Source organism: Corynebacterium sp. HMSC14B06 (genome assembly GCF_001807075.1).
GTDB classification, from domain to species: domain Bacteria; phylum Actinomycetota; class Actinomycetes; order Mycobacteriales; family Mycobacteriaceae; genus Corynebacterium; species Corynebacterium jeikeium_D.
This window is the reverse complement of record NZ_KV787392.1, coordinates 57672-154099: the sequence shown is the minus strand read 5'-3', so window position 1 is coordinate 154099 and position 96428 is coordinate 57672. Positions and strand designations below refer to the sequence as shown.

81 protein-coding genes and 1 tRNA gene (1 of these 82 only partly in view) are annotated in these 96428 nt (G+C 59.1%); 54 read left to right on the top strand and 28 right to left on the bottom strand.

The annotated features are described in order from the left end of the window. Nucleotides 1-253: 253 nt before the first annotated feature. Together HMPREF3130_RS08085 and HMPREF3130_RS08080 are read right to left on the bottom strand one after the other, a co-directional pair. Nucleotides 254-1717, bottom strand: a complete 1464-nt coding sequence (locus tag HMPREF3130_RS08085; RefSeq protein ID WP_070429720.1) for an amino acid permease — start codon at nucleotides 1715-1717, stop codon at nucleotides 254-256. Nucleotides 1718-1815: 98 nt separating this feature from the next. Then, a complete protein-coding gene (locus tag HMPREF3130_RS08080) occupies nucleotides 1816-3024 on the bottom strand; it encodes a lycopene cyclase family protein (RefSeq protein ID WP_070429719.1) in 1209 nt (402 codons plus the stop codon). Between the two features lie 20 nt (nucleotides 3025-3044). Here HMPREF3130_RS08080 and HMPREF3130_RS08075 point away from each other — a divergent pair, with 20 nt between their 5' ends. Further along, on the top strand, nucleotides 3045-4676 hold the full coding sequence (locus tag HMPREF3130_RS08075) for an ABC-F family ATP-binding cassette domain-containing protein (protein ID WP_038625400.1): 1632 nt from the start codon (nucleotides 3045-3047) through the stop codon (nucleotides 4674-4676). On the opposite strand, the gene HMPREF3130_RS08070 is transcribed toward HMPREF3130_RS08075, so the two are convergent. From HMPREF3130_RS08070 to acnA, 6 genes are all read right to left on the bottom strand, one after another. Further along, on the bottom strand, nucleotides 4673-5431 hold the full coding sequence (locus tag HMPREF3130_RS08070) for a response regulator transcription factor (protein ID WP_240593345.1): 759 nt from the start codon (nucleotides 5429-5431) through the stop codon (nucleotides 4673-4675). The genes HMPREF3130_RS08075 and HMPREF3130_RS08070 overlap by 4 nt on opposite strands. Beyond that, nucleotides 5424-7700: a sensor histidine kinase gene (locus HMPREF3130_RS08065; protein WP_016422760.1), complete on the bottom strand. Its 2277-nt coding sequence runs from the start codon at nucleotides 7698-7700 to the stop codon at nucleotides 5424-5426. The genes HMPREF3130_RS08070 and HMPREF3130_RS08065 overlap by 8 nt, the downstream gene beginning before the upstream one ends. 45 nt (nucleotides 7701-7745) lie before the next feature. Beyond that, nucleotides 7746-8492 (bottom strand): glutamine amidotransferase, encoded by a 747-nt coding sequence (locus tag HMPREF3130_RS08060; protein ID WP_082149796.1) that lies wholly within the window; start codon nucleotides 8490-8492, stop codon nucleotides 7746-7748. 47 nt (nucleotides 8493-8539) lie between these two features. Next, the gene (locus HMPREF3130_RS08055; protein ID WP_070429718.1) at nucleotides 8540-9289 is read right to left on the bottom strand and encodes a glutamine amidotransferase-related protein; all 750 of its coding nucleotides are present in this window, start codon (nucleotides 9287-9289) and stop codon (nucleotides 8540-8542) included. 142 nt (nucleotides 9290-9431) lie between these two features. Next, nucleotides 9432-9998 (bottom strand): TetR/AcrR family transcriptional regulator, encoded by a 567-nt coding sequence (locus HMPREF3130_RS08050; protein WP_016422763.1) that lies wholly within the window; start codon nucleotides 9996-9998, stop codon nucleotides 9432-9434. A 222-nt stretch (nucleotides 9999-10220) separates the two neighbouring features. Then, nucleotides 10221-13007 carry an aconitate hydratase AcnA gene (acnA, locus tag HMPREF3130_RS08045; RefSeq protein WP_080971469.1) on the bottom strand — a complete coding sequence of 929 codons (2787 nt, stop codon included), beginning with the start codon at nucleotides 13005-13007 and terminating at the stop codon, nucleotides 10221-10223. Nucleotides 13008-13374: 367 nt separating this feature from the next. Here acnA and HMPREF3130_RS08040 point away from each other — a divergent pair, with 367 nt between their 5' ends. The 6 genes from HMPREF3130_RS08040 (at nucleotide 13375) to HMPREF3130_RS08015 (ending at nucleotide 20346) form a co-directional block, all read left to right on the top strand. Beyond that, nucleotides 13375-13884 (top strand): Rv1476 family membrane protein, encoded by a 510-nt coding sequence (locus tag HMPREF3130_RS08040; protein ID WP_048734147.1) that lies wholly within the window; start codon nucleotides 13375-13377, stop codon nucleotides 13882-13884. 631 nt (nucleotides 13885-14515) lie between these two features. After that, a complete protein-coding gene (locus HMPREF3130_RS08035; protein WP_070429717.1) occupies nucleotides 14516-16153 on the top strand; it encodes a DIP1281 family NlpC/P60 protein in 1638 nt (545 codons plus the stop codon). Nucleotides 16154-16207: 54 nt separating this feature from the next. Continuing rightward, a complete protein-coding gene (locus HMPREF3130_RS08030) occupies nucleotides 16208-17212 on the top strand; it encodes an AAA family ATPase (RefSeq protein WP_016422767.1) in 1005 nt (334 codons plus the stop codon). Continuing rightward, nucleotides 17212-18060: a DUF58 domain-containing protein gene (locus HMPREF3130_RS08025; RefSeq protein ID WP_016422768.1), complete on the top strand. Its 849-nt coding sequence runs from the start codon at nucleotides 17212-17214 to the stop codon at nucleotides 18058-18060. The genes HMPREF3130_RS08030 and HMPREF3130_RS08025 overlap by 1 nt, the downstream gene beginning before the upstream one ends. 115 nt (nucleotides 18061-18175) lie before the next feature. Continuing rightward, nucleotides 18176-19168, top strand: coding sequence for a VWA domain-containing protein (locus tag HMPREF3130_RS08020; RefSeq protein ID WP_049190713.1), 993 nt, complete (start codon nucleotides 18176-18178; stop codon nucleotides 19166-19168). Between the two features lie 119 nt (nucleotides 19169-19287). Further along, complete coding sequence (locus HMPREF3130_RS08015) at nucleotides 19288-20346, top strand: ferrochelatase (RefSeq protein WP_070429716.1); 1059 nt, start codon at nucleotides 19288-19290, stop codon at nucleotides 20344-20346. A 40-nt stretch (nucleotides 20347-20386) separates the two neighbouring features. On the opposite strand, the gene HMPREF3130_RS08010 is transcribed toward HMPREF3130_RS08015, so the two are convergent. Next, the gene (locus HMPREF3130_RS08010) at nucleotides 20387-21244 is read right to left on the bottom strand and encodes a hypothetical protein (RefSeq protein WP_016422771.1); all 858 of its coding nucleotides are present in this window, start codon (nucleotides 21242-21244) and stop codon (nucleotides 20387-20389) included. A gap of 65 nt (nucleotides 21245-21309) precedes the next feature. On the opposite strand from HMPREF3130_RS08010, the gene HMPREF3130_RS08005 reads away from it, so the two are divergent. From HMPREF3130_RS08005 to HMPREF3130_RS07995, 3 genes are all read left to right on the top strand, one after another. Then, nucleotides 21310-22164 carry a DUF3097 domain-containing protein gene (locus tag HMPREF3130_RS08005; protein WP_048734135.1) on the top strand — a complete coding sequence of 285 codons (855 nt, stop codon included), beginning with the start codon at nucleotides 21310-21312 and terminating at the stop codon, nucleotides 22162-22164. 60 nt (nucleotides 22165-22224) lie between these two features. Further along, nucleotides 22225-22662, top strand: a complete 438-nt coding sequence (locus HMPREF3130_RS08000) for an NfeD family protein (protein ID WP_042388696.1) — start codon at nucleotides 22225-22227, stop codon at nucleotides 22660-22662. Between the two features lie 91 nt (nucleotides 22663-22753). Then, nucleotides 22754-24154 (top strand): SPFH domain-containing protein, encoded by a 1401-nt coding sequence (locus tag HMPREF3130_RS07995; RefSeq protein ID WP_070429715.1) that lies wholly within the window; start codon nucleotides 22754-22756, stop codon nucleotides 24152-24154. 4 nt (nucleotides 24155-24158) lie between these two features. Here the strand turns inward: HMPREF3130_RS07995 and HMPREF3130_RS07990 are convergent, their stop codons facing one another. Both HMPREF3130_RS07990 and HMPREF3130_RS07985 read right to left on the bottom strand, forming a co-directional pair. Then, nucleotides 24159-24731: a DNA-binding protein gene (locus HMPREF3130_RS07990; protein ID WP_070429714.1), complete on the bottom strand. Its 573-nt coding sequence runs from the start codon at nucleotides 24729-24731 to the stop codon at nucleotides 24159-24161. 127 nt (nucleotides 24732-24858) lie between these two features. Then, nucleotides 24859-25530 carry a TVP38/TMEM64 family protein gene (locus HMPREF3130_RS07985; RefSeq protein ID WP_070429713.1) on the bottom strand — a complete coding sequence of 224 codons (672 nt, stop codon included), beginning with the start codon at nucleotides 25528-25530 and terminating at the stop codon, nucleotides 24859-24861. 423 nt (nucleotides 25531-25953) lie between these two features. Here HMPREF3130_RS07985 and HMPREF3130_RS07980 point away from each other — a divergent pair, with 423 nt between their 5' ends. The 3 genes from HMPREF3130_RS07980 to meaB all read left to right on the top strand — a co-directional run bounded on the left by HMPREF3130_RS07980 (nucleotide 25954) and on the right by meaB (nucleotide 31217). Next, a complete protein-coding gene (locus HMPREF3130_RS07980) occupies nucleotides 25954-27810 on the top strand; it encodes a methylmalonyl-CoA mutase family protein (protein ID WP_180802975.1) in 1857 nt (618 codons plus the stop codon). Between the two features lie 8 nt (nucleotides 27811-27818). Next, the gene (scpA, locus tag HMPREF3130_RS07975) at nucleotides 27819-30038 is read left to right on the top strand and encodes a methylmalonyl-CoA mutase (RefSeq protein WP_005510731.1); all 2220 of its coding nucleotides are present in this window, start codon (nucleotides 27819-27821) and stop codon (nucleotides 30036-30038) included. Between the two features lie 66 nt (nucleotides 30039-30104). After that, a complete protein-coding gene (gene meaB, locus HMPREF3130_RS07970) occupies nucleotides 30105-31217 on the top strand; it encodes a methylmalonyl Co-A mutase-associated GTPase MeaB (RefSeq protein WP_048734122.1) in 1113 nt (370 codons plus the stop codon). Nucleotides 31218-31277: 60 nt separating this feature from the next. On the opposite strand, the gene HMPREF3130_RS07965 is transcribed toward meaB, so the two are convergent. Then, complete coding sequence (locus HMPREF3130_RS07965) at nucleotides 31278-31610, bottom strand: ArsR/SmtB family transcription factor (protein ID WP_048734120.1); 333 nt, start codon at nucleotides 31608-31610, stop codon at nucleotides 31278-31280. Nucleotides 31611-31808: 198 nt separating this feature from the next. Between HMPREF3130_RS07965 and cls the strand changes: the two genes are divergently transcribed. Next, nucleotides 31809-33290 (top strand): cardiolipin synthase, encoded by a 1482-nt coding sequence (gene cls, locus HMPREF3130_RS07960; protein WP_168157919.1) that lies wholly within the window; start codon nucleotides 31809-31811, stop codon nucleotides 33288-33290. Nucleotides 33291-33367: 77 nt separating this feature from the next. Here the strand turns inward: cls and HMPREF3130_RS07955 are convergent. Beyond that, nucleotides 33368-33453, bottom strand: a tRNA-Leu gene (locus HMPREF3130_RS07955). Between the two features lie 226 nt (nucleotides 33454-33679). On the opposite strand from HMPREF3130_RS07955, the gene HMPREF3130_RS07950 reads away from it, so the two are divergent. Beyond that, nucleotides 33680-34252, top strand: coding sequence for a YbhB/YbcL family Raf kinase inhibitor-like protein (locus tag HMPREF3130_RS07950; protein WP_049170574.1), 573 nt, complete (start codon nucleotides 33680-33682; stop codon nucleotides 34250-34252). 138 nt (nucleotides 34253-34390) lie between these two features. On the opposite strand, the gene HMPREF3130_RS07945 is transcribed toward HMPREF3130_RS07950, so the two are convergent. The 3 genes from HMPREF3130_RS07945 to HMPREF3130_RS07935 all read right to left on the bottom strand — a co-directional run bounded on the left by HMPREF3130_RS07945 (nucleotide 34391) and on the right by HMPREF3130_RS07935 (nucleotide 37699). Next, nucleotides 34391-35491, bottom strand: a complete 1101-nt coding sequence (locus tag HMPREF3130_RS07945; protein WP_049193506.1) for a quinone-dependent dihydroorotate dehydrogenase — start codon at nucleotides 35489-35491, stop codon at nucleotides 34391-34393. Continuing rightward, nucleotides 35492-36655 carry a hypothetical protein gene (locus tag HMPREF3130_RS07940; RefSeq protein WP_210387122.1) on the bottom strand — a complete coding sequence of 388 codons (1164 nt, stop codon included), beginning with the start codon at nucleotides 36653-36655 and terminating at the stop codon, nucleotides 35492-35494. 108 nt (nucleotides 36656-36763) lie between these two features. Further along, on the bottom strand, nucleotides 36764-37699 hold the full coding sequence (locus HMPREF3130_RS07935) for an aldo/keto reductase (RefSeq protein WP_070429711.1): 936 nt from the start codon (nucleotides 37697-37699) through the stop codon (nucleotides 36764-36766). A 132-nt stretch (nucleotides 37700-37831) separates the two neighbouring features. On the opposite strand from HMPREF3130_RS07935, the gene HMPREF3130_RS07930 reads away from it, so the two are divergent. From HMPREF3130_RS07930 to metH, 4 genes are read left to right on the top strand one after another with little or no spacing between them, the layout of a single operon-like run. After that, entirely contained in the window at nucleotides 37832-38713 is an 882-nt protein-coding gene (locus HMPREF3130_RS07930) for an undecaprenyl-diphosphate phosphatase (RefSeq protein WP_040361409.1), read from the top strand. 18 nt (nucleotides 38714-38731) lie between these two features. Beyond that, nucleotides 38732-40087, top strand: a complete 1356-nt coding sequence (gene mshC / locus HMPREF3130_RS07925) for a cysteine--1-D-myo-inosityl 2-amino-2-deoxy-alpha-D-glucopyranoside ligase (RefSeq protein ID WP_070429710.1) — start codon at nucleotides 38732-38734, stop codon at nucleotides 40085-40087. Between the two features lie 2 nt (nucleotides 40088-40089). Next, nucleotides 40090-40497, top strand: coding sequence for a hypothetical protein (locus HMPREF3130_RS07920; protein WP_016422788.1), 408 nt, complete (start codon nucleotides 40090-40092; stop codon nucleotides 40495-40497). A 49-nt stretch (nucleotides 40498-40546) separates the two neighbouring features. After that, nucleotides 40547-44206, top strand: coding sequence for a methionine synthase (metH, locus tag HMPREF3130_RS07915; RefSeq protein WP_070429709.1), 3660 nt, complete (start codon nucleotides 40547-40549; stop codon nucleotides 44204-44206). A 7-nt stretch (nucleotides 44207-44213) separates the two neighbouring features. On the opposite strand, the gene HMPREF3130_RS11610 is transcribed toward metH, so the two are convergent. Together HMPREF3130_RS11610 and HMPREF3130_RS11605 are read right to left on the bottom strand one after the other, a co-directional pair. Then, nucleotides 44214-44537 (bottom strand): thioesterase family protein, encoded by a 324-nt coding sequence (locus tag HMPREF3130_RS11610; protein WP_368664909.1) that lies wholly within the window; start codon nucleotides 44535-44537, stop codon nucleotides 44214-44216. Between the two features lie 9 nt (nucleotides 44538-44546). Next, nucleotides 44547-45119 (bottom strand): acyl-CoA thioesterase domain-containing protein, encoded by a 573-nt coding sequence (locus HMPREF3130_RS11605; RefSeq protein ID WP_368664908.1) that lies wholly within the window; start codon nucleotides 45117-45119, stop codon nucleotides 44547-44549. A 155-nt stretch (nucleotides 45120-45274) separates the two neighbouring features. On the opposite strand from HMPREF3130_RS11605, the gene HMPREF3130_RS07905 reads away from it, so the two are divergent. The 5 genes from HMPREF3130_RS07905 (at nucleotide 45275) to HMPREF3130_RS07885 (ending at nucleotide 50200) form a co-directional block, all read left to right on the top strand. After that, a complete protein-coding gene (locus HMPREF3130_RS07905; protein WP_083276364.1) occupies nucleotides 45275-45958 on the top strand; it encodes an HAD family hydrolase in 684 nt (227 codons plus the stop codon). Nucleotides 45959-45980: 22 nt separating this feature from the next. Next, on the top strand, nucleotides 45981-46244 hold the full coding sequence (locus HMPREF3130_RS07900) for a phosphoribosyl-ATP diphosphatase (RefSeq protein ID WP_005510825.1): 264 nt from the start codon (nucleotides 45981-45983) through the stop codon (nucleotides 46242-46244). 14 nt (nucleotides 46245-46258) lie between these two features. Further along, nucleotides 46259-47104: an ATP phosphoribosyltransferase gene (hisG, locus tag HMPREF3130_RS07895; protein WP_016422792.1), complete on the top strand. Its 846-nt coding sequence runs from the start codon at nucleotides 46259-46261 to the stop codon at nucleotides 47102-47104. Nucleotides 47105-47398: 294 nt separating this feature from the next. After that, complete coding sequence (aspA, locus tag HMPREF3130_RS07890) at nucleotides 47399-48847, top strand: aspartate ammonia-lyase (protein ID WP_070429707.1); 1449 nt, start codon at nucleotides 47399-47401, stop codon at nucleotides 48845-48847. A 39-nt stretch (nucleotides 48848-48886) separates the two neighbouring features. Continuing rightward, entirely contained in the window at nucleotides 48887-50200 is a 1314-nt protein-coding gene (locus tag HMPREF3130_RS07885; protein ID WP_070429706.1) for an anaerobic C4-dicarboxylate transporter, read from the top strand. Between the two features lie 178 nt (nucleotides 50201-50378). Here HMPREF3130_RS07885 and HMPREF3130_RS07880 read toward each other — a convergent pair whose 3' ends face one another. Further along, entirely contained in the window at nucleotides 50379-51266 is an 888-nt protein-coding gene (locus HMPREF3130_RS07880) for a RecB family exonuclease (RefSeq protein WP_049170646.1), read from the bottom strand. A gap of 85 nt (nucleotides 51267-51351) precedes the next feature. Here HMPREF3130_RS07880 and HMPREF3130_RS07875 point away from each other — a divergent pair, with 85 nt between their 5' ends. From HMPREF3130_RS07875 to HMPREF3130_RS07805, 15 genes are all read left to right on the top strand, one after another. Further along, complete coding sequence (locus tag HMPREF3130_RS07875; RefSeq protein ID WP_049170556.1) at nucleotides 51352-52194, top strand: tRNA (adenine-N1)-methyltransferase; 843 nt, start codon at nucleotides 51352-51354, stop codon at nucleotides 52192-52194. Nucleotides 52195-52303: 109 nt separating this feature from the next. Beyond that, nucleotides 52304-53881: a proteasome ATPase gene (gene arc, locus HMPREF3130_RS07870; protein WP_241486341.1), complete on the top strand. Its 1578-nt coding sequence runs from the start codon at nucleotides 52304-52306 to the stop codon at nucleotides 53879-53881. Next, nucleotides 53874-55451 (top strand): depupylase/deamidase Dop, encoded by a 1578-nt coding sequence (gene dop, locus HMPREF3130_RS07865; RefSeq protein ID WP_070429705.1) that lies wholly within the window; start codon nucleotides 53874-53876, stop codon nucleotides 55449-55451. The genes arc and dop overlap by 8 nt, the downstream gene beginning before the upstream one ends. Before the next feature lie 61 nt (nucleotides 55452-55512). Beyond that, nucleotides 55513-55707, top strand: coding sequence for a ubiquitin-like protein Pup (locus tag HMPREF3130_RS07860; protein ID WP_005510795.1), 195 nt, complete (start codon nucleotides 55513-55515; stop codon nucleotides 55705-55707). A gap of 69 nt (nucleotides 55708-55776) precedes the next feature. Beyond that, nucleotides 55777-57237 (top strand): Pup--protein ligase, encoded by a 1461-nt coding sequence (pafA, locus tag HMPREF3130_RS07855; RefSeq protein ID WP_049189969.1) that lies wholly within the window; start codon nucleotides 55777-55779, stop codon nucleotides 57235-57237. Nucleotides 57238-57280: 43 nt separating this feature from the next. Beyond that, nucleotides 57281-58309: a helix-turn-helix transcriptional regulator gene (locus HMPREF3130_RS07850; RefSeq protein WP_049189894.1), complete on the top strand. Its 1029-nt coding sequence runs from the start codon at nucleotides 57281-57283 to the stop codon at nucleotides 58307-58309. After that, nucleotides 58309-59340, top strand: coding sequence for a helix-turn-helix transcriptional regulator (locus HMPREF3130_RS07845; protein ID WP_070429704.1), 1032 nt, complete (start codon nucleotides 58309-58311; stop codon nucleotides 59338-59340). Before HMPREF3130_RS07850 ends, HMPREF3130_RS07845 begins: the two co-directional genes overlap by 1 nt. A gap of 74 nt (nucleotides 59341-59414) precedes the next feature. Next, complete coding sequence (gene tatA, locus HMPREF3130_RS07840) at nucleotides 59415-59726, top strand: Sec-independent protein translocase subunit TatA (RefSeq protein WP_049181044.1); 312 nt, start codon at nucleotides 59415-59417, stop codon at nucleotides 59724-59726. Nucleotides 59727-59744: 18 nt separating this feature from the next. After that, nucleotides 59745-60971: a twin-arginine translocase subunit TatC gene (gene tatC, locus HMPREF3130_RS07835; RefSeq protein WP_070429703.1), complete on the top strand. Its 1227-nt coding sequence runs from the start codon at nucleotides 59745-59747 to the stop codon at nucleotides 60969-60971. Nucleotides 60972-60995: 24 nt separating this feature from the next. Continuing rightward, on the top strand, nucleotides 60996-63782 hold the full coding sequence (locus tag HMPREF3130_RS07830; protein WP_070429702.1) for a DEAD/DEAH box helicase: 2787 nt from the start codon (nucleotides 60996-60998) through the stop codon (nucleotides 63780-63782). An 89-nt stretch (nucleotides 63783-63871) separates the two neighbouring features. Beyond that, the gene (locus tag HMPREF3130_RS07825; protein ID WP_070429701.1) at nucleotides 63872-64987 is read left to right on the top strand and encodes a M24 family metallopeptidase; all 1116 of its coding nucleotides are present in this window, start codon (nucleotides 63872-63874) and stop codon (nucleotides 64985-64987) included. A gap of 32 nt (nucleotides 64988-65019) precedes the next feature. Continuing rightward, on the top strand, nucleotides 65020-65784 hold the full coding sequence (locus HMPREF3130_RS07820; RefSeq protein ID WP_070429700.1) for an SDR family NAD(P)-dependent oxidoreductase: 765 nt from the start codon (nucleotides 65020-65022) through the stop codon (nucleotides 65782-65784). Then, nucleotides 65781-67007, top strand: a complete 1227-nt coding sequence (locus HMPREF3130_RS07815; protein WP_070429699.1) for a bifunctional cobalt-precorrin-7 (C(5))-methyltransferase/cobalt-precorrin-6B (C(15))-methyltransferase — start codon at nucleotides 65781-65783, stop codon at nucleotides 67005-67007. Before HMPREF3130_RS07820 ends, HMPREF3130_RS07815 begins: the two co-directional genes overlap by 4 nt. Before the next feature lie 46 nt (nucleotides 67008-67053). Then, nucleotides 67054-67827, top strand: coding sequence for a precorrin-4 C(11)-methyltransferase (gene cobM, locus HMPREF3130_RS07810; RefSeq protein WP_048734069.1), 774 nt, complete (start codon nucleotides 67054-67056; stop codon nucleotides 67825-67827). Then, nucleotides 67815-68555, top strand: a complete 741-nt coding sequence (locus HMPREF3130_RS07805; protein WP_048734066.1) for a cobalt-precorrin-6A reductase — start codon at nucleotides 67815-67817, stop codon at nucleotides 68553-68555. The genes cobM and HMPREF3130_RS07805 overlap by 13 nt, the downstream gene beginning before the upstream one ends. A 3-nt stretch (nucleotides 68556-68558) precedes the next feature. On the opposite strand, the gene cobJ is transcribed toward HMPREF3130_RS07805, so the two are convergent. The 3 genes from cobJ to cobG are packed head-to-tail and all read right to left on the bottom strand — an operon-like array spanning nucleotide 68559 to nucleotide 72010. After that, nucleotides 68559-70169: a precorrin-3B C(17)-methyltransferase gene (cobJ, locus tag HMPREF3130_RS07800; RefSeq protein WP_048734064.1), complete on the bottom strand. Its 1611-nt coding sequence runs from the start codon at nucleotides 70167-70169 to the stop codon at nucleotides 68559-68561. 3 nt (nucleotides 70170-70172) lie between these two features. After that, complete coding sequence (locus tag HMPREF3130_RS07795) at nucleotides 70173-70823, bottom strand: precorrin-8X methylmutase (protein WP_048734062.1); 651 nt, start codon at nucleotides 70821-70823, stop codon at nucleotides 70173-70175. An 11-nt stretch (nucleotides 70824-70834) separates the two neighbouring features. Next, the gene (gene cobG / locus HMPREF3130_RS07790) at nucleotides 70835-72010 is read right to left on the bottom strand and encodes a precorrin-3B synthase (RefSeq protein WP_065419943.1); all 1176 of its coding nucleotides are present in this window, start codon (nucleotides 72008-72010) and stop codon (nucleotides 70835-70837) included. A gap of 251 nt (nucleotides 72011-72261) precedes the next feature. Between cobG and HMPREF3130_RS07785 the strand changes: the two genes are divergently transcribed. The 5 genes from HMPREF3130_RS07785 (at nucleotide 72262) to HMPREF3130_RS07765 (ending at nucleotide 80897) form a co-directional block, all read left to right on the top strand. After that, nucleotides 72262-73824, top strand: coding sequence for a lipase family protein (locus HMPREF3130_RS07785; RefSeq protein WP_049170527.1), 1563 nt, complete (start codon nucleotides 72262-72264; stop codon nucleotides 73822-73824). 173 nt (nucleotides 73825-73997) lie between these two features. Continuing rightward, on the top strand, nucleotides 73998-77648 hold the full coding sequence (cobN, locus tag HMPREF3130_RS07780) for a cobaltochelatase subunit CobN (RefSeq protein WP_049170639.1): 3651 nt from the start codon (nucleotides 73998-74000) through the stop codon (nucleotides 77646-77648). Nucleotides 77649-77724: 76 nt separating this feature from the next. Further along, complete coding sequence (locus HMPREF3130_RS07775) at nucleotides 77725-78345, top strand: FxsA family protein (protein ID WP_048734054.1); 621 nt, start codon at nucleotides 77725-77727, stop codon at nucleotides 78343-78345. A gap of 38 nt (nucleotides 78346-78383) precedes the next feature. Continuing rightward, nucleotides 78384-80072 (top strand): apolipoprotein N-acyltransferase, encoded by a 1689-nt coding sequence (lnt, locus tag HMPREF3130_RS07770; protein ID WP_070429698.1) that lies wholly within the window; start codon nucleotides 78384-78386, stop codon nucleotides 80070-80072. 12 nt (nucleotides 80073-80084) lie between these two features. Beyond that, on the top strand, nucleotides 80085-80897 hold the full coding sequence (locus HMPREF3130_RS07765; protein ID WP_016422816.1) for a polyprenol monophosphomannose synthase: 813 nt from the start codon (nucleotides 80085-80087) through the stop codon (nucleotides 80895-80897). 322 nt (nucleotides 80898-81219) lie between these two features. Here HMPREF3130_RS07765 and HMPREF3130_RS07760 read toward each other — a convergent pair whose 3' ends face one another. Then, a complete protein-coding gene (locus tag HMPREF3130_RS07760) occupies nucleotides 81220-81609 on the bottom strand; it encodes an RNA polymerase-binding protein RbpA (RefSeq protein ID WP_005511311.1) in 390 nt (129 codons plus the stop codon). Between the two features lie 81 nt (nucleotides 81610-81690). On the opposite strand from HMPREF3130_RS07760, the gene HMPREF3130_RS07755 reads away from it, so the two are divergent. The 3 genes from HMPREF3130_RS07755 to HMPREF3130_RS07745 all read left to right on the top strand — a co-directional run bounded on the left by HMPREF3130_RS07755 (nucleotide 81691) and on the right by HMPREF3130_RS07745 (nucleotide 83220). After that, complete coding sequence (locus tag HMPREF3130_RS07755) at nucleotides 81691-82083, top strand: hypothetical protein (protein WP_224783748.1); 393 nt, start codon at nucleotides 81691-81693, stop codon at nucleotides 82081-82083. A 17-nt stretch (nucleotides 82084-82100) separates the two neighbouring features. After that, nucleotides 82101-82811 carry a YceI family protein gene (locus HMPREF3130_RS07750; RefSeq protein ID WP_070429697.1) on the top strand — a complete coding sequence of 237 codons (711 nt, stop codon included), beginning with the start codon at nucleotides 82101-82103 and terminating at the stop codon, nucleotides 82809-82811. A 190-nt stretch (nucleotides 82812-83001) separates the two neighbouring features. Next, on the top strand, nucleotides 83002-83220 hold the full coding sequence (locus tag HMPREF3130_RS07745; protein WP_049193535.1) for a hypothetical protein: 219 nt from the start codon (nucleotides 83002-83004) through the stop codon (nucleotides 83218-83220). Between the two features lie 195 nt (nucleotides 83221-83415). Here the strand turns inward: HMPREF3130_RS07745 and HMPREF3130_RS11265 are convergent, their stop codons facing one another. After that, nucleotides 83416-83625: a hypothetical protein gene (locus tag HMPREF3130_RS11265; protein WP_141737797.1), complete on the bottom strand. Its 210-nt coding sequence runs from the start codon at nucleotides 83623-83625 to the stop codon at nucleotides 83416-83418. A gap of 15 nt (nucleotides 83626-83640) precedes the next feature. On the opposite strand from HMPREF3130_RS11265, the gene HMPREF3130_RS07740 reads away from it, so the two are divergent. Together HMPREF3130_RS07740 and HMPREF3130_RS07735 are read left to right on the top strand one after the other, a co-directional pair. Beyond that, the gene (locus HMPREF3130_RS07740) at nucleotides 83641-85077 is read left to right on the top strand and encodes a hemolysin family protein (RefSeq protein WP_070429696.1); all 1437 of its coding nucleotides are present in this window, start codon (nucleotides 83641-83643) and stop codon (nucleotides 85075-85077) included. A gap of 3 nt (nucleotides 85078-85080) precedes the next feature. After that, nucleotides 85081-86118 (top strand): hemolysin family protein, encoded by a 1038-nt coding sequence (locus tag HMPREF3130_RS07735; protein ID WP_070429695.1) that lies wholly within the window; start codon nucleotides 85081-85083, stop codon nucleotides 86116-86118. Between the two features lie 64 nt (nucleotides 86119-86182). Here the strand turns inward: HMPREF3130_RS07735 and tpx are convergent, their stop codons facing one another. Then, nucleotides 86183-86680, bottom strand: a complete 498-nt coding sequence (gene tpx, locus HMPREF3130_RS07730; RefSeq protein WP_049170506.1) for a thiol peroxidase — start codon at nucleotides 86678-86680, stop codon at nucleotides 86183-86185. Nucleotides 86681-86855: 175 nt separating this feature from the next. On the opposite strand from tpx, the gene HMPREF3130_RS07725 reads away from it, so the two are divergent. Then, nucleotides 86856-87140, top strand: coding sequence for an Lrp/AsnC family transcriptional regulator (locus tag HMPREF3130_RS07725; protein WP_005511316.1), 285 nt, complete (start codon nucleotides 86856-86858; stop codon nucleotides 87138-87140). 38 nt (nucleotides 87141-87178) lie between these two features. Here HMPREF3130_RS07725 and HMPREF3130_RS07720 read toward each other — a convergent pair whose 3' ends face one another. Both HMPREF3130_RS07720 and HMPREF3130_RS07715 read right to left on the bottom strand, forming a co-directional pair. Beyond that, a complete protein-coding gene (locus HMPREF3130_RS07720; RefSeq protein WP_048734037.1) occupies nucleotides 87179-88888 on the bottom strand; it encodes an FAD-binding dehydrogenase in 1710 nt (569 codons plus the stop codon). Nucleotides 88889-89005: 117 nt separating this feature from the next. After that, entirely contained in the window at nucleotides 89006-90460 is a 1455-nt protein-coding gene (locus HMPREF3130_RS07715) for a class I SAM-dependent methyltransferase (protein ID WP_070429694.1), read from the bottom strand. Between the two features lie 187 nt (nucleotides 90461-90647). Here HMPREF3130_RS07715 and HMPREF3130_RS07710 point away from each other — a divergent pair, with 187 nt between their 5' ends. Beyond that, on the top strand, nucleotides 90648-92069 hold the full coding sequence (locus HMPREF3130_RS07710; protein ID WP_048734034.1) for an NAD(P)/FAD-dependent oxidoreductase: 1422 nt from the start codon (nucleotides 90648-90650) through the stop codon (nucleotides 92067-92069). A gap of 92 nt (nucleotides 92070-92161) precedes the next feature. Here the strand turns inward: HMPREF3130_RS07710 and HMPREF3130_RS07705 are convergent, their stop codons facing one another. Then, a complete protein-coding gene (locus HMPREF3130_RS07705) occupies nucleotides 92162-92725 on the bottom strand; it encodes a PaaI family thioesterase (RefSeq protein WP_224433479.1) in 564 nt (187 codons plus the stop codon). 114 nt (nucleotides 92726-92839) lie between these two features. Here HMPREF3130_RS07705 and gndA point away from each other — a divergent pair, with 114 nt between their 5' ends. From gndA to HMPREF3130_RS07690, 3 genes are all read left to right on the top strand, one after another. Beyond that, on the top strand, nucleotides 92840-94282 hold the full coding sequence (gene gndA / locus HMPREF3130_RS07700) for an NADP-dependent phosphogluconate dehydrogenase (RefSeq protein WP_172954611.1): 1443 nt from the start codon (nucleotides 92840-92842) through the stop codon (nucleotides 94280-94282). A gap of 47 nt (nucleotides 94283-94329) precedes the next feature. Continuing rightward, nucleotides 94330-95943, top strand: a complete 1614-nt coding sequence (locus HMPREF3130_RS07695; protein ID WP_070429692.1) for a bifunctional hydroxymethylpyrimidine kinase/phosphomethylpyrimidine kinase — start codon at nucleotides 94330-94332, stop codon at nucleotides 95941-95943. Between the two features lie 80 nt (nucleotides 95944-96023). Then, nucleotides 96024-96428, top strand: partial view of a DEAD/DEAH box helicase gene (locus HMPREF3130_RS07690; protein ID WP_222865444.1) — the 5' portion only. 930 nt of this gene lie beyond the right edge of the window; the window shows 405 of its 1335 coding nt (coding positions 1-405); its start codon is at nucleotides 96024-96026; its stop codon lies off the right edge, out of view.

Sequence of the window (96428 nt, the reverse complement as noted above, 5' to 3'; positions counted from 1 at the left end):
ATCCATGATGCAATGACCGCCTGACCCTACCGCCTGAAAGCGTCATAAACTTGCACAGTTTCACATCTGCAGCCCGTATTCACACGAGCATCCCCGCAATTTTTTCAAGCTGTCCGACTCGGAGTTAAAAACGACCCCACCTGGCACTGAAAAGTGCCAAGCGGGGTCGCTATTGTCTTCGACTGCTAATCCAAGTTGTGAGAGTTAGATGCGAGATGCATAGCTACTCGCATCTATTCACAGCCCTTCGCAGCTATTCGCGAGTCATGTCTGCGGTGGCCGGGTCAACGAGCTTGGAGCCCGTGACCTTCTTATGGATGAACCACAGCAGGACGAATACCGGAATACCCAGGTACGGAGTGAGGATAGCAAAGATATTTTCGCCAGTACGGATCGGATCAAGTGCCTGTCCTGCCACCACAAAGAAGCACATAATCAGTGCCAGCACAGCACCGGCGGGGAAAAAGTTCGCCTTGTAGGGAAGCGAATCCAACGGGATATTTTGGGCTTTCAGACACTTGCGGAAGCGGTAGTGGCTGAAAGAGATACCAAACCAGGTGATAAAGCCCGCGAGCGCAGACAGCGTCAGCAAGAAGGTGTACGCCACACCATCGCCTACCAATGAGGTAATGAAGCCAGCCATACCGATGACAGCGGTGGCAATCAGAGCGCGCAGCGGAACGCCATGCCCAGAAAGCTTGCCAAAGTAACGCGGAGCGTGTCCCTGACGGGCCAGGGAAAACAGCATACGAGTGGACACATACATACCGGAGTTACCCGCGGACAACACCGAAGTCAGAATGACAGCGTTCATCAGGCCAGCGGCAATCGCGATACCTGCGCGTTCAAAGACCAGGGTGAACGGTGAAATGGAAATATTGTCCTCGGCGGCATTCAGAAGATTCGGGTCCGTGTACGCAATAAGGAAACCAATAACAGCGATGGCACCGATGTAGAACAGCAAGATACGCCAGAAGATAGTGCGAATCGCGCGGGGAATCGTGCGCTCAGGATCTTCAGCCTCACCTGCTGCTACACCAACCATCTCGGTGCCCTGGAAGGAATAGCCAGCTACGACGAAAACGGCCAGCAGTCCCATTCCGCCATTGACGAATGGGGCGTCGCCCGTGGTCCAGTTTTCGAAGCCGGGGGAGGCCCCACCCAAGATGCCGAAAATCATGCCGACACCAAGAACGAGGAAGACGATGACGGTAATGACCTTGATGGTCGCAAACCAAAACTCACCCTCGCCGAATGCACGTGCGGACAGGGCATTCAGCCCGAATAGAATCGCGAGGAAGAGCGCGGACCAGATGATTGAAGGCACATCCGGGAACCAATAGCGCATCACCAGCGCAGCAGCGACGAGCTCTGCGGCCACAGTAATCGCCCAGTTAAACCAGTAGTTCCAGCCCATGGCAAAGCCGAAGGATTCTGAGACGTATCGGCGACCGTACTCCTGGAAGGAACCGGGCACCGGCAGGTAAGCGGCCATCTCGCCGAGAGACTGCATAACCAGCCACACCATGATGCCGATAAGAGCGTAAGCGATAAGCGCACCGCCTGGACCGGCCTGCGAAATGGTCGCACCGGAGGCAACAAACAGGCCCGTACCAATGGCACCACCAATGGCAATCATGTTCAGGTGGCGAGCTCTCAGCCTGCGCTGAAGCTTATGGTTTTGTGAGGAAGTCTCCTCAGATTGCGTCGAAGTCATTCATTTATCATAAGCGTTTGTACTCCGGTGAATGCAAAAACCACACCGCTTTAATTGTTGGTATCACCCCACAAATCGGCTGATGTATATGCTCCCGGTCAACGAGTTCTCCATCTCCCAGGTCCCCGCACAAACCCAGCGATGAGCTTTCCGCACGTACGCGGACTCATTTTCAGCAAAGGCACGGCCACTTTCGCCATAGCGCGAAGCGTCGTCAGTGGGGATGTCCCTATCAAATAGGCAAAAACGTCCTTCTCCGGCAACGAAAAGAACGCCCGGAAAAACGCACTCGTCTGTCGTGCATCGAACCCCAGCAACGCCGCGAGCCCACGTTCGCGTAGCCATCGCTGCAATCGCATGCTTAACGACGTCCCCAGCGTCCGGCTTCCCTTCTTTTCCATATCGGCCAAGAAGCGGTCGACATCTTCGATAACCGAACCCACCGAGTAACCAGTGGCAGGATGCATCCAACCACCAGCAAAGCCGAAGAGAGTGCCCATGGATGGTCCACTGTGCGTCACGTCACCGCGGCGAGAGGGAAGGTTTGCCAGTAGGGGAAAGGACACCACTTCTTCGTCGATGGCCAGATCTTCCGAAAGCCCCAGGGACTTCAACCGTGCACTTTGGCGTCTACGCAACAGCGCTAGAAGTACGGAGTCATCGGCCTCACCGCCGCTGCCGACTGGCGCACCGGCTTCGCCACGATACCCGTCAACCATAGGAGTCGGAGTAGCGAGAATGGTCTCTTCAATGAGGAAGGTCCTGTCATCCAAGAAAATGCGATAGGAGAAACTAGCCGGCTCTGTCGCTGGGTCAACCGGTTCAGCCGGAGTGAAGTCCATGAGGACTGCGCGGCGGTGGGCGCTGGGGACGTCGTCAAGCGAAAAGATGTGCCCGATGGCGAGCTGCCGTACCTGCCCACCTCGCCCGACTGCGGCGTGCGTGCGCCCGGTGGTGACAATTGTGATGTCAGTACCCGTGGTTTCGGAATCGGTGAGCGCGCGGCGTTCGATGTGGAAACCGCCCAGTTTTTGCAGGCAGTCCTTGTTAACAACGCCGTAGTTGCGGGCGAGCTGACGTTCGGTGCCGTCGGCAAGAATGACGCTGGGTTGAAAGGTGGCGGCAAGGAAGTCGCTGGGCAACCAGTCGGGGAGTTGGTCGCACCAGAGACCAATCGTCGAGGGCAGTGTGCCACCGGCTGGGTCATAAGCGGTGACATCCCAGCCGCGAGCGGATGCACGGTGGGCGGCGATTCTTCCGGCGGGCCCGAGGCCGACGACGGAGGCGGTCACGGGAAATGAAGTCATAACTGGTAGGCTACTCGTTCGTGATTGTGACCCATGACCTTGAAGTCCGAGTCGGCGCCCGTACCCTGCTCACTGCGCCGGGTGAGCAGCTGCGCGTCCAGCCGGGAGACCGGATTGGACTCGTCGGGCGAAATGGTGCTGGCAAAACGACGACTATGCGTATTCTCTCCGGTGAAACTGAACCCTATGGCGGTTCAGTAGTGCGCTCTGGCTCGATTGGTTACCTGCCACAGGACTCGCGCGAGGGCAACATCGACATCTCCGCCCGCGACCGTGTGCTGTCGGCGCGAGGTCTTGACCAAATCCGCCGCAGCATGGATCGCCAACAGGAGATCATGGAGACCGCGACCACTGACACGAAACGCGATGCGGCGATTCGGAAGTTTTCGCGTCTCGAGGAGCGCTACCACGACCTCGGCGGCTACGAGGCGAACGCCGAGGCAGCCCGCATTTGCGACGCGCTGGGGTTGCCGGAGCGCGTACTCGACCAGCCGCTGAAGACGCTTTCGGGTGGTCAGCGCCGCCGCGTCGAGCTTGCGCAGATTCTCTTCGCCGCTACCGAAGGCTCGGGCAAGTCCGCCACGACGCTGCTTCTCGACGAACCGACGAACCACCTCGATGCGGATTCGATTACCTGGCTGCGCGAATTCCTCAGTAAGCATGAGGGCGGCTTGATTATGATTTCGCACGATGTCGAGCTGCTCGAGGCCGTGTGTAACAAAGTCTGGTTCCTCGATGCGGTGCGCGCCGAAGCTGATGTGTACAACATGGGCTGGAAGAACTACCTGTCGGCACGCGCGACCGATGAGGCTCGACGTCGCCGTGAGTTCGCTAACGCGGAGAAGAAAGCCAGCGCACTGCGCAAGCAGGCCGAGAAGCTAGGCGCGAAGGCGACGAAGGCCCGTGCGGCCAAGCAGATGGTGGCTCGCGCTGAGCGCATGATGGACAGTCTCGACGAAGTCCGCGTCGAGGATAAGGTCGCCCACATTTCCTTCCCCGAGCCGGCGCCCTGTGGCAAGACTCCGCTCAACGCCACGGGACTGACCAAGATGTATGGTTCGTTGGAAGTCTTCGCCGGTGTGGATCTTGCGATTGACAAGGGGTCCCGCGTGGTTGTCCTCGGCTTCAATGGCGCTGGTAAGACGACGCTGCTGAAGCTACTCGCCGGTGTGGAGCGCACCGATGGCGAAGGCGGCATTGTCTCCGGCCACGGCCTGCGCATCGGCTATTTCGCCCAGGAGCATGACACGATTGACCCGGACAAGACTGTCTGGGAAAACACGGTCTACGCCTGCCCTGACGTCAACGAGCCGGAACTGCGGAGCCTGCTCGGTGCCTTTATGTTCTCCGGCGACAAGCTGCAGCAGCCAGCGGGAACCCTCTCCGGTGGTGAGAAGACGCGTCTGGCGCTGGCGACGCTGGTTAGCTCCCGCGCAAACGTCCTGCTTCTCGACGAGCCCACTAACAACCTCGACCCGCAGTCCCGCGAACAGGTTCTCGATGCACTTCGCACTTACACCGGGGCCGTCGTTCTGGTTACCCACGATCCAGGTGCGGTCAAGGCGCTAGAGCCCGAGCGCGTCATCGTGCTTCCCGACGGCACCGAAGACCTCTGGAGCGACGACTACATGGAAATCGTCGAGCTGGCTTAAGACGGATCCATTGGCCCTGGCAGGTAACCGTCCTGCTGAGCGAGCCTATACATCTCCGACTTGTTAAGGCTGTTCTCGGCCCGGCCAGCTGCCGCATACTTGGCTCGAATACGACCCAAGTAGTCCAACACGGTGTTCGGTGTCAGCCCTGTCATCGACGCGACTCGCTTCGTCGACTCACCGGAGGCGTAAAGCTCCAGTACCTCACGCTGGCGTTCTGACAAATCGACAGAGTCGAGCAGGGGATCAGAGTCAACTACCGATGCCCATTCTGTAGTCAGCGCGCCCTTGCCAAGTGCCGCCAGCCGTACTGCAGACACGATTGTCTCCGGGGTTTCCGATTTCTGCACAACCCCCATTACTCCGGTACGCACTGCCTTTCGGACAAGGTATGGGCTTTCAGCTGACGAGAGGATGAGCACGTGATCGGTAACCAATTCCAGCGACAGAACGTTCTGCGCTGGATCTGAATTATCCGCCAGCCGTAGATCCAGCACGACCACATCCAGGCGGTCATCGGTGCCCACATCGGCCAGTAGCTCCGGCACAGTTCGATAACAGCCGACGAGCTCAAAGTCTGGCTCTGCAGAAAGCAGGGTTTCGAGCCCCTGCAGAGTCAAGGCATGATCATCAATCGCAGCAACGCGAAGCAAACGATCCGACTGCACGCTGTAATCTCCGATGTTGTCGGAGTCAATTGCAGCCGAGACGTCGATGGAAGCATTGCTCATTCCCGCAATATTCTCCCTAGTCACGTGACATCACTATCCTCTCACCGGCTTCATCAAACCTTTGCACTCCATTGTCATCAGAAATAGATGCAAATGCACGTCTGCCCGGGGGCAATAGGCGAATTGTTACCGATCCTTCTTCGGCGTTATCGATTGCTTCGAGGAAGTTCGGCATCAACTTGGCCACCGCGGAATCGTCGTCGACAAGCGGAATACGGCGCACATCGGTGCTATCGGAAACGGCCTGCGTGTGATTGCGGTCATCGAGGAGCCGGACATGAACACCTCTTGCGCGGGCATCCCAAACAGCTTGGTGAAGGGACCCAACATTTAGATGCGGCGAACGTAGGACGTCTCGGAGAAGCTGCTCTGTAAGCCGCGCACGCAACTGCAGTCGCGGGGTCGGTTCTTCCAAAACTGCAGCGGCGCTAAAAATGGGGCCGACCCGGCGCTGCAGCCATTCGTAGTTACTCTGGCTGCTAATTTCGTACTCTTTGGCGGCCCCGGCAGCGTACAGCGCACGATTATAATCCTGAATAGACTGCGGAACGGTGCGCATAAAAAAGCGGACCATGATGGACGTCAAAATTCCCGCGACCAACATCACGGAGCGAACTAACAGGTCAACTCCAGAGATACTGATGTGGGTCGTATCCGAGGGGGCAAAGGGGAAGAACTTGAGAAGCTCCACCATGATCGCGCCACCGAGCACTGAATTCAGCGCAACCCAGGGGCGGCCGCGGATGGCGAGCAATGCAGATGCAAAAGAAATTAAGCTAAAGTGCCAGAAATACGACCATTCCAAATTATTTGGAATGGGCTGGTAGAGCCCCACCACAGCTAATACAACGATCGCGACACCAGTTACGATTGCACGGGCTAACGGCAATTGTGAATGGCGGCCATACATAATCAGCCCGAGAAGGCCGATCGCTAATGCCAGACTGATTTGCCCGGCCGCGGTAAATAACTGTCCATTACTGACTAGAACCATGAACAACACGCCGACGATCGCGCCGTAGAACTGCCAGGAAAAAACAATTGACATTCCCATGAGGTCATACAGCGATGTCGTGTGAGCGGAGGAATCGACTACATCTTCCTCTTCCACAGGAGAGGTATTACCGTGCCATTTGAGAATAACCTGAGTACCTTTCCCAGGCTTTGAATTAACGAGAGCATCTCCACCGCGAAGGGCCTCCATTCGCCCTTTAACGCTCAACCGGATACCTGCACGATGCGGGTCAATTCCCTCGGGGTCGAACCCGGTGCCATCGTCACGAAAATCAATGGACACCTCTCCCGAGGCAACACGAATGTGGCATTTCTTTTCCGCTGCGGCACCTGCGTGACGCTTGGCATTATTTGCCACCTCGGTTGCGGCTAATAGGAACGTGTTAGCAACTTCTCCTGGCAGCCGAACTGGACCGCCTTCTTCGCTGGTGTCTAGCGTTACCGAAATGTCGGGGCTCACCGACATCAATTGCGCCCGTACAGCCTCAGCAAAAGTTCTACCGCTTACTGTTTGCCGAGGCGAGAAAAACAGCCCAGTCTGCTCGTCTAGCGAGAAGTCAATCTTAGAGCCCTTACCGATTGCAGACAGTGCGGCCAATACATAGTCATGGACATAGGCGTTGAAGCTGCTCATCGCCTCGCCGCGGACACGCATACGCTCCGCTCTCTCATTGACCTTCCGAGAGTTCTCGTAGGTGAAGTCAATAAGCCTTGCGACGGGTTGTGCAGAGCCTGCAATAATCACAAATGGAAAAGTGTTGATGAGATTGAAACCAACATCCGACAACATGTCGAGCCAAAAAGTGTGTCCCAGCAACCACGAATTAATGACCGCAATAAGTCCGGGAACAAATACCATCACGGACAAACTGATGTGGAGTGGCACTGTCAGAGCAAATGCAGCGAGGGCTAAACCTGAAAATGGGCTATACCAGAGCGCATTTCCAACGAGGTTATGAGGGAGATCCCAATAGGTTGAAACCAACATCAGGAAAACCAACATGATGTACATCGGCACACGCAGTGCGGTAATAAGGCCTCGCCGCGTATTATTAATCACAGCCCAAATCAGCAACATATCGCTGAGAATGAATATGAGCAGTGATGCAAAAGGGAACCAGTGGCTCAGAAAGTTTTCAAAGGGGACAGAACGAACAGCCGATTCAACCTGCCACAAAAAGCCGGTGACGGCAATAATAATCGCGCCGGATCGCAGCACAGACATTTCAATTGATGGTGACTGTCCGGCAAGTGCCGAATCGGGATTCCACCTCTCCATGCGACAATCACATTCCTTTTGCTTATTGCCACTAGATAAAACTAATTAGTCTCTACATGCGGTATGGAGCCGAGCGAAATTCTGAAGAATACGCCCACTTCGAGCAACATCCAACTGTCGCGCGGCCGACACCGCTTTAAGATCTGTTCCTGGTAAATAGTAGCCCTCATTTGCGTAAATCTGGAGACGCTGGGCAAACGTGTTGGCATCTAATTCCGGGTGAAACTGCGTCGCATATGCATTGTGGCCCAACCGAAACATCTGTACGGGGCAGTCCTTTCCAGTTGCCAACAACGTAGCGTCGACAGGCAGTTCTTCGATGGCCTCCTTGTGGCCGACGATGGCGTGAAAGTGGGCCGGTAAACCATCAAGAATTGGATCTGATTCGCCATCTGGAGTTGCAGCTACTTCGATTACAGCTGCCTGCTCCCCGTGCTTGCGGGAGACACGGCCATGGCCAGCAGTACCGAGCAGGCCGACGCCATAACAAGCTCCGAAGAAGGGGAAGTCTCGTTCGAGCACTTCTGCCAACAAATCCTCGAACCAGGTCTCGACTTCCTTCTGTAGATAGCTCTTATCGTCATCAGAGGCGTTAAAGGGACCTCCGCCAACGATTACGCCCGAGTAGTTATCTAGATTCAGATTCCCCGGACGAGACTGTTCCAGGCGAATTTGATGCAACTTTGCCGGCGCCAATGCACACCTCCTGGCAAATGAGAGATGTTCAGCGTGAGCTGCGGCATCTTCGCCGCGTGTGGAAAGCAGGAGGAAGGGCTTGGCGGAGGTAGACATTTGCGGGAACAAATTTCGTGAAAAAGGGAGCTAGAGGGGGACGGAGACTACTGCACCACTAGCAGGCTCGGATTGGCTGCATGCGTACATACGTGCATAAATCGGGGGATGATTGACGAGACGGCCTGGAGGTCCACATCAGATACCTTTAGTCGAATCGCGTCGACTTCCTCCGGGTCAAAGTAACCGACGTCGGTGTAGAAAGACATTCTGCGGAGCAGTCCGTTAGCATTCATCTCCGGATGAAATTGGGTAACCCAGTTATTCGATCCGATCGAGTACATCTGCACCGGACAGGTTGGACCTGTGGCAAGCAAAGTTGCGTGATTGGGAAGTTCCGCAACGGATTCCTTGTGGCCAGTCAACGCATAAAAAACCGGAGGCAACACCGAAGCTATTGGATCTTGAGTGGCGGCTTCGGTGAGCTCTACCCGGGTAGAACCCGCTACTTCGCCGTGGCGCAGGTTAACCAAACCACCCGAAGTAAAGGCTGTGTAGCTAGCGCCGTAGCAGATAAGCAGTGCGGGGACAGGACTCCTAAGTACGTCGTAAAGCACATCGTGCGAATACTTCTGCAAACCTGAATGCTCAAGGTCGGTGATGTTAAATGGGCTGCCTCCGACAAATACGCCGTCATAGGAGGTCAGGTCGGGCAACATAGCGCCGACAGCGTCAATGGTAAACAGGTCCAACTGGCTGGGCTCAAGCCCGGTGGAATCCAGAAAGTCCTGGTACTCGGCTTGCCCCGCACCATCTGCGGGGCGGAGCGCCACCAACAAAAACTTACCCACACTCATAAATAGACAGCTTAGTCCATATTGAGTGAAATCTATGCATCTTCACCGGTCAAACGGGGTAAATGCACGGCAGAAAGCCGAAACCCGCTCCCGTATTAGGGGAGCGGGTGGTACGTAACGCTATCAGGCCTAGCCTGAGTGGCTAGTCCTTGCGCCGTAAGCTGTCTTCAACTAAATCAAGCACGGAATCCAATTCGTCGACAGTGCGACCAGATGCCAGACGAACGATGATGCCATCGAGCATCAGCTCGAGAAAAAGCTGCATCGTGCGAACCGAATAATCCGACCGTAGGGAGCCGGATGAGGATGTCTGGGTCAATCGGTGGGCAACAGCGTCATCCAATTGATCCTGATGGCCCAACCATTGGCCCTTAAACTCCGGATCGCTGCGAAGGCGACGGGCAATCTCAAGGCGAGTTCCCAGCCAGCCATGCTTGTCTGGGTTCGCCACGATGTCACGCATTACTTCCACTAAGCCGGAAGCCTCCGCGACTTCCGCCATATTTGCGGCATCTTCTTCGGCCAATGCTAAGAACAGACCTTCTTTGGATCCGAAGTGATGGAAAATAGCACCGCGAGACTTACCGGTAGCGGACTCCAGACGAGAGACCGTTGCGCCGTCGTAGCCGAATTCTGCAAAGCACTGCCGAGCGCCGTCGAGAATTTCGTGCCTCCGTTGAGCTAAATCCTGGTTACTCACTTTTGGCATAAGGAAACTCTTTTCTTGCCGGCGACGCCCAGGGACATGTTTCACTGCATGACGTGGCAGCGCCATTCCTATACTTCCCAAGCCTCAGTTTGGTTGGGGTAGAGAAACCCGAGGCCGGCAGGGCGCTAGCCCGTGGGGTATGAATCCGCGGGCTAGCGCTACCTACCGGCCTCTAGAAGCGCTGCTTGTAACAAGCCCTAGCGCGCACGAGTCAAAGGGAAACTAGTTGCCCTTGATCATGTTGCGCAGGACGTACTGCAGAATACCGCCGTGGCGGTAGTAGTCAGCCTCACCAGGGGTATCGATGCGGACCACAGCGTCGAAGTCGAAGGACTCGCCGTTTTCCTTGGTAACCGTAACCTTGACGGTCTTCGGGATGGAGCCGTTGTTCAGCTCCTCCAGACCAGCGATGTCGAAGGTCTCAGTGCCATCGATGCCCAGGGACTTCCAGGACTCACCCTCCGGGAACTGCAGCGGAACAACGCCCATGCCGATGAGGTTCGAGCGGTGGATACGCTCGAAGGACTCAGCGATAACAGCCTTGACGCCCAGCAGCAGGGTGCCCTTAGCTGCCCAGTCACGGGAGGAACCGGTGCCGTATTCCTTACCACCAACGACGACCAGCGGAGTGCCAGCCTCCTTGTAGTTCATGGCAGCGTCGTAGATGAAGGCCTGCGGGCCACCCTCCTGGGTGAAGTCGCGGGTGTAGCCACCGGTAACACCGTCAAGCAGCTGGTTCTGCAGGCGGATGTTAGCGAAGGTGCCGCGCACCATGACCTCGTGGTTACCACGACGGGAACCCAGGGAGTTGTAGTCCTTGCGCTCAACGCCCATGGAGTCGAGGTACTGAGCAGCCGGGGTGCCCGGCTTAATGGAGGAAGCCGGGGAGATGTGGTCGGTGGTCACCGAGTCACCCAGGGCAGCAAGGACGCGAGCGCCCTTGATGTCGGAAACCGGTGCCGGCTCCATTTCCATCTCGTCGAAGTACGGTGCCTTGCGGATGTAGGAGGACTTGTCGTCCCAAGCGAAGGTCTTGCCCTCCGGGGTCGGCAGGTTCTGCCAGCGCTCGTCACCAGCGAAGACATCCTTGTAGTCCTCGTCGTACAGCTCGGAGGAGATGGAGGCCTCGATGGTTGCTTCGATCTCTTCGGTGGACGGCCAAATGTCGCGTAGGAAGACATCGTTGCCCTCTGCGTCCTGACCCAGGGCGTCAGTTTCGAAGTCGAAGTCCATGGTACCGGCGATAGAGTAAGCGATAACCAGGATCGGGGAGGCCAAGTAGTTCATCTTCACGTCAGGGGAGATGCGGCCTTCGAAGTTACGGTTACCGGACAGAACCGCGGTAGCAGCCAGGTCGGCCTCGTTGATGGCGGAGGAAATCTCAGCCGGCAGCGGACCGGAGTTACCGATACAGGTTGCACAACCGAAGCCGGACAGGTAGAAGCCCAGAGCCTCGAGGTCCTTCCACAGGTCAGCACGCTTGAAGTAGCCGTTAACAACCTGGGAGCCCGGAGCACAAATGGTCTTGACCCACGGCTTAGCCTGCAGACCCTTCTCGACTGCCTTGCGTGCCAACAGACCAGCACCAATCATGACCGACGGGTTGGAGGTGTTGGTACAAGAGGTGATGGAAGCGATAGCGACCATACCGTGGTCGAGCGTGTACTCGCCGCCCTTCGGGGAAGTGACGGTAATCGGGGAGCTCGGGCGACCTTCAGCGCCGTTAGCGGCGGACTCGCCGTGGCCCTCGCGGGACTCGTTGTAGTCTGCAGCCAGCTCGGAGGTCGGTGCGGAAGCCTTGACAGCGCCCTTGATCTCGCCGTCGGAGTAGTTGTGCAGGTCCTTGCGGAACTGCTCCTTGGCGGAAGCCAACTCGATGCGGTCCTGCGGGCGCTTCGGGCCAGCGATGGACGGAACGACGGTGGACAAGTCCAGCTCGAGGTACTCGGAGTACTCAGCCTCCGGAGTGTTCTCGTCCAACCACATGCCCTGAGCCTTGGCGTAAGCCTCGACGCGCTCCAGGGTCTCCTTGTCACGGCCGGTCAGGGCCAGGTACTTGACGGTCTCATCGTCGATCGGGAAGATTGCGGCGGTGGAACCGAACTCCGGCGACATGTTACCGATGGTTGCACGGTTAGCCAGCGGCAGCTTGGAAACGCCAGCGCCGTAGAACTCTACGAACTTGCCGACGACGCCGTGCTGGCGCAGCATATCGGTGACGGTGAGCACAACGTCGGTTGCGGTAACGCCCGGCTGAATGTCGCCAGTCAGCTTGAAGCCAACGACGCGCGGAATGAGCATGGAGATCGGCTGGCCAAGCATTGCGGCCTCAGCCTCAATACCACCGACACCCCAGCCCAGGATGCCCAGGCCGTTCTGCATGGTCGTGTGGGAGTCAGTACCAACACAGGTGTCCGGGTATGCCAGGCCGTTGTTCTCGAAGACAACGCGAGCCAGGTACTCGATGTTGACCTGGTGGACAATACCGGTTCCCGGAGGAACAACGCGGAAGTTGGAGAATGCGCCAGTACCCCAACGGAGGAACTTGTAGCGCTCATCATTGCGCTGGTACTCAATCTCGACGTTCTTAGCCAGAGCGTCTTCGCTACCGAAGGCCTCGATGATGACCGAGTGGTCGATGACCATCTCTGCCGGGTTCAGCGGGTTAACCTGATCCGGGTCGCCGCCGAGAGTCTTAACAGCCTCACGCATGGTAGCCAGGTCAACAACACAGGCGACGCCGGTGAAGTCCTGCATAATAACGCGAGCAGGGGTGAACTGAATCTCGATCGACGGATCAGCCGAAGGAACCCAGTTGGCGACAGCCTTGATGTGCTCCTCAGTGATGTTGGCGCCATCTTCGTTGCGCAGCAGGTTCTCACCGAGAACCTTCAACGAGTAAGGCAGCTTCTCCATACCCGGCACGGCGTCAAGAGCGAAGTAGTCATAAGACTTGTCTCCGACCTCAAGCTTGCGCAGGGCGTTGAAAGAGTTCTTGCTTTCAGCCACAGTCAGCTCCATTTCTATTCGGGTGAATTGTCGCCTTAACTGAAGAGTCCGGCACTCGAATTTCGGCTCTCCACAAGGCATAGGTGCGATCACGCCGCCCCTTATCAACCAATTAAAGCAATAATCACGACGCGGGGCACACGAGCCCACACACACGTTTTTAAGGAAGCGTTACCGTCCTTGCATCAACAATAACAGTACGAACGTTCTGTATGTAGATTGCTCGCGGCGCGCCGAGTCACGCTACCCCCGTTCACATCCAGAGCAGGCCATTATAGATAGGACAAACGAAGCAGCATCTCCGCCAAATTGGGGCGCGTGGAAACCATTCTCACGCAAAACAGGAGCACGATACGGAAGGCAATTAATGCATACGCCAGCAGATTCACAGGCAGCGAAAGAAACCGTCGAGAAGGTGGTCGCTCAGCTACGCACCGACAACATCGTGACAAATAACCCACAGCTCCGAGAAGCGGTCCAGCCAATTGTCGACGATGCAGCAAATCGGGGGGTGCCCAATTTCAATATCATCTACCTAGATAGCGAGAAGATTTACCCCGTCGCCGAACAAAAGAACACCGACATCTTTTCCTTTGCCCGCCAAGTAGCGGACCAAGTCGGCGGCACCACTGTCGTGCGCACACCGGGCAATGTGGCCACCGCATCTGCCGATTTCCCCCGCGCAGCCATTGAACGCGCCGACCACGCAATGATGGAGACTCCACGAGACTATCCGGCGGGCCTCGATGCCTATTTGCACGAGCTCACTAACTACGTCGTTCCGTGGACTCTTTACAGCCTCATCGCAGGCGTCGTTATCGTCGCACTCTTCGTCGGACTGACGTTCTACTGGCTACGCACACGCCCAACCGCTTAAGAGTTCGCTTTACGACGGACGCTGAAGCTAACGGTCTCACTGAATACATTCACCGTCCCCGGTTTTCCACCCCCAGGCGAAAGACAGGGCAAATGCCCCAAAAACTGGTAGCAGTGGAGAAATCAGCCACTATCTGAATTGGATAACACTGTTGCAGCCACCGTAACCGTGTCAACGATTTTCACAAAGGTCAAGCATTAAAGCTTGACCTTTTCTTATGTCCGGTACCCCAGGTAAAGGCCCACGACACTCCGGCACGCCGATAAGTCATCTAATAGTGACATAATTCACATAGAAACCTAGGGCTCACCATAACCGCAGGCCACGACATATAACGAAACGGTCACAAAGTGGGGGACAGTTGGTAATTTTGTTACTTATGTTTTTTTAGAGCTTTTTGACCCGTAAAGTGCTTCGTGATGCCAATAGTGGACTCAAGGGTCCAGTATTGACCAATGAAAAACTCGCGGGAGCGCCGCTGTTGCTTTTGGTTCTGGTTTCGGTTCGACGTTTTTCGAAGTTCCACTCAAGACCTGGAGGCAACAACAGGAAGATATCCAACGATGGGGAAGTCGCTGGTGTCGATTCTGAGGCGTGAACGCACCCATAGGAGAAATGTAGGAGTAACGCGGTGCCGAGTAATCGCAAAGTCCGTGCATCATATTGGACTCGTCCAATTGCCGGTATTATCACGGCGGGTCTTCTGGCGACGAACACTCAGGTCGCAGCTGCACAACCACTAAATCCGAGCGACGCCCAGATCCGTCAAGCGCGCGAGGCGGCCTCTAACGCCGAGTCGTACTTGCAGTCCCTGGTCGCCGAGGTAACTTCCAGCGAGCGCCGGGTATCTGACCTCGAGCTACGCATGGGCACTCTCCGCGAGGATGTCAACAAGGCCATGGTAGACCTTGAGAACGCTCGAGATGCCGCTAACCGTGCGCGCGAGGCGGTCGACGAGGCACGGATCCAACTCGACCGTTCCCGCGCTGAGCTCGCTAGTGCCCAGAAGCAGTTCGACGAGCTAGCACGCACCATCATGCGCCAGGGACGTTCCAGCGGCTCGATTCTCGAAGGTGCGCGAGATGCATCCGAGGCTATTAACCGCCTGTCCGCTTTGCGTCGCGAAGCTGATCGTCAAGAGCAGACCGTTGACTCCCTGGATAAGAATCGAACCGAGGCTGCTAACCAGGAGTCCACGCTTCGCAAGAAGAGTGACGAGGCTCAGCAGGCGGAAGCCACCGCAAACCAGCGAAACACCGATGCTCAGAACGCGTACTCCGAGGCAAACGAGGAGCTTCAAAAGGAGCAAGCTGATTACCAGCAGGCTCAGGTCGATCGCGATGCCGCAAAGGCATCTTTGGATGCAGCCCGAAACGCGGTCAACGAGCTGAACTCCCAGCGCCAGAATTACGAGAACGAGCAGGCCCGCAAGGAAGCGGAAGACGCCGCTGCCAAGAAGGCCGCTGAGGAAGCCGCAGCTAAGACTCGCGCCGAGGCGCAGTCGAACCAGACTGATGAGGATTCCTCTTCTGAGTCCACAGATGAAAGCTCTAGCACCACTGGTTCTACGGGCTCGACTGGTTCCACTAGCTCAACTGACTCGACTGGTTCCACTGACTCTACCGACTCGACTGGTTCTACGGGCTCCACTGGCTCGACTGGTTCTAGCAGCTCGACCGACTCCACTGGCTCCACCAGTTCCTCTGAGACGACCGAATCTTCGGACTCCTCTGAGTCCACCGAGACCTCGGAATCTTCTAGCACCGACAGCTCGTCGTCAAGCGGCACCCCGGCGCAGACTGTGGCGCCGACGAATCCAGAGACTGGTCAGAGCACCTCGGGTTCTTCCAGCCAGAAGGTCGAGACTGTCATCGCACGCGCGATGGGGCAGCTCGGTGTCCCATACGCATGGGGCGGCGGCAACGCCAACGGCCCGACCAAGGGCATCCGTGACGGCGGAGTAGCTGACTCCCACGGCGACTACAACAAGATTGGTTTCGACTGCTCGGGCCTGACTCTGTACGCCTACGCCGCTGTCGGCATTGACCTGCCTCACTACACCGGCTACCAGTACCAGCGCGGAAAGCACTACCCGGCATCTCAGATGAAGCGTGGTGACCTGCTGTTCTGGGGCCCGAATGGTCATGGCCACGTCGCTATCTACCTGGGCGATGGCAAGATGATTGAGGCACCGCAGTCCGGTTCTGTGGTTAAGATTTCGCCAGTCCGTTATAACGGAATGACACCGAACGTTGTCCGCCTCGTCTAGTTTCTAACGACGTGTTCTACAGGTCGGGCAACCGACCTAAAGAAGGGTTTCTCTGTGACCTACCCAACGCCCACTGACCACACGGACCTCGAGCGCGCATACGCGGAGCTGGGGAAGGTTGTGGTTGGCCAGGAGCACCTGATTAAGCAGCTCTTCATCGCGATGCTCGCAGGAGGTCATGTCCTGCTCGAAGGTGTTCCGGGTGTTGCGAAAACTCTGGCAGTGTCTACTTTTGCCACAGTGATGGGTGGGTCCTACTCCCGTATCCAGTTCACTCCGGATTTGGTGCCATCAGATATTGTCGGCACCCGGATTTTCCGCCAGGACACCTCGGAGTTCATTGTCGAGCCCGGCCCGGTCATGTCAAATATCGTGCTCGCTGATGAAATCAACCGCGCACCGGCGAAGGTGCAGTCGGCTCTGCTGGAAGTCATGGCAGAGCACCAGGTGTCCATCGCAGGGGAGTCCACGCCAGTACCGGAGCCGTTTTTGGTTCTGGCCACGCAAAACCCAATCGAAAACCAGGGTGTCTACCCACTGCCGGAGGCCCAGCGGGACCGTTTCCTATTTAAGGTCCTCGTGGGTTACCCCACTCCGGCGGAAGAGCGGGAGATTGTCTACCGCATGGGAGCCACCCCTCCAGTCGCGCAGCAGATTCTCACCCCAGAGAGTGTTCGGGAACTGCAGCGCGCTACCCGCGAAGTCTTTGTCCACCACACACTGATTGACTACATCGTGGCCGTCATCGAACTCACCCGCAATCCGATGCGGGCGGAGTTGAAGGATGTCGACCGCTGGCTTTCCTATGGCGCATCACCGCGTGCAACTCTTGGTGCTGTCGCGGCTGCCCGCGCCCACGCGCTGTTTTCCGGTCGCGACTATGTCGTGCCGGACGATGTGGTTTCCGTGCTTCCCGACGTGCTGCGTCATCGCTTGGTCCTGTCCTATGAGGGCCTGGCCGATGGCGTTACTCCCGAACGGATTATTGACATCGTGTTGTCTCACGTGCGCCTTCCCCAAGGCGCGAGCACTGGCTCCGATGAGGGCACTGCCTCCTAATGTCAGCTCGTGAAGACGATCTTGCACGCGTCCTGGCGTACTTAGAGCTAACTGTTACGCGTAAGCTCAACGGACTTTTGCGCGGCAGCTTTCTCTCCACCGCTACTGGAGATGGCTCTGAGCCGGTTGGCTCCCGCGAATATGTCATCGGCGATGATGTTCGCCAGATGAACTGGGCAGTGACAGCCCGTACTGGAGTGCCGCATGTTCGCACCTCCGAGGCCGAGCGTGAGCTGGAGTGCTGGATTGTCGCCGAACCCGCCGCACGTCTGTCCACGGGATTGGCCGATACCACCAAACGACATCTGCTCACCGCCGCTGCCGGCGCTGTGACTATGCTTAACGACGCCCCGGGGTCCCGAACTGGATTAATCGCCGGTGGCACTCCAGTGCCCGCGGGCCAGGGCCGTGCCCACAGCTTGATGCTGCTCAAGCAGTTGGCTGACGCGACTGCTGAGCATAACCTCGCAGCGGATATTGACACAGTAATGACTCAGGCTCCGCGCGCTGGGCTGTTGGTTGTCATCTCGGATTTCCTTGGATCACTCGATTGGGCGCGCCCGCTGCGCGTTGCCTCGGCCTCGACAGAGATTATGGCGATTCGCCTGGTAGATCCAGCCGATGAAGCCTTACCCGGCGAAGGCCCGGTGGTCATGGCGGATTCAGCTACCGGCGAGACCATTGAACTCAACATCAACGACAAGACCCGCGCCGAGTATGCAGCTCAGGCTCGTGCCCACCACGAGCGTGTAATCAATGAACTGCGCAAATGCCGTGCTCGCGTTATTACCTTGCGTACGGATTCCGATTGGGTACTGGATTTTGCTCGACAAATTGGCCAACATTAGCGTCTGAGTAACCGCTTGTTAGTGCTATCTTTTTTGGGCCACCGACTAACCGGCTATAGCCACTGGTTTATACGCGACTGTTTAGGCGACTGGATGTGAGGAAACTGATACCGCGATGACGTTCCTAAACTCAACTTTTGCGCACCCAGGGTGGCTGCTCGCACTCGCTCTGCCTCTCGTGGCAGCCGTGGCCTATTGGATCAGCACTAAGCAGCGAAAGCAACGTGCCATTGCCTTTGGCAACTTCACCATCGTTGGGTCACTGGGGAATAAGTCGTCGGCACGCCTGCGCCATGTCGTAGCTATCAGTGCGCTGTTGTCACTTGTTCTGGTCATCATTTCATTGGCTGGTCCGATTTCGGAGACCAAAGTCGCCCGCAACCGAGCGACGGTTATGCTGGTGGTCGACGTTTCGCTGTCCATGTCGGCCACAGATGTTGCGCCAGACCGCATCACTGCAGCTAAAGAAGCCGGCCAAGAGTTCGTGGAGAACCTTCCCGACGACCTCAATATCGGCCTGGTGACGTTCTCTGGTCGTGCTCGCACTGCTGTCAGCCCGACTACCAACCATGACACCGTGAATCGAGCGCTCCAGGCTGCTGAGTTAGATCAGGCGACTGCGACCGGTGATGCTATCGCTGCCGCGCTGGATGCCATCAATCAGTTCAGCGACTCAGTTCAGGGCGGGGGAGAAGGCGCCCCACCAGCTACAATCGTGCTGCTTTCCGACGGCAAACAGACCGTCCCACAAGAACTCGACGATCCCCGCGGCGCATATACCGCCGCCGCCGAAGCCGCCAAGGCCGGGGTGCCTGTCAACACGATTTCGTTCGGTACCGCGCAAGGCGCAATCACGGTTCAGGGCGAATTGATTCCAGTGCCTAACGACGACGATTCGCTGCGAGAGATCGCCCGTCGAACAAAAGGTGAGTTCTTCAGCGCTGGTTCCCTCGAGCAGCTCCGCGATGCCTATGGCTCACTGGAAGATGACATCGGTTACGAACTCAAGCGGGCCGAGAATCCGAGGCCCTATCTGATCGCAGCCTTCGCGATGCTGCTAGTGACCGTGGGCTCACTGCTTGTGACCAATCGTCGAATTCCGCAGTAGGGCTGGGTTAGGGTGCCGTCGTAAAGCGATTTGTATGGAACCCGATTGGCAGGAGACGCCGGGGGCATTGAGCAGTCGTCTTATGGAGTCCTCAGACTGCGCTACTAACATGATTAGCTATGTCTTCTGATAATTTTGACGCTATTTTGCTGTTGTCTTTCGGCGGTCCCGAAAAGATGGCCGATGTGCGTCCCTTCCTGGAGAATGTCACCCGCGGCCGCGGAATTCCGCCGGAGAGGTTGGACGAAGTCGGTGCACACTACGCGCACTTTGGCGGTAAGTCCCCGCTCAACGATTTAAACCGCGAAATTGTCTCCAACCTTAAGGCTGAGCTCACTCGCCGTGGCTATGACTTGCCTGTTTATTTCGGCAATCGCAATTGGCATCCGATGGCTGAAGACACCGCGGCAAAGATGGCTGATGACGGTGTTAAGCGAGCGCTCGTTTTCGCCACTAGCGCCTGGGGCGGCTACTCCGGCTGCCGCCAGTATCACGAAGACATTGCTCGGATGCGCGAATCTCTGGGCGACCGTGCTTTTGACATGGAGAAAATCCGGAGCTTCTACGATCATCCGCTCTTTATAAAAGCCTATGCAGACGCAGTGCGTGAGGCGTTTGCCAAGCTACCGGATGACCGCCGTGAGGACACCCGGCTTATTTTCACCGCTCACTCTATTCCGGTCTCTGCGGACAAGGCATCCGGGCCGGTAGAGCTCGGCGGAAATCTTTACTCCCGCCAGGTCAACGAAGCAGCACGGCTCGTCGCCGACGCAGTGGGTATCACCGACTTTGACGTCGTCTGGCAGTCCCGCTCTGGCCCGGAGCACGTGCCGTGGTTGGAGCCTGACATCGTCGACCACGTTGAAGCGAAGGTCGCCAACGGCCTCCGATCCGCAATAGTGTGCCCGATTGGCTTCATCTCGGATCATGTTGAGGTCGCCTGGGATTTGGATGCTGAGCTTCAGGATGAAATGGCTCATCACGACATCGTCATCGAGCGGGTCGCAACGCCTGGTCCGACGGCTACTTTCACTGACATGCTCGTGGAGCTCATCGAAGAGCGCATCGCAGATGTCAAGCCCCGCCATCTGGGAAGTGAACCGCTACTCGGCTCGGCCTGCAACGGCGCCCCCTGCGCCGCATCCTGTTGTACCCCGGCAAAGCGCCGCCCACACTGATTCCTTTGGTTTCAATCGGGCCTCGGGGCAGGGCAAATCTCTAGCGGGTCCACTCCTGAATCGCGTATTCCACCGCGCTCATCCGCGCCTGCCGGATCTTTCGCCACAGCGGGATGAGCTGCGCGTCAAACGCGGCGCTGCCGTGCCCGGACTCGCTGCCCTGTGCCACCGCCAGAATCGACGACACCCGATCAGCTCTGGCGAGCACTCCCAGTGCACGGCGCGGCACATCATCCGGCACAAAGGCCATGTCCAGGTGGTCATCGAGCATGCCGACCATCAGCCGGGGATCCACTTTCGGGGCACCACTGCTTGACGACGTCAGCGGTGAACGCGGCATCGCCGCAATCGTGGCAGCCGCAACCCGCGCCGCATCTGCCAGCTGTAAATCCGCCTCGCCAGGGGAGAGATAGGCCGGCTCGGGAATGTGGCCTTCCAGTGTGTACCAATGCCACTGCGGTAGGCCTGGCACCGGCGTTGTCACTGGTATGAGCACATGGTTCCAGCCCGGCTCCGCATCCGCAATCACAATGGCCGAGCCTGCTGCGCGTGCAGCTTCAGCGGCGTCGGTTCCCGCAGGCAGTGCAGGTGCATCACCGGGCCCGGAGAGAATGAGGCGGACGAGGGGACGGTGGTCACTGTGCCAATCTCCCGCTTCAGTAACCGCTCGAAGAAGGCGGAGCATGTCGCTTCGATCGAGATCAGCGTCGCAATCGATGACATTCGGAACCGTGGCGTCGGCAAGCACGAACGTCCCCGGAACTGACGTGGGTCCGCCGAGCGAGTCTAGCGCGTCGAGGAGATGATCGTAGTTTTCCAAACCCGACAACCACGCGCCCAGCCAAAGGGCGATGTGCTGAGTTGGACTCCAGACCTGGTCGAGAACACTGCGCTGCATAGTGCAGCTCATCCTAGTGCAGCGTGTCGTTGGTCCCGTAACCGATGCTGTTAATCTCAGTACCCATGAGCTTTCAAGACCCGTACCGCAATCAGGACGTGTTCGCTGGCGCACGTGGCCACCGCCGTCGTATCCCACAGCCGGCACGCGAGGTGACAGCAGAAAATGGTGTTGTCGTCGAGGCGTCCTATGACGGATTCGTCGGTGCGATTATCGGGTTGGAGAAAACTTTCGACGGCTGGTGCGTCCGGCTGGAGGACCGCCACGGCAAGTCGCGGCTATTTCCCATGCACGAGCGCGGATTTCTCATCGACGGCAAACCTGTGACTCTGGTGCGTCCGAAGGCACAACCCAAAAAGCCCTCACAGGATCTATCGGCATCGGGCTCGCGCAAGGTTCACAACGTCAAGGCGAAAGTTGCTCTCCCCAGCCGTATTTGGGTCGAGGGTATTCATGACGCGGCAATTGTCGAGAAGGTATGGGGCCACGATTTGCGTGTCGAAGGCGTAGTCGTGGAGTATCTGGAGGGCTTGGACAACCTTCCAGAACGCTTGGCCGAATTTGGTCCGGGTCCGAAGCGCCGCGTCGGAGTCCTGGCAGACCACTTGGTGGAGGGCAGTAAGGAAAGCCGCATGACTCAGCAGCTCGGCCCGCACGTGATGGTCACAGGCCACCCGTTTATCGATGTCTGGCAAGCGGTCAAACCCTCGTCGGTAGGCATCGAGGCATGGCCGGAAGTTCCCTACGGGGAGGACTGGAAGACAGGAATCTGCCGTCGCTTGGGCTGGGGAGACGACCCCAAGGAGGGCTGGCGACGTGTCTACGCAGGTGTACACACCTACCGTGATCTGGAGTCAGATTTGATTGGCGCAGTTGAGCGCCTGGTCGACTTCGTCACTGAGCCACATATGCAGTACTGACCCCGGAATACTGGCTCCACTCGCCCCACATTTGTTCTGCAAAGTAGGTAGGGTGAGGGCGTGATTCCTCTCCTTTGGCTCGGAGCAAGCCTCCTACTGGTTCTCGGTGAACTCGCAGTCGGAGATTTAGCACTGTTAATGCTCGGAGGTGGTGCACTGGCAGCGTCCGGTGCGAGCCAGCTTGGAGCGCCGCTTTGGCTGTCAGTGGTTATCTTCGCCGTTGTGTCCGCCGCACTTGTGCTGACAGTTCGCCCTGTGTTGCGCAAAAAGATGGCAAAACCGGACAAGTCCGCAGAACTGGAGTCGCGTCCGGAACTGCTAGCGGGCCGTCATGCTGAGGTCATCGAGCCAGTTTCCTCGTCAGCGGGTCTGATTAAGGTCAATGGCGAGTTGTGGAGCGCGCGCAGTCTTCTGACTGCGCAGACCTTCGATGCGAAGGAAAGAGTCACGATTGTAGAGATTTCGGGCAATACCGCAGTAGTGGACAAGCTGCTCTGAGCAGCCGACTCACTTAAAGGGCGCTCGGAGCACTCTTAGTTACTGACCATTAAATAACTGACCACACAGTTTCTAGCTACGAGGGAATCCCATGGAAGGCTTTATCATCCTCGTCGTTTTCATTCTCGTGGTTGTTACCTTGGTTCTCAAAGCGATTGTCCTGGTTCCTCAGGGTGAAGCGGCAATCGTAGAGCGACTGGGACGATACACGCAGACACTGAACAGCGGCCTGAACTTCATCATCCCGATCATTGACCGAGTGCGCGAGAAGGTCGATACCCGTGAGCGTATGGTTACCTTCCCGCCACAGGCAGTGATCACCGAAGACAACCTGACTGTGGCTATCGATACCGTCGTGACCTTCCAGGTCAATGAACCGGATCGGGCAATTTACGGTATCGATGACTACATCTTCGGCGTCGAACAGATCACCACCGCAACGCTTCGCGACGTCGTGGGTGGCCTGACACTGGAAGAGACACTGACTTCCCGTGACTACATCAACCGCCGTCTGCGCGGCGAGCTGGACGAGGCCACTGCCAAGTGGGGTCTTCGTATCGCTCGTGTGGAGCTGAAGGCCATTGAGCCGCCACCGTCGATTCAGCAGTCGATGGAAAAGCAGATGAAGGCCGATCGCGAGAAGCGCGCCATGATTCTGACTGCGGAAGGTACCCGCGAAGCCGATATTAAAACTGCTGAGGGCCGTAAGCAGGCACAGATTCTGGCCGCCGAAGGTAACAAGCACGCAGCAATTCTGGCTGCTGAAGCTGAGCGTCAGGCAACCATTCTGCGCGCTGAGGGTACTCGCGCCGCTACCTACCTTGAGGCACAGGGTAATGCTCGCGCTATCCAGAAGGTCAACGCAGCTGTTAAGGCTTCACAGTTGACACCTGAGATTCTTGCCTGGCAGTACCTGGAGAAGTTGCCTGAGCTGGCAAATAAGGACGGCAATACTGTTTGGATGATTCCGTCGCAGTTCGGCGACAGTCTCGAGAGCTTCGCTAGGGCTTTCGGCAAGAAGGATGCCGACGGTGTCTTCCGCTACGAGCCTCCGGCCGTGAGCCGAGAGACCAAGGAAGAGGCTGAGCAGGGCCGCGACGAGAACTGGTTCGACATGTCGACTAACCCGGAGTTGGCTCGTGCAGTTGCCGCGGCGAACGAGGTCGCTAACCGCCCGGTTGATGATCCGGTGGCTGCAGCAGCTGGTAATACCCCTGAGAGGAAGAAGAATCGCCGCGCTGATTCGGCTCAGCCCGCTCAGCCTGAACAGTTGGGTGGCCAGAACGGCCCGGCAGCGGTTGAACCTGCGACACCGGCTGCGCCCGCTGCGCCGGCCACACCGGCTGCGCCGTCGGTTCCTTCCGGCAAACGTGACCTGCCCTCGGCTCCTGGCGCCGGCAATACCAATGCAGGCGGCGGTGCGCGCTCCGCCGAGCGTCCAGATTTTTCAGGATGGTCACGTGACCCTTACGCCCCAGAAAATGGGCAGTAAGCTTTTATAACTCATCAGCTCGCTGAAGCAGGTGGACGGCCAGGTTCCATCCGGCCAGCTCCGCCTGCCAGCCAGCTGCTGCGAGGCGCTGATTGACGGCCTGCTTTGAAACTCCCAATTCTTCCGCGGCCTCTACCTGTGAAAAACCAGCGCGAACCAAACCAGTTGCCTCGCGGCCTTCGGGGGACCTGCGAGAGATAACGTGGTGCAGCAATGTGAATGCTGCACCAATATCCTCCGAGTAATCCTTACCACGCGGATTGTTAGTCCGAATGCGGGTTTTTACCGTGCCGGCCCTGCCTCCCTTACCGATGACTGAGCTCGATGCCAGATGCGCTTGCTCAATGTCGTCCTGAGGACAAACACCGATACCTATCGCCCAGTCACCTGCCGCCAATAGCGCCAGCACAAGCGTGGTGACTCCCACAGCATTTTCAGGAGCTGCGTGAAGCTCTTCGATACCTGCAACCTCAACAGTTCCTACGCCTTCCAGGCCGGAAAGTGCCTGCGCAGAGGCCTGAACGTGATCTGCCCTGCGAGTAGATCGACCGCGATACCTGGCAAAGACTGAGTACATACGCTCTAGTCTAGCCCCACCCCTTGACAGTTGGGCTAAGACACGTTCCTTCCCTCCGCACACTCACGGGCGCCCAACACCAGCTCGCCGAAAAATCACGCCTAGCTCAAGAGCGCCGAACGGTGTTTTAACGTTTCGATGAACCGGTTACGACAGGGAACTTGGCGTCCGCAAGAAGTCCCAGCAAGCCAAGCACGAGCAGAATTCCCGTGGCCACCGCAAAGCGCACGTCGAAGCCGACCAACAGCGCGTCGCCAAGCAGAACGACGGCGAGTGTGTTCGGCGCCGAACCTAGGGCAGTGGCGATGATATACGGCACGATGCGTATCGACGACAGCCCACAGGCGTAGTTGAGAAACGAAAATGGCACGCCAGCAATCATGCGCAAGCTGAGCACTGTGAGCCAGCCGCGTTGCTCCAACCGATGGTCGAGACTGAGAAGACGGCGGTTGGTCAGGTGCGTGCGAAACCAATCGCGCCCCAAAAACCGCACAATGCATAGGGAGAGAAGGGCAGAAACCGTCGTCGCAGTAATTGCCAGCAGGAAACCGAGCACTGGCCCGAAGAGGATTCCCGAAGCCAAAGTGAATACGGTGCGGGGGATTGGGAACTGAGTCAGTGCAACGTATGCGAGAAAGTAGAGGAGCGGGAACCAGTCACCGGCATCGATGGACCACTGCCGGATGGTAGCGACGGTGGGAACATCGACGTACAGCGTGACGACGACCCCCGCACCTACGGCTAGCACCAGCAGAACCTTTTTGAGTGTAGGGGTAATTCGCACATCGGATACGTTCACCCATTTGAGGTTACCGGGGATTGCGGGGAAGCGTGTGACCTGCGAGTTGGAGGCTCTGCGAAGAGGGGCAGTCAGCGGCTAAAGGCGTTTGCCCTTTATTTCACTAGGATGGGAACCAAGGTCACTATGCCTTTGGCTCGAGCACTTGACGTGCCCGTCAGCACAAAACCGAACGTAAGGGTATTGCACAAATAGCTGAAAAGTTCAGTGCATGGACACTCGGGTGAGTCTTAGCGTCTGACTAGTGGCTCTTATTGACTATTGGAGGAAGCCAACGCCTTTAAATCCCTTTCCGTCGCGGAGAATTCGGAAATTGTCGCAGCCGAATTTCCTCGGTTATGGATTGATAGAGGCGTTGCTTAGAACATGTAAGGGAGAAGGTCTGTCGTGACTGACCGAACGACCCCCGAATCACCTTCCACGCTGCCACCAAACTTCGAGGAATTGCAGAATTCCTGGTATCAGGGCGTGGCCAAGGTATTCGCGCGGGTGCACAAGCAAGACGTTGCAGATGTACCGCTCGATATTTGGAAACGACTGATTCAGACCACCTATGACGGTGTCGATGTTCGCCCGCTCTACACCCGCGCGGACGAGCTCGCGGAAAGCCCAGCTCCGGGCCAGTTCCCATTCGTCCGTGGCGCAAAGGTCACTTCGGACAACACCAACGGTTGGGGCGTTCGGGAAACCTTCGGTCGCCAGTACCCAGGTGAGGATGCACTTGACCCAAAGGCCGTCAACGAGACTCTGCTGACTGCACTGGAAAACGGCACCACGGACATCCGCCTGGACTTCACCGGCTCCCTCGAAGCCGCTGATGTGCCGGCTCTGCTCAACAACGTCTACGTCGACCTTGCTCCGATTGCCGTGCATGCCGGTAAGAAGACTGCGCAGGTTGCGGAAGCACTGACGTCCTACATCGAGCAGGCAAACCCGACTAATCCGGACGCCGTCGCAGTCGAGCTTTCCGCGGCTCCGCTGACCTCCGCTTTTGCCGGTATTGACGATATTTCTCTCGACGAGGCCACGCAACTGGCCGTCAAGGCGGCTAAGCAGCCGGGCGACGTCCGTGCCCTGCTTGTCGACGGCGTTGTTTTCTCCAACCTGGGTGCAAACAACATCCAGGAGATTGGCTACAGTCTCGCCGTTGGTGTCGCCTACTTGCGTGCGCTGACCGACGCGGGCTTGAGCGCTGAAGAAGCCCTCGGCCAGATCGCTTTCCGCTTTGCCGCTACCGACGACCAGTTCGACACCATTGCGAAGTTCCGCGCCGCTCGCGTTCTCTGGGCCCGCGTTGCTGAGGTTATCGGCGCCCCTGAAGCTGGCCGCGCTCCGATGCACGCCGTGACAGCCCCGGTCATGTTCAGCCAGCGCGATCCGTGGGTCAACATGCTGCGTGTGACTGTCGCCTCCTTCGCCGCAGGTGTCGGCGGTGCCTCCTCAGTTGAGGTTCTGCCGTTTGATTACGCAGTTGTCGGCGGCATGCCGAACGTCTCCAAGACTTTCAAGGCTCGCATCGCTCGCAACACCAATCTGTTGCTGCTGGAAGAGTCTCACCTTGGTTACGTCGCCGACCCAGCAGGTGGCTCCTACTTCGTCGAAGACCTGACCGAAGAAATGGCCGACAAGGCATGGGAGATCTTTACCGGCACTGAGGCCGGCGGCGGTTTCGCCTCCGCGGAGGCCGATATTCGCGCCGCCCTGGACGCTACCTGGGAAAAGCGCCGCGCCGACATCGCACACCGCCGCACCAAGGTCACCGCCATCAACGAGTTCCCGAACCTGGCTGAGGCCCCACTGGCTCCTGAGGCCCGCCCGGAGGGCGACCCGATTCGCCGTTGGGCCAGCGACTTCGAGGCGCTGCGCAACCGCTCCGATGACTTCCTGGCTGAAAAGGGCAACCGTCCGCTGATTGCCATGCTGCCGCTGGGTCCGCTGGCCAAGCACAACATCCGCACTGGTTTTACCTCCAACCTGCTGGCTTCCGGCGGTATCGCCGTCGCCAACCCCGGCCAGGTTGTGCCGGGCGAGGCAGGTTTCGAAGAGGCAGTGAAGGCCTCTCCGATTGTCGTGCTGTGCGCAGCCGACAGCGAGTACGAGGCCTCGGGCCAGGACGCTGTCAAGGCCGCCCGCGCCGCCGGCGCTAAGGAGGTCTTGGTGGCCGGCTCCGAGAAGAGCTTCGCCAATGCCGCTGAGGACGCTCGCCCCGACGGATACCTGAACATGACCATCGATGCTGTCGCGGAGCTGTCCCGACTGCTGAACGAACTGGGAGCGTGAAGGAAGTAATGACCACCATCCCAAATTTCGCTGACATCTCCCGCAACACCGACGACGCAGCCGCTGCCACCAACAAGGCAGCTGCCGCGGAAGCTGGTGAAGTGTGGACCATTCCAGAGGGCATCGATGTCAAGCGCGTCTACGATCGCGCTGACCGCGACGCCGCTGCTGCCGAGGGCCACCCGGTAGATTCTTTCCCGGGTATCGCCCCATTCATGCGCGGGCCGTACCCGACCATGTACACCAACCAACCGTGGACTATTCGCCAGTACGCTGGCTTCTCCACCGCAGCTGAGTCCAATGCCTTCTACCGCCGCAACCTCGCGGCCGGCCAGAAGGGCCTTTCGGTCGCTTTCGACCTGGCTACCCACCGTGGCTACGACTCGGACAACCCGCGTGTGTCCGGCGACGTCGGTATGGCCGGCGTGGCAATTGACTCGATTTACGACATGCGTGAGCTCTTCCAGGGCATTGACCTGGGCGGCGTCTCGGTGTCTATGACCATGAACGGCGCTGTGCTGCCGATTCTGGCCTTCTACATTGTCACCGCTGAAGAGCAGGGCGTTTCGACCGAGCAGCTGCGCGGTACGATCCAGAACGACATTCTCAAGGAGTTCATGGTTCGTAACACGTACATCTACCCGCCGAAGCCTTCGATGCGAATCATCTCCTCGATCTTCGAGTACACCTCGGCAAAGATGCCGAAGTTCAACTCGATTTCGATTTCCGGCTACCACATTCAGGAAGCGGGCGCGACGGCCGACCTTGAGCTCGCTTACACGCTTGCCGACGGCATCGAGTACCTGCGGGCCGGTATTGACGCTGGCCTGGAAGTTGATAAGTTCGCTCCGCGTCTGTCCTTCTTCTGGGGCATCTCGATGAACACCTTCACCGAGATCGCCAAGCTGCGTGCAGGCCGCATCCTCTGGTCCGAGCTGGTTGGCAAGTTTGGCCCGAAGAACCCGAAGTCCCAGTCCCTGCGTACTCACTCGCAGACCTCTGGTTGGTCGCTGACCGCTCAGGATGTCTACAACAACGTCGCGCGTACTGCTGTTGAGGCTATGGCCGCAACACAGGGCCACACCCAGTCGCTGCACACCAACGCACTGGACGAGGCTCTGGCACTGCCGACTGACTTCTCAGCCCGTATTGCTCGTAACACTCAGCTGCTGCTTCAGCAGGAGTCCAACACCACGCGTCCGGTTGATCCGTGGGCTGGTTCCTACTACATCGAGTGGCTGACTAATGAGCTGGTCAAGCGTGCACGCCAGCACATCGACGAGGTCGAAGAGGCCGGCGGTATGGCACAGGCCACCATCGAGGGCATTCCGAAGCTGCGTATTGAAGAGGCTGCAGCTCGTACGCAGGCCCGTATTGACTCGGGTCGTCAGGCTCTCATCGGCGTGAATAAGTACCAGGTCGAAGAGGACGAGGCCATCGAGGTTCTCAAGGTTGAGAACTCCCGCGTGCGCCAGGAGCAGATTGACAAGCTGGCTCGCCTGCGCGCCGAGCGCGACGAGGAAGAGGTTCAGAAGGCACTGGCCGCTCTGACCGACGCTTGCCGTAACCCGGGTGAACCGGGGGACCTGGACAAGAACCTTTTGAAGCTCGCTGTCGACTGTGCTCGCGCCATGGCCTCCATCGGTGAAATCTCCGACGCCATGGAAGAGGTCTTTGGCCGCCATCAGGCCGAGATCCGTACTCTCTCCGGCGTCTACAAGGACGAAGTTGGCAAGGAGGGAGCCGTGTCCAACGTCTCCAAGGCCATCGCCATGGCCGATAAGTTCGAAGAGCAGGAAGGTCGCCGTCCCCGTATCTTCCTGGCCAAGATGGGCCAGGATGGTCACGACCGTGGCCAGAAGGTCATCGCGTCCGCCTACGCGGACCTCGGCATGGACGTTGACGTGGGACCGCTGTTCCAAACTCCGGAGGAGGCCGCCAAGTCGGCAGTCGACTCGGATGTCCACGTCGTCGGTGTTTCTTCGCTGGCCGCCGGACACCTGACGCTCGTTCCTGCCCTGCGCGATGAGCTGGCAAAACTGGGTCGTGAGGACATCATGATTGTTGTCGGTGGTGTTATCCCACCGGGCGACTTCCAGGAACTCTACGATGCCGGCGCCGCGGCTATTTACCCGCCGGGCACTGTCATCGCTGATTCGGCAATCGACATGATGACCAAGCTCTCTAACGAGCTGGGCCTCGACCTTGCCGTTGACGAAGAGTCCTAAATAACTACCGCATCCGCGCTGGGCTGACTGTTCAGCTCAGCGCGTTGTCGGAATTGAGAAGTAGCGATGAACGAGTATCTTGAAGAAAACCTGGGCACCCTCGTCACTACCGCTGGCACGGTCGTTGAGGGAAAGACCGCTGTAGCCCCCGAAGTCGTCCGCCGTGCGCGACGACGGATCGATGTCGACGACCTCTTTGAGGGCGTGCGGGCTGGAAACCGCACTAAGTTGGCCCGGGCAATCACGCTGCTGGAGTCGACTGCTCCGGCGCATAAGGTGCTGGCTCAGGAACTACTGGTGAAGTTGCTGCCATTTTCCGGCAAGGCCATGCGCGTCGGACTTACCGGCGTCCCCGGCGTCGGTAAATCAACCACGATTGAAACCCTCGGACTGAAGCTGATCGAGGAGGGCCACCGCGTTGCAGTGCTGGCCATCGACCCGTCGTCGACGAAGTCCGGTGGTTCGATTCTGGGCGACAAGACCCGTATGTCCCGACTCTCGGCCGCGGATGAAGCCTTCATTCGTCCGTCGCCCTCTGCGGGCACACTCGGTGGTGTCGCCAAGGCAACGCGTGAGGCCATGGTGGTGCTCGAGGCCGCAGGCTACGACATTGTCATCGTCGAAACTGTCGGCGTCGGTCAGTCCGAGGTCGCGGTGGCCCAGATGGTGGATACGTTTGCGTTTCTGGCACTCGCCGGCGCTGGTGACCAGCTCCAGGGCATCAAGAAGGGTGTGCTGGAGATGGCCGACGTGATTTCTATCAACAAGGCGGATGGTAAGAACTTGCGCCCGGCAAAGCGCGCTGCGCGTGATCTGATGACGGCCATGAAGATGGTTCGTTCCTCAGACCAAGTCTGGACGCCACCGGTACTGACTATGTCGGCACTGGAAGACGACGGCATCGACAAGTTCTGGCAAGCCATCGAAGACCATGTCGAGGCTATGCACGAGAATCATCTCTTTGATGAAAACCGCGCTAACCAGCAGATTAAGTGGATGTGGTCCATGGTTCACGAGACGCTCTTGCAGCGGCTCAACACCAACGAGGCTGTGCAGACAGAGAGCACCCTGGTGGAAAAACAACTCCGCTCGGGGCTGCTCACACCGACGCTCGCCGCCCAGCGCATCATGGAGGCATTTGACCAGGGAAGGGCATCGAACGCCGGGCTCGCCAACTAGGTTCAGAAAGGCGCGGGGTTTTCGTCGTAAAGCGAGTAAAGCGGGCGTATCCGTGTGCGCCTACTGACCGCGGTGATGGGGCGGATCGCTGTAGAGCGTGTGTTCGGCGAAGTGGAGAGCGTTGACCACGAGGTTGGTGAGGTGCTCGTCGGGCTGAGAGTAGAAGCTAGACGTGCCCTCCTTGCGGGTCTGCACCATATTGGCCATGCGCAACTTCGCCAGGTGCTGAGAAATCGCGGGGACGGGGCGATCGAGCGCGCTAGCGATGGCGGTGACGGTCATCTCCCCGTCACGGAGGAGCGACAGGATCGAGAGACGCGTCTTGTCGGCCATCAACTTCAGTACGTTAGTGGCAACGTCGAACTCGGTGCTCGTAGGAGCCTTCTCAGTCATTTGGAGGGGTAGTCCTTTCGAAGTCGACATGCCAAACGCTTGCGATGTTCAATGAGTTGAACCTTACTACGTATTGATACCAGTATTCAATTTCAGATGTCACAATAGGCTGTCACGAAAAGGGGAGAGTGCACCTAAGGGGCCGCGACCAAAGGTACTGAAAATTCCTTCAGTAATATCATCTGCATGGATTGGTTGATGGGTACCTTCCCGTGGCTGGTGGAGGACTTAACGTGGTGGCAAGTACTATTTTTCGCACTCGACTACACGATTAAGTTCATCGCGATTGGATGGGTGCCGGAAAACCGAAGCCCATCGGCTTCGACGGCGTGGCTGCTGCTGATTCTGCTGATTCCATTTATCGGCCTACCTCTGTTCCTCTTCCTGGGCTCGCAGCAGATTACGGGCCGTCGGCATGAGGTACAGGCACTGGCACAGGAGCTCATTGCGGAACGTACCGAGCATCTGCCCGACGTACCGGACGATGCCGAGATAGAAGATGACGTTGTCAACGTATTCAAGCTCTCGCGCCAGCTCACGGGAATGCCGGCAATTGCCAGCGCGGAAAAGGGACTTTTCACCGAATTCGACGCCTCCATTGACCGCATGATTGAGACCATCGATGCGGCCCAGAAATCAATCCACGTGCAGTCCTACATCTTTGCACTGGATTCCAGCACGGAGCCTTTCATACAGGCTCTTGAACGCGCGCACGACAGGGGACTAGAGGTCAAGGTACTGGTCGATCCAATTGGTTCGTGGAAGTACCCCGGCTACTACAAGCTGAAAAAGCGCCTGGACCAGGCTAAAATCTCCTGGCACCCGATGCTGCCCGTGAGCTTGCTGAAGCTCACCTGGCGCCGCCTGGATCTGCGTAATCACCGCAAGCTCGTAGTTGTTGACGGCGACATTGTATTCATGGGCTCGCAGAATTTGATTGAGCCCGAATATCAGAAGAAAAAGAACCATAAGATCGGCCGTCGCTGGGTGGACACGTGGATTGAGCTCGAGGGCGATATTGCGCTGGCCTTCGACGCAATTTTCGCGGTTGATTGGACCAGCGAGCTATACAAGACCCCAGACGCCACCAGGGACTATTCACTCCACAACACCGAAGTCAACGACAACTACAACGTTGTCCAGGTGCTGCCGTCGGGTCCGGGCTTCAGCACGGAGCCGAACCTGCGCGTCTTCAATAACATGATCTACCAGGCACACGAGCGGATTATCGCCGTCAGCCCGTACTTCGTCCCCGACGAATCCATGCTCATGGCGCTGACCTCTGCCGCATATGGAGGCATCGACGTCCAGCTCTACGTCAACGAAGAGTCCGATCAGTTCATGGTCGGCCACGCGCAGCAGTCCTACTACCAGGCAATGCTAACCGCTGGCGTGAAGATCTACCGCTATCCGGCGCCTGCGGTCCTGCACTCCAAGTTCATGGTTATCGACGACCGCATGGCCATGTTCGGCTCCTCCAATCTGGATATGCGCTCGTTCGGCCTCAACTACGAGATCACGCTTCTTTCCGCCGCCGGTTCCATCGTGGACAAACTGATCACGCTTGCCGACGAGTACCGCGACAAATCTTTCCTGCTCACCCAGGAGGAATGGAATGACCGGCCCCTTCGTCAGCGCTACCTGGACTCTGTTTTCCGCTTGACCTCGGCGCTGCAATAGGGCAGTCCCATTGGTCCGACAGACAAAGCAAAAATCCCGAGAGCTGCACTAATTGCAGTTTCTCGGGATTTATCTTGTGTCCGGAGGGGGACTTGAACCCCCACGCCCGTTAATAGGGCACTAGCACCTCAAGCTAGCGCGTCTGCCATTCCGCCACCCGGACCGGGTAGGAAGCACTTCCGTGCTGACCTGTGATACTGTATCCCGACTACATAATGAAACACAAATTGGCAGGTCAGAGGGGCATTAGCGCGCCAAACCTGGGTGTAATTACATCAGCGGTGTTAGCCCCGCATCCGCCTTGGATTCGCACTGAGAATCAGGCCCTGCAGATAGGGAGTCTTGTAAAGTCCCTGCAGCGCGCTCATAAAGTAGGCACACTGGTAGTTATGACTACGAATTCCAACGACACCGCAAACGACACTGCAAATGCTCCGGTTTTCCCGGGACCAGATCCGTACGCACCGCTGAAGGATTTGCCAACCTTCGAGCTGTCCTCGCCAGATATCAAGGACGGCGAGAAGATTGCGGATGAATTCCGCGCTCCGTCGAATGTTTCCCCACAACTGGATTGGGCAAATCTGCCGGAGGGCACTAAGTCCATTGCCGTGACCTGCTTCGATCCGGATGCTCCGACCGCTTCGGGCTTCTGGCACTGGGCTGTCTTCAACATTCCAGCGACCGAAAAGGGTCTGCCACAGGGAGCTGGCTCCGAAGACGGCTCTAAGCTGCCAGAAGGCGCTATCCAGCTTGTCGGCGACTCGGGCATGCGTGGTCACTACGGAGCTAACCCACCGGCGCAGCATGCCCCACACCGTTACATGTATGCGGTGCACGCGGTCGACGTGGAGAAGCTTGAAGTTCCGGAAGATGCGACGCCGACCGTGCTTGGCTTCAATCTGTACTTCCACTCGATTGCGCGTGCCATCATCACGCCGTGGTGGGAGAACGTCGGGGAGTAGGGATACGCCGCCCACACGGGCAACTCAACCGACCGGGCACGCTACTCATACAGAAAACCCCGGGGCCAGCGCCTTCATGGCAGCTGGCCCCGGGGTCACGTGTTTATTGGGTTAGGAAGCCTCAACCGCTTTCAGCAGTTAACCACGCCACGGCAGACCACAGCCGACTGCCTCCGAAATGGAGTAGAATCCCTGAGCTCGAATCTGGCGAGCCAACCCTTGGTGAATGTCACGAATCCAGTCCGGACCGCCATAAATCAACGGTGTGTAGCCCTGCAGTAGGGAAGCGCCGTTGGCAATCCGCTCCCACGCCTGCTCAGCAGTTTCAATGCCGCCGACGCTGATGAGAACTAGTTTGTCTCCGACGCGCTCGTGCAGCAGCTTCAGCACCTCTAGTGACCGAGCTGCCACAGGAGCACCCGAGACTCCACCGGCCCCCATCTCCGCGACCTCATCCGCGGGCGTACGCAGGCCCTCGCGAGAAATGGTGGTGTTGGTAGCCACAATGCCTGCCAGCCCAAGGTCAACCGCCAAGTCAGCAACTGCGATGACATCATCGTCGGAGAGATCAGGAGCAATCTTGACCAGCACCGGCGAGTCGGTCTCCTCAGTCACCGCTGCCAGAATCGGGCGCAGTGACTCCACTGCCTGAAGGTCGCGCAGACGCGGCGTGTTCGGTGAGGAGACGTTAACAACAACGTAGTCCGCCAAGCCGCCGAGCTGGCTAGCCGATTCTCGATAGTCATCGACGGCCTCTTCCAGCGGAGTCACCTTTGTCTTACCAATGTTGATACCGATGACGTCGTCACTGCGACGCGCCCGCAAGTTCTCCGCTACAGCAGCGGCGCCGGGGTTGTTGAAACCCATGCGGTTCAAAATGGCGCGGTCTTCCTTCAGACGGAACAGACGCGGGCGATCGTTGCCCGGCTGCGGCTTGGCAGTCACGGTTCCCAGTTCCGCGTAGCCAAAACCAATTGGCCCCCAGCAATCCGGGGCAATAGCAGCCTTGTCGAAGCCCGCGGCGAGCCCCAGCGGACGCGGGAAGTCCACACCGAACACGGTTTGACGCAGCACAGCATCGTCAACAACGAGTAGCTTGCTCACCGCCCGCTGTAGACTCTCCGACTTCTGCAGCCCCTTCAGGGTCTTCGAGATGGCCTCGTGAATCTGCTCCGGTGGAACCTGGAACATTGCCTTTAGCGCGAGTTGATAAGACTTGGCGCGAAGTTTCGAAGGCATCTACTTAGTCGCTCCCTCGGAGTCGTCTGCTCCCTTGGTGTCACCTGCACCGGTCGGTAGTTTATCGGCTGGTTCCCGAACCGACATCTCCTCACGGATCTTCTCTGCATCCTGCTTGAAATCAGCAATTGCCTTATCGACGTCCGCGGAGTCAAAAATCTGGGCCCCGTCACCGGTAGCCGAGAAGACGCCAATCTGGCCATCCTCGGTGGCAACAATCGACTGTGGATCTGCAACCGTGTTGATGTCCGCGACCTTGACTGGGGTACCCGAGCTGATGTCGTAGCCAGTCAGCTTGTTCACCTTCGTCGAAGTCACCCAGACAATTCCGCGCGATTCATCGACCGCTACCGCCCACGGAGCCTCCGGGGCCGGAGCTGCCTGGTGGAGGCGAATGACGTCAGTGGCAGTGTAAATAAGAAGCTGGTTGCCCTTGGTGTCTGCGGCAGCAATGACATGATCACCGGAAGCTACCTTGCCGACGCCGATGCCCGCACGCAGCGCAGAGCCAGCGCGGGACTCATCGAGCTTGAGCTCATGCACCGAAGTCTCCGGACGGTTGACCTCTAACAGCTTGACGTCCGCGTCATTGTCCGCTTTGGGAATCTCAACGAGCTGCGACCCGTTATTGGCAGCCTTGAAGTCACTGGCCAACTCGCCATCAGCGCCGAACACATCGACGACATTGCTATCCGCATGGGCACCGATGATGCGGCCGCCTTCCAGGCCAACTGCGGCGGAGTAGTTGGTGCCACGGCCGACAACGGCCGTTTCCGTAGCCTGGTCAGTAATGACGTGGATGCCATCTTCACACGGCAGCAGAGCGTTAGGGCCGCCCGGCGCGAGCTCACCACACTTCGCGTCCAGCTTCATTGATCGCTCAATTGGGTTATTCAGCGGACCGGCAAAGATCTTGTCCCCGGCCTTCAGGACAACTCGGTCGCCGACCAACACGGCATCGGTAACGTCCTCATCAATCTTCTTGGCTCTACCGATAGCAGTATCGGGAGCAGCGGGTGAAGCGGCCGGCACTGGCGTGGCGTTGCCCATTCCGGCATCGATGTCTCCTTCCACATCGGAGGAGCACCCTGCCAGGACCACTGCGCTAGCGGAAAGCCCCGCTAGAAGGGAGGTTATGACACGTCGACGACTGTTTTCACTCACGCTATAGAAACTACCACCCCGGCCTGATTACTTTGTGGACGCCTCCAGCCGTGGGAGGTTCTCGCATTCGTTGTGCCTTATAAGTCTTTAGAAGACTGCCGTTACTGATTACAGCGTGACGTCGTCAAGCGCGTTGCAAATCTGCGGTGGCAGCGTGAGTTGTTCGGAGGTGAGGTTTTCGCGTAGCTGAGCGCGGTCTCGAGCGCCAACGAGAATCGAGGTGACGCCCGGCCGATCGCGTGCCCAGGAAATCGCTGCGACGGCAGCACTGACGCCGAGCCCCTTGGCTGCGGTGGTCAGCGCGCCTGCAACCGTGACGCCGCGTGTGTCGAGATAGTCCTGTACCTCTGCGTCGGCGTGTTCGGAAGCAGCGCGGGAGTCTTCGGGAATGATGTGCTGGTATTTGGCGGTCAAAACACCTTGGGCCAGTGGGGCGCCACCGATAAAGCCGAGCCCCAAATGCTCACAGGCGGGCAGCAGTTCTGCCTCAGGGCTTCGCTGGAGCAGCGAGTACTCATGCTGTGCGAACACCGGAGCGATTCGATCCGCGGCGGCATGCGTCACCGCTGCCTGCCAACCGCTGTATCCACGCACTCCGGCGTAACGTACTTTCCCCGTGCGCACAGCCCATTCCAGGGTATCGGCGACCTCTTCCGGTGGGGTCAGCCCATCCCAGTAGCCGGGCGACCACAGGTCAATGTGTTCGACGCCGAGGCGTCCGAGCGTTTCGTCGAGGTCCTTTTGCAGTGTCTTACGCGAGCAGTCCACGCGCCTGCCGACGGGCCGCTCGGGGTGTATGCCAGATGCGACCGAGAGCACCAATTCGTCGGCAACGCCGCGCTTTGCGATGACCGCACCCAGCATGTCGGCAACAGTGTCGCCGCCGTGGAGTGGGGAAGCGTCGACAAGGTTGCCTCCGGCGTCGAGGAAGTCCGTCAGGATGCGTCCGGCCTCGTCTTGCCTGGTACCCGCACCCCAGGTGGCCGTACCCAGCCCCAAGGCGGAGACGCGTAAACCGCTGTTGCCCAGAATTCGTTGTTGCACGATTTTTACTTTAGGACACCCGTGTGCGGTCGCGGGAAAAGTTCCGCGGGAGAGGTCTCGCTATCGCCGCACCGAAACCTCGCTATAGCCACAACACAAACCGGACGAGTAGCCTATACAGCCGTGACTATCATGACGACACTAAGCGCCTCAGCGGATACCGCTGCCGATACCGCCGGCACCGGTATGACCTGGGCCCAGACGATCATCCTGTCCGTAGTGCAAGGTTTGACGGAATTTCTCCCGGTGAGTTCCTCGGGGCACCTTCGGATTGTCTCCGAGCTGCTGTGGGGCCAGGACGCCGGTGCATCCTTCACCGCTGTGGTGCAGCTTGGCACCGAATTGGCTGTGTTGGTGTTCTTCGCCAAGGACATCTGGCAGATCCTCACTGGCTGGTTTGCCGGTCTGTTCAATAAGGAAGCCCGCGGTTTCAACTACCGCATGGGTTGGATGGTGATTGTCGGTACGCTGCCGATTGCCATCATCGGTGTGCTGGGGAAGGACCTCATCCGCGATAACCTGCGCAATCTCTGGATTACAGCCGCTGTGTTGGTGCTTTTCTCCTTTGTCTTTATCGCCGCAGAGAAGTTCGGCCGTCGTGAGCGCAACTATGAAGAGCTGACCATGCGAGATGCCATCGTCATGGGTTTCGCGCAGTGCCTGGCGCTCATTCCGGGTGTGTCGCGCTCGGGCGGTACGGTGTCTGCCGGCCTGTTCTTGCACTTGGACCGAGAGGTTGCAACGCGCTTTTCCTTCCTGCTGGCTATCCCCGCTGTTTTCGCTGCTGGAATTTTTTCGCTTCCAGACGCGTTTGACCCTGCGGCGGGACAGGCCGCTAGTGGTGCGCAATTGGCCATCGGTACGCTGATTGCCTTCGTCGTCGGCTATGCGTCTATCGCATGGCTGCTGAAGTTTGTGTCGAACCACTCCTTCGCTTGGTTCGCCGCGTACCGCATCCCGGTCGGTTTGATTGTTATGGTGTTGCTCGGCTTCGGCACGATCAACGCTGTTTAGTGAGGTAGTGAGTATTTAATGCATTCGTGGCCCCAACCACAGGTTCCCAGTCTCGGCGATGCGCGCTTCGATGTGTTCAACCGCGCCAGCAATACAGGTAAGGCGCATTCGCTTGACGACGAAAGCTCAACATCGGTACCCCTACGCCTCTACGACACCGCGGATCAGAAGGTCTCCCAGGTGGAAGCGGGACCGGAGGCGACCATGTACGTGTGTGGCATCACACCCTATGACGCCACGCACCTGGGGCACGCAGCAACCTACCTCACCTTTGATCTGATTTACCGTCAGCTGCTGGACAATGGACACTCGGTGCATTACGTGCAGAACATCACCGATGTCGATGACCCGTTGTTCGAACGTGCGGAGCGCGATGGGGTGGACTGGCGCGAGCTGGGCACCTCGCAGATTGATTTGTTTCGCTCGGATATGGAAAACCTGTCGGTGATTCCACCGCGCGACTATATCGGCGCCATTGAGTCCGTGGGCGAGGTCGTGGAAATGGTCGAGAAGCTGCTGGAGAATGGCTCGGCCTACCAGCTCACCGATGACGAGTACCCGGATGTGTACTTCCGCAAGAGTGCCACTGAGAACTTTGGTTACGAGTCCAATTACTCGGCAGAGCAGATGGCGGAGTTCTTTGCGGAGCGCGGTGGCGACCCGGATCGCCCGGGCAAGGAGGCCCCACTGGACGCGCTGGTGTGGCGTGCCGCTCGCCCCGGGGAGCCAAGCTGGGAGGCTCCTTTTGGTGCGGGCCGGCCGGGTTGGCACATTGAGTGCTCGGCGATTGCCACCAACCGCTTGGGTAAGAGCTTCGACATTCAGGGCGGTGGCTCGGACCTGGCTTTCCCACACCATGAGTTCTCGGCGGCTCATGCCGAGGCCGCTACTGGCTGTGCACGGATGGCCAGCCATTATGTTCACGCTGGCATGATTGCGCTCGATGGCGTGAAGATGTCCAAGTCGCTGGGCAACCTGGTGTTTGTCTCCAAGCTGGTGGCCGCCGGCGTCGACCCGAGTGCTATTCGCATTGGCGTGTTCGCCAGCCATTACCGCTCTGATCGCGATTGGTCGGACGAGGTGCTGGAGGCGGCCAAGGCACGTCACGAGGCCTGGCGTGCGGCTTGCGCAGCTGCAAAGACTGCCACCGATGAGAAGGCTGTGAGCGCAGCAGCGGCACTGGTTGCCGATGTGCGCGCAAGCCTGGCCAATGACCTGGATACGCCGGCTGCTCTGGCCGCTATCGATGCCTGGGCTGCGGAGTGGTCCTCGGATACCAGCAACAAGGCAGATGCTGGCACAGTAACCGGCGCAGCGGGTGCCGGAGAATTCGTTGCCGCCGCGCTGGACGCGCTGCTTGGCGTTAAAATTTGAGCATGAGCAACTCAGATCTGTCTGCTGTCGAAGTAACGCAAGAGAACATCGATAAGCTAGTTGCCGATTTGCGCATGTTTGCCACCGGCAGCTACCTGCAGCCCGAGGAACGCGAGTTCTGGGAGCCACTTTTTGACGAATCGGTAGCCGACCAGGTCGGGGAAGCCCTCCGTGAGGCCGCCGCTGGTATTGATCAGGCGGCGGAACTGGCCGTCGATAAGCGAGAAGAAGCCGCAACGCAGGCGGTAGAGAACTGCCTACAGCGCGTGGCTGCGATTGAGCATGAGCACGGTGGCTCGATTTTTGATGAGGAGCTCGACGAGATTCTCGCGATTATCAATTCCGCAACGAAGGCTGTCGGTTTGGACCTGCCTGCGGTGAAGGCGGAAAGCTACTTTGAGATGGAATAACCAGCCCGATTAACGGCGCGGTTATGAAAGTAGACTAAGGTGTCTATTCATGACTGATCGCCACTCTTCCGAGTTCCTCACCGCACTGCACAGCCGTGTACTCATTGGCGATGGCGCCATGGGTACCCAGCTGCAGTCTTTTGACCTCGACGTTGACGCGGACTTCCTCGGCTACGAGGGCTGTAATGAGATTCTCAATGACACTCGTCCCGACATCATCGAGACGATTCACCGGCGTTATTTCGAGGCCGGCGCCGACCTGGTGGAAACCAATACCTTCGGCTGCAACTTCCCGAACCTCGCGGATTACGACATTGAAGACCGTATTCAGGAGCTAGCGCACAAGGGCACCGCAATCGCCCGCAAGGTCGCTGACGAAATGGGGCCGGGGCGCGAGGGTATGCGACGCTTTGTCCTCGGTTCGCTGGGCCCGGGCACGAAGCTGCCGTCTTTGGGGCACGCTCCGTACGCTCAGCTTCGCGACGCTTACACGGAGGCCGGACTCGGCATGATTTCCGGTGGCGCGGATGCGTTTTTGATTGAGACCTGTCAAGACTTGCTGCAGGTCAAGGCAGCAGTCAATGGCGTCAAGGCCGCCATGCGACAGGCTGAGAAGAAGATTCCGATTGTCGTCCACGTGACTGTCGAGACCACAGGCACCATGCTGATGGGCTCGGAGATTGGTGCAGCCCTGGCAGCGCTGCAGCCGCTGGGTATCGACATGATTGGCCTGAACTGTGCAACGGGTCCGGACGAGATGAGCGAGCACCTACGCTACCTGTCCAATTTCGCCTCCATCCCGGTATCGGTAATGCCGAATGCGGGTCTGCCAGTGCTGGGTAAGAACGGTGCGACCTACCCGCTGACCGCCCCAGAGCTGGCCACAGCGCTGCGCGGCTTTGTTGAAGAGTTTGGCCTGGCGATGGTCGGTGGCTGCTGTGGTACCACACCGGAGCATGTTTCCGCTGTTCGCGATGCTATTACCGGTGCAGGCGCTTACGCTGAGCAGGGCCCTGCTGTTCAGGCAGCACGCCCATCGACGGATCCGGACGCAAAGCCAATCGATGAGGTCGCTTCTCTGTACTCGGCAGCCCCGCTGACGCAGACAACCGGCATCACCATGATTGGTGAGCGCACCAACGCCAACGGTTCCAAGGCTTTCCGCGAGGCCATGCTGGCCGGCGATTGGGAGAAGTGCCTTAACACCGCCCGCGGTCAGGTCACCGATGGCGCACACATGATTGACCTGTGTGTGGACTACGTGGGGCGCGACGGTCGCGATGACATGGCAACCCTGGCATCGCAGATCGCCACCTCGGTGACGTTGCCGGTCATGCTGGACTCCACGGAACCGGAGGTTTTGAAGACTGGCCTGGAGCACCTCGGTGGTCGCTGCGCGGTCAACTCTGTGAACTTTGAAGACGGCGATGGCCCGGACTCGCGCTACCAGCGCATTATGCGCCAGGTTGTTGAGCACGGTGCTGCCGTGGTCGCTTTGACTATCGACGAAGAAGGTCAGGCGCGTACAAAGGACAAGAAGATTGAGATCGCCGAGCGTCTCATCGCCGACATCACCGGCACGTGGGGACTGCGCGAGCAGGACATTATTGTCGACTGTCTGACTTTCCCGATTTCCACTGGCCAGGAGGAAACTCGCCGCGACGGCATCGAAACCATCGAAGCCATCCGCGAACTTAAGCGTCGCCACCCGAACGTGCACACCACGCTCGGTCTGTCCAACATTTCCTTCGGTCTGAACCCGGCGGCTCGCCAGGTACTCAACTCGGTGTTCCTCAACGAGTGCATCGAGGCCGGCCTGGACTCCGCCATTGCCCACAGCTCCAAGATCTTGCCGATGAACAAGATTGACAACAAGCAGCGCGAAGTCGCTCTCGATATGGTGTACGACCGCCGTCGTGAAGCGGGACACCCCGACGGGGAGTACGACCCACTGCAGGTATTCATGGAGCTCTTTGAAGGAGTCTCCGCCGCTGACGCGAAGGACGCCCGGGCCGAAAAGCTTGCCGCCATGCCGCTGTTCGACCGCCTGGCGCAGCGCATCATCGACGGTGAGCGCACGGGTATCGAGGCTGACCTCGATGAGGGCATGAAGGAAAAGGAACCGCTGGCGATTGTTAACGAGGACCTGCTGCGTGGCATGCAGACCGTTGGTGACCTGTTCGGTTCCGGCCAGATGCAGCTGCCATTCGTGCTGCAGTCGGCCGAGACGATGAAGGCCGCGGTGGGCTACCTCGAGGGCTTTATGGATGCCGAGGATGCCACGGGCTCCAAGGGCTCGATTGTGCTGGCCACGGTGAAGGGCGATGTCCACGACATCGGCAAGAACCTGGTGGAGATTATTCTTTCCAACAACGGCTACACCGTGCATAACCTGGGCATTAAGCAGCCAATCGCTACGATTCTGTCCGCCGCCAAGGAACTGGATGTCGACGCCATCGGCATGTCCGGCCTGCTGGTGAAGTCCACTGTGGTGATGAAGGACAACCTGCTGGAGATCAACTCCGCCGGCGATGCCACCCGCTTCCCAGTACTGCTCGGCGGCGCCGCGCTGACGCGTAGCTACGTGGAAGACGACCTGTCCGAGCTCTACCACGGCGATGTCTACTACGGCAGGGATGCCTTCGAAGGACTGCGCATCATGGACGAGCTGATGGCAGCTAAGAAGGGCCTCGGCCCAGACGAGAATTCGCCAGAGGCCATTGCTGCCCGCGAGAAGAAGGAAGCTCGCCGCGCCCGCCGTGAGCGCTCCAAGCGCATCGCCGCGCAGCGCGCCGCCAAGGCTGCTGCTGAAGCCCCCGAGGTGCCGGAGCGTTCCGATGTCGCCGCTGATGTCCCCGTTGCGACACCGCCGTTCTGGGGAACCCGCATTGTCAAGGGCCTGCCCCTCGACGACTACCTGACCACCCTCGACGAACGCGCTCTGTTCATGGGGCAGTGGGGTCTGCGCGGCACCCGCGGCGACGAGGGACCGAGTTACGAGGAACTGGTCGAATCCGATGGTCGTCCACGCCTGCGCGCATGGCTGCAGCGCCTGCGCGCCGAGAACATCCTCCAGCATGCGGCTGTCGTCTATGGCTACTTCCCAGCAGTTTCTGAGGGCGATACCGTACACGTACTGCCGCTACCTGCGGAAGGGGAGCAGCCCGACCCCGCGGCAGAGCCAGTGGTGTCCTGGACCTTCCCGCGCCAGCAGCGTGGTCGCTTCCTATGCATTGCTGACTTCATTCGCTCGCGCGAAGATGCCATCGCCGCAGGACAGTCCGACGTCATGCCGTTCCAGCTGGTGACCATGGGACAGCCCATCGCTGACTTCGCCAACGATATTTACGCCAAGAACGAATACCGCGACTACCTGGAGGTTCACGGTATCGGCGTGCAGCTCACCGAGGCGCTGGCCGAGTACTGGCACCAGCGCATTCGCTCCGAGCTCGCGTTCTCCGACGGCACAAGTGTTGGCGCGGAAGACTCCGACGATACCCAGGACTTCTTTGACCTGAAGTACCGTGGCGCTCGTTACTCCTTCGGCTATGGTTCCTGCCCGGATCTGACCTTCCGTCAGGGCATGATTGACCTGCTGCAGCCGGAGCGCATCGGCGTGGAGCTCTCTGAGGAGCTCCAGCTGCACCCAGAGCAGTCCACCGATGCGTTCGTGCTCTACCACCCGGAAGCGAAGTACTTTAACGTGTAGCTTCGCGTTATCCCTGCGGTCGCACCAGCAAGGTCTGCATGCTGCGGCCGATGGGGCCGTGCACATCGTAGAGCTCGCCCGCGGTCATGCCGATTCCGTCCGGCCCAATGGAACCGCGGGCGGCGATGCCCACCCAGCCGCCGTCTTCCGACTGCAACTCCGATTCCGCCGACTTCTCCGAGGCGCCGAGCTGGGGGAGTCGGTGCAGGTGAACCACTAAGTCGGTATTCATAAACGCCCACTGGTGCGGGCTCAGCGTGGCCCCGATACCGTTGGCGGTATCAGCTACCTGCATGACTCGCTCCACCGCAGTCGGCTCCTCCCCGAGCACGATTGGGTACTACGCGCGAACCCAGTGAATTTGCGTCTCGGCCAGCTCTTCCGTCGCGCCGGCGCGGGCTTCAATTGATTCGATGTAGCCGCCACTCCAATCGTCGGTAAGCGGAATGTACTCGGCGCTGCATTCCTCGGGCCCGGGCACCTGCTTGTCGAATGCACGCTCAATATCCCGCGTATCCGCAGTGGCCATCATCCATGCGGACGCCGTGGCAACTGGCCGCCAGGCACCCTTGACGTCGGCAAGCAATTCGGCTTCGACCTTGGCGATCTGCCGCCCCGGGCGCGAGACCCATGAGCGCGCGCGGAGCTCCGTGTACGGTACAGCCGACAACAGATCCACGGCGATGCGAGTAATACGCATCCCCTCGCTTTCCAGACGGCGGCGCTCCAACATGCGCGTCAGCAGCGCCGACGGCGGCGCACCGTGCTGAAACGGCCCCCACGCCCCATAAGTGAAGCTGGTGGGCATGAAGCGCTCGTAGCTGAGCTCGCCTTCGGTGACCGTCCCTAGCGGAATGAAATATGCCTCGGGTTGGTCGATAGCCTGGGCGAGCGAATCTTCAGTGGTTGTCATAGCGAGTCGATGCCTTTCATTCACGCGGGACACGTTCATGCGGTGGTTTCATGCAGCACCGCAACATACTTTCCTTCCTGAAACTCTAAACCTTCATCCGACGGTTTTGCTGACATAATCGCTAAATGCTTGATTGCCTGGCATAGTCGCATGGTGTGAAAGCAATTTTGTGGGACATGGACGGCAGCCTCATCAACACGGAACCTCTGTGGGAGATTGCCACGTACGACCTCTCGGAATTCGTAGGCCGCCGCCTGACTCCGGAGTTGCGCATGCAGTGCGTCGGCAACACGCTCTGGGACACGCTGTCGATTTGTGCTGATCATGCGGGACGCACGCTTGACGACGAGCTGTTTGCCTCGGGCTCCCAATTCGTCGAAGGTCGCTTCACTGAATTGGTTCTAGAACATGGGGTGGAGTGGCGCCCGGGTGTGCCGGCGATTTTGGACCAGGCCCGGGCTGCTGACATTCCGGTGGTGTTGGTGACCAATACCCGTCGGCACGTGGCGCAACCCTGCATTGATGTCATGGGGGAGCAGCACTTCGCCGCAACAGTGTGTAGCGATGAGGTGGCCAACGGCAAACCGGCACCGGATCCGTACTTGCGTGGCGCAGAGCTAGCCGGATTTGCGCCAGAGGACTGCCTGGCTATCGAAGATTCCTCAACGGGGGTGCGCTCTGCACTCGCTGCGGGATGCACGGTGGTGTGGAATCCAATGCCGGATGTGAGCGTTTCGCAGGCTGATGTGGGGACGTTAGTACCCCCGGCGCGCTTCATTTCGGGCAATTTGGATACCTCGAATTTGGGCTTTTTGCGGGCTGCTTTCGCGGGCGAGTAGACGACATGGAACAATAGACCGGGTGAAGAACTTTGATGACCTGTTTGCAGAGCTGAAGGAAAAAGCACAGTCGCGCCCCGAGGGATCGGGCACAGTCAAGGCGCTGGACGCTGGTGTGCATTTCCAGGGCAAGAAAATTGTCGAAGAGGCCGGCGAGGTCTGGCTTGCAGCTGAGCACGAATCTGACGAAGCCCTCGCAGAGGAGATTTCGCAGCTGTTGTACTGGCTGCAGGTGGTCATGGTCGGTCGCGGGCTGAGCCCCGAGGATGTTTACAAGTACCTGTAGGAGAAATCAACACCATGCTGCGTATTGCCGTGCCCAACAAAGGATCGCTGTCCGAGGCGGCAGTCGAAATCCTGAAGGAAGCTGGCTACCCAGGTCGAGGCGACTCCAAGAGCCTGACCATCCACGACGAAGCCAACGACATTGAGTTTTTCTTCCTCCGCCCGAAGGATATTCCCATCTACGTTGGCAACGGCCATCTGGATTTGGGCATCACCGGCCGCGACCTGGCCGCTGACTCGCTGGCTCCGGTCGATGAGGTTCTGAATCTGGGCTTCGGCGCCTCGACCTTCCGCTACGCCGCTCCGGCCGATGAGGAGTGGACCGTAGAAGCTCTGGAGGGCAAGCGCATTGCCACCTCGTACCCGAATCTGGTGCGCGAGGATCTGAAGGCTCGTGGCATTAACGCCACCGTCATTCGCCTTGATGGTGCAGTGGAGATTTCCATCCGCTTGGGAGTTGCCGACGTTATCGCCGATGTTGTCTCCACCGGTCGCACCCTGCGCAAGCAGGGATTGAAGCCATTCGGCGATGTTTTGGTCAGCTCTGAGGCAGTTGTTGTCGGACGCAAGGGTGTAGAGGTCACCGAGGAGCAGCAGGTGTTCCTGCGTCGCATGACCGGCATTCTGCATGCCAAGACGTACTTGATGATTGACTACAACATCCGTGCGTCCGCGCTGGAAGAGGCATCCAAGCTCACCCCGGGGCTGTCCGGCCCGACCGTGTCGCCGCTGGCTAACGAGGATTGGGTAGCAGTTCGCGCGCTAGTTCCGAAGGCAGAGGCCAACCCGCTCATGGACGCACTGGCAAAGATTGGTGCCGAGGCGATCTTGGCTTCGAATATCCGTATCGCGCGTATTTAGTGGAGACGTGACCTGCTCGAGGGGTGAGGGGGCGTGCCGTCTCAAGTAGGGGCCCATTTCGAGATGGATCCCCATCTCGAGCGGGGAACTGACCAATGCATTTTCACTCCCCACCTACGTCGACGTAAGTAGTAGGCTTGGCACTGAGCATGCGCACGGCGTTAGCCGTACTGACATAGTCCCCTTATGCCGGAAAAGCGGCAGTTGCGCCAGCGCTGTAGTTTTGACGGTGTAACCGCAGCGCCACGAATTGTGGTTCATAAGACTGCGCCTACGAGAAGGGATTGCTTCCACATGTCCGCAACACGTACCGAGGTCGACCTGCTTGGCTCTATGGAGGTTCCGGCAGAGGCTTACTACGGCATCCACACCCTGCGCGCAATCGACAACTACCAAATCTCAGCCAAGACCATCAACGACGTGCCCGAATTCATTCGTGGCATGGTGATGGTAAAGAAGGCCACGGCCATTGCCAACCAGCGCGTCCACACGCTGCCCAGCGATGTTGCAGACATCATTGTCGCCGCATGTGATGAAATCCTGGAAAAGGGACGCTGCATGGATCAGTTTCCAATCGATGTCTTCCAGGGTGGCGCTGGCACCAGTCTCAACATGAACACCAACGAGGTCATCGCTAACCTCGCTCTGGAACTGCTCGGTCTGGAAAAGGGCCGATACGACGTCATTCACCCCAACGATGATGTCAACCAGTGCCAGTCAACCAACGACGCCTACCCAACAGGTTTCCGTCTTGCTATCCACATGTCGCTACTGAGCTTGCAGAAGCACTTCGACTCCCTGGTTGAGGCCCTACACGCCAAGGGTGATGAATTCAACGACATCATCACAATGGGCCGCACGCAGCTGCAGGATGCCGTTCCCATGACCCTGGGACAGGCTTTCCACGCATTTGCCCACAACCTTGAGGAAGAGCAGGAGTCCATCGCAACTGCGTCGGCACGCCTGCTGCAAATCAACCTGGGAGCAACCGCTATCGGTACCGGCGTGAATGCGCCGGCAGGCTACCGCGAGGCCGTGACCCAGGCACTACGTGAGGTCAGTGGCTTTAAGGTGACCTCTGCGAAGGACCTGATCGAAGCCACCAGCGATACCGGCGCCTACGTCAGCGTGCATGCATCCCTGAAGCGTGCGGCCATGAAGATTTCCAAGATGTGCAACGACCTGCGCCTGCTGGCATCGGGTCCACGAGCAGGACTGAATGAAATCAACCTGCCGGAGCGCGCCGCTGGGTCTTCGATTATGCCGGCAAAAGTTAACCCGGTAATCCCGGAGGTCGCGAACCAGGCCTGCTTCAAGGTCTTCGGCAACGACGTGACCCTGACCTGGGCAGCCGAGGCCGGTCAGTTGCAGCTAAACGTGATGGAGCCTGTCATCGGCGCATGCCTCTTCGAATCGATTGAACTGCTGCGCAACGCTACCGATACTCTGCGCGACAAGTGCATTACCGGCATCACCGCTAACCCGGAAGTCTGCCGCGGCTATGTGGAAAACTCCATCGGTATCGTGACCTACCTGAATCCGGTCATTGGCCACCACGAGGGCGATATGGTCGGCAAGGAAGCCGCTCGCACCGGCCGCTCCGTCCGGGACATTGTCCTCGAACGCAGGCTGATGGACGAGAAGGAGCTCAACCAGGTCCTGAGCACCGAGAACCTCATGCACCCGGAATATCGGGGTAAGCGCTATGTGGCAGGGGAGTCTCGCCTCGACGATTTGTCCTAAGCGGCAACAAGTCTAACGAGTGACTTTTCGGAGATACACATGTTAGTTGCCGTCCAAATCTCTATCGTTCTAGCAGCGATCCTCCTTGGCGCGCGTCTTGGTTCAATTGCTATCGGGTTCGCCGGTGGGCTGGGCGTTTTGGCGCTGGGCATCACCGGGGTTCCGGTCACCAAAGACGACATTCCGTTCGATGTCATCGGCATCATTATGTCGGTAATCGCGGCAATTGCCGCTATGCAGAAGGCCGGAGGCATGGACTATCTCGTCCACATTGCCGAACGGTTGCTGCGCAAGAATCCGCGACACATCACCTACTGGGCCCCGGTTGTCACCTACCTGATGACACTGCTCGCCGGCACCGGCCACACCGCATTTTCCACCCTCCCAGTTATCGCCGAAGTATCCAAGGAGGGAGGCGTTCGCCCGTCCCGTCCGCTGTCCGTGGCGGTCATCGCATCTCAGTTGGCGATTACGGCATCACCCATCTCAGCGGCTGTGGTGCTCATGGCATCGCTCATGGAACCCCGCGGCGTTGGTTATCTCACACTCCTGGCGATTGTCATTCCTTCGACGTTCCTCGCCATCCTTCCGACCGCCTTTGTCACGAATCACCTAGGCAAAGAGCTTGACGACGATCCGGAGTATCAAAGCCGCTTGGAAAAGGGGTTAGTCTCCAAGCCACGTGGCCAGATGAGCGAATACGTGCCAACCAAGTCGGCCAAGTGGTCCGTGGCGGTTTTCCTACTCTCGATTCTCGCGGTGATGGTCTATGCGACCATCAGCACTGAACAGGTCGGCCTCATCGCTGATCCCACGCTCCCACGAAACGAGGCAATCATGTCAATCATGTTGACCGCCGCCACCGTTATCGTGCTGGCCTGCAAGTTGGACGCGGCAACCATTTTGAACACACCGGTGTTCAAATCGGGCATGTCCGCCAGCGTCTGCGTTCTCGGTGTGGCGTGGCTGGGAACCACAATTATCAACCACTACATCGACGACATTAAGGCCGCGTCCGGCAGCCTACTGACCACAATGCCGTGGATGCTGGCAATCGTGCTCTTCTTCGCGGCCGCATTGCTGTACTCGCAGGCGGCCACGGCAAAGGCCATCATGCCCGCTGCACTCGCGGTGGGAGTTTCTCCCATCACTGCGATTGCTTCCTTCGCAGCGACTTCCGCGCTATTCGTACTGCCTACTTACCCGACGCTCCTTGCCGCGGTGGAGATGGACGACACTGGCACAACCCGAATTGGCAAATACGTGTTTAACCACTCGTTCATCATCCCAGGCACCTTATGTATTGCCCTGTCCGTCGCGTTCGGTTTCGCCTTCGGCAGCGCACTGCTGTAGTGGGGGGCTACCTAGAACACCGCATAGAGAAACTGACTAGGTTTATGACAAAATCGAAGCGGTTAAGTCCATTCACCTGTCATAAACCTAGTCAGTAACTTGTACTGACACCGTTACCGCCGACGGTGGCACCCCGCGAAAGCTAAGTTCGCCGCGAGAGCCACCCCATCCGCAGCTTTTACTCAGTGCCGCCATCGCCGACAGCACCCGGCCAACCGGGGTACTCCGGTGTGACCCCGCCATAGGCAGGGCACATCTCCTGGAAAGAACACCACCCGCAGAGCTTGGACTTCTTCGGTACAAAGTCACCGTTTTCACCGTCGCGCACGATCGCCGACCACAAGTCGGCAATCTCCGCTTGGAAGGCCTCTAATTCTGTCGCGTTGGGACTCAGCACCAGGTCATCGGCAACCTTCAGGTACATCAACCGCAGCTGTTCCGGGATACGACCGGTGAGCCGCCACCACACCAGCGCGTAAAACCGCATCTGGAAGAGCGCCTCATCCTGGAAGCGAGGAGAGGGCTTCTTGCCCGTCTTGTAGTCGACAATCCGGACCTCACCGGTCGGGGCAATATCGACGCGGTCGATAAAACCACGAAGTGGCACTGACAATGGCACAGTCTGATCCGCATCCGGATCGATAACCAGCTGAACGAACTTTTCCATCTCGGCCGCATCGAAGCCCATGGGGTTTTCCATCATGAAATACCCCTTGAGCAGGCCGCGGCATTCGACCAGGAAGTCGTAGTAATCATCCTCCGGAACTAGCTCAATCAGTTCCTCGTCCTTTGCACGCATGTCCTCCCAGGTCGGCTTCAGCCGTTTCACCGCTGCGGGGTAAGTGCGTTCTTCACGGGGCCAGGCATGCATCTGTTCGAGCACAGCATGCACCAACGTGCCCTTGACCTGCGCGACAGTCGACGGCTCCGGAATCTTGTCAATCGCACGGAACCGGTACTTCAGCGGGCACTGGCGGTAGTCATTAGCTCTCGACGGCGACAGCGCCAACTTAGAGCGGCGGGAAGGTTGAACTGCTGACTTAGAACTTTGGGCATTGTCGGGCATACTAGCCAGGTTAGAGTACCGCCCGGATTTGGCTGCACCCGACATGACCCGACCCAACCAAACCCCAAAAGGAGCCCACACACCTATGGCATTGAGCGGACCATTCCAGGTCGGCGACCGAGTCCAGCTGACTGACTCGAAGAATCGCCACTTCACCGTCATCCTCGAGGAGGGTGGCAAGTTCTTCACTCACCGCGGCACCATCCTCCACGACGACCTCATCGGCGCCAAGGAAGGCACCACCGTCACCTCCAGCGAAGGCACCGTCTACCTCGCCATGCGTCACTTGCTGGTCGATTACGTCCTGTCCATGCCGCGCGGTGCTGCGGTGATTTACCCGAAGGATGCTGCACAGATCATCGTCGAGGGCGACATCTTCCCAGGTGCGCGCGTGTTGGAGGCCGGCGCTGGCTCCGGCGCGCTCAGCCTCAACCTGCTCCGCGCCATCGGCGCTGACGGGCAGCTTATTTCCTACGAGGTCCGCGAGGACCACATCGAGCACGCGGAACGCAACGTTGTCGACTTCATGGGTCACAAGCCCGACAACTGGGACTTGCGCCTGGGCGATCTCAACGAGGCCTCCGTCGAGTCGCTCGGCGGCCCGGTCGACCGAGTCATTTTGGACATGCTCGCTCCGTGGGAATGCCTGGATACCGTCTCGAAGGTGCTTCAGCCTGGCGGCGTGCTCATGGTCTATGTCGCCACTGTTCCGCAGCTAATGAAAGTCATGGAGGGCATCCGCGCGCAGAAGTGCTTCACCGAACCACGCGCCTGGGAATCCCTGGTCCGCGACTGGAATGTTCAGGATCTCTCCGTCCGCCCGGCGCACCGTATGCAGGCGCATACCGCATTCCTAGTGTGGGCACGCAGGCTTGCCGACGGCACGGTGCCTCCGCGTCCACAGCGACGAAATCAAAAGAAGCTCTAGAACCGCCGCTTCGCGCTGGGAGGTGTAGCCGTCGTAAAGCGTGATGCGACACACGGTCTAAATCGACCAAGCAACAACGGCATCTGGCCCTATGGGTAATCTGGGGTATATGACAACGCCGTCTGACAAAATCCGTGATCTTGAGCAGAAGAACTACAACCTCGGCATTCGTAATAATCGCCTGGTTGAGCTGTTGCGGGACTCCCGTAACAAGCTAGAGCTACTGCGCCAAGACATGGAGGACATGCTGGAGCCGCCTAGCACGTACGGTATTTTCCTTAAGCCAGGACCGGAGAAGGGCACCGCAGAGGTGTTTACCGGAAATCGACGGATGCGCCTGCGGGTGCAGCCGGAGATTAACGAGCGGGCGCTTCGGCCGGGCGCGCAGGTGCGTCTGAATGAGGGCTCGATAATCGTGGAGGACTGCGGTTATCCGGAAAGCGGCGACATCGCCAATGTTCGTGAGGTGCTGCCGGATCGGGAGCGCATTTTGGCCTCGGATACTCACGGTGAGGAATTCGTGGTGTCTCTGGCGGGGGATCTGTCGCCGAAGCCGGGGGACTCGGTGATGATTGACCGCAAGTCGGGCTATGCGTTTGAGGTCATTCCGAAGTCCGAGGTGGAAAACCTGGTGCTGGAAGAGGTACCGGATGTCACCTACACGGATATCGGTGGTCTGGATAGTCAGATTGAGCAGATTCACGACGCCGTGGAGATGCCGTTCCTGCAGCCAGAACTGTTTGAGCAATACAACCTGCGTCCTCCGAAGGGTGTGCTGCTCTACGGCCCTCCCGGCAATGGTAAGACGCTGATTGCCAAGGCTGTGGCTAATTCGTTGGCTCGCAAGATTGCGCTATCCCGAGGTAAAACCGAGTCGGAGGCGCAGCGGGCGCAGTCGTACTTCTTGAATGTCAAGGGCCCGGAGCTGCTGAACAAGTTCGTGGGTGAGACGGAGCGTCAGATTCGCCTGATTTTTGACCGCGCTCGCGACATTGCTGAGGATGGCAAGCCGGTTATTGTCTTCTTCGATGAGATGGACTCGATTTTCCGCACTCGTGGTTCGGGCATCTCCTCGGATATGGAGAACACTGTGGTTCCGCAGCTGCTCAGTGAACTTGACGGTGTGGAGGGGCTGGAAAACGTCATCGTGATTGGTGCCACCAACCGCGAGGAGATGATTGACCCAGCAATTCTGCGCCCGGGACGCCTGGATGTGAAAATCCGCATTGAGCGCCCGAATGAGGCTGCGGCGAAGGATATCTTCCGCAAGTACTTGCCCCCTGAGCTGCCGTACAACGCAGCCGAGGTGGAAGCGCGCGGTGGGGTGGAGCAGAATGTCGCACACCTCATTGACCAGGTTGTTGAGCGGATGTACGCCAAGACAGTAGAAAACGAGTACGTGCGAATTCGCTATGCAGATGGCACCAGCGAGGTTATGTACTACCGCGATTTCAACTCCGGCGCGATGATTTCCAACATCGTCGACCGTGCGAAGAAGTCCGCCATCAAGTCGGTTATCGCTGGCGGCGAGGCTGGTATTAGCCTGGATCACCTGCTGTCCGCAGTGGCGGAGGAGTTCGCGCAGAACGAGGACCTGCCGAACACCTCGAACCCGGATGAGTGGGCTCGCATCTCCGGTCGTCCAGCGGCGCGCGTTGCCTCGGTTGAGGTGATTCGCCATGGCTAATTCCGCCGCCAGTTCTGCACAGCCGAACCGCTTCTTCGGCACGGAGATTGAGTACGGCATTTCCAGCCCAGACAACCCCGATGTCAGCCCAATTCTCACCTCCACGCAGGCCGTGCTCGCTTTCGCGCATGAGCAGGAGGAGAGCCTGTCGGGGCGCATCCGCTGGGATTACGCACCAGAGTCGCCACTGCGCGACAGTCGTGGCTTCGACCTGCGGCGTTACCACCAGCCACCGATCGTGGACCCGAACGCCGTCGGCGCTGCAAACCTGCTGGTGCAAAATGGTGCTCGCTTCTACGTCGATCACGCGCACCCGGAGTACTCCTCACCGGAAACGGCAACTGCCCGCGAAGCGGTTATCGCTGACCGCGCAGGTGACAAGATTATGCTGCGGGCAGCTCAGCTTGCCGCAGAAGCCACCGATGCCGAAGGCAACCCCGGCCCGGTGCTCAAGCTCTACCGCAACAATGTCGATGGCAAGGGTGCCTCGTATGGCGCCCACGAGAACTACCTTTTCTCCCGGGAAACCGAGTTCGATGACATTGTCGCCGGTCTGACGCCATTTTTCGTCACCCGCCAGGTATTCACGGGCGCTGGTCGCGTAGGTCTGGGGCAGACGGGGCAGGAGTCGGGTTTCCAGATTTCGCAGCGCGCGGACTACATCGAGACTGAGGTCTCGCTGGAGACCACTTTGAACCGCGGCATCATCAACACCCGCGATGAACCACACGCCGACTCCGATCGCTTCCGCCGCCTGCACGTCATCATCGGGGATGCCAACATGAGCGAGGTCGCCACCTTCCTCAAGCTGGGCACCACAGGTTTGGTCATCGACGCCATCGAGGACGGCGTGCGTTTCGACGACCTGCAGCTCCGCAACCCCGTCGAGGCCGTCCATAAGGTTTCCCGAGACCTGACTTGCACCGAGAAGCTGCAGCTGGCAGACCATGTCACGTGGATGTCCGCAGTGGAGATGCAGTACGAGTACCTGCGTCGCGTGGAGAGCTACGACCAGCAGGGCGACGTCGTCAAGCTCTGGCGTGAAGTGCTCGACGTGCTTTCCGACGACCCCCGCAAGGCAGCCCACCTGCTGGATTGGGTGGCGAAATACAACCTCATGGAGGGCCTGCGTACCCGCCTGGGCGCGGGCTGGGACCACCCGAAGTTGGCGTTGATTGATATTCAGTACTCGGATATCGATCCGGCTCGTGGGCTGTACCATGCGCTGGTGCGCCGCGGTTCGATGCGCACGCTCGTAACCGAGGAAGAAGTCGACCGCGCGGTTGAATACGCGCCGGAGTCTACGCGTGCGTATGTGCGCGGTGGCATTCTGCGCCGCTTTGGCAAGGATGTCGTCGCGGGCAGTTGGACCAGCTTGGTGGTGGACACCGCGGGGGTGTATCGGCGCACTCGTGACGTGGAGTCGCCTGGAATTACGCTGGCCTACATTACGCTGGATGAAGTTGACCGTTTCACTGCCGCAGATTGCGGTGACGTGTTGGAGTCTGCGGAGACAGTGGCCGAGGTGGTCGAGCATCTGCGTACGCTCGGGGCTATCCGCGAACAATAGGCACGCATAGTGCAGTAATAGAGCAGTAATACTCAAAAGTTCATTTTTAAGGAGCAATATCATGGCTGGTAACACTCAGGTTTTCGGTGGCGGTTCCGGCGGAGGCGACGAGGAAGAGTTCGGCGAGGTCGCTGGCGGCGGTCAGGCTCAGGAGCACGTTGCAGCTGCTGACGACCTGCTGGATGAAATTGATGGTCTGCTGGAGAACAACGCCGAGGAGTTCGTGCGCTCGTATGTCCAGAAGGGTGGACAGTAAAAAGTGACTGACCAGCAGGTAGGGCAGCAGGAACCGGAAGCAACGCCGACACCGGTACCGGCGCAGGCGTTGACCCGACGCATCACCGGTATCGAGACCGAGTTCGGCATCACTCTGACGCTGGATGGCTCGCGCCGCCTGGGGCCGGATGAGATTGCCCGCTACATGTTCCGCCCGGTGATCGCTAAGTACGGGGCAACCAACATTTTCACCCCCAATGCTGGTCGTATGTACCTCGATGTCGGAAGCCACCCGGAGTACGCCACCGCTGAGTGCGATTCGGTCTCGCAGCTGGTAGCGTACGACCGCTCGGGCGAGGTCATCTTGAATGAACTCGCTGAAAAGGCTGAAGCAGAGCTTGCCGACGAGGGCATCGGTGGCAAGGTCTACCTGCTGAAGAACAACGTTGATACCGTCGGTAACTCCTACGGTTGTCACGAAAACTACCTGGTTGGACGTGAACTGGGACTGAAGTCCCTGTCCAAGCTGCTGCTACCTTTCTTGGTTACGCGACAGCTCATCTGTGGGGCGGGGAAGATTTTCCTGCCGTACCCAACCTCGCCGTATCACAACGATCCGATTCAGTACTGCTTCTCGCAGCGCGCGGATCATGTGTGGGAGGGCGTCTCCAGTGCAACGACGCGCTCCCGGCCGATTATTAACACTCGCGATGAGCCACACGCGGACTCCAACCGATTCCGCCGCTTGCACGTCATCGTGGGCGACTCCAACATGAGTGAGACGACGACTGCGCTCAAAATTGGCTCCACTCAGCTGGTACTGGAGATGATTGAAGCCGGCGTGAAGTTGCCGGACTTCGAAGTCGCCAACGAAATCAAGTCCATCCGTGCGGTGAGCCGCGATATGACTGGCAAGGCCGAGATTCCACTGCGAAGTGGCGAAACTGCCACCGCGCTGCAGATTCAGCGCGAGTTCCTGGACGCTGCGACGGAGTGGCTGAAGGTCCGCGAAGAAAACATGGTCAACGAGGACAAGGGCATTGCCGGTGCCGGCACGTCCAACGAAGAAATGAGCCGCATTGTCGAGCTGTGGGGTCGCGCGCTCGATGCCGTGGAAACCGGTGACTGGTCTCTCATTGAGCACGACATTGACTGGGCCATTAAGTACTCGCTCATGAAGCGCTACCTGGACCGCGGTCTAACGCTGGAGGACCCCAAGCTTCATCAGATCGACTTGGCCTACCACGACATCCGTCCCGGCCGAGGCATCTTCCGCGCGCTGGAAGCCCGTGGTATTGCCTCGCGGTGGATTACCGATGAGCAGGTCGCTGAGGCAGTCCGCATCGCACCGCCAACTACTCGTGCGAAGCTGCGCGGTGATTTCCTCGTTGCAGCCGAAGACTCCAGTTTGAAGACCGTAGTGGACTGGACACACCTGAAGATCTCCGGCGACGATCCCATCTCCACTATGCTCGGCGACCCCTTTGCCACGGAAAACGATGAGGTCAATGAGATGATCGAGATTCTGACGGCCGCGAAGAAGACCTCGGATACGGATTCGAATAACTAGTTCCGTCCCCGGAAACTGCCCCAGGAAAAGGAGCCCCACAGTCGTGTCTGTCTCACCGGTATCGGAAAACCCCGGATCCGCTGCGATCAGTGAGAACCAACGTCAGGTTCAGCTGCTGTTGGCGCTTGCCGACGACACCGGGTGGGTCAGCGAGTCGTGGATCTCCAAACATGTCGAGGGTTACTCCCGTGTTTCCGAGGATTCCCGGGCTCGTTATTTACGTGCGGACACCGCGGCACTCCTGGCAGCCGGGGTCCCGGTGGAGGTTTCGTCGTCAAGCGCGGGCGATAAGGTCAAACGTCTGCGCCTGAACAGACTACGGTGGCCCCAGCACGACCCCGAGTTCACTGAAGCGGAGGCTTCGGTGGTTTTCCAGGCGGCGAATGCGGCGTTTGGTTCGGAGGAGCTGAGCTCGACGGCTGTGGCGGCGTGGCGGAAGCTCGCATCGTTTGCGCAGCGCAGCGCCATTGCGAAGCCGGATGAGTCGGTGGTGGTGGCCGATGCGGTGGATATGAGTCGAGTGGATTTCAGCACACTGCTGACTGCAATGACCTCGCCGCGCCGGACAGTGGAGATGTGGTACTCCCGCCAGTACGGCGTGGATGATGAACTGCGCATGCTGGAGCCGTGGGGTCTGATTAACCTGCGCGGGCGCTTTTATGTGTTGGGCTTTGATCCGCAGCGTGAGGCGGCGCGTATGTTCCGGCTCAGCCGTATCCGCGATGTGTCGGATACAGGGACGTCGGCGACCCAGCCAATGCCCGATGGTGACTTGCAACAGATTGCGGAAAACATGTTGCACCGCGGTGGCAAGACCTATCAGGCGGTTGTTCGTATCGCTCCGAATACCTGCGCTGATGTGGTGATGAAAGCGACCGCGTTGGGGGATGGGCGCTACGAGCTGCCAGCGGCACCTGTGAGTGAGATTGTGTCCACAGGTTTGAGTTACGCACCGGATTTGATTGTGGAATCACCTGAAGAGGCACGGTCGGAGATTATTGCTCGGTTGGAGCAGGTACTCGCTCGCCATGGCGGATCGAATGGTGCGAAGAACGCTTTGGAGGGCAACTAATGACAGTGCATGCAGCCCGGGAACTTGACGCGAATGTCAGTGTCGACGAGTTGTTGGCGGTCGTACCGTACTTTTCGCAGCACCGTTCAATGACAGAGGCCGCTACCGAGCTGGCCATACCTTTTGCCCGAATTCGGGCAATCGTGGAGCAGATTGCCGACATCGACCAGCCGGGACTCCTCGGAGTGCGGGCTTTTGAAGTTGATTACCGCAACAGCTTTGATGTCCGTATTCGCCCTCAGGCAACGGTGCTCAGCCAGCCACGCGCGCTCACAGCCGAAGAAACCGCGACCTTGCTGCTCATCCTGGAAACCATCGAGGACTCCGCAGCCACCACTTCCTCCGAAGCCGCGCAGACGGCCGCGACAAAACTACGCAGTGCTCTGGGAACAAACGTCCCCATCATTGACTCGACCGCTGCGGAAAATGGCAAGGCCTTTTCCTTTTCTGAGCAGATTTATTCCGCGCTGCATCAGCGCAAGGTGTTGAAGGTGCGCTACCGGAATGCCTCAGGGCAGATTACAGTCCGTGAGCTTGACTGTGTCAACGTTTATACAGTTGAATCCACGACGTACCTCCGCGCTGTGGACCGTGCGCAGGAAGACCGTCGCCAGAAGAGCTTCCGCGTCGACCGCCTGGAGGCCGCCGAGGTCCTCGACACTCCCGCCGGTTTCCACCGCCCCGAGCCTGTCGATATCCGTGATCCCCACGCCTTTGGTACGGAAACGGGAACGTCCGAATGGGCAAGTGTGCTTATCGACGCCGACGCCACCTGGATCGCAGACTATGAACCGGTCTTCTTTACCGAAGATGAGGGAGAAGAAGAGGATACCGAACTGGTCTCTGACCAAGGCTTAGGGCAGTCGGAATCTGTCGCTGACGTGCCGATGTCCGACTTGGCCGCAACAGTCTCCTTTGTGCTCCGCCGTTCACCGAGCGTAACGGTCGCTGAGCCCTTAAAATTGAAAAACGCCGTTGTTGCGCGAGCCCGCGAAGCTTTGGCAGAGTATGGTCGAAACGACAAGGCTTAAATCAAAGCTTTAATCGCGCACGATGTGGCAACTTGCCACTTGTATTTGTATTCATTTGAAAGGTCTCTAAGCGGATGCCGAACCTAGGTCCCTGGGAAATCATCATTATCCTGGTCGTTCTTGTCTTGCTCTTTGGTGCAAAGAAGTTGCCGGATGCCGCACGTTCGCTCGGCCGCTCCATGCGTATCTTCAAGTCCGAAGTCAAGGAAATGCGCAACGATGACGAGCAGCAGGAGCAGGCTGCAATTCAGCAGGCTCCGCAGGCCCAGCCACAGCAGCCGTACCAGCCGCAGCAGCAGTACCAGCAGCCGGCACCGCAGGCTCAGCCGCAGCAGCAGTACCAGCCGCAGCCTGGCCAGAACAACCCTGGCCAGCCGCAGCAGTAGTAGAAGGCCGGTTGAAGCGTGACTTCAGCTACATCCACATCACGTCCTCGGAAGCGCCAGCGTAAGCGCAATCCCGAGGGCGTGATGACTATTGTCGAGCACATTCAAGAGCTCCGACGTCGCCTCGTTCTCGCCCTCGCTGGTATTGCCGTTGGCACTGTTGTGGGCTTTATCTGGTATCAGACCGCCTTTACCATTGGCCAGTTCCGCATACCGTTTACCTCGGTCAATGTTGGCCCTGTGCACTTTAAGTCCCTGGGTGAGTTGCTCAAGGATCCGTACTGTCAGCTTCCACCCGAGATGCGTCTCGGCGGCGGCGAAGGTGCGGAGTGTCGTCTGCTGGCGACCAGCCCGTTTGAAATGTTCATGCTGCGTCTGAAGGTCGGTGCGCTGGCCGGTCTGGTGATGTCGTCGCCATGGTGGCTCTACCAGATTTGGGCCTACATCACTCCCGGTTTGGTTCGGAAGGAACGCCGCACCACGCGCAGAGTTGTGACTGCCGCCGCGCTGCTGTTTGTCATGGGTTCCGTCCTGGCCTACTACGTTGTCGCCATCGGTCTGGAGTTCTTGCTCCAGATTGGTGAAGAGACGCAAATTTCTGCACTCACCGGTTCGCAATACTTCGGTTTCCTCTTGGCGCTCATCGTCTGCTTTGGCGTGAGCTTTGAGGTTCCGCTTTTCCTGGTCATGTTGAACATGGCCGGTGTCGTTACCTACGAGAGCATCAAGGACAAGCGCAGCATCATCATTATGTCGCTGTTCATCTTTGCGGCCTTCATGACTCCGGGGCAGGAACCAATATCCATGGTCGCAATGGCAACGGCACTGACGTTGCTGGTGGAAATCGCAATCCAGATTTGTCGTCTCCATGACCGTCGTAAAGCAAATGAGCGACCTGATTGGTTGGACGTCGATGACGAGCAAGGCTCCGGACCGATTACGGCTTCCGGTCCGATTGGCTCCGCCGGCGGTATCGGTGACGTGGGCGGCATCGACGCCCCGACTTCAGTAAGTGTGCCGACGTCGATTCAGCCGGGCGGCATGCCGACGGCATCAGCGGCCCCGACGACCTCCCCGGTCTCTGGCCCGACGCCAGTGAACGCTCCGACGCCGACGCGGGCATCCCAGATGCGTCCTACTCGCAATTCGCGTCCGCCACGGCCACACGGCATGATTCCGGAGACTCCGATGCCGACGCAGGACTTGCGAAATCGTCCGACGAGCGACTTTGATGATGTTCTCTAGCGCGGTTTATGACACTCTAGAGGCATGACTCTTCTCGGCGATTTCGTCAGCCAACAGGATTTCGATCTTGACGACTTTCAGCTCCGCGCCTGCCAATCAATTGAGGCAGGGCGGGGCGTTGTCGTCTGTGCACCCACCGGTGCGGGCAAGACCATTGTTGGCGAATTCGCTATTTATGCAGCTCTTGAGCGCGGTGGCAAGTGCTTTTACACCACACCTATCAAGGCGTTGAGCAACCAGAAGTACCACGACCTAGTCGAGGACTACGGCGAAGACCGCGTGGGCCTGCTCACTGGAGACACTTCGATTAACGGCGACGCAGACATCGTGGTGATGACCACCGAGGTGCTGCGCAATATGATTTACGCGAACTCACCGACGCTGAAGAAACTCACGCATGTGGTGATGGACGAGATTCACTACCTCGCAGACCGCGAGCGCGGCGCTGTCTGGGAAGAGGTTATTTTGAACCTCGACCAGTCCGTGGCCGTCATCGGTTTGTCGGCGACGGTGTCCAACTCCGAGGAGTTCGGTCGCTGGCTTTCCACGGTGCGCGGGCACACGGACGTTATTGTCACGGATCTGCGCCCGGTTCCGCTGCATCAGCACATGCTGGTGGGAAACCGGCTCTATCCACTCTTCGAGGCGAAGTCGGACAAGGTCAATCAGGACCTGTTGGAGGCGTGCCGTCGTGCCGAGTTCGGCTACGGCGACGCTGGGGCCAGGGAGCGCTACCAGTACAAAAAGCACAAGGGCGGTGGACGCTCGTATAGCTGGGGCGATAAGGGGCAGCGCAAGTTCCGCCCGCCGAAGCGCGGCGATGTTATCCGCATGCTCGGTTCCATGAACATGCTGCCCGCAATTGTTTTCATCTTCTCCCGCGCGGGCTGCGAAGGCGCGCTGGCGCAGGTCGGCGCTACTCGCGCAGAGCTCACTGACCGGGATGAGCAGGAGCGCATCGCCAAGATCATCGATGACGGTGTTGCGCACATTCCGAAGGAAGACCTGCAGGTTCTCGGCTTCCTGCGCTGGCGCCGCATTCTCATCCGTGGTTTTGCGGCACACCACGCGGGCATGCTGCCGGCGTTCCGGCACATTGTCGAAGAGCTCTTTAACGAAGGCCTGGTCAAGGTCGTCTTCGCCACCGAGACGCTCGCACTGGGCATCAACATGCCTGCCCGCACGGTCGTGCTGGAGAAGCTGGTCAAGTTCAACGGCGAAGCACATGTGGATCTCACGCCGGGTCAGTACACGCAGATGACCGGTCGCGCTGGCCGCCGCGGTATCGACACTGTCGGCAACGCAGTGGTGCAGTGGGCCCCGGCAATGGATCCGAAGGCTGTCGCAGGGCTGGCATCTACGCGCACATATCCGCTGATTTCCACCTTCGCGCCGAGCTACAACATGAGCGTCAACCTCCTGCAGACGCTCGGCTACGAAGGCTCGAAGCGCGTCATGGAGCGCTCATTCGCCCAGTTCCAGGCGGATGGCGACATTGTCGGAGTCGCCGCCGAACTGTCCAAGGCCAAGCAGGAAGCCGCGGCCCTGCGTACGGAATTGCTCGGCAGGGGAGCCGATGCGCACGCTGAAGGGGCGGAGGCTGAAGCGTCGTCGTCAAGCGAGGAAGGCAGTTCGCGTGACGACGAGCGCCTAACCCAGATGCTTGAATACCTGGATCTGCGCGCGAAGCTGACCCAGGAGGAGAAGAACGCCAAGCGCCGCAATATTGAAGACCGCCACACGGAAACAGTGACCGCGCTGCGCAGACTCCGTCGAGGCGAGGTTATTCCGCTGCCGAAGGGTAAGAAGGTGCAGCTGGCGGTGGTGTACCGAGAGGACCATTCGAAGTCGAATCCACGTCCCGGTGTCATCAGTGTCGGCGGGTTCGTGGGGCGTGTGGAGCCGCATATCTTCCCAGCGGCGCCGCAGACGGTCGGCGCGATTAGGCTGCCTCGGGATGCGGACCGGCATCCGCGACGTGCGCTCGGAATTGTGCGCGCAGAGATTGGCCGCAAGGGGCTAAAGGGACCAAAGCGGCTGAAGCGTCGCACTGGTGGCAACTCGCCGGCGGTGAGGAAGCTGCGACAGGAGCTGCGCGAGCATCCGCTACATGGCGATCCTGCGGTGGAGACGATGGCTCGTCACGCCGATACGCTGCGGCAGGCCGAGGCGCATGTGGCCAAGCTGCAAAAGCGCGTCGATTCCGCCTCGGATACATTGGCGCGCACATTCGACCGCATGCTGCAGTTGCTAACACAAATGGACTACGTGGAATGGCGGGAGGGCGCGGAGCCGACAATTACCGAGGAAGGCCTGCGGCTGGCGCAGATTCACAACGGCTCGGATTTGCTGGTGGCCACGTGTCTGCGCCGCGGTATTTGGGATGACCTGGACCCCGCGGAACTGGCCGGTGCGGTGTCGAGCTTGGTCTTTGAAAACCGCAAGGCCAGTCAAGGCAGTGACGAGGTGCCTACCGAGCCGCTGGCCAAGGCGCTGGGGAACACCTACCGCATCTGGGAGGAACTGTCGGAGGATGAGCGCCGTTACCGGCTGCCGGTAACGGACTTGCCGGATATGGCTTTTGCTACGGCAATTCATCAGTGGACTGCGGGTGCACCGCTGGGGTACTGCCTGCAAGCCGCCGCCGAGAGTGGCGCGGAGCTGACTCCAGGTGACTTTGTCCGCTGGTGCCGTCAGGTCATTGACCTGCTGCAGCAGATCAAGAAGACGGGCTACTCCACGGACATTCGCGACAAGTCCGCCGAGGCTATTCAGGCAATTCGCAGGGGCGTAGTGGCGCTGAACAATTAGTTGCCGGTTACGTTGGTCAGCCGAAGCCTCGTCGCCCCGAGGCCACTCAACCGGCGACGGGCACAGGCCGACGGGTACAGTTGGCAACTATGAGCAACGGTATCTTTAGCTTTGACATCTATCAGCAGCGTCTGGATCGCACTGCGGAGCTACTCCGCAGCCGCGATGCGGACGCTGCAGTCTTTGGAACCGGCGCTGACCTGCAGTATCTCATTGGTTCTGCGGTCACTTCGCATGAACGCCTGACCGCGCTGGTGGTCACTGCATCCGGCACCACCACGTTGGTACTGCCCGCCGTGGAGCGCGGGGATCTGCCGCTGTGCGCTATCGGTGATCTCAACGCCGATGTGGTGTTGTGGGAAGACGGAGAGAATCCGCACCGCATTGTCGCCGACTTGGTGGGCCACGTGGGCACCCTCGCAGTGGGAGCCTCTTTGACCGCTGACCACTTGATTCCCATTCAGGATCTCACCAGAGCTAAAACTGTGTTGGCCGGAGACCTTCTGAAGGAACTGTTCATGCGCAAGGACGCCGCTGAGATTGAACAGCTGCGCGAGGCCGGCGCCGCTATTGACCGCGTTCACGCTCGTGTGCCGGGCATGCTGCGCGCAGGTCGCACTGAGCGCGAGGTCGCCGACGAGATCTCGGCTGCCATCCTGGAGGAGGGGCACGTCGCCATTGACTTCGTCATTGTCGGCTCCGCTGAAAATGGCGCGAATCCGCACCACGATTTCTCCGACCGCGTCATCGAGGAAGGCGACGTGGTGGTCGTCGATATCGGAGGCACCTTGCCGCTTGGCTACCACTCCGATTGCACGCGCACCTATGTCGTCGGCAAGCCGGGGGAGAAGGAAGCTGCAGCGTGGACGGCTCTGCGCAAGGCGCAGGAAGCTGCCGTGGCGGCGGTGCGCCCCGGTATAACGGCTGCAGAGATCGATGCGATTGCGCGCAATAGCCTCACCGCTGCGGGCTACGGCGAGTACTTCATCCACCGCACTGGTCATGGCATTGGCCTGTCCACGCATGAAGAGCCGTTCATTATGGCTGGCAATGAGCTCAAGCTCGAGCCTGGCATGGCGTTTTCGGTGGAGCCGGGTGTGTACCTGCCGGGTGAGTTCGGTATGCGGCTGGAAGACATCATCGTTGTCACCGAAGACGGCGGAGAATCGGTCAATAATGGTCCGCACGATTTAATTACCGTCTAATCGAGGTTTAGAGGAAAGGTATTTTCTAGCGCATGGGACACGTACTCGTTCTTGGTGCCACCAGCGAGATTGGCGGGGAAGTTGCCGCGCGACTGGCCAACCACAACACCTTCACGCTCGCTGCGCGCCGCACTGAGGCGCTCGACGGCATTGCCGGTCGGCTCATCGACTCCGGTGCCGTCGCGGTGCACCGCATCCACTTTGATGCCGATGACATCGCGGCACACCGCCAGTTCGTCGAGCACGCCTGGCAGCACGGTCCCATCGACACGGTGATTGTCGCGTTCGGTATCCTCGGTGATCAGCGGAAGTGTGAGGAGTCCGGCGAGGCTGCTGCGGCAGTCATTCATACCGACTTCACAGCACAGGCATCGATTCTCACTGAGCTTGTCGCGCGCATGGAGTCCGACATCGACTCCGGCACGCTGCCTGTGCGCGATAAGGTCGCGGGCCGCATCATGGCCTTTTCCTCTATCGCAGGTGCCCGCGTGCGCCGCGCCAACTACGTCTACGGTTCGGCGAAGGCCGGTCTCGATGGTTTCCTCCAGGGCATGCAGGACCGCCTGCACGGGAGCCATATTCAGCTGACGATTGTCCGGCCGGGCTTCGTCATCGGCCGCATGACCGAAGGCATGAAGCCAGCGCCGATGTCCTCGCGCCCCGCCGAGGTCGCGGAGGCCGCCGTCACTGCTTTCGACGGTCGGAAGCCCCACGTCTGGGTGCCGCGTAAATTGGCATTGCTCGCACGCGCCACACATCTGACTCCGCGCTGGATTTGGCGCAAGATGCCCCGATGAGCCCAAAGCTTCGCGTCGTCGGCATCGGCTGCGACGGGTACCCTGGTCTATCCGCCCGCGCTGTCGAGGCGTTGTCGTCGGCTCGCCGCATCATTGGCTCTCCCCGTCAGCTCCATTTGCTTGCCGACGTCAACCTGGACGCCGACCTCTCACCTTGGCCAGGTGGCTTCTGGAAGGACTGGCAGGCCACCCTGGCAGATATTGACCCCGCAGTCGATGTCATCCTCGCCAGTGGCGACCCCATGTTCCACGGTGTCGGCGCGTCCCTGGTTCGGGAGCTCGGCCGTGGCGCCGTGGAGGTTATTCCAGCGCCATCGTCAGCCTCATTGGCCTGCGCCTACCTCGGCTGGCCCTTGCATGACACTCCGGTGATTTCGCTGGTGACAGGGGAGCCGGGGCTACCTGGAGCCGCGCGTGTGGTACCGGTAGCGGATTCACTACGGCCCTTCCTGGTGCTGTGCCGAAACGCGGACTCAGTGAAAGAGGTCGCTACGGTTTTAGCCGACCGCCCAGACACCAAGCTCACCGCGCTGACCAATCTCGGCGGCACGGAAGCTACAGGGCTGCCGGAGTCCGTTGCCGCAGGCACGGTGGCGAACCCACCAGTTCCAGCTGGCAACCTCACGGTGCTGGCGGTGGAGCCGTCGGGAAGCGCGCGCGGCTGGCTGCGCGACGGTGACTTTGATTCGGATGGTCAGCTGACGAAGGCGCCGATTCGCCAAATGACGGTCGCTGCATTGGATCCGCGACCGGGAGCTCTGCTGTGGGATGTCGGCGGTGGCACGGGGTCGATTGGCATTGAGTGGGCTCGGCACGGCGGACGTGCGGAAATTTTCGAGCGCGATGCTGTTCGTGCAGAGCGAATTGCTAAGAATGTGGCGGCTCTGTCTGGCAATGTGACCGTCCACCACGGCGCAGCGCCGGGGGTTTTGGCTGACTCGAATCTTCGCCCAGATGCCATTTTCATCGGCGGAGGTCTCACTGCTGACGGAATGATTGAAACCTGTTGGCAACGCCTTGCCCCGGGTGGCATCATCGTCGCAAACACCGTGACGCTGGAGTCGGAGGCTTTGCTGTGGCAGGCGCGTCGCGACTATGGCGGGGATGTCACCCGGCTTTCCGTGGAGCGCGCAGGTGCAGTCGGCAGTTTCACTGCGTGGCGCCCTGCGTTGCCGGTGGTGCAGTGGGTGGCGGAGAAGCCAGTAGCGCCTGCGCTACCATAGACGTAATATCTCTGTCTAGAAAATATTGAGGACTCTGTAACTCACAATGACTGTGTATTTCATCGGTGCAGGCCCGGGGGCAGCGGATTTGCTGACGCTGCGCGCGGACCGGCTTATTCGTTCCTGCCCAGTGTGTCTTTACGCGGGATCGATTGTCCCGCCTGAGGTGCTGGAAAACTGCCCCGAGGGCGCAGAGATTATCAATACCGCGCGTATGCCGCTGGATACCATCATCGAGACCATTCAGGCGGCACATGCGGCGGGCAAGGATGTCGCACGCCTGCAGTCCGGTGACCCGTCGGTGTGGTCGGCGCTGGCAGAGCAGGTTCGTCGTCTCAGCGAGCTCGGCATTGACTACGAAATCGTTCCGGGTGTGCCGGCATTTTCCGCGGCGGCGGCCGCTCTGGGCCACGAGCTCACGGTGCCAACCGTTGGTCAGTCAGTGGTGCTGACTCGTATCTCCGGGCGCGCTTCCAAGATGCCGGAGGGCGAAACCTTGGAGAACTTCGGTCGCACGGGCGCGACCCTGTGCATTCACTTGGCCGCCCACGATATTGACCGTGTGGTTGAGGAGCTCACCCCGCATTATGGTGAGCACGGCCCGGTGGCAGTGGTAGCTTTCGCATCCCGTCCGGAACAGGTTATTCTCCGCGGTACGCTGGCTGATATTGCGCAGCAGGTCAAGGATGCAGGTGTGACTCGTACGGCTGTCATCATTGTCGGCAAGGTGCTCACCGCCGAGGCGTTCCCGGATAGCTACCTCTACAGCGATGATCGCCCACGCGATGAATACGGACGGACCATCCCATGCGTGCACTAATACTGGGTGGAACTGCTGAAGCCCGCGCCCTGGCCAAGCGCCTAGTGGGCGAGGGCTGGTTTGTCACCTCGTCACTGGCCGGTCGCGTTTCCAACCCCAAGCTGCCCGTCGGCAATGTCCGTATCGGCGGTTTTGGCGGTCCCGCAGGACTGACTCGATGGCTAATCTCCGATGCCACTGAAGTCATCATCGATGCCACGCATCCGTATGCAGAACAGATCAGCGAATCTGCTGCTGAAGCTGCCCGAGCCACCGGTATTCCGCTCGTGGCGCTGCATCGCCCTGCGTGGGAGAAGCAGCCAGGCGACAACTGGGTTGAGGTGTCCTCTATGCAGGAGGCCGCGGACGTTGTTGCCGACCGTTTCTACAGCCCGTTTCTCACTATTGGCCGTCAGCAGCTTGCTCCATTTGCCGGTGACTCCAACGGCCGTTACCTCATTCGCTGTGTGGAACAGCCCGCGCCGCCGCTGCCGAAGAATCGGAAGATTATTCTCAGCCGTGGGCCTTACGATGTCGCAGCGGAGCGCAAGCTCATGCGGGATTACGCCGTGGACTGCGTGGTGACCAAAAACTCCGGTGGTGCTGCTACCTACGCAAAGATTGAGGCAGCCCGCGACCTAAAGAAGCCGGTCGTTATCGTGCAGCGCCCGCAGCTGCCCGGCGCGGATATCGCCACCGTCGCCACAACAGTGGATGAGGCGTACAACGCCGTCATCCGCCGGGCGTAGCGGCTAACGCAGCAACTCGCCAGTTCCGCTGGTGCCGCCCTCACCGTAGTGACGTGCGGTGTAGACCCGAGTGGTCTTGCCGGCACGATACGCCTTGGTCGACGACGAACCGATAATCACCATGGTTCGCATATCGACGACATCCGGATCGAACTCCGCCAACGTGGTCACGGTAACGTTTTCCTGCTCCGAGCCAACTGCCCGTGCCACAATCACAGGCGTTGTCGGTTCGCGGTACTCCATGGCCAATGCGCGTAGCTCTCGAATCTGCCATCTCCGCGACTTGGATGCCGGGTTGTAGACAGCAAATGCCATGTCTGCTCCGGCTACGGCACGCACTCGCTTAACGACGACCTCCCAGGGCTTCAACCTGTCGGAGAGACTGAGCATCGCAAAGTCATGGCCAAGGGGAGCGCCCACTCGACTTGCGACAGCCTGAGCCGCAGTCATGCCTGGCACGACTCGAACTGGAATGTCTCGCCACATATCGTCATCAGCGACTTCCAGCACTGCGGCCGCCATAGCGAAGACCCCCGGGTCACCGGAACTGACCACCGCAACTCGACCTCCACGCTTGGCGATATCCAGCGCCATAGTGGCTCGCTCTGCCTCTACGCGGTTGTCTGAGAGGTGGCGGCGTTGCCCGGCGCGCTCAGGAACCCGGTTGATGTAGGTGGAGTAGCCCACCAGATCCGTGGCTCGGGCCAGTTCCTCGGTGACTTCTGGGGTGGTCCAGCGCTCCGCACCCGGGCCTAGGCCGACAACGACGACTTCACCAACTGCTGGGGCAGCCGACTCAGTCGCCGTATCGGTGACTGTATCGCTCGCCGCATCATTAGCTGGCTCAGGCGCCCCAGAAACACTCCGTTCAGTTCCGTAGACAGCGGAAGGCACGACGGCTACTGCGAAGTACGGAACTTTCTCCGGGTCTGCATCGGCCAGCGGGTAGCTGGTGTGCTCATTCATGGTTGCTCGCTCGACAACGTAGGCGCGCTCGAGCATGCCTGCGGACTGCAACGCTGTACGAACCTTCTCAACGTTTTTCCCCAGCTTCATAATGACTACACAGTCTGAGGCGTCAAGAACCGCAGCGATGCGCTCGGAATCAGCGGTGGCGGGAACAACGCTGACGATTTCGGTAGCCTCGCCGAGCGGCTGACCAATCTCTGCTGCCGCCGCAGTAATGCTGGCCACTCCAGGGACAATCTCAGTGGGAAAGTCCTCGCTGAGGGCGTGATGCAGATGCTGGTACGAGCTATAGAGCATCGGGTCACCGAGCGAAAGAACTGCAACACTTCGTCCCTCGGCCAAGTGCTTGTGCAGGCGAGCAGTGGCCTCTGCATAGAAACCGGCGAGCTGCTCGCGGTAGTCGACTGGGCGCCCGGTGGTCACCGGGTATTGCAATTGCTCTTCCACGGCAGCGTCGTCACGCGCGTCAATCAGTTCGGCGGCGATTGAGCGCGCCGTGGAACGTCCGTGAGTTCCTGCATGGTAGGCGATGACATCGGCTGTGCGGATGATGTCGGCACCGCGGAGTGTAATGAGACCTGCGTCGCCGGGACCGAGTCCGACGCCGTAGAGATGACCAGGCTGAGCACTGTAGGAGCCGGACATGGTTTAGATGATCTCCTTTGCGGTCGCAATGGCATTGAGGGCAGCACAGGTGATAGCCGAGCCACCGCGACGGCCGGTGACGGTGATGTACTTCAGCTCTGGGTTTTCGGCACCGGAGTCGATAGTGGCCTGCTTTGATTCCGCGGCACCGACGAAGCCCACTGGCATGGCCAAAATGGCAGCGGGCATGGGGAAGGAGCCCTCATTAATGCGGTTGAGCAGGTGGAAGAGGGCGGTGGGAGCGTTGCCGATGGCGACAACCGCGCCCTCTAGGCGTGGCTTCCACAGCTCCACGGCGGCAGCAGTGCGCGTGGTGCCGAGTTCTTGAGCCAGCTTGGGGACGCGCTCATCACGCAGCAGGCAGATGACCTCGTTGTCAGCAGGTAAGCGCTTGCGGGTAATACCCGAGGCGATCATGTTGACATCGGTGAAGATAGGAGCGCCTTCCTCGAGAGCCTGGCGAGCTGCGCGCACAGCTCCCGTGGAAAAGACGATGTCCTTGGCCAGGTCGGTCTGACCTGCTGCGTGAATCATTCTGACAGCGACGGTTTCCTCATCGGCATCGAAGCGGGAAAGATCGCTTTCTTCGCGAATGATGGCAAACGAGTTACGGTAAATATCCGCACCGTCGGTGTTGTACTCAAAGCGCTTCATAGGCTTAAAGCCTAGTCCACAGCAGTGACTTCGTATTCTCCGTCCCCGGTGGCGAGATAGTCGAAGTAACCGCCCTTGGGCTTGCCGCAGCGACGCTCACAACCGGAGAAGTGCACGCGCCCCTCGGGCAGTCGGCCATCGGCAATTGCGTGAGAAGCATCGCCGCGGGTGTCAGCCAGAGACTTTTTGCAGCCGGGGCGTCCGGTGCAGGCGCTGACGCGCAGCCAGGTGGACTTCCGATCGAAGATCAGACCATTGGGCGCCAATACCTTGACGACCTGTTCGGCAACTTCCTCTTCCAAATCATGCAGGATCAGCGAGTACCACGGAGTGATATGCACCGGCACCTGAGTGTGCGAGATCGCTCGGGCCAGACGCGCCGGGAGGACACCAAAGCGCAGGCCAGCGGCCAGGCTAACCAGGCCATCCGGCTGGTCAATCCAACCGATCTGGCGGGACAGCCCGGCGGTGGCATCGAAGCTCTCAGCCGGAGTCGGCTCCTGGCGACGAACTCGCGCGCCCAATTCCTCGACTACGGCATCAGCAACGCGCTCGGCCGCATTGGCTTCGGCGATGCGCCAGGCTGAACCACGGCTGTCATTCCACACCTTCGCTGTGGTGATGAGAGCCTCCACGACGTCGTCACGCGAGACGACAAGCCCCGAGGTCGCGCCACCAATGATGAGTTCGAACGTGTTCTCATCGTGGGCGACAACACCGAAGTCGGGGCGCTCACCGAGCACGTCACCGCGGCCATCGTCGAAAGCCATGAGTGTGCGACCTGGCAGTGTTGCCAGCGACGGCTCCGCGATGAGGGCCTTGTCGAACTCTTGAACCAGGTCGCGCACATCAGCTTTACCGCCGACGCGACCGGACAGCGGCGACTGAAGAACGTTGCGTACGCGGTCGTGGCTGGTGGAGGGAACCAGCTTCTCTTCTTCCGCGGCATCGGCGAATGCGCCGGTGTTGGTGATGCCACGGATCTGAACATTGCCGCGGGAGGTGAAGTGAATATCACCGTCGCCGAAATTCTCGGCCAAATCGGCGAGTACGGCGAAGCCCGGCGCGGGGAGAAAGCCTCCGGGGAAGCGCAGACGACCAATTGCGCCATCAGCTGCGATATGAACCTTGCGGCTGCCGGGGCAACCGTCCTGACGAGTGCGGGTTCCTTGATCAGATGCAGTCATACTCTCAAGAATACGCAAACACACACAGAGCTGAGCCCCCGAAAACAGGGGCACATTATCCAGCCCCTTTCCAGCCCAACGAAACCATCCTGAAGTGGAGTTTTCATACCCCTCCGCAAAAACATACAAATTCTTCACTGAAAATCCACCGATCTACCTTTTTAAAACCTTATTGTTTTCATAACCTAACTTCCTCTGAATTAAGGGAAGTTTTCATTGGGTTTTCAATCTGGGGTTATTCAGGAGATTTCATGCCACATCACGACGCTGAAGCACTCACGCACGAGGCACACGACACCGTCGGCACCGGCCGTGCCTCGACACAGACACGCTCTGCTTCACGACGAAACCGTCGCACAATCCGAACGGGAATCGGGGTAGCGCTAGCAGGTCTTATGACCATCGGCCTGGCTACACCTGCAAACGCACAGCCACTAAACATCCCGGGCCTATCGGATAGTGGGCTGGCGGATAAGGTGTCGTCGTCAAGCGCAAACCGCGAACTGCCTGGTTTCGGCCATGTACCGAACCCGAATATGGAGAGGCTACTCGGCATCGAGAAAGACGATGAGGAGTCTGGTAGCGAGGGCGCAGGCAGGCAGCTGACCCCGGAACAGGCTCGCGTGGCCGCAGCCTCTCCGCTGAATTCTCTGCCGCTGACCCCGTCGCGCACGGCAAATGCCGGCATGCTGGTCAGCAGTGAGGATGCCGAGATGATGGTGAACGACAAGCTGTGGAATGTGGATGCCAAGCGTATTCACTACAACTCCACGGATTCCCTCGGAAATCCCAGTGTGGACACAGCCCTTGTGGTGACGCCGAAGACGGAGTGGAAGGGCAGCGGTCCGCGTCCGGTCGTCGCAATCGCGCCGGGCACGCAGGGTGGCGCGGAAAAGTGCGACCCCTCGGTATCCTCGCAGACCGGCCTAAAGATTGAGTTCGGTCCGTTGGACATTATTGCTCCATACGAGACGATCCCGATGGTCGCGAACTTGAAGCGAGGCGCGACTGTGGTGATGATCGACCACCACCGCAATTCCCAGGGTAACCAGGACTACGTCGACAACATCGCCTCGGCACAGTCGCTGTTTGATGCCGTGTCTGCCTCACACGAGCTCGGCGTGGACAAAAATGCGCCCGTGGGAATTTATGGCTACTCCCAGGGCGGCTCCGCAGCCGCTGCAGCCGCTGAGCGTGCAGGTGTCTACGCTCCAGAGCTCAACGTCGCCGCATCTGCCGCCGGCGGCCCGCCGTCCGATCTCGCAAACGTCCTCGACCAGATTGATGGCACTACGCTGACCGCCGCGATTGCACTGGCAATCAATTCTGTCCTGGATAAGGATCCGGAGCTGCGCCGAGTCCTCAAGGAAGAAATCAGCCCCGAAGGCAAAGAACTGCTGGACAACGTGGGCAACTACTGCGCGGGTGGCTTGGGTTTCCATCACTCGTTTGAAACCACTGACCAGTACACGACTAGCGGTGAGTCACTCAGCGAGATGATTAAGCGCTACGAGCCGGTACAGAAGGAACTCGCACGCCAGCGCGTCGGCAACTTCGTCCCAAATGCGCCGGTGTACCTCTACTCGGGTGAGCATGATGACATCATCCCCATCAACCAGGTTCGCAAGCTGCGCGATTCCTGGCTGAATCTCGGCTTCACCGACCTGGAGTACGTCGAAAACACGACTTCACCGGTGCTACCGAAGACGGGCATTAACCATATCGTTCCGATGCTCGCGGAACTGACTAATGCCACCGACTTCCTCTGGTCCCACTTCCCAGATCAGCCGGCGGAGCAGTCGCTGGAACTCTAGCAATAGCCCCTGCAGTAGAGTGATGGAGAAATCCACTGCCATGCCGCTGACGAGAAGCTCGGTGAAAATCCGCACGGTCGCGCCACTGTCACAGTCAGACCTCGTCATCGGTTAGAAGGCAGACTCCCGCCGACCGGGGACGCGTTGCTCCCCAGGAAGTGAATGACTACACCGTGATTCTGCTGCTGTCGACCTCGGATACCGACCTTCTGTCCGCCCGCGCGGCCGCTCAGGCCAACCCGGAGGTGTCCTACCGTTGGGCAAACCCGGCGCGTCTGCTCGACGATGATTTGCCCACGCTTGCCGACGGCGCCGATGTCGTCATCATCCGACTTCTCGGTGGCCGCCGCGCCTGGGAATCCGGCATCGACTACTTTGTGAACTCCGGTATTCCCACCGTCCTCGTCTCCGGTGAGCAGGCACCCGATGCCGAACTCACCGAGTATTCGACAGTTCCCGCAAACGTCGCCACGCAAACGCACATTTACCTGGCGGAAGGCGGCGCAAAGAACCTCGCACAGCTGCACAATTTCCTGTCGGACACACTGCTTCTGACCGGTCTTGGCTTTGAAGAGCCCACTCGCATGCCGGCCTGGGGTTTCCTGGAGCGCGACTCCAAGGTGGCCACGGAAGATTCCCGCGGCACCGTCGGCATTATTTACTACCGCGCCCAGCACCTGGCGGGAAATACGCACTACATTGAGGCGCTTGCTGACGCGGTCGAGGCTCGCGGCTACGTCGCCAAGCCTATCTTCGCCGCGTCCCTGCGCACCGCCAGCGATGAACTGCTGGCAGAGCTAGCTTCCTGCGACGCGCTCATCACCACGGTGCTCGCCGCTGGCGGCAACCGCCCGGCACTCGCGCAGGCCGGCCAGGACGATGACGGCTGGGATGTCGCCGCACTCGCAGACCTGAACATTCCCATCATCCAGGGTTTGGCCCTGACTTCGTCCAAGGCGGCATGGGAGGACAACGACGAAGGTCTGTCGCCGCTGGACGTCGCAACACAGGTCGCCGTCCCCGAATTCGACGGCCGCATCATCTCGGTCGCGTTCTCGTTTAAGGAAATCGACTCCGACGAGCTCATTTCCTACGTCCCGGATCTCGAGCGTTGCGACCGCCTGGCCGGCATCGCCACCCGTTACGCCGCGCTCCGCCACATCAACAACGCTGACAAGCGCGTCGCCGTCATGCTCTCTGCGTACCCGACCAAGCACGCCCGCATCGGCAACGCTGTCGGTCTGGACACACCAGCATCCACGTTGAAGGTGCTGCACGCGCTTGCCGACGCCGGATACAACCTCGGCGACACCACCAAAATCCCCGGATATGCCACCGCCGAGGATGGTGCCGATGAACCAGATGCGTTCATGCACGCCATCATCGAGGCCGGCGGCCAGGACCCGGACTGGCTGACCGAAGAGGTTATGGAGGCAGCCGAGCTTCGCCTGCCCGCTGCCACCTACGAGAAGTTCTTCGCTACCTTGCCGGAAGAACTTCGCTCCGACATGCAGGACAAGTGGGGTGCCGCGCCGGGCACCCTGTACGTCCACCCGGATACCCAGGACATCTACATTGCGGGCCTGACCTTCGGCAATGTCGTGGTCATGGTGCAGCCACCGCGCGGTTTCGGTGACAACCCGGTGGGTATCTACCACGACCCGGATCTGCCGCCGACGCACCATTACCTGGCCTGCTACCGCTTCCTGTCGCTGCCGCAGGCGGAGGGCGGTTTCGGCGCCGATGCCGTGGTTCACATGGGCAAGCACGGCAACCTGGAGTGGCTGCCGGGCAAGACCGTCGGCCTTTCCGCTTCCTGCGGCCCGGATGCTGCCATCGGCGAGCTGCCAATGATCTACCCCTTCCTGGTCAACGACCCGGGCGAAGGCACACAGGCCAAGCGCCGTGCTCACGCCACGCTTGTCGACCACCTCATTCCGCCAATGGCCCGCGCCGAATCCTACGGTGACATCACCCGTCTGGAACAGCTTCTCGACGAGCACCAGAACATCTCCGCCATGGATCCGGCCAAGCTGCCGGCCATCCGCCAGGAGATTTGGACGCTGCTGACCGCCGCGAAGATGGACCGCGACCTCGGCTGGGACGAGCGCCCGGACGAGGAGGTCTTCGATGACATGCTCATGCATGTCGACGGCTGGCTCTGCGAGATTAAGGACGTCGCCATCCGCGGTGGCCTCCACGTGCTCAGCCAGGCACCGGAAGACGAATCTCTAATCGGCACTGTGACCACCATGTTGCGCGCCCGCCAGCTGTGGGGCGGCAAGCAGACCCTGCCGGGCCTGCGCGAAGCTCTCGGCCTGGCCGAGGACGGCACCGATGAACGCCACGCTGTGGACTCTATCGATGCACTGGCTACGGCGCTGGTAACCGCCGTGGTGAAGAATCCCGACCAACCGGTGACACAGATCGCGGCTGATGTGCTCGGCTCCGAGGAATTTGCCGATATCGCGGCACCAAACGGCCTCGACCAGGTCGTCGAGCTGCTGCAGTTCACCCGCGACGAAATTCTCCCGCGCCTGGCTGCTACCAGCGAGGAGATCCCACGCATTCTTTCTGCTCTCGATGGCGAATTCGTCCCGGCTGGCCCCTCCGGCTCACCGTTGCGTGGCCTGGTCAACGTGCTGCCGACTGCCCGCAACTTCTACTCGGTTGACCCCAAGGCGGTGCCGTCGCGCCTGGCTTGGGAAACCGGTGTTAACCTCGCCGATGGCCTGATTGAGCGCTACCGCGCCGACCACGGTGAGTACCCCAAGTCGGTTGGTCTGTCGGTGTGGGGCACTTCCGCCATGCGTACCTCGGGCGATGACATCGCCGAGGTGCTCGCGTTGATTGGTGTGCATCCGGTGTGGGATGACGCATCTCGCCGTATTGTCGGCCTTGAGCCGATTCCGCTGGAGGAGCTGGGCCGCCCGCGCATTGACGTGACCGTCCGTATTTCCGGCTTCTTCCGTGATGCGTTTCCGCATGTTATCGACCTTTTGGATGATGCGTTTCAGCTCGTCGTCAAGCTTGATGAATCCGATGAGGACAACTACGTGCGCGCCCATGCGAAGGCCGACCAGCAGGAGCGCCCGCGTCGCATCTTCGGTTCCAAGCCGGGCACCTATGGAGCTGGCCTGCTGCAGCTGATCGATTCCGGTTCCTGGCGCGATGACGCGGACCTGGCAAAGGTCTACACGACCTGGGGTGGCTACGCCTATGGCCGCGGTGTCGATGGGGAAGAGGCAGCTGACGACATGAAGACGGCCTACCGCCGTATTCAGGTTGCCGCGAAGAATGCCGATACCCGCGAGCACGATATCGCCGACTCCGATGACTACTTCCAGTTCCACGGCGGCATGATCGCCACGGTCCGCGCACTGACGGGTTCCGCTCCGGAGGCCTATGTGGGCGATTCCACCCGCCCGGACGCCGTGCGCACCCGCACCCTGCACGAGGAGACGCGACGCGTCTTCCGTGCCCGCGTGGTCAACCCACGCTGGATGCAGGCAATGCGTAACCACGGCTACAAGGGCGCCTTCGAAATGGCCGCAACCGTCGACTACCTCTTCGGTTACGACGCGACGGCGCAGGTCATGGATGACTGGATGTACGAAACGCTTACCGACGAGTACGTTGCGAACCCGGAAAACCGCGAGTTCTTTGAACAGTCGAATCCGTGGGCTCTGCACGATATTTCCGAGCGCCTGATGGAGGCCGCCGAGCGCGGTATGTGGGAAAACCCCGACCAGGAACGCATGGATCTGCTGCGCCAGACCTACCTGGATACAGAGGGCGACTTGGAGGAGCGCGCTGACCGGTAGGCGACCGCTAGTCGTCGTCTAACCGGCCGATAGCCGTAACCACTTGCTCATCTAGTGGCGGTTACACTGGGGAACTATGAGCAAGTGGTTCACAATTATTTACCTCATCGCCGAGATTGCGGCCTTTATCGCACTTGGTGAATGGATTGGCTATGGCTGGACCGTCCTGCTGGTTCTGGGTCTATTCATTCTGGGATTGGTTTTCGCCGCCATCGAGTTCAAGCGCATCTACCAGAAGTTGCTGCTGGATACTTCTCGTACTCTTACTGAGTACGGACAGAAGCATCCGGAGGAGGCAATCAAGCGCTCGGCAAAGGGCGCGGGACACTTTGTGGCTGACTCGGCAATCCTGTTGGTTGGCTCTTGGCTGATTGCCCTGCCGGGCGTCGTCTCCACGGTTGTTGGTTTCCTCATGGTGCTACCGCCGACTCGCTGGCTGATTCGTAAGAGCGGATCGGTGGCGCTGCTCAACGGACTCCGCAACTTCAGTGACCGCAGCATGATGGTGGTCTCTCAGTACGGCATGAACCCGGGTGCTCCAGGAACTGGCGCTGGTGCTGGCGGTTTTTCGGGTTTCCCTGGATTCTCTGGTGGTTTCCCGGGTGCGGATGGCAAGGCCTTCCCACAGGATAAAATCGTCCCACCGGCACCGGACAACGCCTGGGATGATGACCAGGACGACAGCGACAAGCGCTAACTCAAAAACTCGCAAACGTAGAGAGTTCTCTTATACAAGTGCACACTAACCGCCAAGCGCGCTCCAGCGAGCACGGGAACGTCGCTCAGAAAGACGCTTCGAAAGACATTCTGGAGAATCCGAATCGCTGGCAGGCGCGCTTTCGCGCGCTTACCCCACTAAAGCAGCGCCTCGTTCTCGCCTTCATTGCAATCCTCGCTGGTGGATTGCAGTTCTTAAGCTATGCGCCCATGAGCTGGTGGTGGACGGCCTGGATCGGCCTCGCCCTGCTCATTTTTGCCTTCTTCTGCGCAGCCGATTGGAAATCCAGCGTAGTGGTGGGCTTCAGCTGGGCAACAGCGACGGCTCTTTTCTCACTGCCGTGGATCGGCTCCTTCGTCGGCATTGGCCCCTACGTGGCGCTCTCAATTGTGCTGGGACTGCTCGCAATTCCGGCGGCGCTTGCGATGTGGCTGATTGCCCAATCCAGTTTCCCCTTCGCGCTGAAGCTCCCTGGCATGGCCGCTGCGCTCGTGGCAGGGGAGGCGCTGCTAGCCCGCTGGCCTTTCGGAGGCTTCCCCTGGCTCCGCGTTGCCTGGGGGCAGGTCGACGGCCCGCTGGCCCCAGCAGTGGCAATCGGCAGCACTGCATTGGTCACTTTCCTCGCTGCTTGCGTTGGTGCGGGACTGGTCGCGCTCACGCTACGTTCCTATGCAACCTCCGCTGCGCTTTTGGTGGGAGCGTTATTCGTCGGCTGGGTTCTTCCTGCGTGGACCCAACCGCTGCCTGAGCCTACGGCCGCTGACAACACCCGTGTCGCGGTTATCCAGGGCAATGTTCCGCGCCTCGGTTTAGAGTTCAATGCCCAGCGCCGCGCAGTCCTGCAAAACCACGCCGATGCCACCAATGAGCTGGCCCGACGTGTCCACCAAGGTAAGGAAGAGCAGCCGGACATCGTCATCTGGCCCGAAAACTCCTCCGATGTCAGCCCGTTTACGGATGGGGAAGCGGCACGCATTATCGAAAACGCCGCGATGAATATTGGCGCTCCCATCGTGGTCGGCACCTTTACCTACACCAATGGGGTGCAAAACACCATGGTGGTCTGGGATCCGCAGACCGGCCCCGGCGACCAGCACGAGAAAATCTATCTCCAGCCCTTCGGCGAGACCATGCCATTCCGCGAACTGCTACGTCACTTTTCCGACATGGTCGCTCACGCCGGAGACATGACTCCGGGCAACGGCGATGCCGTGGTTACAACGCCAGGCACCGATGGTTTAAAGAAGGTCAATCTAGGCGTGGCCACCTGTTACGAAGTGGTCTTCGATGGTGCCTTCCGCAACGCAGTCAAACACGGCGCAACCATGCTGGCCACGCCCACAAATAACGCCACCTTCGGTTTCACCGACATGACCTACCAACAGCTGGCCATGAGCCGCATGCGAGCCATGGAGTTCCAACGCTCCACGGCCGTCGCCGCAACCAGCGGTGTGAGCGCGATTGTGGATGCGCACGGAGACGTCGTAAAGCGGAGCAAAATCTTCGAGCAGAAGGTACTCACTGAAACTCTGCCTCAGTACGCCCACCTGACTTTTGCAGCCCGCTTCGGGACGTGGATTGAAGGTCTACTGACCGCATTCGGTATTCTTTGTGTGGTTGGTGCCGTCCTGCGTCGCCGTGGCGGAGATGCCAGGGCAGGCGCAGATGAAGTTGATGGCCGGGATACTGAGCAGAACATGCACTAAGGAGAATCACGAGTGACTGCCCTAAATGAGTCGACGCTGGTTGTCATTCCCACTTTCAACGAGCGGGAAAACCTGCCGGGCGTGATTGCACGCCTGCGCGCAGCGGAGCCTCGCGTCGACATTTTGGTTGTCGATGACTCTTCACCAGACGGCACCGGTGAGCTCGCCGATGAAATCGCTGCCGCTGACAAGTCGGACAACGGCGAAGAGCACATCTACGTCCTGCACCGCGAGGGCAAGGGCGGTCTCTGGGGTGCGTACCGCGCGGGCTTCGCTTGGGGTCTCGAGCGCGACTACGAGGTTCTCTGCGAGATGGATGCCGACGGCTCCCACGCACCAGAGCAGTTCCATCTGCTGCTGGAGAAGCTCGAGGACGGTGCCGATGTCGTCATCGGTTCCCGCTACATTCCGGGCGGCAAGACCGTCAACTGGCCAATGAGCCGTCAGGTTCTCTCCCGCGGCGGCAACCTCTACATCTCGCTGGCGCTCGGCGCGGGCATCTCGGATATCACCGCTGGCTACCGTGCTTATCGACGGGAAGTTCTCGAAACCCTTGACCTCGAGAACATTGGCAAGGCTGCGTACCTGTTCCAGACCGAGCTCGCTTTTGAGGCTGTACAGGCGGGCTTCTTGGTGGAGGAGGTTCCGATCACCTTTACTGAGCGCGAGTACGGCGAGTCCAAGATGGATGGCAGCTTTGTGAAGCAGTCTCTGCTGCAGGTCACCAAGTGGGGATTCAAGCACCGCTCGCAGCAGGTAAAAAACCTGGGGTCGGAGATTGGTCGCCTGGCTGGTCACGAGTTTAAGCAGCGATTCCGCAAGTAGGGCTAGGGCAGCCCCAAAGATTGCGGCCTACCTGTGTGGAGACGGGCTGCCTGTATGACTGCGGGCTGCAAATGTGAATACGGGCTGCCTGTATGAATGGGGGCTGCAAATGTGAAACTGTCTTAGTTTATGACAGCTTTCAGCCATTTTTCAGGGTCTTTTTGTCATAAACGCAGTCAGTAACTCGGATCGGCCCGCCGCAGCCAGGCACCAACAAAAAACGGGCCCGAATAAGGAGCAAAACCTTATCCGGACCCATTTTGCAGCATGTAATTCACAGCTGCAGCGCCCTAAAGCTCACTAGCGCAAGCCAGCTCAAACCTTAAGCGTTCTTCTCTGCTTCTTCGGCTTCCTTCTGAGCCTTCAGCAGGCGAGCGGCGTTACGACGACGCTTGCGCAGCAAGTCAACACGCTCATCCAGCAGCACGTCGAGCTCCTCGATGGAGCGGCGCTCACGGAGCATGTCCCAGTGAGTCCTCGGCGGCTTCACCGGCTTGGCTTCAGTGCCTTCGCCTTCAACCAGCTCACCAATTTGGCCATTCTTGCACAGCCATTCACCTGGAATTTCCGCGTCATCCGCGAATGGGACCTCGAAGATCTCACCGGATTCAGTGCGGTAGCGGACCATCATTCGCGGCGCGAGGTCATGATCGCGATCGGTCTCATACGAAACGGCGCCCATGCGACTGCCACGAAGAACTCGATCTGCCATGTGGAACGTGCCCCCTTTGGTAGAAATACTAGACCACACATTATAACGCCTTAATCTGTATTCATGCCATAATTGACTTCTGTGTCAGATCAAAAGCCGAGCACAACTACTGCCAATTGCCAGTGGTGTGGCCGCGAAATGGAGGTCGCCATCCGCGGTCGCCGTCGCAAGTTCTGCAGCCAAGCCTGCCGGCAGCGTGCGTACGAAAAACGCACTGGCGTAGCAAAAGGCGCTTCCAGGCCGATTGCCGAGCGAATCAATTCGGATCTCACGCTAAAGACCGCCACCGATGCCACGAGCAGGCCGGCGGGCGATGACGTCGTAAAGCGAATAGGGGACGGGCTCTTCGAAGTACGTTGTCTCGCCGAAGACTTGCGCACCGCGCTTGACGACGGCATGGAGACTGCCGTCCTGCAGGAGATTACGCAGGAATTGATTATGAAAACGCGCGAGGTGGAACGGTTTATCCCATAGCGGATTAAAAGGATAGGATGAGCACTATGAATTCTGGTGTCCGTAAGTCAATTATTACTTTGATAGCCGTTGCAGTTGTTGCGCTCGCAATTGTTATTGTGGGGCCAGTTTTGTATCGCGTTTTCACGCATGAAGGGGTGCGTACAGAGGATTTCGAGGCCACGGAGCTGCCTGCAGCAACAACTGATGCGAATGGCACCTGGAAGATTATCGGTGGCGATAACTCACAGAACACCTCCGTTGGTTTTACTTTTAACGAGGTACTGCCGGGCAGCAGGCGGACGACGTCCGGTTCCACTCACGATGTCACCGGTGAGCTGAAGGTTGCTGACAACAATCTTGAGGACGCATCCGTTGTTGTTGATATGGCAACTCTGACTAGCGATATTGAACGTCGTGACATCAATGTCCGCAACAATATTTTCAGCGTTGAGCAGTACCCAGAAGCTAAGTTTGAGCTTGCAGAACCACTCGATATTTCGAGCATTCCAGATAACGGCCAGTGGGCGAATATCGAGATTCCGGGACGCCTGACCATCCGCGGTGTCACCAATGATGTCACCGTACCAATGAAGGCCGCTCGTACCGAAAACTTGGTTTTGTTGTCGGGCTCTTTGCCAATCAACCGCCTGGATTACAACGTGCGCCTGCCACAGTTTGTAGCTGCATCCATCGAGGAGAACGGCGAACTCAATCTGCGCATTGTCGCAGAGAAGCAGGACGCGTAGGACGCGTAGGTTTCGCGGCTGGCAGACACAGCCATCTAAAGAGAATCGCAGTAGCGCTAATCCAAAGAGGCTTATAGCCAGCGAAAATACACCTCGATTCGTCACTGTGACGCAATAAAGCCATTTAGGCACACACCACAGAAGTCCTGCCAAAAACAATTTTGGTAGGCCAGTTGGGAGTCACAACGATATGAACACCTACGAAGCAATGCTGCTCGCACGAAAGGTGCGAATGGTACTACTGATTATCTTCATTGCATTCGTGGCCTACAAGGGCGCGTGGTGGCTCGTGGCTGTCGGCATACTCCTGATTGGCATGACGCTGTGGCAGAACAAGCGGCTGCGGGAAGAGATTGCCGTCCGCAACGCGGATGAGCTTGCAGCGAACGCCAAGGACAATGAGCAATAATCCCGACGGCATAGATCAAGCGCCAAGATAGAACACGGCAGCAGAAAAGCGGCGGCGGAAAAAGCGGCAGCCCTGGAAATTCAGAAAACCCCAGGGCCAACCACTTTCATTATTTGTCCGATAATATACATTATGACATTTTGGCCTAAGGGTCCCGTCCTCCCCATTACCGCCGATGCGCCATTACCGTCAGACCTAAGGAATTTTTAGTAAGATTTCCCGCATGCCTGAACTCTCAGACACATCCAGCAGCTCAGACAGACCCAATACATCCGACACATCAGATAGATCTGGCTCGTCCGACGACCCAGAGCCTCGCGCCAACGTTGACGGGCTCTCTGTAGCCGCAGTAAGCGCAATCACCGCAGCAACCGCCGCAGCATCCTCAGCGAACGCAGCGAACACTTCAGGTGATGCCGCGTGATTGTATCCGCACTCATCGTCTTAGCGGTCTTTCTTTTCCTCGTTTTCGCCAACGCAATTTTCGTTGCTGTCGAGTTTTCCTACCTCACGGTTAATAGAAACGACGTCAAGAACGCCGCAAACGCCGGCTCAAGGTCCGCATATTTAGTAGACCGTGCTCTATCACGCACCTCTACTAACCTCTCCGGCGCACAGCTGGGAATTACGGTCACCAGCCTCGTCGCTGGTTTCCTGACCGGGCCTTCCCTCGGCGTCCTCCTCGAAGCCGCATTTGGTGGCACTAGCATCTCTCCCGCCACCGTCACTGCAATCAGCACTACGGGCGCTTTCATTATCGCGACCTTCACTCAAATGGTCTTTGGCGAACTCGTCCCCAAAAACTGGGCCATCGCCGAGCCCACTAAAGTCGCAAACCTCGTGGTCAGGCCACAGAATGCCTTCATGTTCGCATTCGGCTGGCTGGTCTGGCTACTCAACAGCGCGGCTAATTGGGTGCTAAAACGGCTCGGCTTCTCCCCTGAGGAAGAGGTCGCCAGTGCCAGGACGGCGGAGGAACTCCGTGCCGTCGTCACGCGCTCTAGCGATGAAGGAAAGATTAACCCGCAGACCGCCGAGTTGGTGGCGCGATCGATCGAGTTCGGCGAGCGCACGGCGGCTGATGTGATGACGCCACGCACACAGATCATCTTTATCGAAGATCAGAGCGTCGCAGAGATGCTGACGGTCGTCGCAGATTCCGGGCACGCCCGCTTCCCCGTCGTCGGCAACAGCGTCGACGACATTCGCGGCGTGGTGCACTACACCGATCTGCTCAGCGTGCCACACGCACAACGCTTGACGACGTCGGCTGCGAGCCTGGCCAAAGATGTACTCGTGGTGAACGACTCGACCACACTTGATCCGCTGATGCGTCAACTGCGTGAGGATGCATACCAGTTCGCAGTGGTTGTCGATGAGTACGGCGGCACGGACGGCATTGTGACGTTGGAGGATCTCGTCGAGGAAATCGTCGGTGAAATTGACGATGAACAAGACGATCGTTCGTTGCTCTACAGCCGGATTAGCCCCAATACGGTGATTGTTTCCGGTCTCATGCGCCCTGATGAGTTGGGAGAGATCCTAAACCTGGTCCTGCCGGAGGGCGAAGAATCCGACACTATTGGTGGATTTATCACCGAACGCTTGGATCGCATGCCTCGCTTCGGCGACACGATTACGGTCGAAGCCACCGACCACGAAAACCTCGATGAGGAGCACTTGCCTACCACCGCTGAAGTTGCTTTTCGAGTCGAGCGCATGGCGCGTCACCGCGTTGGCCGTATTCGTGTCCAGGTGGACCGCGCCGGCAACAAGGTCACGCGCACGGATGAAGGCGCTGACCAGGACGGCACCAGTCACAACCACGTCGAGCACAACAGCGAAAAGGAGGGCTAGAACATGCCACTACTTACTCTTATTTTGCTGTTGGCCCTCAATGCCTGGTTTGTCGCCGCTGAATTTGCGATGGTCTCGGCTCGCCGCGATCAAATTGAACCGGATGCCGTCAGCGGCTCTACCAGCGCAAAGTACGCGCTGCGCGGTATCGAAAACGTGTCGGTCTCCCTGGCGGCAACACAGCTGGGCATTACCGCCTGTTCCCTGCTCATCGGTGCCGTCGGCGAGCCTGCGATTGCGCACTTCTTCGAGCCCTACATGACAGCACTGGGACTCCCCGCGGGCACCGCCCACGTGGTTGCGCTGGCGTTGGCGCTGCTGATTGTCACTTTCTTACACATGGTTGTCGGCGAAATGGTGCCGAAGAACATCGCTATTGCGGCTCCCAGCCCGACGGCGAAGTTCGTGGCTATTCCGCTGTATGTGATTGTGCGGGTGCTCAATCCGGTTATCTGGGCGATGAATACGACGTCGAACATCGTGGTTCGCAAGGTTCTTCGCGCCACTCCGAAGGACGAGGTCGATTCCTCCTTCACCGCTAGTCAGGTGCAAGATTTCGTCGCCGAGTCCGGGCGTCAGGGCCTTCTCGACAATGACGAGCTCGCGCTCCTCCACAAAGCTCTCGGCTTCGAGCATCTCACCGCCGCGGATGTCACTATGCAACTCGACACCCTCGTCACCATTGGCTCCGACGCCACCGTCGCCGACATCGAAGAGCTCAGCGCACGCACGCGCTTTTCCCGCTTCCCCATCACCGATGCCGACAGCAGCTTCATCGGCTACCTTCATGTCAAGGATTTGCTCTCGCTTGACGACGGTCACCGCGACCGACCCTTCCCGCGGAATCTGATTCGCACCTTTGCAAGCGTCAGCCCGGATGCCAAGCTCCAGACGGTCATGCGGCTGATGCAGCGCGAGCAGGCTCACTTCGCCTTGGTGACGGAGGAAAATAGTACTTCGGAGAGCTCTGTCAACGGAATCGTTGCGCTGGAGGACGTACTAGAAGAGCTCGTCGGCGAAGTCCGCCAGGCAACAGCCTAGCGAGTGCGCCGACGAGCCCCGTCGATTCCAGCTGGTTACTTGCTGCTGAAAGCTAGTTAGCTAATTACTTCAGTGCAGCCAGTGCGGAGTCGTAGTCCGGCTCCGTGGTGATCTCATCGACCAGCTGGTTGTAAATGACCTTGCCCTCTTCGTCAGTGACGACTACGGCACGAGCAAGCAGGCCAGCGAGCGGGCCATCCTGCTGGACAACACCGAAGGCTTCGCCGAAGCCGTGGCGGAAGTCCGAGGCAACCTCAACGTTGTCCAGGCCTTCTGCAGCGCAGAAGCGGCCGAGAGCGAACGGCAGGTCACGCGAAACATTAACCACGACGGTGTTGTCCAGCCCAGCAGCGTCCTCGTTGAAGTGACGCACCGAAGCTGCACAAACACCGGTGTCTACCGACGGGAAGATGTTGTAGACGACCTTCTTACCAGCGAAGGTCTCGTTGGTGACCTCCCCGAGGTCGCCACCGGTGAGGGTAAACTCCGGAGCCTTGTTGCCCACCTCGGGCAGGTCTCCGGAAAGCTGGACTGGGTTGGACTGAAATGCGGTTTGTGTCATAGCGCCCTTTTTACCGCCTTTCGTCCGGATCCTCCAGGCTGTTTTCTGGAAATCAGTAGAATCGTGACAGAAATGAAATTCCGGGCCGCAGTATCTTGAGCAATCTTGCGTACCTTGCGGTCCGGGCCACGCTATTCAAGCGGGCCCCACGTTTAAACTCCGAGGAAAGGCAGCCATGAGTTTGATTACCGCAATTGTGTCCATCGATGTCGAAGCTGACAAGATTCCGGAGGCCGCCGAGACCATCGTCGAGATCGACGGCGTGACTGAGGTCTACTCCGTTACTGGTGACTGGGACTTGGTCGTCGTGGTGCGCGCAACTAATCACGATGATTTGGCGGAAATCATTCCAAATCTCATCAGCAAGGTCGACGGTGTTATTCGCACCCAGACTCAGCTGGCTTTCCGCACCTACTCTCAGCACGACCTGGAAAGTGCATTCTCCATCGGGCTGGAGTAGGCGCGGTTTCTTCCACCGAGCCGTGCGGTATGCGGGAGCTACTTAACCACTTCCGCCATCGCGCGGCCTGCCTGGCGGCCACTGAAAATACAGCCGCCCAGGAATGTACCTTCCAGCGCGTTGTTGCCGTGGACGCCGCCGCCACCGAAGCCAGAGGCCTCGCCTGCGGCGTAGAGCCCCTCGAAGGGTGTTCCGTCCGGGTGCAAGCACTGGCCGTCGAGGGTGGTCTCGATGCCACCGAGCGTCTTGCGGGTCAGCATGCGCAGACGAATAGCAATCAGTGGGCCGTTCTTCGGATCCAAAATCGGTGATGGCGGCACGGAGCGGATGATCTTGTCCCCGAGGAAGTTCCGGGCCACGTTGACGTAATTGACCTGGTAGTCCTTAGAGAAGGGATTACCGGTCTGCATGTCGCGCTGACGAATCTGTTCCTCGAGCTTCTCCAGGTCAATCTTCGGCGCTGCGGCTCCGGACTCCCCGCCCGAGCTCGCCTCCACAATCTCGTTCATCCCCTCGACCAGCTTTGGCAGGTCGTCGGCAACCACCCAGTCTTCGCCGTTATCCATGAATGCCTGAATCGGTGCGGCAACACCAGAGGTCACCTTGCCAATCAGCTTCTTGATCTCCTTGTCGGTCAGATCCGGATTCTGTTCTGAGCCAGAGAAAATGAACTCCTTGGCCACGATGTTCTTATTCAGCACAAACCAGGAGTAAGAGTGTCCGGTAGCCAGAATGTGCTTCATCGTGCCGACAGTATCTGCACCCGGAATATATGGCGCAGGCAGGCGATTTCCTTCTGCGTCAAACCACATGGCCGACGGCCCCGGGATGATACGGATACCGTGATTCGGCCACACGGGATTCCAGTTCTTCATGCCCTCGGTGTAATGCCACATGCGGTCACGGTTGACGAGGTTTGCGCCGGCCTGCTCTGCAATCTCGATACCACGGCCGTCAACATGCTCTGGCACACCGCAGACCATGTCCTTCGGCATCTCGCCCAGGCGCTCGGTCGGCCAGCACTTACGCACGGCTTCCAGGTTGCCGCCAACACCGCCCGTCGCAATGCACACGGCCGACCCGCGGATCTCAAAGTCCTCCCCTGTTTCCTCGCGTGACGACGCCACTCCTCGCTCTAAAGATTCACAGGGAACCAGAATCTTGCCACGCACGCCGACGGCGCGGCCATCTTCGACAATCACCTCGTCAACGCGGTGGCGATGGCAGTATTCCACCAGCCCCTTCTTCGCAGCTTCAGCGACCGGCTCTGCGAATACGCGGACGATTTCGGGGCCTGTGCCCCAGGTGAGGTGGAATCGGGGTACCGAGTTGCCGTGACCGTCGGCACGCCCTTCACCGCGCTCAGCCCACCCGACGACAGGCAGGAACTTCACGCCGAGATTGCGGAGGTAGTCACGCTTCTCCCCTGCCGCGAAGTTCAGGTAGGCCTTGGCCCACTTGCGTCCCCAGTTGTCTTCCTCGCGGTCGAACTGCGCGGAGTTGAACCAGTCAGCTTCAGCGAGCTCGCGGTTGTCCTTGACTCCCAGGCGGCGCTGCTCTGGCGAGTCGACGAGAAAGATTCCTCCCAGCGACCAGAAAGCCTGTCCGCCGAGGTTGTTGGCATTCTCCTGATCGACAAGGATGACCTTCTTGCCGGCCTGCGTGGCCTCATACGTCGCGACCAATCCGGCAAGTCCGGCGCCGACGACAACAATGTCTGCAGTACGTGTGGTGCTCTGTGCGTTCATAGTTTCGTTTTTAGACCCTAAACATCACCTTTGAGGTGGTTTTGCCTAAAAACGTGATTTATTTTTACAGGCATTATTTATCTGGCGAATTTCCAACGCGCCCGGAGCCGCCCACTGCTAGTGAGGCCTGCGTGGCGCATGCACGAGCTCGACCTGTACGAGCGTGACTTTCTCTGCGCGCACGAGCGCTTCAAACAGCGACAGATAGTAATTCCACATCCTCCGGAACACTCTGTCGTAGCCGATACCAGCGGCTTCGCGCGCATGCGCCGCAAAGAAATCTCGCTGGAGCTGCAAGGTCGTCGCGAAGTGCGCCGGAATGTACTCTTCCGCCGCGATACGCAGGCCGGTTTCCCGGTCCACCATCTTGCGCAGCTCTTCCATGGTGAAAAGCTGCAGCTGCGGCCACACGTAAGCGCGTACGAGGTCCAAGCTGCGCTCGGCGAGCGCATCGAATTTGTCCGTCGCTACCACCATTTGGACTACGATGGTGCCGCGGTCGACAAGCAGACGCTCGGCGCTCTTCAGCCAGCGCAGCGCACCTGCACGACCGAAGGTCTCCAGACGCCCGACGTTGATAACCGCCTCGAAGTCGGACTCGAATTCGCGTGGCGACGGAATGTTGCGATCCATCTGGATCACATCGACCGCGCCGCGCAATCCAGCTTTTTCCACCCGTTCCAGCACCGTTTCGGTGTGGTCATCAGAGACGGTAATAACCTCCGCACCCGCTCCCCTTTCTGCAGCTCGAAGGGCAATTTCTCCGCCTGCCGACGGCCATTCGGCCACACGGTCGCCGGCTCGCACTCGAGCCAGATCGAGGATGTGCTCAATATTGCGCACTTGAGCATGCAGAAAATCGGGACGCGCGACGGATTTCGGGGCATCGACATAAGTCACGTCAACTGACCAGTGCGAGGGAACCCCACCCTTGCCAGCACCACGGGCATAGTTTTGAATCTGTTCCCGCGACGAGGTACGCACTCCGGAGGCGAACAGGCCGGAACCGCCCATCAGCAATTCGCCGGAATAGAGCTCCAGCAATGAGGTCGGCAACTCTCCCGCCATATCTGGCCCATCGAGACGCGGACGTGAACGCGCGACTTTCATCAGACCACGTGCCAGCGGCCCCAACGAAGCAATATCAAGCTCGGCGCTGAGCAGTCGGCTGAGAAGCTCTGGCAAATCATCACTGGACCATTCGCCCGCGAGATAGGCCTCCCCCAATCCGAGCCATTCTGAATCAGCTAGTCGAGAATAGAAAACAGGATCAATGACGCTGAAAATGACTGGACGAAACGATTCAGAACTAGTGGGAGATTCACTGCCGCCGCTAGAGCTGGCACCACCGACTCCGTCGATAGCCAAATCGGCGTCACCCGTCGACCGAGTAATGAAAGACTCCCCGACAAACTCACCGGATTCAACCAGTTCAATGCCGTTATCCTGGCAGAGTCGCTCAAAAGAGCGTTCCATCATTTCGGCACGTTTCGCTAGAAAACGCCCCTCTGGAATACGCGCAACCCGAGGCCATCGCTCTGCGTCAATTGCCTGCCGGCTTGCCGAATTCACCCTGCCCGAACCTCCTAACAATCGCGCCGCATAAAGGTACGAATAACGAACTGAGTTTGCTCTCGCAGCCTACCGCGCAGGGACCCAGAATAGGCGGTGGCGCACCGAGAGGATTACTATTGTGGCTTGCCGGCTAAAAGCCGAATCTAAAACTTCGAGAACTTTCAAGTCTGTGAGGAGAAAATACATGACCGAGACTCCGTACCGCCCGCACTCCGGACGCCCGCACGTGGTCGTCATCGGTTCGGGTTTCGGTGGCTTGTTCGCGGCGAAGAAGTTGCAGGGCGCCGAGGTCGACGTCACTCTCATCGACCGCACTAACCACCACCTGTTCCAGCCACTGCTCTACCAGGTAGCAACGGGCATCCTGTCCTCGGGCGAAATCGCTCCGTCCACTCGTACAATCTTCGACGGTGTTCAGAACGTTCGTGTTGTCAAGGGCGATGTCACCGACATCGACGTCGAAAAGCAGGTTGTGACTTCGGAACTGGGTCACCAGACTTCCAAGTGGGAATACGACCACCTCCTGGTTGCCGCTGGCGCTGGCCAGTCCTACTTCGGCAATGATCACTTTGCCGAGTTTGCTCCGGGCATGAAGAACATCGACGACGCACTCGAAATCCGTGCCCGCATCATCGGCGCGTTTGAGCGCGCCGAGCTGACCGACGATCCGGCTGAGCGCGAGCGCCTGCTGACCTTCGTTGTTGTCGGCGCTGGTCCGACTGGTGTTGAGCTTGCCGGCCAGCTGGCCGAGCTGGCTAACCGCACCCTCGCATCGTCCTACCGCAGCTACAACCCGCACGCTGCACGCGTCGTCCTGCTCGACGGCGCACCGCAGGTTCTGCCGCCGTTTGGCAAGCGTCTGGGCCGCAAGGCTCAGAAGTCCCTGGAGAAGATGGGCGTCATCGTCAAGCTGGGCGCGATGGTGACTGACGTCAATGAAGAGGGAGTCACCTACAAGAACATGAAGGATGGAACCGAGGAGTTCATCCCGTCGTTCTGCAAGATTTGGTCCGCCGGCGTGTCCGCTTCCCCGCTGGGCAAGATGATTGCCGAGCAGACTGGCGCCGAGACCGACCGCGCTGGCCGTGTCGTTGTCAACGAGGACATGACAGCTGGTGACTACAAGAACGTCTACGTCGTGGGCGACATGTCCAACCGCGAGAACCTGCCGGGTGTTGCTCAGGTTGCTATTCAGGGTGGCGAGTACGTCGCCGCCAACATTGCAGCTGAGGCCGACGGCCGCGACGTCGCTGAGCGTCAGCCGTTCGAGTACTTCGATAAGGGCTCCATGGCAACCGTCTCCCGCTTCTCCGCAGTGGTGAAGATGGGCAAGGTTGAGGTCACCGGCTTCATCGGCTGGATTCTGTGGCTGGCCGTCCACCTGATGTTCCTGGTGGGCTTCCGCAACCGCCTCGTCTCCTGCGTCAGCTGGGGCCTGAACGTCCTGGATCGCAACCGTTGGCAGATGGTTTCCACCCGCCAGCAGATGTACGCACGCAACGCCATCGACCGCCTGGCCGAGTTCAACAAGGACAAGGCTGAGCAGGATCTGCCGCTGGAGGTTCGCGACACTCGCCGCGAGCACCGCGCAAAAAGGAACAAGTAGTTAACTTGCAGGTGGCCAGATTAGAAAACAGCTAATCACGACAAGCCACCTGCGAGCTTCCTACCAGGCCCGTTACCACCTATAACGATTTGCTACAGCGGCTTGTCGAGTACCGCAATTCGTAGGTTGGTGCGGGCCAACAGTTTTTCATCTGCCTTGCGGGTGTGCTCAATGCGCCACAGTTGCATGGTGCGCCCCAGGTACTCTGGCTCCGCCGTGGTAACGATTACCTCGCCAGCCCGGGCGGAGCGGTAGAAATCGGTGTTATTGTTCACACCGACGACCGGCTTCTTCGCACCGCAGGCAACGAAACCAGCAATAGAGCCAGCAGTCTCACCTAGCGAGCAATAAACACCGCCATTGGCTAGGCCCCACGGTTGCAGGTGGTCGGGCCCGACCTCGAGCTCCATCTGAATTCGCTCCGGCCCGACATGGACAAACTTCGTGCCCAGCAAGGTATCTAGACCGCCGATTCCGTTATCGCCCAAGGTGCTGTTAAAAACAGCCAGCTCCTCATCGCTCAGCGCTTCCTGGCTAGCCTTCGTCGCCAGTGTCATATAATCGCGCAGCGCCTTCCTCTTCGCCTGCTCGGCGACGGAAGCTGCAGAGTTAGAGTCCTGTGAACTGCCATTATTCGCAATAGTCTCGTCAGTCATGCCAAACATTGTGCCAGCGCACGCCATCACTCGTGGCAGTTTCAACGTTAAAAGCAGTAACAATTTCTGAGTCCCAGATACAACGAACCCCGGCCAGGCTTTAAGATGGTGGGCATGACCGATAACAATGAACTCGCACAAATTGGTGTCGTCGGGCTCGCCGTCATGGGCTCGAATATCGCACGCAACTTCGCCCACAAGGGACACACCGTTGCCGTGTACAACCGCAGTCCGGAGAAAACTCGCACCCTCATCGCTGAACACGGTGATGAAGGCTCATTCATCCCGTCCGAGACCATTGAAGAGTTCGTCGCTTCGCTGGAGCGCCCGCGTCGCGCTCTGATCATGGTTCAGGCAGGTGCCGCTACTGATGCGGTCATCGATCAGCTTGCCGACGTGATGGAGCCCGGCGACATCATCATTGATGGCGGTAACTCTCTTTACACGGACACCATCCGTCGCGAGAAGGCTATTCGCGCCCGTGGCCTGCACTACGTTGGCACTGGTATTTCCGGTGGTGAAGAAGGTGCTCTGACTGGCCCATCCATTATGCCGGGTGGAACGAAGGAGTCCTACGAGTCCCTCGGCCCGCTGCTGGAGTCCATCTCCGCTCACGTTGATGGCGTTCCGTGCTGTACTCACATTTCTTCCGATGGCGCTGGCCACTTTGTAAAGATGGTCCACAACGGCATCGAGTATGCGGATATGCAGGTCATTGGCGAGGCCTACCACCTGCTGCGTGAGGCCGCTGGCCTCACCCCTGCCGAGATTGCAGATATCTTCCGCGAGTGGAATAAGGGCGACCTGGACTCCTACCTGGTCGAGATTACCGCTGAGGTTCTCTCTCAGGCCGATGAGAAGACAGGCAAGCCGCTGGTGGATGTCATCGTTGATGCTGCTGGCCAGAAGGGCACCGGCCGTTGGACGGTCAAGGCCGCTTTGGACTTGGGCATTCCAGTAACTGGTATTGGCGAGGCCGTGTTCGCTCGCGCCCTGTCGTCTTCCCTTGCTCAGCGTGAGGCTGCCCGCAACCTGCCGTCGGGAAGCCTGGCTAAGGCACCGGAAGATCGCGATGCTTTTGTGGAGCGCGTCCGTAAGGCGCTCTACGCTTCCAAGATCGTTGCCTACTCGCAGGGCTTCGATGAGATTAACGCTGGTGCCAAGGAGTACGGCTGGGAGATTGACCGCGGTGCGCTGGCGACCATCTGGCGTGGTGGCTGCATCATCCGCGCACAGTTCCTGAACCGCATCAAGGAAGCGTACGACCGCAATCCGGAGCTGCCGGCGCTGGTACTCGACGAGTACTTCCGTGACCAGGTCACCGAGTGCCTCGACGCGTGGCGCGACGTTGTCGTCACTGCAGCACAGATGGGTATCCCGGCTCCGGTGTTCTCCTCTTCGCTGGCTTACTACGACGGCCTGCGTGCGGAGCGTCTGCCGGCAGCACTGGTTCAGGGGCAGCGTGACTACTTCGGTGCGCACACTTACCAGCGTGTTGACCGCGAGGGTGCTTTCCACACCCTCTGGTCTGGCGACCGCTCCGAGGTTGAAGCGTAGTCTTGAAGTCTGTCGCTTCACGCTCTTGAAGTTAAAAGGGGTCTGAGATGCCATTTCCCAAGAAGGCAAAGCCTGATTTTGTGCCACGAGTTCTTTCCATCGCCGGCACAGACCCAACAGGTGGCGCTGGGCTCCATGCCGATTTAAAATCAATCGCCGCCGCCGGTGGTTATGGCATGGGCGTGGTCACCGCTTTGGTATCTCAGAACACCGTGGGCGTTCGTGCCGTCCACACCCCACCTGTTGACTTCCTCGTCGAGCAGCTGGCTGCTGTAACTGAGGATGTCACCATCGACGCGGTGAAGATTGGCATGTTGGGTTCACGCGAACTCACGCAGGCCGTCACCAACTGGGTTCGGGAGACCAAGCCAGCCGTGGTTGTTCTCGATCCGGTTATGGTCGCCACCTCTGGCGACCGTCTGCTTGACGAAGATGCCATGGACGCAATGCGCGACTTGGTCGCGGAAGCCACCGTCATCACGCCGAATGTTCCCGAACTGGCATTGCTTGCCGACGCCCCGGAGGCCAGCGACTTCACTGAGCTGATTGAACAGGCACTGGAGTTCGCGAGCAAAAACGATGTCATCGTGATTGCAAAGACTGGTCACTTAAGTGATGAGGAAGCCGGCAATGCCGTGGCCTTCCCCGATGGCCAGGTTTTCTTCAGCTCTTCTCCCCGCATTCACACTGAGAACACCCATGGCACGGGTTGTTCGCTGTCCGCTGCTCTAGCCACACGGATTGGTGGGGGCTCAGCGATCAACGACGCCCTGCGCTGGACTACGCGCTGGCTCAGCGAGTCCATTCGTTTCGCGGATAACCTCAACGTCGGCCAGGGGCACGGCCCCATTGACCACGGCCACAGGGCTCGTCGCCTGGAAAAGGTCGCGCTTCGCCGAATGCAACCAGTGCATCTGAACTCTAGTTTTTACCCGGCGGCCATCGAAGGCACTGATACTGAGCAGACGCCGAAGGAGCTGGAATCTTTCTTCGGCCACTCACTCCAGATTGCGCCGGCGGGCCCCTTTACTTCCCAGCTGTGGCGGGACATCGAGGACATCGTTGCCGAGATTGGCGGAATGTTCAGCGTCCCCACGATGCTCCGCGGCGACCTTTCCTCGGACGAAACCAACTTCTTCGTAGCGCAAGAGGCCTGGTACTTGCACCAAGTTTTCCCAGTCCTGTCGCATCTGGCAACCAAAGCACCCTGCGCTAAGGAACAGGTTCTGTGGTCGTCACTCGCACAGGAAGCCCTGGTGCGTGCGTTGGAATTGAGCAATAACGCGCTGGAAGAGACGTCTTCGGCGCTCGAGGACATCGAGCCGACAACCATCACGCAGCTTTTGCTGGACGTGCATTCTTCCTGTAGCGCTTTCAACCCATATCGGGTCGCCGTAACCAGTGTCGTCGCCGAAATGTGGATTGCAACCGAGCTGACTCTGCAAGGAAAATCGCTGGTTGATGGGGATTCCGCGATCGCGAACTGGGTGGAGGTGTATTCCGACCCCGAGTATGTTGACAGTGTTCAGCAGGCTCTCGAGGTCCTTGAAGAGAATATGTCCACGGCCAGCGATGCGGAGCTCAAATCCATCCGCAACATCTTCCGTCGAGCCGCCATTCTTGAGCGCGAGGCCTATGCGCAACCGGGTCGCGGTTGGTAAATCTCATGGGACGGTAGTTTTCAAGCTCACCGGACGTGCCTATTGCATGGCAGTCCGGGGATAGCGGTATTCTAACAAGCATGCCCCCTCCTGCTGAGTCCAGTGATTTCAGACAGTTGGGCACGCCGGAAGCGATTGTGAGTATTCTGCGTGCCCAGCACATAACTTCGCCTACTGCCGTGCAGGTGGCGACTTTGCCAGATGCTTTCGCTGGCAAGGACGTTCTTGCGCAGGCCCCTACAGGCTCGGGCAAAACGCTCGCATTCGGCATTCCGCTGGTCGCGTTACTCAATAACGCCTCTCCAGCGCTTCCCGGTTACCCGCGCGCGCTAATTATTTCGCCAACGCGCGAACTCGCAGATCAGATTGCTGATGTCCTGGCTGACATCGGTGCCGCTGCAGGTCTGCGTGTCTTGAGCTTGGTCGGCGGTGATTCCGTGGCCAAGCAGCAGACTCTGCTCGCGGCACCAGTCGATATCGCTGTG

What these genes read in the sequence shown, in the direction of transcription:
- HMPREF3130_RS08085 (WP_070429720.1), bottom strand. Translation starts at nt 1,717, where the DNA reads ATGACTTCGACGCAATCTGAGGAGACTTCCTCACAAAACCATAAGCTT.
- HMPREF3130_RS08080 (WP_070429719.1), bottom strand. Translation starts at nt 3,024, where the DNA reads ATGACTTCATTTCCCGTGACCGCCTCCGTCGTCGGCCTCGGGCCCGCC.
- HMPREF3130_RS08065 (WP_016422760.1), bottom strand. Translation starts at nt 7,700, where the DNA reads ATGGAGAGGTGGAATCCCGATTCGGCACTTGCCGGACAGTCACCATCA.
- HMPREF3130_RS08060 (WP_082149796.1), bottom strand. Translation starts at nt 8,492, where the DNA reads ATGTCTACCTCCGCCAAGCCCTTCCTCCTGCTTTCCACACGCGGCGAA.
- HMPREF3130_RS08055 (WP_070429718.1), bottom strand. Translation starts at nt 9,289, where the DNA reads ATGAGTGTGGGTAAGTTTTTGTTGGTGGCGCTCCGCCCCGCAGATGGT.
- HMPREF3130_RS08050 (WP_016422763.1), bottom strand. Translation starts at nt 9,998, where the DNA reads ATGCCAAAAGTGAGTAACCAGGATTTAGCTCAACGGAGGCACGAAATT.
- HMPREF3130_RS08040 (WP_048734147.1), top strand. Translation starts at nt 13,375, where the DNA reads ATGCATACGCCAGCAGATTCACAGGCAGCGAAAGAAACCGTCGAGAAG.
- HMPREF3130_RS08025 (WP_016422768.1), top strand. Translation starts at nt 17,212, where the DNA reads ATGTCAGCTCGTGAAGACGATCTTGCACGCGTCCTGGCGTACTTAGAG.
- HMPREF3130_RS08020 (WP_049190713.1), top strand. Translation starts at nt 18,176, where the DNA reads ATGACGTTCCTAAACTCAACTTTTGCGCACCCAGGGTGGCTGCTCGCA.
- HMPREF3130_RS08015 (WP_070429716.1), top strand. Translation starts at nt 19,288, where the DNA reads ATGTCTTCTGATAATTTTGACGCTATTTTGCTGTTGTCTTTCGGCGGT.
- HMPREF3130_RS08010 (WP_016422771.1), bottom strand. Translation starts at nt 21,244, where the DNA reads ATGCAGCGCAGTGTTCTCGACCAGGTCTGGAGTCCAACTCAGCACATC.
- HMPREF3130_RS08005 (WP_048734135.1), top strand. Translation starts at nt 21,310, where the DNA reads ATGAGCTTTCAAGACCCGTACCGCAATCAGGACGTGTTCGCTGGCGCA.
- HMPREF3130_RS07995 (WP_070429715.1), top strand. Translation starts at nt 22,754, where the DNA reads ATGGAAGGCTTTATCATCCTCGTCGTTTTCATTCTCGTGGTTGTTACC.
- HMPREF3130_RS07990 (WP_070429714.1), bottom strand. Translation starts at nt 24,731, where the DNA reads ATGTACTCAGTCTTTGCCAGGTATCGCGGTCGATCTACTCGCAGGGCA.
- scpA (WP_005510731.1), top strand. Translation starts at nt 27,819, where the DNA reads ATGACCACCATCCCAAATTTCGCTGACATCTCCCGCAACACCGACGAC.
- meaB (WP_048734122.1), top strand. Translation starts at nt 30,105, where the DNA reads ATGAACGAGTATCTTGAAGAAAACCTGGGCACCCTCGTCACTACCGCT.
- HMPREF3130_RS07965 (WP_048734120.1), bottom strand. Translation starts at nt 31,610, where the DNA reads ATGACTGAGAAGGCTCCTACGAGCACCGAGTTCGACGTTGCCACTAAC.
- cls (WP_168157919.1), top strand. Translation starts at nt 31,809, where the DNA reads ATGGGTACCTTCCCGTGGCTGGTGGAGGACTTAACGTGGTGGCAAGTA.
- HMPREF3130_RS07950 (WP_049170574.1), top strand. Translation starts at nt 33,680, where the DNA reads ATGACTACGAATTCCAACGACACCGCAAACGACACTGCAAATGCTCCG.
- HMPREF3130_RS07945 (WP_049193506.1), bottom strand. Translation starts at nt 35,491, where the DNA reads ATGCCTTCGAAACTTCGCGCCAAGTCTTATCAACTCGCGCTAAAGGCA.
- HMPREF3130_RS07930 (WP_040361409.1), top strand. Translation starts at nt 37,832, where the DNA reads ATGACGACACTAAGCGCCTCAGCGGATACCGCTGCCGATACCGCCGGC.
- mshC (WP_070429710.1), top strand. Translation starts at nt 38,732, where the DNA reads ATGCATTCGTGGCCCCAACCACAGGTTCCCAGTCTCGGCGATGCGCGC.
- HMPREF3130_RS07920 (WP_016422788.1), top strand. Translation starts at nt 40,090, where the DNA reads ATGAGCAACTCAGATCTGTCTGCTGTCGAAGTAACGCAAGAGAACATC.
- metH (WP_070429709.1), top strand. Translation starts at nt 40,547, where the DNA reads ATGACTGATCGCCACTCTTCCGAGTTCCTCACCGCACTGCACAGCCGT.
- HMPREF3130_RS11605 (WP_368664908.1), bottom strand. Translation starts at nt 45,119, where the DNA reads ATGACAACCACTGAAGATTCGCTCGCCCAGGCTATCGACCAACCCGAG.
- hisG (WP_016422792.1), top strand. Translation starts at nt 46,259, where the DNA reads ATGCTGCGTATTGCCGTGCCCAACAAAGGATCGCTGTCCGAGGCGGCA.
- aspA (WP_070429707.1), top strand. Translation starts at nt 47,399, where the DNA reads ATGTCCGCAACACGTACCGAGGTCGACCTGCTTGGCTCTATGGAGGTT.
- HMPREF3130_RS07885 (WP_070429706.1), top strand. Translation starts at nt 48,887, where the DNA reads ATGTTAGTTGCCGTCCAAATCTCTATCGTTCTAGCAGCGATCCTCCTT.
- HMPREF3130_RS07880 (WP_049170646.1), bottom strand. Translation starts at nt 51,266, where the DNA reads ATGCCCGACAATGCCCAAAGTTCTAAGTCAGCAGTTCAACCTTCCCGC.
- HMPREF3130_RS07875 (WP_049170556.1), top strand. Translation starts at nt 51,352, where the DNA reads ATGGCATTGAGCGGACCATTCCAGGTCGGCGACCGAGTCCAGCTGACT.
- arc (WP_241486341.1), top strand. Translation starts at nt 52,304, where the DNA reads ATGACAACGCCGTCTGACAAAATCCGTGATCTTGAGCAGAAGAACTAC.
- dop (WP_070429705.1), top strand. Translation starts at nt 53,874, where the DNA reads ATGGCTAATTCCGCCGCCAGTTCTGCACAGCCGAACCGCTTCTTCGGC.
- HMPREF3130_RS07860 (WP_005510795.1), top strand. Translation starts at nt 55,513, where the DNA reads ATGGCTGGTAACACTCAGGTTTTCGGTGGCGGTTCCGGCGGAGGCGAC.
- HMPREF3130_RS07845 (WP_070429704.1), top strand. Translation starts at nt 58,309, where the DNA reads ATGACAGTGCATGCAGCCCGGGAACTTGACGCGAATGTCAGTGTCGAC.
- tatA (WP_049181044.1), top strand. Translation starts at nt 59,415, where the DNA reads ATGCCGAACCTAGGTCCCTGGGAAATCATCATTATCCTGGTCGTTCTT.
- HMPREF3130_RS07830 (WP_070429702.1), top strand. Translation starts at nt 60,996, where the DNA reads ATGACTCTTCTCGGCGATTTCGTCAGCCAACAGGATTTCGATCTTGAC.
- HMPREF3130_RS07825 (WP_070429701.1), top strand. Translation starts at nt 63,872, where the DNA reads ATGAGCAACGGTATCTTTAGCTTTGACATCTATCAGCAGCGTCTGGAT.
- HMPREF3130_RS07820 (WP_070429700.1), top strand. Translation starts at nt 65,020, where the DNA reads ATGGGACACGTACTCGTTCTTGGTGCCACCAGCGAGATTGGCGGGGAA.
- HMPREF3130_RS07815 (WP_070429699.1), top strand. Translation starts at nt 65,781, where the DNA reads ATGAGCCCAAAGCTTCGCGTCGTCGGCATCGGCTGCGACGGGTACCCT.
- cobM (WP_048734069.1), top strand. Translation starts at nt 67,054, where the DNA reads ATGACTGTGTATTTCATCGGTGCAGGCCCGGGGGCAGCGGATTTGCTG.
- HMPREF3130_RS07805 (WP_048734066.1), top strand. Translation starts at nt 67,815, where the DNA reads ATGCGTGCACTAATACTGGGTGGAACTGCTGAAGCCCGCGCCCTGGCC.
- cobJ (WP_048734064.1), bottom strand. Translation starts at nt 70,169, where the DNA reads ATGTCCGGCTCCTACAGTGCTCAGCCTGGTCATCTCTACGGCGTCGGA.
- HMPREF3130_RS07795 (WP_048734062.1), bottom strand. Translation starts at nt 70,823, where the DNA reads ATGAAGCGCTTTGAGTACAACACCGACGGTGCGGATATTTACCGTAAC.
- cobG (WP_065419943.1), bottom strand. Translation starts at nt 72,010, where the DNA reads ATGACTGCATCTGATCAAGGAACCCGCACTCGTCAGGACGGTTGCCCC.
- HMPREF3130_RS07785 (WP_049170527.1), top strand. Translation starts at nt 72,262, where the DNA reads ATGCCACATCACGACGCTGAAGCACTCACGCACGAGGCACACGACACC.
- HMPREF3130_RS07775 (WP_048734054.1), top strand. Translation starts at nt 77,725, where the DNA reads ATGAGCAAGTGGTTCACAATTATTTACCTCATCGCCGAGATTGCGGCC.
- HMPREF3130_RS07760 (WP_005511311.1), bottom strand. Translation starts at nt 81,609, where the DNA reads ATGGCAGATCGAGTTCTTCGTGGCAGTCGCATGGGCGCCGTTTCGTAT.
- HMPREF3130_RS07750 (WP_070429697.1), top strand. Translation starts at nt 82,101, where the DNA reads ATGAGCACTATGAATTCTGGTGTCCGTAAGTCAATTATTACTTTGATA.
- HMPREF3130_RS07745 (WP_049193535.1), top strand. Translation starts at nt 83,002, where the DNA reads ATGAACACCTACGAAGCAATGCTGCTCGCACGAAAGGTGCGAATGGTA.
- HMPREF3130_RS07735 (WP_070429695.1), top strand. Translation starts at nt 85,081, where the DNA reads ATGCCACTACTTACTCTTATTTTGCTGTTGGCCCTCAATGCCTGGTTT.
- tpx (WP_049170506.1), bottom strand. Translation starts at nt 86,680, where the DNA reads ATGACACAAACCGCATTTCAGTCCAACCCAGTCCAGCTTTCCGGAGAC.
- HMPREF3130_RS07725 (WP_005511316.1), top strand. Translation starts at nt 86,856, where the DNA reads ATGAGTTTGATTACCGCAATTGTGTCCATCGATGTCGAAGCTGACAAG.
- HMPREF3130_RS07720 (WP_048734037.1), bottom strand. Translation starts at nt 88,888, where the DNA reads ATGAACGCACAGAGCACCACACGTACTGCAGACATTGTTGTCGTCGGC.
- HMPREF3130_RS07710 (WP_048734034.1), top strand. Translation starts at nt 90,648, where the DNA reads ATGACCGAGACTCCGTACCGCCCGCACTCCGGACGCCCGCACGTGGTC.
- HMPREF3130_RS07705 (WP_224433479.1), bottom strand. Translation starts at nt 92,725, where the DNA reads ATGACTGACGAGACTATTGCGAATAATGGCAGTTCACAGGACTCTAAC.
- gndA (WP_172954611.1), top strand. Translation starts at nt 92,840, where the DNA reads ATGACCGATAACAATGAACTCGCACAAATTGGTGTCGTCGGGCTCGCC.
- HMPREF3130_RS07695 (WP_070429692.1), top strand. Translation starts at nt 94,330, where the DNA reads ATGCCATTTCCCAAGAAGGCAAAGCCTGATTTTGTGCCACGAGTTCTT.